The sequence below is a fragment of the Escherichia sp. WS568 genome, assembly GCF_046486085.1.
In the GTDB taxonomy this organism is placed as follows: domain Bacteria; phylum Pseudomonadota; class Gammaproteobacteria; order Enterobacterales; family Enterobacteriaceae; genus Escherichia; species Escherichia coli.
The window spans coordinates 1-115,343 of sequence record NZ_JBJQMC010000002.1 but is presented as its reverse complement, the minus strand read 5'-3'; the positions used below and the strand labels follow the sequence as shown (position 1 = coordinate 115,343).

Genomic DNA, 115,343 nt, shown 5'->3' with positions numbered 1-115,343 from the left:
TAGCGTCGTGAAACCTAAGGACACCATTTGGAAAGCCTGTTAACCCTTCCTCTGGCTGGTGAGGCCAGAGTCAGGATTTTACAAATTACCGACACTCACCTGTTTGCACAAAAGCACGAAGCCCTGTTAGGGGTAAACACCTGGGAAAGCTACCAGGCGGTGCTGGAGGCGATTCGGCCACACCAGCACGAATTCGACCTGATTGTCGCGACAGGTGATTTAGCGCAGGATCAATCCTCTGCGGCCTATCAGCATTTCGCTGAAGGCATCGCAAGTTTTCGTGCGCCCTGCGTCTGGCTGCCGGGCAACCACGATTTCCAGCCCGCGATGTACAGCGCGTTACAGGATGCGGGTATCTCCCCGGCGAAGCGGGTGTTTATTGGTGAGCAATGGCAAATCCTGTTGCTGGATAGCCAGGTGTTTGGCGTGCCGCACGGTGAGCTGAGCGAGTTTCAGCTTGAGTGGCTGGAACGTAAACTGGCCGATGCGCCAGAACGCCATACGTTGCTGCTGCTGCATCATCATCCGCTACCTGCGGGTTGTAGTTGGCTTGATCAACACAGCCTGCGTAACGCGGGCGAACTGGATACCGTGCTGGCGAAGTTTCCGCACGTCAAATACTTGCTGTGCGGTCATATTCATCAGGAGCTGGATCTCGACTGGAACGGTCGCCGCTTGCTGGCAACGCCGTCGACCTGTGTGCAGTTTAAGCCGCACTGTTCTAACTTTACGCTGGACACCATCGCGCCCGGCTGGCGTACTCTCGAGTTACATGCTGATGGCACGCTGACCACCGAGGTGCATCGCCTGGCGGACGCACGCTTCCAACCTGATACCGCTTCAGAAGGCTACTGATGTCTACGCTTCTTTATTTACACGGTTTCAACAGCTCGCCGCGCTCTGCAAAAGCGAGCTTGTTAAAAAACTGGTTGGCGGAACATCACCCTGACGTAGAGATGATCATTCCGCAGTTGCCGCCGTATCCTTCCGATGCGGCAGAACTGCTGGAATCCATTGTCCTGGAACATGGCGGCGATTCGCTGGGTATTGTCGGTTCGTCACTGGGGGGATATTACGCCACCTGGTTGTCGCAATGTTTTATGCTGCCCGCAGTGGTGGTAAACCCGGCGGTGCGCCCGTTTGAACTGCTGACGGACTATCTCGGTCAGAACGAGAACCCCTACACCGGGCAGCAATATGTGCTAGAGTCACGCCATATTTACGATCTCAAAGTCATGCAGATTGACCCGCTGGAAGCGCCGGATTTGATCTGGCTGCTGCAACAGACGGGAGATGAAGTGCTGGATTACCGCCAGGCGGTGGCGTACTACGCTTCCTGCCGCCAGACTGTCATAGAAGGCGGCAACCACGCATTCACGGGCTTCGAAGATTATTTCAACCCGATCGTCGATTTTCTTGGTCTGCACCATCTCTGACGATCAACTCGAATTGCTAACTTAAACCATGACGCAAACTTATAACGCTGATGCCATTGAGGTACTCACCGGGCTTGAGCCGGTTCGCCGCCGTCCGGGGATGTATACCGATACCACTCGCCCTAACCATTTGGGGCAAGAAGTTATTGATAACAGTGTCGATGAAGCACTGGCGGGCCACGCAAAACGCGTGGATGTAATCTTACATGCCGACCAGTCGTTAGAAGTGATTGACGATGGGCGCGGGATGCCGGTAGATATTCACCCGGAAGAGGGGGTACCGGCGGTTGAACTGATTCTTTGCCGTCTGCACGCGGGCGGTAAATTCTCTAACAAAAATTACCAGTTCTCTGGCGGCCTGCATGGCGTGGGGATTTCGGTGGTTAACGCCCTGTCGAAGCGCGTAGAAGTTAACGTACGCCGCGATGGTCAGATCTATAACATCGCCTTTGAAAATGGCGAAAAGGTGCAAGATTTACAGGTTATCGGCACTTGCGGTAAACGCAATACCGGTACCAGCGTGCACTTCTGGCCGGATGAAACCTTCTTTGACAGCCCGCGTTTTTCTGTTTCACGCCTGACGCATGTGCTGAAAGCCAAAGCGGTACTGTGCCCTGGTGTTGAGATCACCTTTAAAGATGAGATCAACAACACCGAACAGCGCTGGTGCTATCAGGACGGTCTGAATGATTACCTGGCGGAAGCGGTAAACGGTTTACCGACGCTGCCAGAAAAACCGTTTATCGGTAATTTCGCTGGCGATACTGAAGCGGTGGACTGGGCGCTACTGTGGCTGCCGGAAGGCGGTGAACTGCTGACCGAAAGCTACGTCAACCTGATCCCAACGATGCAGGGTGGTACGCACGTTAATGGCTTGCGTCAGGGCCTGCTGGATGCGATGCGCGAGTTCTGTGAATATCGCAACATTCTGCCGCGCGGCGTGAAGCTGTCGGCGGAAGATATCTGGGATCGCTGCGCCTATGTGCTGTCAGTAAAAATGCAGGATCCACAGTTTGCCGGGCAGACCAAAGAGCGTCTCTCTTCGCGTCAGTGCGCGGCATTTGTTTCTGGCGTGGTGAAAGATGCCTTCACCTTGTGGCTGAACCAGAACGTTCAGGCGGCTGAACTGCTGGCGGAGATGGCGATTTCCAGCGCCCAGCGCCGTATGCGTGCGGCCAAAAAAGTGGTGCGTAAAAAGCTGACCAGCGGCCCGGCGTTGCCTGGCAAACTGGCTGACTGTACCGCGCAGGACCTTAACCGTACCGAGCTGTTCCTTGTGGAAGGTGACTCCGCAGGCGGATCTGCCAAGCAGGCGCGCGATCGCGAATATCAGGCGATCATGCCACTGAAAGGTAAGATCCTTAACACCTGGGAAGTCTCTTCCGACGAAGTGCTGGCTTCGCAGGAAGTGCACGATATTTCGGTAGCTATCGGTATCGATCCTGACAGCGACGATTTGAGCCAGCTTCGTTACGGCAAGATCTGTATCCTGGCGGATGCTGACTCCGATGGTCTGCACATTGCCACGCTGCTCTGCGCTTTGTTTGTAAAACACTTCCGCGCATTGGTGAAACACGGTCACGTTTACGTTGCACTGCCACCGCTCTACCGTATTGACCTCGGGAAAGAGGTTTATTACGCGCTGACGGAAGAAGAGAAAGAGGGCGTACTTGAGCAATTAAAACGCAAGAAAGGCAAGCCAAACGTCCAGCGTTTTAAAGGTCTCGGGGAAATGAACCCGATGCAATTGCGCGAAACCACGCTTGATCCGAACACTCGCCGTCTGGTGCAGTTGACTATCGATGATGAAGACGATCAGCGTACTGACGCGATGATGGATATGCTGCTGGCGAAGAAACGCTCGGAAGATCGCCGCAACTGGTTGCAAGAGAAAGGCGACATGGCAGAGATTGAGGTCTGATAATCCTCCCGCCAGAAGAATAAAACATAGCCCGGTATACAAGTGTATACCGGGCTTTTTTGATCAAAATTCCATTTTCACCGTGAATTGCACTTCACGAGGATCGCCAATCTGGTTGCCCAGATTATTTGTGGCGATGGAAGAGGTGTAATACGTTTTATCAAACAGGTTTTTGACGTTTAATTGCAGTGTGACCGGATACTGCAATTTCATTTTGTATGCGGCGAAGGCATCGGCAACGAAATAGCCTGGCAGATAATAGTCAGCCCCATTGGTTGCCGAACGACGGCTTACGCCATGTCCACCACCGCCAAACGTCAGTGTGTTATTGCCAGGCATGTTATGAATGTCATAAGTCAGGAATAGCGAACCGGTATGACGAGGAACATTCGGCAATGGTTTCCCTGCATAATCAGGATCCTCCAGAACCTTAGCATCGGTATAGCCGTAGCTGGCAATGATATTAATGTTTTCAGTTAATGCTCCCGCAAGGTCGACTTCTACCCCTCTTGAACGAACACGGCCTGCCGTTTTGGCAATGGTTTCATCACCAACACTTTCGGTATACAACACATTACGTTTATGGATATCAAACAGCGCAATATCTGCGGTGATACCATCGAATAGCTCGAATTTTGCCCCGACTTCGTAAGCATTAGATGATTCCGGTGGAAGATCGCCAATGTAGCTGGCAATTGACGACTGCGGCATAAATGTTTGCGAATAATTGGCAAATAAGGATACCGATGGCGTCAGTTTGTAGACTAACCCCAGTTTGGGAGTCCATTGTTCATCGCGGCTGTCAGTATTGACATTAAAAGGACGGCCTTTACCCGCATACTGCGTGTAATACTGATAGCGGATCCCGGCGACGGCAATCCAGTTATCGGTCAGATAGAGTGCGTCCTGTGCATACGCTGAGTAGCTCTCCTGTTTGATCGTCTGATCACTGTCCGACGCCGAAACCGTTGTACATTTGCTGGTATTACCATAAACAGGGTTGTAGATATTGAAATCTTTAGCTTTTTTACAGCGAATCATATCTGTACGCAGAAGATCATAATATTCATATGACACCCCACCCAGAATCTCATTATAGAATCCGGCAATATCAACATTCCCTTGCAGATCCGCACGAGTAGCATGCATACGCTGGGTAGATCCCTGAGTTGCATCAACACGCCGTGTCAGTGTTCCTGTCGTTGCATCATACGCGGTAACACGCGCCTGATTATCGCTGTATTTATCCTGGCTGTAGCTGTAATCAAAGCGCGCTGTCCACTGGCTATTGAGATGATATTCTGCGTTGAGTTGCGCCAGATCGGACTTTCCATCTGTAATATTAAACGGTTCGTCAAAACGTATTTTTCGATCAACGTTTACGGGCTGTTTCGTCGTAAGGTCGAAAATCGTTCCACGATCGAACGGAGTTTTATAGTCCCGATGGGAATAGAGCATAGTTACTGTTGCATTATCACCAAACCAGGTGAGTGACGGGGCAATAAATGTACTGCGCTCTTTACCGAAGTTTCGCCAGTAATCTTCATCCTGCACTTCCCCGGTAAGGCGATACGCCAGCTGAGTGCCTTCAATGGGACCTGTGATATCAAGTTGCCCAGTGCCGCCACCAAAACTGGAGGAGGTGGCTGAAACCGAACCATGGAATGTTTTTTCCGGGCGCTTGGTCACGACGTTAATCAGTCCACCAGGATCGAGAATGCCATACAGCGTGGAGGCCGGACCTTTTAGCACTTCCACACGTTCTGTGGCGGCGTTGAAACTGCGAGGAAGTACAGTTCGCAGGCCGTTGGTCATGATGGAGCCATCCCGGTTAGCACCAAACCCACGACGTACAAAGGCGTCCTGAGTTCCGCCTAATGTATTGGTCTGTACCACGTTACTGACGTTATAAAGCGCTTCATCCAGCGTCGTCGCATTCTGATTTTCCAGAACCTGATCGCTAACCGTATTGACCACCTGCGGGATATCCAGCATCGGCATATCGGTTAATGTCGCCGTGGAAGTGCTCAGAGGTTGATAACCATCGGTTGCCTCAGTTGCGGTATTTGCATCTGCTGTAACAGTGATTGTTTCGCCATCTTTGGTCGTTACAGAGTCTGTTGCATGAATCATCGGTGCCGCAAAAAGCAGTGAAAAGAGCGCCCGACCTTTGAGTCCTGAGAATGAAGGTGTGAACATAGCCATTTAGTCTGTTATCCCAAAAACTCGCGGATTGTCGCGAGTGAAAATTGTTTCTTATTGCTCACTAAGCACTATCCGTTTGTTATTTCGCCATCGGATATGTAATTGAGAATCATTCAATCACGCAGTAATGTAGTAGTAAATGAGAAATAACAAAAAATTGCTACATGTGTTTTTATGAAAAGTTTATACAATTTGATTGCTTTTAATTTATTGATATTTAATGGTTTTGTTTTTATGTGCAAAAATATTTTACCTGTTATTTACCTTGTTTTTGTGTGGCTTTTAACTGCTTGACTACTACATTTTGTGGCGTCAAACTCTCAAAGGAGAATGAGTTTTATTTTTGTTTGTCTTTGATTAAGTTGGCGTACACGTGGCACATAACGCAAAAGGGCAGGGGCTGATCCTCGACAATGTTTCTGCCGGGTATCACAAGAAAATCATTGTTGATGGTGTTTCTTTCTCCGTTCCCACAGAAAAAATGACCGTTCTGGTTGGGGCAAACGGCTGTGGAAAGTCGACGCTGCTCAGCACCATTGCTCGTATCTTGCAACCCATGGGCGGTTCGATATTGCTGGATGGTAAAGCGATTCACGAGCAACCAACGAAAGCGTTATCCCGTAGACTTGGGATCTTGCCGCAGTCGCCATTATTGCCGGAGGGCTTAACCGTTTATGAACTGGTGTCGCGTGGGCGTTTTCCCTGGCAGAATTTCATTCGTCAATGGAGCGACGCCGATGAGCTGGCGGTAGAAGAGGCCCTGAAATTAACGGGTACGCAGGAGTTTGCACATTTACCTGTTGAAAAACTCTCTGGTGGGCAGCGCCAGCGTTGCTGGATTGCGATGGTGTTGGCGCAAAAGACGCCTTATATCCTGCTGGATGAACCCACAACCTGGCTTGATTTACGTTATCAGGTTGAAATTCTTGAGTTATTACATGATTTAACGCGTCATCACGGGCGTACAGTCGTCGTGGTGTTGCATGATCTGAATTTTGCCGTCAATTATGGCGATACGTTGATATTTTTACGCCAGGGGAAAGTGGTGCGTGTGTTGAATGAGGGGGAGCATTGCACGCCTGAGCTGGTAAAAGCGGTCTTTGACGTTGATGTTCACGCATCAATAAATCCTCTGACGGGAAAGCCGTTCTTCATGCCGTTTCGTGGTGTAGAAAAAGTATGATGCGCACAGGGCTGGTTACTGTAATTTTCCTCGCCTTACTGCTGGTGGGATGCGTGGTATATCCAGGGATTGGTGCCCGATTTATTGCACCACAAACGGTGTTGCAGGCATTTCTTCATTTTGATCCGCAAAACTTCGATCACAACGTAATTGTAAGACTCCGTTTGCCGCGTTTAGCGGCAGCATTGCTTACCGGTGCTTCTCTTGGAGTTGCTGGTGCTTTGTTGCAGGCTGTCATTCGTAACCCATTGGGGGAGCCACATATTTTAGGCTTAAATGCCGGAGCCGCTCTTGCTGTCGTTGCTGCCAGTGCGCTTGGGCTGGCCTTTCCGGTTGGACGCCCACTGCTGGCATCTACGGGCGGCGCGTTATTGTTCCTGTTGATATTGCTGCTTTCCTCCGCAGGGCGTTCAGGGTTAACGCCAATGAAAGTTACTTTATGCGGCGTGGCGCTATCGGCGTTCGTGTCCTCAATAACGGCTGCAATCCTGATTCTTGACGAACAAACACTGCTGGCGATGCGGACATGGCTAGCAGGTGATTTAGCGGGGCAGGATTGGGCGACGCTGGGTACGTCCGCCTGGTTTTCTCTGGGGGGATTTGTGTTAGCCCTTTACCTTGCACCCTCCCTTAACATGTTGGCACTGGGCGATCGCATGGCGCAGGGGCTGGGCGTCTCTGTATTCCGCACGCGAACATTCACCCTGCTTGCGATCGCGTTGCTCTGTGGCGCAGCCGTATCGATTGCTGGCCCCATTGGTTTTGTCGGCCTGCTAGTACCGCAGATTGTCCGGCGTCTGGTATCAGCGGATCTGCGCGTTCTGCTCCCTCTTTCAGCTTGTGTCGGCGCACTTTTGTTATTACTGGCAGATATTATTGCCCGTACGCTTTTCACACCCCATGAGTTAGCGACCGGTGTCATGACGGCGTTAGTTGGTGCGCCTGTTTTTGTCATTATGGCGACGAGGATGTTCAAATGAGTCGGATAATGAACGTCGGGCTACGCCCACTACGTGTTGGTAAGTTTTCGACACTGGTACGCCCTAAAAATCTGCTGTTGCTTGGTGGGCTGTTCCTGCTTGCGGTTGGAATACTGATATTCGGTCTGATGCAGGGTTCTTTCTCTGTTCCGGCATCGGAAGTAGGACGAGCGTTGTTTGCTCCAGAAAACGTAAGCACAGACGCACGTTATATTGTGCAGGATATTCGCTTGCCGAGAGTCATCATGGCATTGCTATGCGGGGCCATGTTAGGTATGGCAGGGGCCGCAATGCAATCCATTGCACGTAACGGCCTTGCCGATCCTGGTTTAATCGGCGTCAAAGAAGGATGTAGCGTGGCTGTGCTGTGGCTGATTTTCCAGTTTCCAATGCTGGGAATGTTCTGGCGTCCAGTGGCTGGTCTTGCTGGTGGCCTGTTGGTGGCTTTAATCGTGATTTTTTGTGCGCGCGATATTTCCCGCCCGCGATTTGTTCTGATTGGTATTGGTGTTTCCTGGTTTTTCGCCGCCGGTATCGGTGTATTTATGACCACTGCAGATGTTCGAGATGTACAAACTGCATTGATGTGGTTATCGGGAAGCCTGCATGCAGCTAACTGGATGTTAGTCGCTATTTCAGCCTGTTGGATGTTGCCAGCCGCTCTTTTATTGCTGTTCACCGCCAGGACGGCGGATATCGCTCTGCTTGGTCATCAGGTTGCAACCGGGTTAGGGGTGAATAGTTCTCGTCTGGCGTTGTTACGTGTCGCTGCACCCATAATCCTGACAGCCGTCTGCGTTTCGTGTGTTGGTAACATCGGTTTTGTCGGATTGATAGCACCCCATATATCACGTTTTATTCTACGTGGCGGGCAGACGACATTACTGCTGGGGAGCGCGGTATCGGGGGCGTTGTTAGTTATTCTGGCGGATAGCATTGGTCGTTTGGCTTTTTTGCCTTTGCAACTGCCTGCCGGAATCATTATCTCACTGATTGGTGGACCATTTTTTTTGCTACTGCTCTGGCAGCGCAGGAACAGTTTTTAACGGGAGTTATATGCGTTTATTTTTTTCTCTGCTGATACTGTTGTCATTTTTTTCCCGTGCAACAGAACCTGTTCAGGTATTTACTGATGATTTAGGGCGCAAAGTCACTGTTCCTGCTCATCCAAAGAGAATTGTCTCTTTACACGATCTTGATATCACTATTCCTCTGATTGAGCTCGGTGTACCTCCTGTCGCCAGCCACGGGCGAACTCGGCCTGACGGTAGCCATTTCATTCGATCTGGCGCGTTATTGACAGGTGTCGACTTTGATAATTCATCGATCGCCTTTATTGGTACCGCTGATATTGATATTGAAGCGATTGTGGCGGCAAAGCCTGACCTGATCATCACAGAACCGACCCGTAATACGCCCATTGAACAACTTGAAAAAATTGCGCCCACGGTGAGCATTGATCATCTCAAAGGGGGCGCGCCAGAAATCTATCGCAAGCTGGCAGAACTTACAGGAACGCAGTCGCAGCTGGCGATACTTGAACGCCGCTATCAGGCACAAATCAATGCGCTGAAGGCGACGCTGGACAGCCAAAAAATAACGGTATCGGTGATTCAGGCAAACCAGGGAAAAATTAATGTGATGCATAGCTATCATTCGCTGGGGCGGGTATTACGCGATGCTGGTTTTCGTTTTCCGCCGCTGATTGAGAGCATTCCTGAAGGTGGGCGAATGGATGTGAGCGCGGAGCGTTTACCTGAACTGGATGCCGATTTTGTTTTTGCAACCTGGCGCGGTGACACCGGTGGTAAACCTCAGGATGAGCTGGCAGCAATGGAAAAAGTCATGCCGGGATGGTGTCAGTTTCTGACTGCCTGTCGTTCCGGGCGTTATGTGCTGATTTCTCGTGAAGAGGCGATTTCTAACTCCTTTGCATCTCTGGGGCTGATGGCTGCGCAGATACAATCACAAATTGCAGGGCGACCTCTACCGGAGGATAAATGATCCAGAAAGATAAAGCGCGGGTTGATATTTTTGGTGAGCGTTTTCGCACTCGCGCGAGTCAGTTAACGCCTGGGTTAAGAGTTGTCGCCAGCTACATTAATGAGCATCGTGAAGTGGTACTCGAGCAAACGGCGATGGAAATTGCGGCCACGTTGAACACTTCCGATGCCACAGTTATCAGGGCTATACAGGCCCTGGGGTTTGCCGGGCTGCGTGATCTGAAACGCACTCTGGAACAGTGGCTTGGTCCAGCCCTTAGTTCCAGCGAAAAGATGTCTACGACGGTGAGTAACTTGACGAGCGATGTTAACACCGCAATCGACTTTGTTCTTGAAGGGCATTTGTATACCTGTAATGTCCTGTCAGAGCCTGAAAACCGCCACGCGCTTGCGCAAGCTGTAGCGTTGTTGGTGCAGGCACGGCAAGTCGCTATTTTTGGCATTGGCGCTTCGGGTATCCTGGCGGACTATACCGCACGACTATTCAACCGCATAGGTTTGCCTGCCACGGCACTAAACCGTACGGGTATTGGCCTTGCCGAGCAACTGATCGCGCTTCAACGTGGCGATGTTCTGATCATGATGGCGCAAAAATCTGCGCACCGGGAAGGGCTGACAACGCTTCGTGAGGCGAGGCGGCTGGGGATCCCTGTTATTTTGCTGACAAACGCGCTGGATTCACGTTTTAGCAAAGACGCCAGTATCGTGATTCATGTTCCGCGCGGGGATGAAAAAGGGAAAACGCCGCTACATGGTACGGTATTGTTGTGTCTGGAAATGATTGTCTGGTCGGTAGCTTCCGCAGTGCCGCAGCGTGCGGTTAAAACCATTAAGCGAATTAACGATTTCCATCGAGGACTGAAAACGGGAAGAAAGAATGGCTAATCTGGGCTGAGACCGGTAGCAACACCGGCCTCTTTTCAGGAATGTTAAATCCCCGGTTGCAGGATGCGGATATTCATCTCCAGCACATCGCCTTTTACGGCCTCGCTGTACGCTTTCATGTGCGGGGTCTGCAAGTGCGCTTCAAGATGCGCGATGCTTTCCCACTGCTCAATCATCACGATAGAATCCGGTGCCATAGACTGGAAACTCACGCCAGCAGCGCAATCCACCATTGGCGCATAGCCGTGGCAACCTTCTTCTTTCAGTACGGTTGGAACGATTTTAGCAAACTGATCCAACACTGCCTGACGGTGATGTTGACCAGGACGAGTACGGATTTCTGCGATTACTGTAATCATGGTTAACTCCTTCTAAAGCCAGAGCTCTAGTTAACCAAAAATTTCCACAAGATGCTTGCGATATTCTTCAGTATAGCGGGGAACATCAGGCATTTTTATCACGTCATTAGCGATAAATGTCGGCAGCGGTTCCATGCCAAGGAATTGGTTTGCTTTATGGAACGGCAGGTACACACCGTCAACACCAACGCCGTGGAAGAACTGATCTTTTTCGGTGAAGGCTTCCATTGGTGCGTTCCAGGTCAGAGAAAGCATATATTTTTTGCCCTGTACCAGGCCGCCGGAGCCGTATTTTTTCGACGGATCTTTGCGGGTACGACCATCGCTGGCATACAGCGTCCCGTGACCTTCGGTGAATACATCATCAATGTATTTTTTCACTGTCCACGGCGCGCCCATCCACCAGCCTGGCATCTGCCAGATCACCACATCAGCCCAGAGAAAGTTTTGTACTTCCGCTTTGACATCGTAGTCGCTGTCGGCGCGAACGATGCGGACATCATGCCCGAGGTCGCGCAGTGTGCCATCCGCGACTTCGGTCAGGGTGTCGTTCAGTTGACCATTGGAGTGGGCGAATTTTTTCGCGCCGTTGATAATCAGGATGTTGCTCATTTTTTAACCTTAAGGTGAGACGTTTGCCGACTATAGTACGTCACAGAGCGGTACGGTGAAATTAGCAAAATGTGCAAAGTCTTTTGCGAATTTAGCAAAAGTCTTACCCTTACCAGCTTACTTTCGCCTCAAATCCACCTTGTTCCGCATTCCCAAACTCAACATTCATGTCATGCAGCTTGGCGATTCGCTGGACAATTGAAAGCCCAAGTCCACTGCCGGTAGCGGTTTGTCCGGGTGGGCGATAGAAGCGTTCGCCAATTCTCGCCAGTGCCTCTGGCGTCACACCGGGGCCGTTATCCTTCACGATGAAATTATCGGCATTCAGCGTGACGTCCACCACGCAGCCCTGTGGACTGTAGCGCACGGCGTTATCCAGAAGGTTTCGTACCAACAAACTTAGCAACAGCGGTTGTCCGGTGCGTTTGATGCCGTGGGCATTGAGTGTCAGTCGCACGTCAATTTTCGCCTGCTGCGCCGTGTGGTAAATATCCATCACCGACGATTGCAGGAGATCTTCAAGCGGGATCTCCGCGACGTCCTGAAGGTTATCCAGTGAGTCCAGCCGCGATAGCGTGAGCAGTTGATCAACCAGACGAGTAGCGCGATCGATCCCGGAATGTAATTGGAGCAGCGCTTTTTTCCGCGCCTGCGGATCATCGTCAGAGAGCTGAGCAACTTCGGTTTGCACTTTCAGCGCCGTTAACGGGCTACGAAGTTCGTGAGCTGCGTCGGAGGTAAAGCGTCGTTCACGAACCATCATCGCATGTGTGCGGGCGAACAGTTGATTCAACGACTCAACCAGTGGGCGCACTTCGCTGGGTACGCCCGTCGCGTTTAGTGGTTTTTCCGAGTCTGGGTCACGCATACGTAGTGCCAGCGCCAGTTTGTTCAGCGGCGCGAGTTCACGACCCAGTAGTACCATCATGATGATTAACATAATCGGCAGTGCGACCAGCCACGGGATCAATTGTCCGGCAACAATCGCCAGCGCCATGTCTTCACGGTATTCCCATTCCTGACCAACAACAATGCGATATTTGCCATCAGGTGAGGTCATCCAGACAAAACGCCATTGATCTTTATCGCCCACCAGTTGCCCGTCAGCAAAACCTTCTCGTTGATAGCTATAAGGAATATCTTCTCCATTATCGCCATCGTTAAGGACCATTCTGCCGTCGTGGGTAAAGATGGCAAAGGTCAGCGCATCGTCATCAACATGACCGTGTTTTAATTTATTTGGCGTCTGTGCCATGCGATCCGCCGCGTTGATTTCGTTGAGATCGAGCGTACTTAACCGTTTGGCAAACAGCATCAGTTGGGTGTCGAACAACTCATCGACGTTATCCGTTGTTTGTTTCCAGGCGACAAAGCTGGAAAGCAGCCAGGTCACCGAGGCCAGAATTAAAAAGATTAGCGTTAGCCTGACTCGCAGACTAAGACGTTGGGTAAATTTCATTTCTCACCTAATGTGTAGCCAATACCATGAACGGTACGAATAAAATCACTGCCGAGTTTGCGTCGCAGATGATGCACATGCACTTCAACGGCATTACTGGTGACCTCTTCGTCCCAGGTATACAGTTTCTCTTCAATCAGTTTGCGCGGCAGTACCCGACCAGCGTTACGCATCAGTAATTCCAGCAGGGCAAATTCTTTTGGCTTCAGCGTTAAGGGTTCGCCAGCCAGCGTGGCGATACGTTTGCCGGGGTCGAGCATGACGTTGCCGTGGCGCAGCTCGTTGCTGGCCTGGCCGTTGGTTCGGCGCATCAGAGCTTCCAGCCTGGCGGCGACTTCTATCAACGCAAAAGGTTTACACAGATAATCGTCAGCTCCCAGACGCAGCCCTTCTACACGTTCCGCCAGCGCATCGCGCGCGGTCAGGATCAAAACCGGCTCACGCTGACCTTTTTCTCGCCATTCGCGCAAAATATCGCGACCATCCATGCCCGGTAAGGTTAAATCCAGGATCACCGCATCATAAGGTGCGCTATATAGCGCCTCTTTTCCCTGACGACCTTGTGTAAACCAGTCGACGCTAAAACCCATTTTACTAAGGCCCGTTTTGATGCCGTCGCCAATCAGCATGTCATCTTCTATCAGTAAAATTCGCATTTTTTCATCCCTGCGATAACCGTATTTGCTGCCAGTAAACCGTGTTGTAACGCGCTCTGTACAGCATTAAATTTTATTTTTTTCCCTTAAGAAGTTGTTAAGGACTATCTTGTTAAATGCTCGGAAACAGACATTAAAGGGAGTAATAAACATGAAAAAATACGCAGCAGTAATCGCAGTAATGGCCCTGTGCAGTGCACCGGTTATGGCAGCAGAGCAGGGAGGTTTTTCTGGCCCATCGGCAACGCAAAGTCAGGCCGGAGGATTCCAGGGGCCGAATGGCAGCGTAACGACTATAGAAAGCGCAAAATCCCTGCGTGACGACACCTGGGTAACCCTGCGCGGCAATATCGTTGAACGCATCTCTGACGATCTCTACGTGTTCAAAGATGCCAGCGGTACTATCAATGTTGATATCGACCACAAACGCTGGAACGGCATGACGGTGACGCCGAAAGATACGGTTGAGATTCAGGGTGAAGTCGATAAAGACTGGAATTCTGTTGAAATTGACGTCAAACAGATCCGCAAAGTAAATCCGTAATTGTTACCGCTCCCGGGACACGTTCCCGGGAATAATTTCGCAGGGAGGCAAAATGACAAACCTGACACTGGATGTAAATATTATCGATTTCCCATCAATCCCTGTGGCGATGTTGCCGCACCGCTGTAGCCCTGAGTTGCTCAACTACAGTGTGGCGAAATTTATCATGTGGCGTAAAGAGACGGGGCTTTCTCCTGTTAACCAAAGCCAGACTTTTGGCGTCGCCTGGGACGACCCTGCCACCACCGCACCAGAAGCGTTTCGCTTTGATATCTGCGGCAGCGTTAGCGAACCGATCCCCGATAATCGTTATGGCGTAAGTAATGGTGAACTTACCGGTGGACGTTATGCTGTGGCCCGCCATGTTGGCGAGCTGGACGATATTTCACACACGATATGGGGCATCATTCGCCACTGGCTTCCGGCAAGCGGCGAAAAAATGCGCAAGGCCCCGATCCTGTTTCACTACACCAATCTTGCCGAAGGGATGACAGAGCAGCGACTGGAAACAGATGTTTATGTGCCGTTGGCGTGATGAAGAATCTTTACCGGAGTGTGAGCCAAATCACTCGCGATAAGTTTGAGCGAACAATGCCACAGGCGTATTGTTGTTGGGCTTATAATTTCTCCGGTAAGGAATACCATGTATACGCGAAATTTATTATGGCTGGTCAGCCTGGTAAGTGCGGCTCCTCTCTACGCTGCTGACGTTCCCGCCAACACACCGCTCGCCCCGCAACAAGTCTTTCGTTACAACAATCATAGCGACCCAGGCACGCTCGACCCGCAAAAGGTGGAGGAGAATACTGCCGCGCAGATTGTGCTGGATCTGTTTGAAGGTCTGGTATGGATGGACGGTGAAGGCCAGGTGCAGCCCGCTCAGGCTGAACGCTGGGAGATACTGGACGGCGGCAAGCGCTATATTTTCCATCTGCGTAGCGGTTTGCAGTGGTCAGACGGTCAGCCTCTGACGGCAGAGGATTTTGTCCTCGGCTGGCAGCGCGCGGTTGACCCGAAAACGGCAAGCCCTTTTGCTGGCTATCTGGCACAGGCGCACATTAACAATGCCGCGGCTATTGTTGCGGGTAAAGCAGATGTTACATCGCTGGGTGTCAAAGCGACGGATGATCGTACTCTTGAAGTTACGCTTGAGCAGCCAGTTCCTTGGTTCACGACGATGCTCGCCTGGCCGACGCTGTTCCCGGTTCCTCATCATGTCATCGCTAAACATGGCGATAGCTGGAGTAAGCCAGAGAACATGGTTTACAACGGTGCCTTTGTGCTTGATCAGTGGGTAGTTAACGAAAAGATTACTGCACGCAAAAATCCAAAGTACCGCGATGCGCAACATACAGTATTGCAACAGGTTGAGTATCTGGCGCTGGATAATTCGGTCACCGGCTATAACCGCTATCGCGCGGGAGAGGTCGATCTCACCTGGGTTCCGGCGCAGCAAATTCCCGCCATTGAAAAATCACTGCCTGGCGAGCTACGAATTATTCCGCGTCTGAACAGCGAATATTACAACTTCAACCTTGAGAAACCGCCATTTAACGATGTGCGGGTGCGTCGGGCGCTATATCTTACGGTTGATCGACAGCTTATTGCGCAAAAGGTACTGGGGTTGAGAACGCCCGCAACTACGCTGACGCCGCCAGAGGTAAAAGGCTTTAGCGCGACGACGTTCGATGAACTGCAAAAGCCGCTGAGTGAGCGCGTCGCGATGGCAAAAGCCTTGTTGAAACAGGCGGGATACGACGCCTCTCATCCGCTTCGCTTTGAGCTGTTCTACAACAAGTACGATCTGCATGAAAAGACCGCGATAGCGTTGTCTTCCGAATGGAAAAAATGGCTGGGTGCACAGGTGACGCTGCGCACAATGGAGTGGAAAACTTATCTTGATGCCCGACGAGCCGGTGATTTCATGTTGTCTCGGCAGTCGTGGGATGCGACGTACAATGATGCCTCCACCTTTCTGAACACGCTTAAGAGCGATAGCGAGGAAAATGTCGGCCACTGGAAAAACGCGCAGTATGACGCCTTACTAAACCAGGCGGCACAAACGGCTGATGCAACAAAGCGTAATGCGTTGTATCAGCAGGCAGAAGTGATCATCAACCAGCAGGCACCGCTCATTCCTGTCTATTATCAGCCGTTAATCAAACTGCTTAAACCCTACGTTGGCGGTTTTCCGCTGCATAATCCCCAGGATTATGTCTACAGCAAAGAGTTGTATATCAAGGCACATTGATGTCTTTATCGCCGTCGGAGCACGTCCGGCGGCGCTATTCACGCTGATCTCCTGTGACTCGACGCGGCAGATAATGTAGTATCTCCGGCAATATTGCCCCTTTGAAGGCTGGCGAATAAGTTGAGGAATCAGAATTAATGAGCGATATGGCAGAGCGCCTTGCGCTACATGAATTTACGGAAAACGCCTACTTAAACTACTCCATGTACGTGATCATGGACCGTGCGTTGCCGTTTATTGGTGATGGTCTGAAACCCGTTCAGCGGCGCATTGTGTATGCGATGTCTGAACTGGGTCTGAATGCCAGTGCCAAATTTAAAAAATCGGCCCGTACCGTCGGTGACGTACTGGGTAAATACCATCCGCACGGCGATATTGCCTGTTATGGAGCGATGGTCCTGATGGCGCAGCCGTTCTCTTACCGTTATCCGCTGGTTGATGGTCAGGGGAACTGGGGCGCGCCGGACGATCCGAAATCGTTCGCGGCAATGCGTTACACCGAATCCCGGTTATCGAAATATTCTGAGTTGCTATTAAGCGAGCTTGGACAGGGGACGGCTGACTGGGTGCCAAACTTCGACGGCACCTTACAGGAGCCGAAAATGCTGCCAGCCCGCCTGCCGAACATTTTGCTTAACGGCACCACCGGTATTGCCGTCGGCATGGCGACCGATATTCCACCGCATAACCTGCGTGAAGTGGCTCAGGCGGCAATCGCATTAATCGACCAGCCGAAAACCACGCTCGATCAGCTGCTGGATATCGTGCAGGGGCCGGATTATCCGACTGAAGCGGAAATTATCACTTCGCGCGCCGAGATTCGTAAAATCTACGAGAACGGACGTGGTTCAGTGCGTATGCGCGCGGTTTGGAAGAAAGAAGATGGCGCGGTGGTTATTAGCGCATTGCCGCATCAGGTTTCAGGTGCGCGCGTACTGGAGCAAATTGCTGCGCAAATGCGCAACAAAAAGCTGCCGATGGTTGACGATCTGCGCGATGAATCTGACCACGAGAACCCGACCCGTCTGGTGATTGTGCCGCGTTCCAACCGCGTGGATATGGATCAGGTGATGAACCACCTCTTCGCTACCACCGATCTGGAAAAGAGCTATCGCATTAACCTCAATATGATCGGTCTGGATGGTCGTCCGGCGGTGAAAAACCTGCTGGAAATCCTCTCCGAATGGCTGGTGTTCCGCCGCGATACCGTGCGCCGCCGACTGAACTATCGTCTGGAGAAAGTCCTCAAGCGCCTGCATATCCTCGAAGGTTTGCTGGTGGCGTTTCTCAATATCGACGAAGTGATTGAGATCATTCGTAATGAAGATGAACCGAAACCGGCGCTGATGTCGCGGTTTGGCCTTACGGAAACCCAGGCGGAAGCGATCCTCGAACTGAAACTGCGTCATCTTGCCAAACTGGAAGAGATGAAGATTCGCGGTGAGCAGAGTGAGCTGGAAAAAGAGCGCGACCAGTTGCAGGGCATTTTGGCTTCCGAGCGTAAAATGAATAACCTGCTGAAGAAAGAACTGCAGGCAGACGCGCAAGCCTACGGTGACGAACGTCGTTCGCCGTTGCAGGAACGCGAAGAAGCGAAAGCGATGAGCGAGCACGACATGCTGCCGTCTGAACCTGTCACCATTGTGCTGTCGCAGATGGGCTGGGTACGCAGCGCTAAAGGCCATGATATCGACGCGCCGGGCCTGAATTATAAAGCGGGCGATAGCTTCAAAGCGGCGGTGAAAGGTAAGAGCAACCAACCGGTAGTGTTTGTTGATTCCACCGGTCGTAGCTATGCCATCGACCCGATTACGCTGCCGTCGGCGCGTGGTCAGGGCGAACCGCTCACCGGCAAATTAACGTTGCCGCCTGGAGCGACCGTTGACCATATGCTGATGGAAAGCGACGATCAGAAACTGCTGATGGCTTCCGATGCGGGTTACGGTTTCGTCTGCACCTTTAACGATCTGGTGGCGCGTAACCGTGCAGGTAAGGCTTTGATCACCTTACCGGAAAATGCCCATGTTATGCCGCCGGTGGTGATTGAGGATGCTTCCGATATGCTGCTGGCAATCACTCAGGCAGGCCGTATGTTGATGTTCCCGGTAAGCGATCTGCCGCAGTTGTCGAAGGGCAAAGGCAATAAGATTATCAACATTCCGTCGGCAGAAGCCGCGCGTGGCGAGGATGGTCTGGCGCAACTGTACGTTCTACCACCGCAAAGCACGCTGACCATTCATGTTGGGAAACGCAAAATTAAACTGCGTCCGGAAGAGCTACAGAAAGTCACTGGCGAACGTGGACGCCGCGGTACGTTGATGCGCGGTTTGCAGCGTATCGATCGTGTTGAGATCGACTCTCCTCGCCGTGCCAGCAGCGGTGATAGCGAAGAGTAATATGCCGGGGAGGGCGCTGTTTCCTCCCGCTTGCAAGGAACGCCGGATGAAACGTTAAGTCGTCATCCGGCAGCGTATTCAACCCCCGGAAACGATAAAAATTCCCTTGAAACCGTTGTTTATTCATGCGTTGCGATTAACAATACGCTTTTCCAGAGAGCTGCTTTTAACAATGCCCTAACCTGATTTCAGGTGACGTACAATGCCAGTCTCTCAGACCTTCAGAGGGTGTTATGCTATATATCTTTCGTCTTATTATTACCGTGATTTACAGCATTTTAGTCTGTGTATTCGGCTCCATTTACTGCCTTTTCAGCCCGCGTAATCCGAAACATGTGGCCACCTTTGGGCATATGTTTGGCCGTCTTGCGCCGCTGTTCGGCCTGAAAGTGGAGTGCCGCAAACCTGCAGACGCTGAAAGTTACGGCAATGCTATCTATATCGCTAACCACCAGAACAACTATGACATGGTGACAGCATCGAACATTGTGCAACCGCCGACGGTAACGGTAGGTAAAAAGAGCTTGCTGTGGATCCCCTTCTTCGGGCAGTTGTACTGGTTAACCGGTAACTTATTGATCGACAGAAACAATCGCACTAAAGCTCACGGCACTATTGCGGAAGTCGTGAATCACTTCAAAAAACGCCGTATTTCCATCTGGATGTTCCCGGAAGGAACCCGCAGCCGTGGTCGCGGCCTGCTACCGTTCAAGACCGGGGCATTTCACGCGGCAATTGCGGCGGGCGTCCCGATTATTCCCGTGTGCGTCTCTACAACTTCGAATAAGATTAATCTTAATCGGCTACACAACGGTCTGGTGATTGTCGAAATGCTGCCGCCAATTGACGTCAGTCAGTATGGCAAAGATCAGGTTCGCGAGTTGGCTGCCCATTGTCGTTCGATAATGGAACAAAAAATCGCTGAGCTCGATAAAGAAGTCGCAGAGCGCGAAGCCGCCGGAAAAGTTTAAGTCGGCAATCTGTATTTTTGCGGGGAACACTTTCCTGCACGGTATTACTTTAGCCAGTTTTACATGGAGCAAATATGTCACTCAGTCGGCGTCAGTTCATTCAGGCATCGGGGATTGCACTTTGTGCAGGCGCTGTTCCCCTGAAGGCCAGCGCAGCCGGGCAACAGCAACCGCTACCCGTTCCGCCGCTGCTTGAATCTCGCCGTGGGCAACCGCTGTTTATGACTGTACAACGTGCGCACTGGTCATTTACGCCAGGGACACGCGCGTCGGTTTGGGGAATCAATGGTCGTTACCTGGGGCCGACTATCCGCGTCTGGAAGGGCGACGATGTTAAGCTTATTTACAGCAACCGCCTGACAGAAAATGTCTCAATGACGGTGGCCGGGCTACAGGTACCTGGCCCGCTGATGGGCGGTCCGGCACGGATGATGTCGCCAAACGCTGACTGGGCACCCGTACTGCCTATTCGCCAGAACGCAGCTACTCTGTGGTATCACGCCAATACTCCCAACCGCACGGCTCAGCAGGTCTATAACGGCCTTGCCGGAATGTGGCTGGTGGAAGATGAAGTCAGCAAGTCGCTGCCTATCCCCAACCATTATGGTGTGGATGATTTTCCGGTCATTATTCAGGATAAACGGCTGGATAACTTTGGTACGCCAGAATACAACGAACCGGGAAGCGGCGGCTTTGTTGGCGATACGCTGCTGGTTAACGGTGTACAAAGCCCGTACGTTGAAGTCTCGCGTGGCTGGGTGCGCTTGCGTCTGTTGAACGCGTCGAACTCTCGTCGCTATCAACTACAGATGAGCGATGGTCGCCCGTTACATGTGATTTCTGGCGATCAGGGATTCCTGCCCGCTCCTGTATCGGTGAAGCAACTTTCGCTGGCACCGGGCGAGCGTCGTGAGATTCTGGTGGATATGAGCAACGGTGATGAAGTGTCGATCACCTGTGGTGAAGCGGCGAGCATTGTTGATCGTATTCGCGGCTTCTTTGAGCCATCCAGTATTCTGGTTTCTACCCTGGTGCTAACGCTGCGCCCAACCGGCCTTCTGCCGCTGGTCACAGACAGTCTTCCGATGCGCTTGCTGCCAACTGAAATTATGGCCGGTTCGCCGATTCGAAGTCGTGATATCAGTCTGGGTGATGACCCGGGGATTAATGGGCAGTTGTGGGACGTCAACCGTATTGATGTTACTGCGCAGCAAGGAACGTGGGAACGCTGGACGGTACGCGCGGACGAGCCGCAAGCGTTCCATATTGAAGGCGTGATGTTCCAGATCCGTAACGTGAATGGTGCGATGCCGTTCCCGGAAGACAGAGGCTGGAAAGATACCGTTTGGGTTGACGGACAAGTGGAGCTGCTGGTTTATTTCGGTCAGCCTTCCTGGGCGCACTTCCCGTTCTACTTCAACAGTCAGACGCTGGAAATGGCGGACCGTGGTTCGATTGGGCAACTGTTGGTCAATCCGGTACCGTAATGGACCAATTCAATGCCCCACAGAGTGGTGGGGCATTGAAAATTACTCAGTATGCAGTCTTCATTGTGTATCAGGTCGAAAATAATCCTGGCAGCATCAGACTAAGCTGCGGGAAATAACAAATAATTGCCATTACTACAAACAATGCCAGAAACATCGGCAGTAATGGTTTTATTGCCCTGTCGATACTGACCTTACCAATGCTGCAACCAACAAACAGAATGGTGCCAACGGGTGGTGTACAAAGGCCAATGGTCAAGTTGAACACCATAATAATACCGAAGTGGATGGGATCTATTCCCAGATGCTGAGCGATCGGCAGGAAAATAGGCGTAAATATCAGGATCGCCGGTGTGATATCCATAAAGGTACCGACGATCAACAGAATGATATTGATGATAAACAGAATAACCCATTTGTTATCCGAAACACTGGTAATCAGTTCGTTGATCAACTCAGGAACATCAGCATTCGTCATGGCCCATGACATCCCCATCGAGCAGCCTACCAGTAACAGAACAATTGAACTGGTTACTACCGAATCTAACAGAATATCATTGAGCTTCTTAAAAGTGATTTCCCGGTAAATCATCGCCAGGGCTAAACTATAAATTACCGCAATTGCCGATGCTTCCGTGGGCGTGAATACCCCTGCGATAATACCGCCAATAATGATAAAAATAAGCATCAGGCTGGGAATTGATTCGCGGAATACCTGCAAAAATTGATGAAAATTGATACGTTCGGCCACCGGATAATGGTTACGTCGCGCATAAAGTGCCGCCACAAACATTAAAGCAGCAGCGGTGAGAATGCCTGGCAAGTATCCGGCTAAGAACAACGCAGCAACAGAAGTCCCGCCACTGGCGAGGGAATAAACAATCAACACATTGCTCGGTGGGATCATCAGGCCAATGGGGGCAGAGGCAATATTAACCGCTGCTGAAAACGCCGGATCATAGCCCTCTTTTTCTTGCAGTGGTGACATAATTCCACCTACCGCGGCGGCTGACGCAACGGCTGAACCTGAAATCGCACCAAACAGCGTATTCGCGAGGATATTACAATGAGCCAGTGAGCCAGGAAGACGCCCAACTAATGCTTGCGCCAGGTTAACCAGTCGTCTGGCTATACCACCGGTATTCATAATGTTTCCGGCTAACACGAAGAAGGGAATGGCTAATAGCGTAAAGCCATCCAGCCCCACAGTCATCTTTTGCGAAATCACAGAAATGGCGGCATCGGGTGGTAAGGCAGTAATAATAGATAACAGCGAAGAAAGACCAATCGCAAAAGTAATTGGCACACCGATTGCCAGCATGACGGCAAAACTGCCAAATAAAATTAAGACGGGGTAGATATATTCAAAGTCCATATTTCCCTCGTTAATGAAAATTCCGTTTACGATAGTTGTCAATAATATTCATTACTGAATACCAGACCAGAATAAGTCCACTGACAGGCATAACCCAATATACTTTATCCATTGGCCATTTTAATACTGGAGAGATTTGTCCAACATGTTGTGCTTTTTCAACAACAATATTCCCGCCATAGATCATGAAAATAACCGCAAAGACCGTAATAATAATTTGGATAAAACTGTCAAGCGTCAGAACAGATGCAGCCGGAAGTTTTTGAGCCAACAAATCAATGGCCAGATGTTTTTTTAACCCCGCAGTATATACACCGCCAAGTAAAATCATCCACATAAATAAAATCTGGGTGAACTCATCAAGCACAGTGCTGGGAGCGTTAAAAATAAAACGTGCAATAACTTGCTAGGTTACGCAGAACACCATAATGGCGAGAATAATGCAGCAACATCCGGCAAGGATCTTATTAAGAATATGAGTGAGTGTTCGCATAAGTCTTCCATGAAAAGGCAGGAATTACCTGCCCATTAGGGTTACATACTTTCTACTAGCTCAAGGTTTTTGGCTGATTGTGCATCTTTCGCCTTGAATTCATCGTATAACGGTTTGACGCGTTCTTTGAAAGCGGATTTATCAACATCAACAACTGTTGCGTTCATCCCTTTCATTTTGTCGTAGGCTTCTTTTTCAGCCGCAGGCCAGATGACGTCCTTCATCTGCATCATGGACTCATCGGCTGCTTTTAATAATGCCGTGCGCTCTTTATCACCAAGTTTATTCAACACGTTGGTGCTGATAATTAACACATCAGGTACCATGGTGTGTTCATCACGTGAATAGACTTTTGCGACTTCGGCGTGACGCATATCGGAATAGACAACGGTATTGTTCTCTCCGCCATCAACCACTCCTTGCTGAAGTGCGGTGTAGAGTTCGCCTTGCGCCATCGGGGTAGCGACACCACCGAGTGCTTTCATCATTGCAATGGCGCTGGGGCTTTGTTGAACCCTGATTTTCATTCCCGCTAAATCTTCAGGTTTTGTAATCGGTTTATTGGAATAAAAACTTCTCGCACCGCCGTCATAGTACGTAATACCAACAAAACCTTTGCTTTCTGATGAATTAAGTATTTTTTTACCTAAATCACTTTGCAGAACACGATAATAGTGATCACGGTCGCGGAATAAGAACGGCAGACTGAAAAGGCTGTAATCTGGAGCAAATGATTCTAGTGATGCGGCATTAACCTTAACCATCTGTAATGCACCGGAGTTCATTAATTCCAGTGATTCACGCTCATTACCTAATGTTGCATTTGGGTAAATGCGAATAACTAATTCACCATTAGAATACTCTTTGGTTTTATCCGCTAAATAGCTTAATGCTTTATGGACAGCATGGCTTTTATCCTGATTATGACTCAGTTTTAATGTTGTTTTTGCCAGTGTGGTATTAGATATTAATAAACAACTGGTTAACAGCATAAGCGATGCCGTCAGAGGACGAAGTGCTTTCATATCCTGCTCCTGGTTAATATAACAGAAACGATAAATACAGCGCTTTTCTATCGTTATAATAAAAAGTAGTGATTAATTCTCTGCCAGATAATGGAATATTCCTGCCGGAACCGGAATACCTTCCTGTTGGCATTTTTCTTTGTAGTGTATTTGCGGATCGTTCGGCGCTAACACTTTTTCGACACCGGGAGCCGGTTTAACGGCATGCAGCTCCGTGACCATTTTCGCCATGGTTTTTGCAAAAACAGGATTGCCGAGCTTTTTCGGATCGATGGCAATAACCAAACTTGCCAGCTTACGCATCTTGTCATAATCACCATACATGCGAACAATATGGTTGCCAAAATTCGCATTCATCAGCACGCCAGTCAGTGCATCAATAGCCAGTGCAATGCCTGAACCTTTGTGTTGGCCGAAAGGTAGCAGGTTTTCAATCTTATACGGATCAGTGGTGCCATAACCGTTTTTATCTATCGCCAGCCCTTCACCAATATGTTTTCCGGTTTCCTTTGCATGAAGTATTTTGCCGAAAGCCGTGGCACTGGTCGCCATATCAACAATCATCGGATGGCTGTTTTCCACCGGGAAACCAAAGGCGATGGGGTTAGTTCCCAAAAAGCGCTCGGCGCCGCCATGGGGAGCCACACAGGTATCGGTTTGCGTCATTACGATAGCAACCAACCCTTTGTTGGTGATCATCTCTGCAAAATAAGATAACGCACCACAGTGAGACGTGTTTTTAACGCTAACAAAACCGAGGCCCTCTTGCTGGGCCAGTTTAATAGCGTGCTCAGTGGCGCTAATTAATGCGGAATGCCCCATTCCGTCGTCAGAGTCGAGAATGGCCACTGACGGTGAAATTTGCTCAATGCTAAACTGCGGGGCTTTATTTAACCCTCCGGCAGCAAGGCGGGTGCAATAATGTTCGACACGCATAACACCATGTGAATGCACACCTGTAATATCGGCATGTACTAAAACATCTGTCACCTGTTGTGTGGTGTCGGTATCCAGCCCGGCGGTATGTAATTTGTGGTGCACCAGTGATTTTAAATTTTCTTCACTGACATAAACAGTTGTCATATTTGTTCCCTTAAAAAGTGATCACACCCTTGACCATATTTTTATTTTCTACAACGTTACGCTGGTAATCTTCGCCAACACTAAAGAAATTGAACGCCTGGTTTTTCATTAAATTTTCGTGAATTTTATTGCTGCGCATCAGTTCAATCACCAACGCAAAATCTTCCCGTGTGGCATTGCGGCTGCTGAGTAACGTTGTCTCTTTTTTATGGAAGGTCGGATCGTCAATAACAAGTTCACCAATGTACAAACCGATGAAAACAATTTTGCCGCCATGACGAATAAGATTTACATCATGACTCATTGAAGCTTTATTTCCCGTCGCATCCAGTACTACGCAAGCCAGTTCGCCTCCAAATACTTCACTAAGCGCGGCAATAAAACCTTCCTGTGTTGGGTCGAAGACATTAATTGCCAGATGATCCACAACGTGCTGGCGACGTTGACAGTCAATATCAGCAACAACAACATGCGCCCCTTTAGCCCTGGCGATGGCTGCGGTAGCCAAACCGATTGGCCCAGCACCAATCACCAGTACGTTTTGTTCAGCCTTGATCTCTGCCCGACGAACGGCATGTGCACCAATGGCGAAACATTCAACCAATGCTCCGGCACTGTCGCTGACCTCGTCAGGGAGAGGCACAAGGTTGTCTTCACGTACCGCAAGGTACTCACTAAAACCCCCATCCTGATGCACGCCATACAGCGAAACACGTTCGCAGCAGTTCGTTTTCTCTTCCCGACAGGCTGCGCACTCGCCACACGGAATGCATGGGATGACGGAATAGCGCTGGCCTGATTGTGCTGTTTGGCACTGGCTGCCTCGCGAAACCGCTTCGGCGCATATTTCATGACCTAATACACGTGGGTAGCTAAAAAAAGGCTGTCTGCCGGCAAAAGCGTGAATATCAGTACCACAAATACCCACAGCTTTGATTTTTAACAGCACTTCATTATCTGCTGGTGTGGGAATATCCTTTTCCACATATTCCATAACGCCAGGCTGCTGACAAATTAATGTTTTCATTTCTGCTCATCCGATAATAATTGGCTGATGGTGGCCTTGATGCCTTTGTTTTTTATATTCGCAAAGGCGATTTTTATTTCATTTATAAATGGCTGATGGTTGCTTAAATCACCAAATATGGCGCTAAGGTGCAGTAATGCGAGCGCCTGTTGCCATGCGTCTTGTTGTTCCTTTATTAGCGCCTGAAATTGGTCATTCATTGGATCAGCGGCAGACTGGCTTTTCTCAACAGCATCAATGACATAATGCAACCAACCAGCAATGAGCAGTGACAGAACAGCATTGTTTTGCTTTTGCTGATGCAATTTCAGCCAGGGCGTCAGCGCTCGCTGGGGAAGCTTTTGTGAACCGTCCATGGCTATTTGCCCGGTACGGTGTGCAACGTTACGGTTGCTAAAGCGTTCAATTAACAGGTCGGCGTATTCCTGGATGTTGATATTTAAGTCTGGATTAAGTGTTCGGGCTTGTTCATTAATCATCAGTTGGTGGGTAATGGAACGAAAATTAGCGTCTTCCATGCATTGCCAGATAAACTCATAGCCTGCCAGCGAGCCGTTATAAGCCAGAAATGAATGGCTACCATTTAACATGCGTAACTTCATCTCTTCATAAGGCTGAACATTGCTGACAAACATCGCGCCGGCTTTATCCCATTGTGGTCGTCCGCGCACAAAATTATCTTCGATCACCCACTGACGAAATGATTCGCAGACGATCCCGCAGGGATCGGCATAACCGGTTTTCGTTTCCAGTAAGGCGAATTGCGATTCAGTCATTGCCGGAACAATGCGATCTACCATCGTGCCTGGAAATGAGACATTTTCTTCGATCCACTGAGCCAGGGGCTGGTCCAGTTGTCGGGCAAAACCGAGAACGGCATTGCGCGTCAGATGCCCATTGTCTGGCAAGTTGTCACAGGAGAGCACACTAAAAGCGGCGAGTCCTGTCGCTTTACGTTGTTGCAAAGCACAGACGATCACGCCAATAGCTGACAGAGGCGCATCCGGGTTTTGTAGATCGTGTTGGATTAATCCATTGGTGAGATCAAGTGAACGTGTTTGCGGATCGAGGCAATAACCTTTCTCGGTGATGGTTAATGAAACGATTTTTACCTGAGGTTCAGCCAGTTTATGGATTGCTGCGGCAATGCCATCTCTGGGGGTATGAATACCGCCAGCCACCGAACGCACAAGGCGTGAGGTAGATTGCGATGCAGATGTTTCCACAACCGAAAACAGCCCATTTTGCGCATTTAAGTTTTCGATCAGTTGAGCATCACCAAACAGGTTGATCTCAAAGATCCCCCAGCGGGTGTCCGAAAGTTGATTAGTGAGATCCGTGTAGACAGCCTGGTGTCCGCGATGAAAAGCGCCAAAACCAATATGGACAATATCTGCCTGTAACCCGTCCCGAGGCCAGGTGGTTACCTGATCATAGTGGGCGGCAGCGATACTTTCGTTCCCTGACATTATGCTCTTACTCCTGGTGGCTTGTGTGTATACCAATTTACATAATTCACTAGACCAAAAACAGAGAGATGCATCACGCTTGCAGAGAAAGGTAAAAGTACGAAACAGAACAACAAGGCGTTATTTATATCTGTATCAATGAGTTATATGAATAAAATGAAAGGAAAGTTTTTTAGAGGTCAGTTTTTGGGATAATTGCCGCTAATCTAAGATATCTGATGATAGTCGATTTATTAGACCAATTGAAAAGAGAGCGTGTACCAGTGGAGGGCGGAAGGCAGAGCCGGCGTTATTTTTCCCGCCAGCTCTGGACTAATGAAGGTTAACGAGCGAAGAAAAAGTCATCAAAATCGCTGATGGAAGCGTCTTGTTTGAAGATTTTGATCAGTTCATTTTTGCTGTTTTCCAGATGTCTCCAGGATGCTTCCCTGGCGAGCTCTGAATCTTTCTGTTGTAGCGCAAGGAAAATAGCCCGGTGATCTTCCAGCCATTGCAGACGCAAATGCTTTTCATGCAGGTACTTGTAGTTAAGTTTCTTCCAGCGGGGGTTTTCTGTACGAACTGCCCGCCATAATTCAGCAGCTTGTTTGATGAGTACCCGATTTTGCGTCGCTTCGGCAATAATGCTATGAAATCGGTGATCCAGGTCTTCAAATTTATCACTTTCCGCAGCGATAGCGTTTTCCTGCAATCTAATGATTTTCTTTAACTCTTGTAACTCGTTAAAGCTAATCTGGCTGGCTGCAAAACCAGTAATATTGCTCTCAATCACCTGACGCGCCTGCAACAGTTCAAACGGGCCAATTTCTGAATAGGGCATTAATGATTTCTGGTTGAGCTTATCGGTGGAGTCGACAAAGAAAATCCCTGACCCTTGCTTCACATTCAATACGCCTTTCAGTTCCAGCATAATGATGGCTTCACGAATGGTAGTTCGGCTGGTATTAAACCGCTCGCTCAGTTCACGTTCTGAAGGTAAGCGTTCTCCGGCCTTAAATACGCCTGAATACAGCAGCTCTTCAATCTGTAGACCAATATCGTAATAGCGGCGCTTTGTAATAACCTGTTCCATACCTTGCCTTACTGTGGGTGTCCTCGGATAGCCGATCGTCGTGCAATATGATTTGAACGTTGCTGATCGGCATAAATAGTAGCGGCAGTTGCCACGATACCGCCAGCCTTAAATGTGCTTGCCCAAGTCGGGCAGTGAAAAACCTCACCAGGGTATTTCGCCACCGTTCATCAACATCACTTCATTTCCGCGCGTGATACAGCGTATAATCCCCGGCCTTTGATTATTTTTTTATCATTTCTGGAAGCAAAATGAGCTCTATCTCCCTGATCCAACCGGATCGCGACCTGTTCTCCTGGCCGCAGTACTGGGCCGCCTGTTTTGGACCGGCACCGTTTTTGCCGATGTCACGTGAAGAGATGGATCAACTTGGCTGGGATAGCTGCGACATCATTTTGGTTACTGGCGACGCGTATGTCGATCACCCAAGCTTCGGGATGGCGATTTGCGGTCGTATGCTGGAAGCGCAGGGCTTTCGCGTCGGGATCATCGCCCAGCCAGACTGGAGCAGCAAAGACGACTTTATGCGTCTGGGTAAACCGAATCTGTTTTTCGGCGTTACTGCTGGCAACATGGACTCGATGATCAACCGCTATACCGCCGATCGCCGTTTACGTCATGACGATGCCTACACGCCAGATAATGTCGCGGGTAAGCGTCCGGATCGCGCCACACTGGTTTATACCCAACGTTGTAAAGAGGCGTGGAAAGATGTGCCGGTGATCCTCGGCGGTATTGAGGCCAGCCTGCGCCGTACCGCGCATTATGATTACTGGTCCGATACCGTGCGCCGTTCCGTGTTGGTGGATTCGAAAGCCGACATGCTGATGTTTGGTAACGGTGAGCGTCCGCTGGTGGAAGTGGCGCACCGTCTGGCGATGGGCGAGCCGATTAGTGAAATCCGCGATGTGCGTAATACCGCGATTATCGTAAAAGAGGCGTTGCCAGGCTGGAGCGGCGTGGATTCCACCCGTCTTGATACCCCAGGGAAAATCGACCCAATCCCGCATCCGTATGGCGAAGATTTGCCGTGCGCGGATAACAAACCGGTAGCTCCGAAAAAGCAGGAAGCCAAAGCTGTAACCGTGCAGCCACCACGCCCGAAACCGTGGGAAAAAACCTACGTGTTGCTGCCTTCTTTCGAGAAAGTGAAGGGCGATAAAGTGCTGTACGCCCATGCTTCGCGCATTCTGCACCACGAAACTAACCCAGGCTGCGCCCGCGCATTGATGCAAAAACATGGCGACCGCTATGTATGGATCAACCCGCCTGCTATTCCGCTTTCTACCGAAGAGATGGATAGCGTCTTTGCGCTGCCGTACAAGCGCGTGCCGCATCCGGCTTACGGTAATGCCCGAATTCCGGCTTACGAAATGATTCGTTTCTCGGTCAACATTATGCGTGGCTGCTTTGGCGGCTGCTCTTTCTGTTCTATTACCGAGCACGAAGGGCGCATTATTCAGAGCCGTTCCGAAGATTCGATTATTAATGAGATCGAAGCGATCCGCGACACTGTTCCAGGTTTTACGGGCGTGATTTCCGATCTCGGTGGGCCTACTGCCAACATGTATATGTTGCGCTGCAAATCGCCACGCGCTGAGCAAACCTGCCGTCGTTTGTCGTGCGTTTATCCGGATATTTGTCCGCACATGGACACTAACCATGAACCGACCATCAACCTCTATCGCCGCGCTCGTGATCTGAAAGGCATTAAAAAGATCCTCATCGCCTCTGGTGTGCGTTATGACATCGCCGTAGAAGATCCGCGCTATATCAAAGAGCTGGCGACCCATCACGTCGGCGGTTATCTGAAGATTGCCCCGGAACATACCGAAGAAGGGCCGTTATCGAAGATGATGAAGCCGGGCATGGGCAGCTATGACCGCTTTAAAGAGCTGTTCGATACTTACTCGAAACAGGCAGGTAAAGAACAGTATCTGATCCCGTATTTCATCTCCGCGCACCCGGGTACGCGTGATGAAGATATGGTGAATCTGGCGCTGTGGCTGAAAAAGCATCGTTTCCGTCTCGACCAGGTACAGAACTTCTACCCATCGCCGCTGGCTAACTCGACCACCATGTATTACACCGGGAAAAACCCGCTGGCGAAGATTGGTTATAAGAGTGAAGACGTCTTCGTACCGAAGGGCGACAAACAGCGTCGTTTGCATAAAGCGTTGTTGCGTTACCACGATCCGGCAAACTGGCCGTTAATCCGTCAGGCGCTGGAAGCGATGGGCAAAAAGCATCTGATTGGCAGCCGTCGCGATTGCTTAGTGCCTGCGCCAACCATTGAAGAGATGCGTGAAGCTCGCCGCCAGAACCGCAATACCCGTCCGGCGTTGACTAAACATACGCCGATGGCGACCCAGCGTCAGACGCCTGCTACGGCAAAAAAAGCGTCGTCTACGCAATCTCGCCTGCAGAATGCTGGTGCGAAGAAACGCCCTAAAGCGGCGGTTGGACGTTAAAAAATATCCCCGGTAACAGAATGCTGCCGGGGATTTTTTTATCATTCTGCGTACATACGCAAGCAGCGCAGGCAGTCGAAATAGTCCTGTGCATCAAGACGCGTATTGGCTCTGTTAGCTTCGGATTTGGCAGCATAGATTTGTGGGCGTAATGCTTTCATATCCTGCTCAAGCCGGGCGATTTTGGCATTTAATGTTTGCACATTGCTCGCCAGCTGATTGACCTTTTGCTCATTGACGCAGCCACTGAGCAAGCAGGTTGCCAGAACAACAGCTCCCACGGTGAAAATCGTTTTCATATAGTGTTCCCTTTTATTTATTGTTCCGGCTAATTGTTATTTAATTCAGCTCATTGCTTTAATCTGGCGGCGGTTTTTGCCTCAATCTGCTTAAGTAGGCTGCCGCTATTCGGGCGGATAAAATCAGCGATTTCCCACTTACCTTCGCGCCGCTGTAAAACCAGTTCTTGCTCTTCGTTGTTGCCATTGCTCAGCGTAAAACGAACATGAATGCGGGCGGAATCGGCGGTTTTCTCCAGGACACGGATTTCATCAACGCGTGAAAATAGCGACTCTTCGCCAAAACAGATCGGATTGTCGTAAATAAATTGCCGTTCTATTTGCATATCTTCATCGGGATTGTTGGTAGTCTTGAAGGTGGTTTTATAGAAGGCATTGACCGCCTGGCGGTAAGAGTCGGAAACCACCCACGTCCACGGCCAGCTATAATCAGCAATATGTTCAAAGAGTTCGGCAACAAAGGCTTCCGGCTGTTCTTTTTGCAACGAAGCTATAGCGGCCAGCGTTTTTTCATTCTCGCTATTTACCGCTTGTAAGACGCTGCCATGATTGCTGACAATATCGTCAATGACCCAACGACCATTTTCCGCCACCATTTTCAGTGTCTGCGTGGTCTTTTCTTTATCGTCTTTAAAGATACGAAAGCGCACAACGGCATCGGCATGATCGGCGTCAGGTTGGGTTATCGCTACGCTTTCTAACACCAGATCGCCAAAATCCTGACAATCACAAACCGGATCATAATCCAGCCAGCCAATATTGCCCGGTAGTGTAAGATTGTCGTTCAGGGTAAGCGCCTGTTGAATACGCGCAGAAGTTATCGCTCGCTCTCCGGTTTCACCAAAATAAGGCGTACTGGCATCTGATTTATAGTTCTGATAAATCTGCCGGACTGTTTGTTCTACGGTCTGTGAAGAAGGCTGCGCCTGTACGGTAAAACTTGCCAGGGCTGCTAAAAACAGAAGTATTATTTTCATCTGTTTTTCACCTCTCCGTTGCGTTTATCCCGGGTGTAGATGAGTTGTTCCTTTAAGAGCTTCCGGCTCTGCATGATGATGTCCTTATATTTGGCATTCCTGAACAAGGAAGAGTAACAATGGGCAAGACGCGAGGGGAATAAATGATTTCTGAAAAGTCCGGTAGCGGAACATTACCGCCACCGGGAGAATTTGCCCGTTAGCCGCCAAACTGGTCAGGATCGGGACCGAGACGCTTGCCCTGATCGAGTTTTGCAATTTCGCCGAGTTCGTCTTTGTCGAGACGGAAATCCCAGACATCAAAGTTTTCGGCAATACGTGAAGGTGTGACCGATTTCGGGATCACCACCAGGCCGCTATCCAGATGCCAGCGGATAACAATCTGCGCCGGGGTTTTGCCGTATTTATCTGCCAGATCGCGAATGACTTTCTGATCGAAAACGCCTTTCCCTCCTTGCGCTAATGGGCTCCAGGATTCGGTCTGGATTTTGTGTGTCGCGTTCCAGGCATGTAGCTGGCGTTGTTGCATCAGCGGGTGAAGTTCGATCTGATTAATAACAGGCGTCACGCCAGTTTCATCAATCAGGCGTTGCAGGTGATGGATCTGGAAGTTGCACACGCCAATGCTTTTGATTAATCCCTCTTTTTGCAATTCGATCATGCCCTTCCATGCTTCGACATAATGGTCGATAGCGGGAACGGGCCAGTGCATTAAATAGAGGTCGATATAATCAAGCTGGAGTTTTTTCAGGCTGTCGAGCAGGGCTTCGCGGGGGCGCTTGTGGTCGTCGTTCCACAGCTTAGTGGTGATGAACAGTTCTTCTCTGTTGACTGAGGCATTTTTCAGGGCTTTGCCGACACCTTCTTCGTTCTTGTAGGCCGCGGCGGTATCAATCGAGCGATAACCCACGTCTAACGCTTTTTGAATGGCGGTGATTACTTCCTCATTACTTGCTTGCCAGACGCCCAGTCCCAACTGGGGCATGACATTGCCATCCTGTAGCTTAATAACGGTTGGATTAGCCATACGTTCCTCCTTTATATGAACTCACCGGAGCAGGCTCCGGTGAGGTGTTGTGAACTTAAGTCTGGACGAAATGCCCGAAAACGAAAGTTTGAGGCGTAAAAAGCTTAGCGGGCGGCTTCGTATATGCGGCGGCTGACATCCAGCGTAATGTCATGATTTTCGCCCAGTTGGGTCATACCGTGCTCTTCCAGTTTTTTCAACAAAGCCGGGATGGAGCTGCCGTCCAGACCGTAGTCGGAGAGGTGGGTCGGCACGCCTAATTGCTCAAAGAAATTGCGGGTTGCGGCAATCGCGGCGTCAATACGCTCATCGTCGGAACCTTCAGTGATGTTCCAGACGCGTTCAGCATATTGCAGCAGCTTAGCGCGCTTGGTATCGCGTTTTTCATTCCACAGTGCAGGCAGGACGATAGCCAGTGTTTGTGCGTGATCCAGACCGTGCATCGCAGTCAGTTCGTGGCCTAGCATATGCGTTGCCCAGTCCTGCGGTACGCCAGCGCCGATCAAACCGTTCAGCGCCTGAGTCGCCGCCCACATAACGTTGGCGCGCACATCGTAGTTTTCTGGCTCTTTCAGGGCTTTCGGACCATCTTCGATCAGCGTCAACAAAATGCCTTCTGCGAAACGGTCCTGAATTTTGGCATCAACCGGTTTGGTAACATACTGTTCCACGGTGTGCACAAAGGCATCCACTACACCGTTAGCCACCTGACGCGGCGGCAGGGTGTAGGTATAAACCGGATCGAGCACGGCAAATACCGGCTGAACATGGGCGGAATGGAATGCCTGCTTGTCGCCTGTGGTTTTACGGGAGATCACCGCGCCTGCGTTGGATTCTGAACCGGTTGCTGGCAGCGTCAGCACACAGCCCATCGGGATGGCGCTTTTAATCTCTTTGCCGCCCGTTTGCAGAATGTGCCACGGATCGATATTTTCCGGATAATTAGCCGCTGCGGCGATAAATTTGGTGCCGTCCAGTACAGAACCGCCGCCAACCGCCAGCAGGAAAGTCACTTTTTGTTCGCGAACCAGTTTCACGGCGTTCATCAGCGTTTCATAAGCCGGGTTTGGCTCAATACCGCCAAATTCCAGCACGTCCATGCCTTTCAGGGCATCCAGAACTTGATCGAGAACGCCGGTTTTTTTCACGCTGCCGCCGCCGTAGGTAATCAATACGCGTGCATCGTGAGGAATTTGCTCGCGTAAACCAGCGATTGCGCCTTTACCAAACAGAATGCGGGTTGGGGTGTGCAGATTAAAGTTGTTCATTACTTGCTCCCTTTGCTGGGTCAATATGAGGGCAGAGATCGGTCTGCCTGATGTTTTTCATTGTGGTCGCCAGCGCCGTACCTCTCAATGCTCATTTCTGCCAATGTCTTGCCTATTTCTCCAGAGTGCTGGAGAAATGCTACAAAATTGCGCACAATCAAATTGCCGCATTATTCCTAAGAAATTACGCGATATGAAACGTGAAGAGATTTGCCGCTTGCTGGCGGATAAAGTTAATAAACTGAAAAATAAAGAAAATAGTTTGTCAGAGCTGTTGCCCGATGTGCGTTTGTTGTATGGCGAGACGCCTTTCGCACGCACACCGGTGATGTACGAGCCTGGCATCATAATTCTCTTTTCCGGACATAAAATCGGTTATATCAATGAACGCGTGTTTCGTTATGATGCCAATGAATACCTGCTGCTGACGGTGCCGTTGCCGTTTGAGTGCGAAACCTATGCCACGTCAGAGGTGCCGCTGGCAGGGTTGCGTCTCAATGTCGATATTTTGCAGTTACAGGAACTGTTGATGGACATTGGCGAAGATGAGCATTTCCAGCCGTCGATGGCAGCCAGCGGGATTAACTCCGCCACGTTATCAGAAGAGATTTTATGCGCGGCGGAGCGGTTACTCGACGTGATGGAGCGACCGCTGGATGCGCGTATTCTCGGCAAACAGATCATCCGCGAAATTCTGTACTACGTGCTGACCGGACCTTGCGGCGGCGCGTTACTGGCGCTGGTCAGTCGCCAGACTCACTTCAGCCTTATTAGCCGCGTGCTGAAACGGATTGAGAATAAATACACCGAAAACCTGAGCGTCGAGCAACTGGCGGCAGAAGCCAACATGAGCGTATCGGCGTTCCACCATAATTTTAAGTCTGTCACCAGCACCTCGCCGTTGCAGTATTTGAAGAATTACCGTCTGCATAAGGCGCGGATGATGATCATCCACGACGGCATGAAAGCCAGTGCGGCAGCGATGCGCGTCGGTTACGAAAGCGCATCGCAATTTAGCCGTGAGTTTAAACGTTACTTCGGTGTGACGCCGGGGGAAGATGCGGCAAGAATGCGGGCGATGCAGGGGAATTAAATACGTTCCCGGTACAGCAACCGGGAACGGGGAAAATCGTCAGGCGTTACAGTATTTTTTTTTAATCACCACAAACAGCGTGCCCAACAAGCCAGCGGTTAACAAGGCAATTGGCAGGATCATCAGGAACGTCATTACCTGATCTTCATGGCGTTTAACAAACGGAATCATACTTAATGCATAGCCGAAACTGGTTACCACGCTGACCCACAGCAATCCGCTTAACCAGTTGAAAAACTGGAAACGGCGGTTTGGCAAACCGGAAATACCTGCCATGGTTGGCAGCAGCGTACGGACAAATGCAAGAAAACGTCCAGCCAGCAGCGCCAGCAGACCGTGGCGGTCAAACATGCAGGTGGCGCGCTGGTGATATTTAGCAGGAAGCTGTGCCAGCCAGCCTTTCACCGTTTTGGTATTTCCTAACCAGCGCCCCTGAATATAACTTAGCCAGCAGCCCAGACTTGCTGCGGCGGTCAGAATCGCAATCGTAGGCAGAAAATCCATAACCCCCTGGGCAATCAATGCGCCAGCCAATATCAACAAGCTGTCGCCTGGCAAAAATGAGGCGGGCAGCAGGCCGTTTTCTAAAAACAGCGTGGCAAACATGACAAAGTAAACAACGCTAACAATATGAGGATCCGCCAGCGCGGCAAAGTCGTGTTGCCAGAGCGCAGCGATGATATCTTGAATAACAGCCATGGACTTTCCTGTGGAACAGCGTTTAAGCCTTTATCTGCCTATTGTACTCCTGAATCGTCCGGGACGCCTTGATCCCGGACGCAACAATTTAAGACTTTTCACAATAAAATGTCTGCAAAATTGTCCAAAAGTGGCAATGTTATACAATTCGCGCAAAACCGGCATCCAGATCGGCAATCAGATCGTCGACATCTTCCAGACCAATATGCAGGCGAATCAAGGTCCCGCTAAAATCGATCTCGCCTTGTGGGCGAATGGCGGCGATATGTTCTGGTTGATTTGCCAGGATCAACGATTCATACCCGCCCCACGAGTAGGCCATGCTGAATAAACTGAAGTTATCCAGATAGTTCGCCAGTTCTTCATCATTGAGCTTTTTCTTAAGCACAAAGGAAAATAGCCCGCTGCTACCTGTAAAGTCTCGTTTCCAGAATTCGTGGCCTTTACTGCCAGGCAGAGCAGGGTGGTTAACTCGCGCTACTTGGGGATGTTCTGCCAGCCATTCAGCCACTTTCAGACTGCTTTCATGATGTTGACGCAGGCGAACACCCAAAGTGCGCAGGCCACGGCTGGTTATATAGGCGGTATCGGCATCGACCATCTGGCCCATCAGATAGGCATTCTCTCGCAGCTGCTCCCAGCAACGGGCATTGCACACCGCAGTGCCAATCATCGCATCTGAATGCCCAACCAGATATTTGGTAGCGGCCTGAATGGAAACATCAATGCCAAAATCCAGCGCCTTAAACAGCACACCGGCTGCCCAGGTGTTGTCGATCATAATGATGGCATCCGGCACCACACTGCGTACGGCGGCAACAATCGCCGGAACGTCGTGGACTTCCATGGTGATGGAGCCTGGCGATTCCAGAAACACGATTTTAGTGTTTGGCTGCAGATGCTTAACGATATCGGCACCAATCAGTGGATCAAACCACGATGTCGTTACGCCCAGTTTGCTGAGGATTTTGCTACAGAAATCCTGACTCGGTTCATAGGCGGTGTTGGTCATCAACACATGATCGCCCTGTTCGACAAAAGCAAGAATCGAATTAGCAACCGCCGCCGCCCCGCAGGGAAATAGCGCGCAGCCTGCGCCACCTTCCAGTTCACACATCGCTTGTTGTAAGGAAAAATGGGTTAACGTTCCGCGCCGCCCATAGAACAACTCGCCATTGGCGCGATTGCGTGTCGCGTGCTTTTTGGCTTCCACACTGTCAAAGACCAGCGAAGAAGCGCGCTGAATCACGCTATTTACCGCGCCGAGAGTGTATTTTTTGCTGCGTCCTGCATTCACCAGTTGAGTATCAAGCTTTTTGTCCGCCATGTCGGGATTCCTGTTTTTATACGTCTGGATGTCTAAACTAGCATGAATATTCGCGGGCGCATCCTGAAGAATTGGCATAAAGCAGAAAATTTTCGCAAATGGCGTGCTGGTGACTTTTTTACTGCGTAAACGCAAGGAAAAGAACGCAAAGGTACGGCAGTATGCAAATAGTAATGAGAACGACTATCAATTCGACGTCGTTTTGATATTATTATGCGCAGATTTTGTGACTTGCGTCCTGGAGATACACAGTGGGTAATAATTTAATGCAGACGGACCTTTCCGTCTGGGGTATGTATCAGCACGCCGATATTGTCGTTAAGTGCGTGATGATTGGGCTTATTTTGGCCTCCGTAGTCACCTGGGCAATCTTCTTCAGTAAGAGCGTAGAGTTCTTCAATCAGAAGCGTCGCCTTAAGCGCGAGCAGCAACTGCTGGCTGAAGCGCGTTCCTTAAACCAGACCAACGATATCGCCGCTGATTTTGGTAGCAAAAGCTTAAGCCTGCATTTGCTCAATGAAGCGCAGAATGAGCTGGAACTGTCAGAAGGCAGCGACGATAACGAAGGTATTAAAGAACGTACCAGCTTCCGTCTGGAGCGTCGGGTCGCCGCAGTAGGTCGTCAAATGGGCCGCGGTAACGGCTATCTGGCAACCATCGGCGCGATTTCGCCGTTCGTTGGTCTGTTTGGTACGGTCTGGGGCATCATGAACAGCTTTATTGGTATCGCGCAAACGCAGACCACTAACCTGGCAGTCGTTGCGCCGGGTATCGCAGAAGCTCTGTTAGCAACGGCAATCGGCCTCGTGGCAGCGATTCCGGCGGTCGTTATCTATAACGTATTTGCACGCCAGATTGGCGGCTTTAAAGCGATGCTGGGTGATGTTGCAGCGCAGGTATTGTTGCTGCAAAGCCGTGACCTGGATCTGGAAGCCAGCGCCGCTGCGCATCCGGTTCGTGTCGCACAAAAATTACGCGCAGGATAATGTCCGATGGCAATGCATCTTAACGAAAACCTCGACGATAACGGCGAAATGCATGATATCAACGTGACGCCGTTTATCGACGTGATGTTGGTTCTGCTGATTATCTTTATGGTGGCGGCACCGTTAGCGACGGTAGATGTGAAGGTGAACTTGCCTGCTTCTACCAGCACGCCGCAGCCGCGCCCGGAAAAACCGGTTTATCTGTCGGTGAAGGCAGACAACTCGATGTTTATCGGTAACGATCCGGTCACCGATGAAACAATGATTACGGCGTTGAATGCGTTAACCGAAGGCAAGAAAGACACCACCATCTTCTTCCGAGCGGACAAAACCGTCGATTACGAGACGTTGATGAAGGTAATGGATACGCTGCATCAGGCGGGTTACCTGAAGATAGGTCTGGTTGGCGAAGAAACTGCCAAAGCGAAATAAAAATGATGCCCGGTTGCTTTTCACAACCGGGCATTTTTTAACCTAAATGCTCGCCGCCGCACACGCCGTGCACTTCTGCGGTGACGTAGCTCGATTCCTGACTTGCCAGATAAACATATACAGGGGCCAGTTCCGCCGGTTGCCCCGCACGTTTCATCGGCGTTTGCTGACCAAACTGCGGGATCTTATCCTGCGTTTGCCCGCCGGAAATTTGCAGTGCTGTCCAGATCGGGCCTGGCGCGACAATATTCACCCGAATACCTTTCTCCGCGAGCTGTTTTGCCAGGCCTCGGCTGTAGTTCAGAATCGCCGCCTTCGTAGCCGCATAGTCCAGTAAATGCGGGCTTGGCTGGTATGCCTGGATTGACGAAGTGGTGATAATACTTGCACCTTTCGGTAGCAGGGGGATCGCTTCCTGGGTTAGCCAGAATAGCGCGAAAACGTTAATGGCAAAGGTCTTTTGAAACTGTTCGCTGGTGAGGTCTGCAATATCAGGAATGGCAACCTGTTTCCCGGCGACCAGCGCCATAATATCCAGCCCGCCTAAGGCCTTATGCGCTTCGTGAACCAGCGAACGGGCAAATTTCTCATCGCTTAAATCGCCTGGCAGCAGAACGGCTTTGCGTCCGCATTCTTCAATGATCTTTTTCACATCCTGAGCGTCTTCTTCTTCCACGGGAAGATAACTGATCGCCACGTCAGCCCCTTCACGCGCGTAAGCGATGGCGGCAGCGCGACCGATTCCGGAATCGCCCCCTGTCACCAGTGCCTTACGATCTTTCAGGCGACCGCTACCAACATAGATTTTCTCGCCGCAATCCGGTACCGGTGTCATCTTCGCCTGGATGCCTGGCGTCGGTTGTTTCTGTTTGGGATATTCACCAGTGTAATACTGCGTGGTCGGGTCTTTTAAATGAGACATTGTTTTTCTCCCTTCAGGTTCAACGTCCTTTAAGGGTAGACGCTCTCGATGCGTTGATAAGGGAACCAGGAAGATCCCTAAACCTCGGATTTATGCGACAAAGGTTTAACGGATATGTTGATTTGCTGTTGCGCGCTGTTTACTCAATTGCGATATACTGTTGCCCGTTTTAACTACACGACAGGAATGTATGGAACGTTTTCTTGAAAATGCAATGTATGCTTCTCGCTGGCTGCTTGCCCCCGTGTACTTTGGCCTTTCGCTGGCGTTAGTTGCCCTGGCGCTGAAGTTCTTCCAGGAGATTATTCACGTACTGCCGAATATCTTCTCGATGGCGGAATCAGATTTGATCCTCGTGTTGCTGTCGCTGGTGGATATGACGCTGGTTGGCGGTTTGCTGGTGATGGTGATGTTTTCCGGTTATGAGAATTTCGTCTCACAACTGGATATCTCCGAGAACAAAGAGAAGCTGAACTGGCTGGGGAAAATGGACGCAACGTCGCTGAAAAACAAAGTAGCAGCGTCGATTGTGGCAATTTCTTCCATTCACTTACTGCGCGTCTTTATGGATGCGAAAAATGTCCCTGATAACAAACTGATGTGGTACGTCATTATCCATCTGACGTTTGTGCTCTCTGCATTTGTGATGGGCTATCTTGACCGACTGACTCGTCATAATCACTGATCTGATTCGGGCGCGGTTCTCGCGCCCGTTATTAACAGGTCATTTATCGGAAGACGCCTGCCACAGATTCAGCTCGCCATCGGCGATATGCTGATCAATCTGCGCCAGCTCCTCGGTGCTAAATGTCAGATTATTCAGCGCCTGCACGTTCTCCTCAAGTTGCTCCGCGCGGCTGGCACCAATCAATACCGACGTCACGCGATCATCTTTCAGCAACCAGCTTAACGCCATTTGCGCCATTGATTGTCCACGCTGCTGTGCCATTTCATTCAATAACCGCAGGCTGTTGAGGTTGGCTTCGGTGAGCATTTTCGGCGTCAGACCACGAACTTTATTCCCTTCACGATGCATCCGTGAATCTTGCGGAATGCCGTTGAGATATTTTCCGGTCAGCAATCCCTGAGCCAGAGGAGTAAAGGCAATGCAGCCCACGCCGTTATTTTGCAGGGTATCCAGCAGGCCGCTTTTATCCACCCAGCGGTTCAGTAAATTGTACGAAGGTTGATGAATTAACAGCGGAATTTTCCACTCGCGCAGTAACTCGACCATTTTTTGCGTCCGCTCTGGCGAGTAAGAGGAGATCCCGACATACAGCGCCTTACCGCTTTGTACCGCATGAGCCAGCGCAGAGGCGGTTTCTTCCATCGGCGTATTTTCATCGACGCGATGAGAGTAAAAGATATCGACATACTCAAGCCCCATCCGCTTCAGGCTTTGGTCGAGGCTGGCGAGCAGGTATTTACGTGAACCGCCAGAGCCGTAAGGGCCGGGCCACATATCGTAGCCAGCCTTGGTAGAGATAATCAGTTCATCGCGATAAGCGGCAAAATCCTCCCGCAGCAGGCGACCAAAGTTCTCTTCTGCGCTTCCTGGAGGTGGCCCGTAATTGTTGGCTAAATCAAAGTGCGTAATGCCCAAATCAAACGCTTTACGCAGGATCGCACGCTGTGATTCCAGCGCGTTAACGTGACCGAAATTGTGCCATAAACCGAGCGATAACGCGGGCAGGCGTAAACCGCTTTTTCCGCAATAGCGGTACTGCATCTGCCCGTAACGTTCGGGATTCGCTAACCAGACCATGACCTCTCCTTTCCACCGTTCAATTTCGAAACAATGTTTCTAGTTTAGCGATTCGCCAGCGCGTATCCCGTAGTCTGGCTCACAGAGTGACGAAAAACTGGGCGAAAACACGTGCTTATGCTTTGCTTAAAAAAACACCAGTTGAGGAGTGCAACGATGCCGCGTTTAACCGCCAAAGATTTCCCACAAGAGTTGTTGGATTACTACGACTATTACGCTCACGGGAAAATCTCGAAACGTGAGTTCCTCAACCTTGCGGCGAAGTATGCGGTAGGCGGGATGACGGCATTAGCGTTGTTTGATTTGCTCAAGCCAAATTATGCGCTGGCGACTCAGGTAGAGTTTACCGACCCGGAGATTGTTGCTGAGTACATCACGTATCCTTCGCCAAATGGTCACGGCGAGGTACGGGGTTATCTGGTGAAACCCGCAAAAATGAGCGGCAAAACGCCAGCCGTGGTGGTGGTGCATGAGAATCGTGGACTGAATCCGTATATCGAAGATGTGGCACGGCGAGTGGCGAAGGCGGGGTATATCGCCCTGGCACCTGACGGCTTAAGTTCCGTTGGAGGTTATCCGGGAAATGATGATAAAGGTCGTGAGCTGCAACAGCAGGTTGATCCAACCAAACTGATGAATGATTTCTTTGCCGCAATTGAGTTTATGCAACGCTATCCGCAAGCGACAGGCAAAGTGGGTATTACCGGATTTTGCTATGGCGGTGGCGTATCGAACGCGGCGGCTGTCGCGTATCCGGAACTGGCCTGCGCGGTGCCGTTTTATGGTCGCCAGGCACCCACTGCCGATGTGGCGAAGATTGAAGCGCCTTTACTACTCCACTTCGCGGAACTGGACACCCGAATCAACGAGGGCTGGCCTGCTTACGAGGCGGCGTTGAAAGCCAATAATAAGGTTTATGAGGCGTATATCTATCCGGGGGTTAATCACGGATTCCATAATGATTCCACGCCCCGTTATGACAAATCTGCCGCCGATCTTGCCTGGCAAAGGACACTGAAATGGTTCGATAAATATCTCTCCTGATAGGTTTATCTCTTACGGGATTACGTCTTAAACAAGCATGAAAAAATAGCGTGCGCAAAAGTCGTTCTTTGCCTAAAATATCGCTATATATGACAATATATAGCGAATGAGGTGAACGATGAATAACCATTTTGGTAAAGGCTTAATGGCGGGATTAAAAGCAACGCATGCCGACAGTGCGGTTAATGTGACAAAATACTGTGCCGATTATAAACGCGGTTTTGTATTAGGCTACTCGCACCGGATGTACGAAAAGACCGGAGATCGCCAGCTCAGCGCCTGGGAAGCGGGTATTCTGACGCGCCGCTATGGACTGGATAAAGAGATGGTAATGGATTTCTTTCGTGAGAATAATTCCTGTTCTACGTTGCGCTTTTTTATGGCCGGTTATCGCCTCGAAAATTGATCAAACATACGTATTATCTTGCTTTAATTAATTACACTAATGCTTCTTCCCTTCGTTTTAGCGCCCCGCCGCAGTATCATGATATCGATAACCATAATAAATGTGTGGTAAATGGCGCATCGATCGCATTATTGATTTTGCGATTGAGGCAAAATATATGCCAGGTCTTCGCAACGGAATAACTATAAATGACTGGAGATAACACCCTCATCCATTCTCACGGCATTAACCGTCGTGATTTCATGAAGCTTTGTGCAGCATTAGCCGCCACCATGGGGTTAAGTAGCAAAGCCGCTGCAGAGATGGCCGAATCGGTTACTAACCCGCAGCGTCCGCCAGTTATCTGGATTGGCGCGCAGGAGTGCACCGGTTGTACGGAATCTCTGCTTCGTGCAACGCATCCAACGGTAGAAAACCTCGTGCTGGAGACTATCTCTCTGGAGTATCACGAAGTGCTTTCCGCCGCCTTCGGTCATCAGGTCGAAGAGAACAAACATAACGCACTTGAGAAGTACAAAGGGCAGTATGTGTTGGTTGTGGATGGTTCCATCCCATTAAAAGATAACGGTATTTATTGCATGGTTGCTGGTGAGCCGATTGTGGATCACATCCGCAAAGCGGCAGAAGGCGCAGCAGCGATTATCGCTATCGGTTCCTGCTCTGCGTGGGGCGGTGTTGCCGCAGCTGGAGTTAACCCAACTGGCGCAGTCAGCCTGCAAGAAGTTCTGCCAGGCAAAACCGTTATCAATATTCCGGGCTGCCCGCCGAACCCGCACAACTTCCTCGCGACCGTTGCGCACATCATCACTTACGGCAAACCGCCGAAACTGGATGACAAAAATCGTCCGACCTTCGCCTATGGCCGTCTGATTCACGAACACTGCGAACGTCGCCCGCACTTCGATGCTGGTCGTTTTGCCAAAGAGTTCGGTGATGAAGGCCACCGCGAAGGCTGGTGCCTGTACCACCTCGGCTGTAAAGGGCCAGAAACTTACGGCAACTGCTCAACGCTGCAATTCTGCGATGTTGGCGGTGTGTGGCCGGTGGCGATTGGTCACCCGTGCTATGGCTGTAACGAAGAAGGTATCGGCTTCCATAAAGGCATCCATCAGCTTGCCAACGTCGAAAACCAGACTCCGCGTTCACAGAAACCGGATGTTAACGCTAAAGAAGGCGGCAACGTCTCGGCAGGCGCTATTGGTTTGCTCGGCGGTGTGGTTGGGCTGGTTGCCGGTGTCAGCGTGATGGCGGTTCGTGAACTGGGTCGTCAGCAAAAGAAAGATAACGCTGACTCACGGGGAGAATAACCGTGAACAGACGTAATTTTATTAAAGCAGCCTCCTGCGGGGCATTGCTGACGGGCGCGCTGCCGTCTGTCAGTCATGCGGCTGCTGAAAACCGCCCGCCAATTCCGGGATCGCTGGGGATGTTGTACGACTCGACCTTGTGCGTTGGCTGCCAGGCGTGCGTCACCAAGTGTCAGGATATCAACTTCCCTGAACGTAACCCGCAAGGGGAACAGACCTGGTCGAACAACGACAAACTGTCGCCGTACACCAATAACATCATTCAGGTGTGGACCAGCGGCACAGGGGTCAACAAAGACCAGGAGGAGAATGGCTACGCGTACATTAAGAAACAGTGTATGCATTGCGTCGATCCGAACTGTGTCTCTGTGTGCCCGGTCTCTGCACTAAAAAAAGATCCGAAAACCGGCATTGTCCATTACGACAAAGATGTGTGCACCGGCTGCCGTTACTGCATGGTCGCCTGCCCATACAATGTGCCGAAGTACGACTACAACAACCCGTTTGGTGCGCTGCATAAGTGCGAGCTGTGCAACCAGAAAGGTGTGGAACGTCTCGATAAAGGCGGTCTGCCTGGCTGCGTAGAAGTGTGCCCGGCGGGCGCGGTGATTTTCGGTACGCGTGAAGAGCTGATGGCGGAGGCGAAAAAACGTCTGGCGCTGAAGCCTGGCAGCGAATACCACTATCCGCGTCAGACGCTGAAATCTGGCGACACTTACCTGCATACGGTGCCGAAATATTATCCGCATCTGTACGGCGAGAAAGAGGGCGGCGGTACTCAGGTTCTGGTACTGACGGGTGTGCCTTATGAAAATCTCGACCTGCCGAAACTGGACGATCTTTCTACCGGTGCGCGTTCCGAAAATATTCAACACACCCTGTATAAAGGCATGATGCTACCACTGGCTGTGCTGGCGGGCTTAACCGTGCTGGTTCGTCGCAACACCAAAAACGACCATCACGACGGAGGAGACGATCATGAGTCATGATCCACAACCGCTGGGCGGCAAAATCATCAGTAAACCGGTCATGATTTTTGGACCGTTAATCGTCATCTGTATGCTCCTGATTGTGAAGCGTCTGGTGTTCGGTCTGGGCTCAGTCTCTGACCTGAACGGCGGCTTCCCGTGGGGCGTGTGGATCGCGTTTGACCTGCTGATCGGCACCGGCTTTGCCTGTGGCGGCTGGGCGCTGGCGTGGGCGGTATACGTCTTTAACCGTGGGCAATACCATCCGCTGGTGCGTCCGGCGCTGTTGGCGAGTCTGTTTGGTTACTCACTGGGTGGCTTGTCGATCACTATTGACGTGGGTCGCTACTGGAACCTGCCGTACTTCTACATTCCGGGTCACTTCAACGTGAACTCGGTACTGTTCGAGACGGCGGTCTGTATGACCATCTACATCGGCGTGATGGCACTGGAGTTTGCTCCAGCACTGTTTGAACGTCTGGGCTGGAAGGTGTCGCTACAGCGTCTGAACAAGGTTATGTTCTTCATCATTGCACTTGGCGCGCTGCTGCCGACCATGCACCAGTCTTCAATGGGGTCGCTGATGATCTCGGCGGGCTACAAGGTGCATCCGTTGTGGCAGAGCTATGAAATGTTGCCGTTGTTCTCGCTGCTGACGGCGTTCATCATGGGCTTCTCGATTGTCATCTTTGAAGGTTCGCTGGTGCAGGCGGGTCTGCGTGGCAACGGTCCGGATGAAAAGAGTCTGTTCGTTAAGCTGACCAACACCATCAGTGTGTTGCTGGCGATTTTCATCGTGCTGCGCTTTGGCGAGCTTATCTATCGCGACAAGCTGTCGTTAGCGTTTGCCGGTGACTTCTATTCCGTGATGTTCTGGATTGAAGTCCTGCTGATGCTCTTCCCGCTGGTCGTTCTGCGTGTGGCGAAGCTGCGTAATGATTCCCGCATGCTGTTCCTGTCAGCACTGAGCGCGCTGTTAGGTTGTGCAACCTGGCGTCTGACCTATTCGCTGGTGGCATTCAACCCGGGTGGCGGTTACGCCTACTTCCCGACCTGGGAAGAACTGTTGATTTCTATTGGTTTTGTGGCTATTGAGATTTGCGCTTACATCGTACTCATTCGTCTACTGCCGATACTTCCTCCTTTAAAACAAAACGATCATAATCGTCATGAGGCGAGCAAAGCATGAGCCAGAGAATTACTATTGATCCGGTAACCCGTATTGAAGGGCATTTACGCATCGATTGCGAAATCGAAAATGGCGTCGTTTCGAAAGCATGGGCTTCCGGTACCATGTGGCGCGGCATGGAAGAGATCGTGAAAAACCGCGATCCGCGCGATGCATGGATGATTGTGCAACGTATCTGTGGCGTATGTACTACCACTCACGCGCTGTCTTCCGTTCGTGCGGCAGAAAGTGCACTGAATATCGACGTTCCGGTTAACGCGCAATACATCCGTAACATCATTCTGGCTGCGCACACCACGCATGACCATATCGTTCATTTCTATCAGCTCTCGGCGCTGGACTGGGTGGACATCACTTCTGCACTGCAAGCTGACCCAACCAAAGCCTCCGAAATGCTGAAAGGTGTTTCGACCTGGCACCTGAACAGCCCGGAAGAGTTCACCAAAGTTCAGAACAAGATTAAAGATCTGGTTGCCAGCGGTCAGTTGGGGATTTTCGCCAATGGCTACTGGGGTCACCCGGCGATGAAACTGCCGCCAGAAGTGAACCTGATTGCGGTAGCGCACTACCTGCAGGCGCTGGAGTGCCAGCGTGACGCTAACCGCGTCGTGGCGCTGCTGGGCGGTAAAACGCCACACATTCAGAACCTGGCGGTAGGTGGGGTCGCTAACCCAATCAACCTCGACGGTCTGGGCGTGCTGAACCTTGAGCGCCTGATGTACATCAAGTCTTTCATCGATAAACTGAGCGACTTTGTTGAGCAGGTTTATAAGGTTGATACCGCGGTTATCGCCGCGTTCTACCCGGAATGGCTGACGCGCGGTAAAGGTGCGGTGAACTACCTGAGCGTGCCGGAATTCCCGACCGACAGCAAAAACGGCAGCTTCCTGTTCCCGGGCGGCTACATTGAGAATGCGGATCTGTCCTCGTATCGCCCGATCACTTCCCACTCCGATGAATACCTGATTAAAGGCATTCAGGAGAGCGCGAAGCACTCCTGGTATAAAGACGAAGCGCCGCAGGCACCGTGGGAAGGTACCACCATTCCGGCTTATGATGGTTGGTCTGACGACGGTAAATATTCCTGGGTGAAATCACCGACTTTCTACGGCAAAACGGTAGAAGTGGGTCCGCTGGCTAACATGCTGGTGAAACTGGCGGCAGGACGCGAGTCTACCCAGAACAAACTGAATGAAATCGTTGCGATTTATCAGAAACTGACTGGCAACACGCTGGAAGTGGCGCAGCTGCACTCCACGCTGGGCCGTATTATTGGTCGTACCGTTCACTGCTGTGAATTGCAGGATATCCTGCAAAATCAATACAGTGCACTGATCACCAATATCGGCAAAGGCGATCACACCACCTTTGTGAAGCCGAACATTCCGGCAACGGGTGAGTTCAAAGGCGTAGGTTTCCTCGAAGCACCGCGCGGTATGCTCTCTCACTGGATGGTTATTAAAGACGGTATCATCAGCAACTACCAGGCGGTTGTTCCATCAACCTGGAACTCTGGTCCGCGTAACTTCAATGATGACGTCGGTCCTTACGAGCAGTCGCTGGTGGGTACGCCGGTTGCCGATCCGAATAAACCGCTGGAAGTGGTGCGTACCATTCACTCCTTCGACCCGTGCATGGCCTGTGCGGTACACGTAGTGGATGCTGACGGCAACGAAGTGGTTTCAGTGAAGGTTCTGTAATGCGTATTTTAGTCTTAGGGGTCGGCAATATTTTGCTGACCGATGAAGCCATCGGCGTGCGGATTGTCGAAGCGTTAGAGCAACGATACATTCTGCCGGATTATGTTGAGATCCTCGATGGCGGCACGGCGGGAATGGAGCTGCTTGGCGACATGGCAAATCGCGATCATCTGATTATTGCGGATGCCATTGTGTCGAAAAAGAACGCGCCGGGAACGATGATGATCCTGCGGGATGAAGAAGTTCCGGCGTTGTTTACCAACAAAATCTCTCCGCATCAGCTTGGCCTGGCCGACGTATTGTCGGCCCTGCGCTTCACCGGCGAGTTTCCGAAAAAGCTGACCCTGGTCGGCGTGATCCCGGAATCACTGGAGCCACACATCGGCTTAACGCCGACGGTCGAAGCGATGATTGAACCTGCGCTTGAGCAGGTTCTGGCTGCGCTGCGCGAATCAGGCGTGGAAGCTATCCCACGGGAGGCGATTCATGACTGAAGAGATAGCAGGTTTCCAGACCTCCCCGAAGGCGCAAGTACAGGCAGCGTTTGAAGAAATTGCCCGGCGTTCGATGCACGATCTCTCTTTTCTGCATCCTTCAATGCCGGTGTATGTTTCTGACTTTACGCTGTTCGAAGGTCAGTGGACGGGGTGTGTGATCACCCCGTGGATGCTGAGTGCAGTTATCTTCCCCGGCCCGGATCAACTCTGGCCGCTGCGCAAAGTGAGTGAAAAAATTGGTCTGCAACTGCCGTATGGCACTATGACCTTTACCGTTGGCGAACTGGACAGTGTTTCGCAATACCTCTCCTGCTCGCTGATGTCGCCGCTTTCGCACAGCATGTCGATTGAAGAGGGCCAACGGCTGACGGATGACTGCGCCCGAATGATCCTTTCGCTGCCAGTCACCAATCCGGATGTACCACACGCAGGGCGTCGTGCCCTGCTATTTGGCCGCAGGAGTGGCGAAAATGCATGAGTTGTCGCTTTGCCAGAGCGCCGTTGAAATTATCCAACGGCAGGCGGAGCAGCACGATGTTAAGCGCGTCACCGCCGTGTGGCTGGAAATTGGTGCGCTCTCCTGCGTTGAGGAGAGTGCCGTCCGTTTTAGTTTTGAAATTGTCTGCCACGGAACGGTGGCGCAAGGGTGCGATTTACATATCGTCTATAAACCCGCCCAGGCCTGGTGCTGGGATTGCAGCCAGGTGGTGGAGATTCATCAGCACGATGCGCAGTGTCCGATCTGTCATGGCGAGCGGTTGCGTGTCGATACCGGCGATTCGCTGATCGTCAAAAGTATTGAAGTTGAATAACCGGAGTTAACAATGTGTATTGGCGTTCCAGGCCAGGTGCTGGCTGTCGGTGAAGATATTCACCAGCTTGCGCAGGTTGAAGTATGTGGTATCAAGCGCGACGTGAATATCGCCCTGATTTGTGAAGGTAACCCTGCCGATCTGCTGGGCCAGTGGGTACTGGTACACGTCGGATTTGCCATGAGCATTATCGATGAAGACGAAGCCAAAGCCACATTAGACGCACTGCGCCAAATGGATTACGACATTACCAGCGCGTGATGATTAAAGCCGGATGCGGCGTAAATGCTTTATCCGGCTACATAGCGATAAGCCTGCCAATGTTGCGACTTACCCCTGACGCTTATCTTCCGTATTCGTCTCGAAATCACTGGCGTCATGGCGCTCATGCAACTGCTCGTTCAGCGGCCCGTTGGTGCGGTTAACAATACGCCCACGCTTCACCGCCGGACGTTCGCCCACTTCTTTCGCCCAGCGTTGTACGTGTTTATAACTTCCCGCATCAAGAAACTCTGCGGCATCATACACGCCGCCTAACACCACGTTGCCAAACCACGGCCAGATCGCCATATCCGCAATGGTGTACTCATCGCCCGCAACAAACTTGTGCTGCGCCAGTTGCTTATCCAGCACGTCGAGCAGGCGCTTGGCTTCCATGGTAAAGCGGTTGATGGCGTACTCAATTTTCACCGGCGCGTAATGGTAAAAGTGACCAAAACCACCGCCGAGGAACGGTGCCGCGCCCTGTAACCAGAACAGCCAGTTCAGCGTTTCAGTCCGTTTTGCCAGATCCTGCGGCAGGAAGTAGCCAAATTTCTCCGCCAGATAAAGCAGAATCGATCCAGACTCAAACACGCGGATCGGTGGATTATGGGTATGGTCGCGCAATGCCGGGATCTTCGAGTTTGGGTTCACTTCGACAAAGCCGCTGGAGAATTGATCGCCATCGCCAATACGAATCAGCCAGGCGTCGTACTCTGCACCAGTAACGCCCAGCGCCAGCAGCTCCTCAAGCATAATCGTTACTTTCTGTCCGTTTGGCGTTCCCAGCGAATAGAGTTGCAGCGGATGTTTGCCCACCGGCAGCGTTTTTTCATGCGTCGGACCAGAAACCGGGCGATTGATATTGGCGAACGCGCCGCCAGCGGATTTATCCCACGTCCAGACTTTCGCGGGCTGATAAGTATTGTCTGTCATAGTGAGTTGCCTTCTGAGTGGTAGTGTTGAAGCAGTGTAGCAGGTCACTTGCTGTACAGAATGTGAATTTTTTAACCCTTTGCGCCAGCCGCTGCGTTGAGGTGTATGATAAGTCAGACCTCTGTCCGGTTAATGTCGCTGAGCAGGTAATCAGAGCACAACAATTACGCCAACTGCTTAGGTTGTATTGTTAAAGGTAAAGTGATGAGCAAAGGAACGACCAGCCAGGATGCCCCGTTCGGGACATTATTGGGCTACGCCCCAGGTGGGGTAGCAATCTACTCTTCAGATTACAGTTCTCTCGATCCGCAGGAATACGAAGATGACGCCGTATTCCGTAGCTATATCGACGACGAATATATGGGCCACAAATGGCAATGCGTTGAATTTGCTCGCCGTTTTCTCTTTCTGAATTACGGTGTGGTCTTCACTGACGTGGGTATGGCGTGGGAGATTTTCTCGCTGCGCTTCCTGCGTGAAGTGGTTAATGACAACATCCTGCCATTGCAGGCATTTCCTAATGGCTCGCCGCGTGCACCGGTCGCGGGCGCGCTTCTTATCTGGGATAAAGGCGGTGAATTTAAAGACACTGGCCATGTCGCCATCATTACTCAATTGCATGGCAACAAAGTCCGTATTGCGGAACAGAACGTGATTCATTCCCCGTTGCCGCAAGGGCAACAGTGGACACGCGAGCTGGAGATGGTGGTCGAAAACGGCTGCTATACCCTTAAAGACACGTTTGATGACACCACCATTCTGGGCTGGATGATCCAGACGGAAGATACCGACTACAGCTTACCGCAGCCGGAAATTGCAGGCGAGCTGCTGAAAATCAGCGGAGCGCGTCTGGAAAACAAAGGTCAGTTTGACGGTAAATGGCTGGATGAAAAAGATCCGCTGCAAAACGCCTATGTACAGGCCAACGGCCAGGTGATCAATCAGGATCCGTATCATTACTACACCATTACCGAGAGTGCCGAGCAGGAGCTGATTAAAGCCACCAACGAGCTGCACCTGATGTATCTTCACGCAACCGACAAGGTGCTAAAAGATGACAACCTGCTGGCGCTGTTCGACATTCCGAAAATCCTCTGGCCACGTTTGCGTCTCTCCTGGCAGCGTCGCCGTCACCATATGATCACCGGTCGTATGGATTTCTGCATGGACGAACGTGGCCTGAAGGTCTACGAATACAACGCCGATTCCGCCTCCTGTCATACCGAAGCGGGCTTGATCCTCGAACGTTGGGCGGAGCAGGGCTATAAAGGCAACGGCTTCAATCCTGCGGAAGGGCTGATTAACGAACTGGCTGGTGCCTGGAAACACAGTCGTGCACGTCCGTTTGTCCATATCATGCAGGACAAAGATATCGAGGAAAACTATCACGCGCAGTTTATGGAGCAGGCGCTGCACCAGGCGGGCTTTGAAACGCGTATCTTGCGTGGGTTGGATGAACTGGGCTGGGATGCTGCCGGGCAACTGATTGATGGGGAAGGGCGACTGGTTAACTGCGTGTGGAAAACCTGGGCGTGGGAAACCGCGTTTGATCAGATTCGTGAAGTCAGCGACCGTGAGTTTGCTGCGGTGCCGATCCGTACCGGTCATCCGCAAAATGAAGTGCGTCTTATCGATGTATTGCTGCGCCCGGAAGTGCTGGTCTTTGAACCTCTGTGGACTGTGATCCCCGGCAACAAAGCGATTCTGCCGATCCTCTGGTCGCTGTTCCCGCACCACCGCTATCTGTTGGATACTGATTTCACCGTTAATGATGAACTGGTGAAAACCGGTTATGCAGTGAAACCGATCGCCGGTCGCTGTGGTAGCAATATCGACCTGGTCAGCCATCATGAAGAGGTGCTGGACAAAACCAGCGGTAAATTTGCCGAGCAGAAAAACATCTATCAGCAACTGTGGTGTTTGCCGAAAGTGGACGGTAAATACATTCAGGTATGTACCTTCACCGTTGGCGGCAACTACGGTGGGACGTGTTTGCGCGGTGATGAATCACTGGTCATCAAAAAAGAGAGTGATATTGAACCGTTAATTGTGGTGAAAAAGTAATACATGTTGTGGCAACCCCGTACTGATTATGAAGAATAATCAGTACGGGGATTAATCAAAACATTCAATATTTATATATTCCAATATTTATTCATTTTATATGTGAATATATTAACCAACAGAATACCTGTGTTTTGATTATTTCTAAAGGTTTTGAATGAATGCTTATTGTCTGATACACAAGAAATAACACGCTTTTTATCGTTAAAAAATGATATTTCACTTTGCCCATGCCGTTAAAGTCACTGATAATGCGTCCGTTCGTAAATTCAAAATGGCGTAATCTAATATATGCTAAATTTATTTGTTGGCCTTGATATATACACAGGGCTTTTGTTATTACTTGCTCTGGCATTTGTGTTGTTCTACGAAGCAATCAATGGTTTTCATGACACGGCGAATGCGGTGGCAACCGTTATTTATACTCGTGCCATGCAACCACAACTTGCTGTGGTGATGGCGGCATTTTTTAATTTTTTTGGCGTGTTATTGGGCGGACTTAGCGTTGCCTATGCCATTGTCCATATGTTGCCAACCGATTTGTTGCTGAATATGGGGTCAACCCACGGTCTGGCGATGGTCTTTTCCATGCTGCTGGCGGCGATTATCTGGAACCTGGGAACGTGGTTCTTTGGTTTACCGGCCTCCAGTTCGCACACCTTGATTGGTGCGATTATCGGCATCGGTTTAACCAACGCGCTGTTAACCGGCTCATCGGTGATGGATGCGTTAAACCTGCGTGAAGTGACCAAAATTTTCTCCTCGCTGATTGTTTCCCCTATCGTCGGCCTGGTCATTGCGGGTGGTCTGATTTTCCTGCTGCGCCGTTTCTGGAGCGGGACGAAAAAGCGTGACCGTATTCACCGCATTCCGGAAGATCGCAAAAAGAAAAAAGGCAAACGTAAGCCGCCATTCTGGACGCGTATTGCGCTGATTGTTTCCGCTGCGGGCGTGGCGTTTTCGCACGGCGCGAACGACGGGCAGAAAGGGATCGGCCTGGTGATGCTGGTACTGGTGGGGATTGCCCCTGCTGGCTTCGTCGTCAATATGAACGCGTCCGGCTATGAAATTACCCGTACCCGCGATGCCGTCACCAACTTCGAACACTACCTGCAACAGCATCCTGAACTGCCGCAGAAGTTGATTACGATGGAACCTCCATTGCCTGCGACATCGACTGATGGCACGCAAGTAACAGAGTTTCACTGTCATCCGGCAAATACCTTTGATGCGATTGCGCGCGTTAAAACGATGCTGCCAGGCAATATGGAAAGTTACGAGCCGTTAAGCGTGAGTCAGCGCAGCCAGCTGCGCCGCATTATGCTGTGCATCTCTGATACCTCCGCGAAGCTGGCGAAACTGCCAGGCGTCAGTAAAGAAGACCAGAACCTGCTGAAAAAACTGCGCAGCGATATGTTAAGCACCATTGAGTACGCTCCGGTGTGGATCATCATGGCGGTAGCACTGGCGCTCGGCATTGGCACCATGATTGGCTGGCGTCGTGTAGCGATGACCATCGGTGAGAAGATTGGTAAGCGCGGCATGACGTATGCGCAAGGCATGGCGGCACAAATGACGGCGGCAGTGTCTATCGGCCTTGCCAGTTATATTGGGATGCCCGTCTCCACAACACACGTACTCTCATCTGCCGTAGCAGGAACGATGGTGGTGGACGGCGGTGGGTTACAGCGTAAAACGGTAACCAGCATCCTGATGGCGTGGGTGTTTACTTTACCGGCGGCGATTTTTCTTTCTGGTGGGTTGTACTGGATAGCATTGCAGTTGATTTAACCTTCCTGAAAATGCCCGGTCCTGGCGATCGGGCATTTCCATTTTTCACTAGTGATAACCACGCGCGGTCATAAAATCCATTATCGCTTTTTCCGCATCAACTAGCACTTGTTCCAGCGGTTGATTGGCATTGATATCAACCAGTTGCGCGCCTCCAAAGGTTAACTGTGGCGTTATGGCAATCTTCCTCGCCAGCGATTCCCGTTTATGGTCGGGTTTACGCGCGCAGGCAACTTCAAGGTCAACATTGAGTTTGATGACCAGATCAGGTTTATGGCTCGCCATCCAGTGAAACGCTTTACGCTCCTGGCTTGCCAGCCATGAGACAAAACGACCACCTTCAACGTTAGGCGGAAACACCGTACCATCGTAAGCGCCAGGAATTTGGTCCTGAGGATAACGGTCGGTTAGAACAATTAACCCGCGACGACGACAGGCAAGCATATGACGAAAGCGCAGTAAGCGACGGGCGACAAACGCTGTAATTACCAGCGCCGGAACAGGGCCAGGCAATTTTTTTGCTGTTTTCACCTGATTTCGTTCAATTGTTTTATGTAAGGATTTTCCCATCAACGGTAATTTTGTCACTGCACGACCGACATTTCCGGCCTGTTTTCCTAAATGAACTCTTTCGGCTGCACCATATTTTTCGACAACGGTAATGAGATGTTCACACACCGTTGACTTGCCTGAACCATCGCTACCAATAACGGCAATTAATGGAGGTGTTATTGACTGCATGAATATATCCTTTAATTTAAATATCCATTAAAAATATTTATTTGGTTAATATGTTTTTATGAAAGCGTAATTCAGGTCAATGTCACAATTAACCATTGTCACAATAAGGTTGAACGGATATTCTGAGCACGGACCACGTAATATTCAATACATTATTTGCTGCCGGGTTTTTCGTGAATCAACGTAATATGTCAATAATTAATTCCACGCCAGTGCGTGTTATTGCCATTGTAGGATGTGATGGTTCAGGTAAATCGACCCTCACGGCAAGCCTGGTAAATGAACTGGCAGCAACAATGCCAACAGAACACATTTATCTCGGGCAATCGTCCGGGCGAATTGGCGAATGGATTTCACAGCTCCCTGTTATTGGCGCACCTTTTGGGCGTTATCTGCGAAGTAAAGCGGCACATGTGCACGAAAAGCCCTTAACACCGCCTGGCAATATTACTGCGCTGGTTATCTATCTGCTTTCCTGCTGGCGGGCGTACAAGTTTCGCAAAATGTTGTGTAAAAGCCAGCAAGGCTATCTGCTCATCACCGACCGCTACCCGCAGGTTGAAGTGCCGGGTTTTCGCTTTGATGGCCCGCAATTGGCAAAAACCACGGGCGGTAACGGTTGGATAAAAATGTTAAGGCAGCGCGAGCTGAAGCTGTACCAATGGATGGCGTCTTATTTGCCCGTATTGTTGATTCGTCTTGGCATTGATGAACAAACCGCGTTTGCGCGTAAACCTGACCACCAACTGGCAGCGTTACAGGAAAAAATCGCCGTTACGCCGCAACTGACATTCAATGGCGCAAAGATCCTTGAACTGGATGGTCGGCAACCAGCCGATGAAATTCTGCAAGCGTCACTACGCGCAATTCACGCTGCGCTTTCCTGATCACCAAAATGGATAGGGGATGATTTAACGAATGGACGCACTACAAACACAAACTGTTAATAGTACAACCGCGCCGCAGCCCAACTACATTCCGGGGCTGATTGCGGTGGTCGGGTGTGATGGCACCGGTAAATCCACACTGACCACCGACCTGGTGAAATCGCTGCAACAACACTGGCAAACCGAGCGGCGCTATCTGGGGCTGCTCTCGGGCGAAGACGGCGACAAAATCAAACGATTGCCGTTGGTTGGCGTCTGGCTCGAAAGGCGACTGGCGGCCAAATCATCGAAAACCCAAAGCATGAAAACCAAATCTCCAGCGCTATGGGCGGCGGTGATTATGTACTGCTTCTCGCTGCGAAGAATGGCGAATCTACGCAAGGTTCAGCGACTGGCGCAAAGTGGCGTTCTGGTGGTCAGCGATCGCTTCCCGCAGGCTGAAATTTCGGGCTTTTATTATGACGGACCGGGGATCGGCGTCGAACGTGCGACCGGGAAAATCAGCATGTTTCTGGCGCAGCGCGAACGGCGTTTATACCAACAAATGGCGCAATACCGTCCTGAATTAATCATTCGTTTGGGGATTGATATTGATACTGCCATTTCCCGCAAGCCTGACCATGACTATGCCGAATTGCAGGACAAAATCGGCGTCATGTCGACGATTGGCTATAACGGCACAAAAATTCTTGAGATTGATTCCAGAGCGCCTTACAGCGAAGTGCTGGAACAGGCACAGAAGGCGGTTTCTCTGGTTGCCATCGTTTCTGACCGCCGAAGTTTAACTTAAGGCTGGCGGGATACTTTTTACTATCAACGATAAGGTCAGGCTGAATTGGCGGGTTTTAACATCAAACATTGGTTTGCAGATGGCGCGTTTCGCACCATTATTCGCAATAGCGCCTGGTTAGGCTCCAGTAATGTCGTGAGCGCTTTACTGGGTCTGTTGGCGCTCTCGTGTGCCGGTAAAGGGATGACGCCCGCCATGTTTGGCGTACTGGTGATTGTGCAATCGTACGCCAAGTCGATCAGCGATTTTATTAAGTTTCAGACATGGCAGTTGGTGGTGCAGTACGGAACGCCAGCCTTGACCAACAATAATCCGCAGCAATTTCGCAATGTCGTCTCATTTTCCTTCTCGCTGGATATCGTCAGCGGCGCGGTGGCGATTGTCGGCGGCATTGCCTTACTCCCTTTTCTTTCCCATTCATTAGGTCTGGATGACCAAAGCTTTTGGCTGGCAGCGCTGTATTGCACGCTCATTCCTTCAATGGCTTCCTCCACGCCGACCGGCATTCTGCGTGCGGTAGATCGCTTCGATCTAATTGCTGTACAGCAAGCGACGAAACCTTTTCTGCGTGCAGCGGGGAGCGTCGTAGCCTGGTATTTTGACTTTGGTTTTGCGGGTTTTGTTATTGCCTGGTACGTGTCGAATCTGGTTGGCGGCACCATGTACTGGTGGTTTGCCGCGCGCGAATTACGCCGCAGAAATATCCATAACGCCTTCAAATTGAATCTGTTTGAGTCTGCCCGACACATTAAAGGCGCGTGGAGTTTTGTCTGGTCAACCAACATTGCCCACTCCATCTGGTCGGCGCGTAACTCGTGCAGCACAGTGCTGGTGGGGATCGTGTTAGGACCCGCTGCCGCCGGGTTATTTAAAATCGCCATGACATTCTTCGACGCCGCCGGAACGCCAGCGGGTTTACTGGGCAAAAGTTTTTACCCAGAGGTGATGCGTTTAGATCCGCGCACCACCAGACCGTGGTTGTTAGGCGTGAAGTCAGGTTTACTGGCGGGCGGAATCGGTATTCTGGTGGCGCTCGCGGTGTTGATTGTCGGCAAGCCGCTCATTTCGCTGGTGTTTGGCGTTAAGTATCTCGAAGCGTATGACCTGATTCAGGTGATGCTGGGCGCAATTGTGATCTCGATGCTGGGCTTCCCTCAGGAGTCATTGCTATTGATGGCGGGAAAACAGCGCGCTTTTCTCGTGGCGCAAACCATCGCCTCAATCGGCTACATCGTATTGCTGTTCATGTTCTGTCATCTGTTTGGCGTGCTGGGAGCAGCGTTTGCTTATTTCGGCGGTCAATGTCTGGATGTGGTGCTCTCGCTAATTCCAACCTTAAGGGCATTTTTTCAGCGCCATTCCTTGCTTTATAACGCAGCCGGAGAGAAATCCTGATGATGAGAAAATATTTCCCGCTTGAGGCTAGCGAGCGTCTATTTGTTGCGATTGAAGAAGATGATGTCGTTGATGCACAGGTCAGTTTGCCGCCGACTATCGCACTAAGTTGTACCACCGAAATCATCCATGATAATTACGCGTTATGCCTGCAATTCTGGCTCAATGGCGTCAATCGCCAGGAGTTACTGCGTTTAATATGCAAACAGGCCAAAGGCGATGAGCTGACTGCTGATGAGCGCAAACAATTTAAATACATGCGAGCGCGCTACAAGCACCTGCGTTTTGCGCAACGGCTGTATTTAAAGAAGCATCAGGCCGGATTTTTATTCGGTAAAACGACCGTTTTTTTGGGGCGTTTTCAGGACGGCTTTCGTAACGGTAAGAAAAATATTGTGTCGTATTACGGCAACCTGTTACGGGTTTATTTAAGCTCTCCGGTCTGGTCGTTGGTGAACTATTCATTACGCCATAGCCAGTTAGAAAGCGTAAGCGGTTTTATTGCCTATCGGCAAAAGCAAATGCATACCCTGAAAGAGATAATTGCCAAACCGCGACTCACCGGCAGGGAATTTCATGATGTGCGAAAAATCATCAGCCAGCAGGTTTCTTATTACGACACCTTAAGATCGCTTGATCCTGAAAATAAAGAAGCGTTACAGATTTCCCGCTTCCTCGCCGCCATTAATGGCCTGATGGGGGATAAACATGACGACATGGTGGCGGATGATATGGAAAACCGCCATTCGTATGATGCACCGATGGCGCTGGATAGCGATATTCGTCAGCGCTTAGAACTGCTGATTTCGCGTTTTCCTCTATAACCGGAGCAATGATGTCATCTCGTTTGATTATTGCGCTGGTTATCATGCTCTTAGCCTCGGGTGTGCAGGCACACAATTTCGTCACTGGCAAAACGGTTACCCCTGTTTATATCCAGGAAGGCGGCGAGCTGCTTCTGAATAGCGAAGACGAAATTCACTACCAAAAGTGGAACAGCACCCAATTGGCGGGAAAAGTCCGCATTATTCAGTATATCGCCGGGCGTAAGTCGGCGAAGAAAAAGAACTCACTGTTAATTAAAGCGGTTGAAGCGGCAAACTTTCCGCAGGATCGTTTTCAGCCCACCACCATTGTGAACACCGATGATGCCATCTTTGGTACTGGCTATTTTGTCGTTGGCAAAATCGAAAAAAATAAACGCCGCTATCCGTGGGCGCAATTCGTTATTGACGGCAATGGACTGGGACGCGTTGCCTGGCGGTTGCCGGAGCAGAGTTCAACCATTCTGGTGCTGAATAAAGACGGGCAAATTCAGTGGGCAAAGGACGGCAGCCTGACGCCGGAAGAGGTAGATCATGTCATTGCGCTGGCGCAGAAACTGATCAATGAATAAAAAATTCAAAGGATTGAGGGTGTTAGTGAGATGAAGCTGGTTGAACACTACATCATGCGTGGTACGCGCCGTCTGGTGCTGATTATCGTCGGTTTTCTGATCTTTATTTTCGCCAGCTACTCCGCACAGCGTTATCTGACCGAAGCGGCAAATGGGACCTTAGCTCTTGATGTTGTGCTGGATATCGTTTTCTACAAAGTGCTGATTGCACTGGAGATGTTGTTACCTGTTGGTCTGTATGTGTCAGTTGGCGTGACGCTAGGGCAGATGTATACCGACTCGGAAATTACCGCTATCTCTGCGGCGGGGGGCAGTCCGGGACGCTTGTACAAAGCCGTTCTTTATCTGGCGATACCGCTAAGTATTTTTGTCACCCTTCTGTCGATGTATGGTCGGCCGTGGGCTTATGCGCAGATTTATCAACTGGAGCAACAGTCACAGTCGGAGCTGGATGTTCGCCAGTTGCGGGCAAAGAAATTTAACACTAACGATAACGGACGAATGATCCTTTCGCAGACGGTTGATCAGGATAATAATCGCCTGACTGACGCGCTGATTTATACTTCTACTGCCAATCGAACCCGCATTTTCCGCGCCCGTTCGGTTGATGTGGTTGACCCATCACCTGAGAAACCGACCGTTATGTTGCATAACGGGACCGCCTATCTTCTCGATCATCAGGGGCGTGACGACAACGAACAGATCTACCGTAATCTGCAATTACATCTGAATCCGCTGGATCAAAGCCCTAACGTCAAACGCAAAGCAAAATCGGTCACGGAGCTGGCGCGCTCCGCCTTTCCTGCCGATCATGCCGAACTGCAATGGCGACAAAGCCGTGGCCTGACAGCATTGTTGATGGCGCTGCTGGCCATTTCATTAAGTCGGGTAAAACCGCGGCAAGGGCGATTTTCAACGTTATTGCCACTGACGTTGCTGTTTGTTGCCATTTTTTATGGCGGCGACGTCTGCCGTACGCTGGTGGCTAACGGTGCGATTCCCCTCATTCCTGGTTTGTGGTTAGTACCCGGACTCATGCTAATGGGCCTGCTGATGCTGGTCGCACGCGACTTCTCTTTGCTGCAGAAATTTTCCCGATGAATGTTTTCAGTCGCTATTTAATCCGTCATCTCTTTCTCGGTTTTGCCGCCGCCGCAGGGCTATTGCTGCCGCTTTTTACCACCTTCAACCTGATTAACGAACTGGATGATGTCAGCCCGGGCGGTTATCGCTGGACTCTGGCGGTGCTGGTGGTGCTGATGACCTTACCGCGTACACTGGTCGAACTTTCGCCATTTATCGCATTATTGGGAGGGATTGTTGGCCTGGGGCAGTTATCGAAAAACAGTGAGCTTACCGCCATTCGCAGCACTGGGTTTTCTATCTTCCGTATTGCACTGGTGGCGCTGGTTGCCGGGATATTGTGGACTGTTTCGTTAGGCGCGATAGATGAGTGGGTGGCGTCGCCATTGCAGCAGCAGGCGCTGCAAATCAAATCGACTGCCACCGCGTTGGGGGAGGACGATGACATTACCGGCAATATGCTTTGGGCCAGGCGCGGTAATGAATTTGTGACGGTGAAATCGCTGAACGAGCAGGGCCAGCCTGTGGGCGTGGAGATATTTCATTATCGCGACGATCTCTCGCTCGAATCCTACATTTTTGCACGCAGTGCCTCCATTGAAGACGACAAAACGTGGATCCTGCATGGTGTGAATCATAAAAAATGGTTGAATGGCAAAGAAACGCTGGAAACATCAGATAATCTTGCCTGGCAATCGGCCTTCACCAGTATGGATCTTGAAGAGTTATCGATGCCGGGGAATACTTTTTCTGTCCGTCAGCTTAATCATTACATCCATTATTTGCAGGAAACCGGACAACCCAGCAGCGAATACCGCCTTGCACTGTGGGAAAAACTGGGGCAACCGATCCTGACCCTGGCGATGATTTTGCTGGCTGTGCCGTTCACCTTTAGCGCCCCGCGCTCGCCAGGGGTGGGTAGCCGTCTCGCTGTAGGCGTCATCGTTGGCTTACTCACCTGGATCAGCTATCAAATCATGGTCAATCTGGGATTGTTATTTGCGTTGAGCGCACCTGTTACCGCGCTCGGTTTACCGGTAGCGTTTGTGTTGGTGGCGTTGAGCCTGGTGTATTGGTATGACAGACAACATTAAACCCGCCGTGGCGCAACACCACAGCGGGCTCACATTACTGCTTCAGAGTAGCAAATGCCTGAATGATGGCATCGATTTGCTCACGACTGTGGGCAGCGTTTACGCTACAGCGCAGCAGAGTGATGCCTGCAGGCGCGGCAGGTGGCAGGATAAGATTCACATAAACGCCCAGCGAAATAAGCTCGCGCCAGATGCGTAAACCTTCCTCTTTCGAACCGATTATTACTGGCACTACCGGGCTAATATGTGAACTTAACTCATAACCCAGTTTTTGCAGACCATCATACAGATGGTTGGCGTTATCCATCAGTTTTTGCCGCAGCTCTGGTTGTGTGGCAATGGTTCTTAACGACGAGCGCACGGTCGCAATGCAGGACGGAGAAGGAGAGGCGGTAAAAATATACGGGCGGCTGCCGTAGCGCAGCACTTCCATCGCTTCCGAACCGACAGCAAAACCGCCAATCGAGGCCAGACTTTTACTGAAGGTGCCAACGATAATATCCACATCATCTTCAACGCCAACGGCTTCAGCCAGTCCGCGCCCCGTTGCGCCTAACACGCCAAACGAATGCGCTTCATCGACAATCAAATAACCACCGAGACGACGTTTGATATCAACAATTTCCGCTAACGGCGCAACGTCACCGAGCATGCTGTAGATACCCTCAACGATGATAATCGCCTCTTTCGCCCGTTCACCGAGGCGAACCATGCGCCGTTCCAGATCTTTAGCATCGTTATGGCGGAAACGAATAATTTCCGCGCCACCGAGAGAACAGGCGTCATAAATACTGGCGTGGCTGTCGGCATCCAGTAACACCACGGCGTTATGGTCGGCAAGTGCGCTGATGACGCCTAAATTAGCGGTATAACCGGTTGAAAAAACGATAGCGGTAGGGCGATTGAAAAACTCGGCAATCTCTTTCTCTAACGCCAGATGCGGCGCATAACTGCCGTTTGCCATACGAGAACCGGTGGTGCCGGTGCCTTGGGCCGCTAACGCTGCCTGACCTTCGGCGATGGCATCATGATTAAAGGTTAAACCGAGATAATTATTGGTCCCGGCCAGAATCACTTTTTTATTGCCGATCCGACCTTCGGTGGCGGAATACACTTCATCAATACAGGTGCCAAACGGTGTTAACCCGTTGTCACTAAATTGCAGTCTCTCGCCAGCAAGGCGCGCATATTTATCGTATAGCCCCATTATTTATTCTCCAGCCATGGAAGTAGAGTTTCCATTAATTGCGCAGGGGTTTTGACATCCAGCAGAATATTAATAGGAATGGAAATATCGAATCTGTCTTCCAGCATCATTAAGAGATCCATCACTTTGATCGACTCCAGGCCAAGATCGTTGACGAGATCGCTGTCGGGCTTAATTTCCACACCGTTTTCGACCAAATCCTGTAAACAGGAAAGGATGTAATCCATTACTATTTCACGATTTACCATAGAAACGTTAACACACCTTTAAACAAGACAATCAAAATAGCCCGTTGCGTAATGCGTGTTCCAGGCTAATCCCGGGAAACCAATTAATATCTTCAGAAATACGGTTATTACTTGCCGACCAGTCGGCATGGGTTAATTCACGGATTTTCGAACGAGTCAGCATCGGTTCTTTACCCGCCAGACGGCTCAACGCGGTACTGATATCCGCAAGGCAGGTGAGTAGCGGCAGAGGAATACCGACCATCCGCACGGAACCACAGCGGACATCGGCAACAAGCTGTTGGACACGTTGCCAGTCATAGCCTCCGGCGACGCCATCGCATAATTCATAGGTTTGCGTCTGTACAGTTTCGGCGCTTAACCACTGACCCACTGCTTGCGCAAAATCGGTGACGTGCAGGAAAGAGAGCTGTGTCTCTGGCGTGCCAAGTCGTGGCAGCAGACCGCGCAGCATCCAGTCAAACAGCGGTTTTAACTCTTTATCGCCGGGACCATACACGGCTGTCGGGCGAAAAACGCCCAACGTAATTTCGTCAGCCATTGCAGTCAGCTGTTGTTCGGCGACGTGTTTGGAATTTGCGTACCAGGAGAGTTCGGGATGGCGCGCCGCCAGCGAAGAGATAAACAGAAAACGTTGGCAAAAGCCGCTCTCTTTTGCCGCTTGCATCAGGCGCAGGCTGCCGTCAACGTTGCAGCGGGTAAAAATCTCTTCTTTGTGCCCGCGCACTTGCCCGGCGCAATGGACCACCGCGCTGGCTCCGGTAACCAGTTCGCTAAGCGAATGTGTATCTTCCAGCGAACCGCGCACCCAAGTGAGATTATCATTGACGTGAGCGCGGGCAGTACGCGTCAATGCGCGAACGTGAAAGCCGCAGGCGAGCAGGTTATCAATAATATATTTACCGATAAACCCGGTAGCGCCCGTCACCGCGACAGTTTGATTCATGCCAGAGACTCCTGCACATGAAGACTGGCAGCATAAGCCTTCTGATAACGTTTTTTCGCTTCCGCACGGGCAGGCTTGCCGGAGGATGTTCGGGGAATACTGTGGGGCGGCAACAGATCGATATCCGCGGTAACGCCAAATTCGCTTTGGATCCGTGCTGCCAGCGCGTGGATAAGCTGCCCGCGACGTTCTTCATCGCTGATCCGACACTGGATCTGCAAAATGATTTTTTCCTGGGCGGTAACAAAAGCAATCGCATCGCCAGAATGAATTTCCGGTTCCTGTTCCGCAATATATTCAATATCCTGCGGCCAGATATTACGGCCACGAATAATAATCAGATCTTTAATGCGTCCGGTGACATACAGATAACCGTCCAGCAGATAACCGAGGTCGCCGGTGTCTAACCAGCCCGTCGCGGCAATCTCGTCTTGTGAAATCTGGTCGCCAAAGTAACCGCTCATCAGGCTAGGGCCGGAGATGCAAATATGGCCTACCACACGTTCCGCGACAGGTATACCTGCTTCATTGCGGATTTCAATGCCATGTTCCGGCAACGCTTTACCGCAGTTGACGAAAGTCGATACGGCGCGTGTTTCAGCATCCGGCGCGACGGCTTTGCCCTGATATTCGAGGATGTCGCGATCCACTTCGTTAACCACAACCCCGGAAGCTTCATCAGAGAAGCTGACAGCCAGCGCATTTTCTGCCAGTCCGTAGCACGGCATGAAAGTTTTATCGTCAAAGTTGACCTGACGGAAACATTCAGCGAATTGATGGAGTTGTTCTGCGGAGATGGGTTCTGCACCAATACCAGCGACGCGCCAGCAGGAAAGATCCAGTTCAGCGAGATCTTTTTCATTCACGCGGCGCTGGCACAATTCATAGCCAAACGGCGGCGCAACGGAAACGGTGCCGCGATTTTTACTGATCAATTTAAGCCATTGCAGAGGACGCATGGCAAAATCCTGAGTGCGCAAATAATCTACTGAAAGCTGCGTGGCGACGGGGGTCAGGAGAAAGCCGACCAGTCCCATATCATGGTAGAAAGGCAGCCAGGAGACGCAGCGGTCGCCAGGGCGTAATTTTATGCCATCGTGGCTTATAGCACGTAGATTAGCCATCACTTCGCGATGGGTGATAATGACGCCACGGGGAAAACGGGTGCTGCCGGAGGTGTACTGGAGGTAGGCGATATCGTTCGGAACTGGACGCTGGAGCGCAACATCGGCTTCCGGTAATGCCTTAAACCAGGCGTGGCTTAAAACATGTAATTCGGGGTTGTTGTTATGCGTCGCGGCATTGACCAGTGGCAACCACTCATCACCAGTGATAATGGCTGCGGGCTGGCAACTTGCCAGTAAACCCTGCAGCTTGGCGCTCCAGGAATCCCGCTGACCGACGCCCATGGGAATCGCCAACGGGACGGCGACTAAGCCGGCATACTGGCAGGCAAAAAAAGCCTCTACGAACCCGCTACTGGTTTCGGCAATCAGCGCCACGCGATCGCCTTTTTTCAGGTTTAGCGATAACAACCGCTTCGCACCAGCTTCGGCACGCGCTTTTAACGTCTGATATTCCAGTTGATCTTCAAGTTGGCAACGTCTGTCATAAAAATTCATTCCAGCGCTACTCAGAGCGGCATAGTCCAAAGCATCAACCAGCGTTGGAAAATCGGCATAGCGCATAGGTAGGGAATGCGTAAAGATTTTATTAGACATATACACCACGAAAAAATTGGATATCAAAAATAAAATGACAATAATGCGGTGGATTATATAGGCATAAAAGATAAATGAGATAGTATTTTCATCAGTGTGAAAATGAACATTGATTTAAATAATGAATTTGAGTTTTTTGTTTTTATTGTGAATGATATTTAATTTATGAATATATTAAGAAGGAGCCTTGTCCGGTCGCCTTAAATCGACAAAAGGCATTGTGGCGCTTCTGTGTAGTCTCTGACCTTATCGTAATCATTAATAAATACTATTTATTCGTTGTTTGTATTCATTGGGTTGATTATTAAGGTGCCGTTCGTTGCTGTTGCAACCTGTTTGTCACCGTTAATTATTTGTTACCCACAGAACTATGGAATGCGATCTGCTGATGATTAAAATTGAAAAAGTAATTAATAAAAATGACCTTAAGGCATTTATCGCTTTTCCGTCATCACTTTATCCCGACGATCCAAACTGGATACCCCCTTTATTCATTGAACGCAACGAGCATTTGTCTGCGAAAAATCCGGGGACGGACCATATCATCTGGCAGGCGTGGGTGGCAAAAAAAGCGGGGCAGATAGTTGGGCGTATTACCGCGCAAATAGATACATTGCACCGCGAGCGTTACGGCAAAGATACCGGTCATTTCGGCATGATTGACGCCATTGATGATCCGCAGGTTTTTGCCGCGTTGTTTGGCGCAGCGGAAGCGTGGTTGAAGTCACAAGGTGCAAGTAAGATCAGCGGTCCTTTCAGCCTGAATATCAATCAGGAAAGCGGATTACTGATTGAAGGTTTCGATACACCACCCTGTGCGATGATGCCACACGGCAAACCGTGGTATGCCGCGCATATTGAACAATTGGGTTATCACAAAGGCATTGATTTACTGGCGTGGTGGATGCAGCGAACCGATCTCACTTTCTCTCCGGCGCTAAAAAAACTGATGGATCAGGTACGCAAAAAGGTGACCATTCGTTGCATCAATCGTCAGCGGTTTGCTGAAGAGATGCAGATCCTGCGTGAGATTTTCAACTCTGGCTGGCAGCACAACTGGGGATTTGTGCCGTTTACCGAACATGAATTCGCGACCATGGGCGACCAACTTAAATATCTGGTGCCGGACGATATGATCTACATCGCTGAGATTGATTCTGCACCCTGCGCGTTTATTGTCGGCTTGCCAAACATCAACGAGGCGATTGCCGATCTGAACGGATCGCTCTTTCCCTTCGGCTGGGCAAAATTGCTGTGGCGTTTAAAAGTCAGCGGTGTGCGAACTGCGCGAGTACCGCTGATGGGCGTGCGGGACGAGTATCAGTTCAGCCGCATCGGCCCGGTGATTGCGCTGTTATTGATTGAAGCCTTACGCGATCCGTTTGCCCGCCGGAAGATCGATGCGCTGGAGATGTCATGGATCCTCGAAACCAATACAGGCATGAATAACATGCTGGAACGCATTGGGGCAGAGCCGTACAAGCGTTACCGATTGTATGAAAAGCAGATTTAATACCAGATCCTGTTAAGCGCAGGGGCGATCCCTCGCCCCTCGGGGAAAGGGTTAGGGTGAGGGTGAAAACTCGGCTCACATTCCCACCTTGTTCATCTCCAGCGGCACCGCCGAGCGAATCAAATGGTGGCCTTCCAGCTCGATATCGTGGAGATTCTTTTTCACGGTCCGCACATGATCGCGTGCTGCGCGCTGGGCGACGTGCGGCAGCCGCTGCAACACCGCGTTGTAGATCCGCGCATGCTGGCGATCGATCTGCTTTTTTTGCTGTGGTCGATGGTAGAGATTATTTACGCTGGCAAACACTGAATTAAACATCAGATCGGTCAATGATTGCAGCGTAAACACCAACACCTGATTGTGAGAAGCCTGACAAATGGCGAGATGGAAAGCGTGATCCAACTGCGCATGTTCGATCAGCGAAATCTCTTTGTTGTTCTCACTGGCGGCGAGCATTTTTTCATAACAGCGGGTTATCACAACAAAATCAGCCTGGGTTCCCAGCGTTGCCGCCAGCCTTGCCGATTCACCCTCCAGCAATGCGCGAACGTCGAGCAGATCGTACAGCGTTCGCGGCTGCGTACTGAACAGATGGATCAGCGGGCTGGTGTCCTGCACCCGATTAAGCCGTGCGACACGAGAATCGCGACCCTGCGCCGTTTCAATAATCCCGCGCCCGCGCAGCACGGTCAGCCCTTCACGCAGTGCGGAGCGTGAGAAGCCGAGCTTTTCACACAGTCGACGTTCCGAGGGAAGCGGCTGACCGACCTTCAGTACGCCGTCGATAATTAACCGTTCGATACTCTCTGCAACCACTTCGCAAATAGGGCGACGTTCATCTTTCATTCCCGGACCTCGTGCACAGGTAGGACCAATTTTTCTGTTCTTAACTCGCAAAACACGCACATCACGCAAGTGATTATGTTACATCAATTTAACATTAAGTTAACCAGGACAAGGTCACAGAGCTGGAAAAAAAATGGTCTGACCGGTAGCTAAAGAGATAGACGAAAACGAAAAGCCCGCTTAATAACTGTTCACAGAAGCAGCGCGAAAAAATCAGCTGCCACACAACACAACAAAGCGAACCCTACTCATGAGCATCTTGTACGAAGAGCGTCTTGATGGCGCTTTACCCGATGTCGACCGCACATCGGTACTGATGGCACTGCGTGAGCATGTCCCTGGACTGGAGATCCTGCATACCGATGAGGAGATCATTCCTTACGAGTGTGACGGGTTGAGCGCGTATCGCACGCGTCCATTACTGGTTGTTCTGCCTAAGCAGATGGAACAGGTGACGGCGATTCTGGCTGTCTGCCACCGCCTGCGTGTACCGGTGGTGACCCGTGGTGCAGGCACCGGGCTTTCTGGTGGCGCGCTGCCGCTGGAAAAAGGTGTGTTGTTGGTGATGGCGCGCTTTAAAGAGATCCTCGACATTAACCCCGTTGGTCGCCGTGCGCGCGTGCAGCCGGGCGTGCGTAACCTGGCGATCTCCCAGGCCGTTGCGCCGCATAATCTCTATTACGCGCCGGATCCGTCCTCACAAATCGCCTGTTCGATTGGCGGCAATGTGGCGGAAAATGCCGGTGGCGTTCACTGCCTGAAATATGGTCTAACCGTACATAACCTGCTGAAAATTGAAGTGCAAACGCTGGACGGCGAGGCGCTGACGCTGGGATCGGACGCGCTGGATTCGCCTGGTTTTGACCTGCTGGCGCTGTTTACCGGATCGGAAGGTATGCTCGGCGTGACCACCGAAGTGACGGTAAAACTGCTGCCGAAGCCGCCCGTGGCGCGGGTGCTGTTAGCCAGCTTTGACTCGGTAGAAAAAGCCGGACTTGCGGTTGGTGACATCATCGCCAATGGCATTATCCCCGGCGGGCTGGAGATGATGGATAACCTGTCGATTCGCGCGGCGGAAGATTTTATTCATGCCGGTTATCCCGTCGATGCCGAAGCGATTTTGTTATGCGAACTGGACGGCGTGGAGTCTGACGTACAGGAAGACTGCGAGCAGGTTAACGACATCTTGTTGAACGCGGGTGCGACTGACGTCCGTCTGGCACAGGACGAAGCAGAGCGAGTACGTTTCTGGGCCGGTCGCAAAAATGCGTTCCCGGCGGTAGGACGTATCTCCCCGGATTACTACTGCATGGATGGCACCATCCCGCGCCGCGCCCTGCCTGGCGTACTGGAAGGCATTGCCCGTTTATCGCAGCAATATGATTTACGCGTTGCCAACGTCTTTCATGCCGGAGACGGCAACATGCACCCGTTAATCCTTTTCGATGCCAACGAACCCGGTGAATTTGCCCGCGCGGAAGAGCTGGGCGGGAAGATCCTCGAACTCTGCGTTGAAGTTGGCGGCAGCATCAGTGGGGAACATGGCATTGGGCGCGAAAAAATCAATCAAATGTGCGCCCAGTTCAACAGCGATGAAATCACGACCTTCCATGCGGTCAAGGCGGCGTTTGACCCCGATGGTTTGCTGAACCCAGGAAAAAACATTCCCACGCTACACCGCTGTGCTGAATTTGGTGCCATGCATGTGCATCACGGTCATTTACCTTTTCCTGAACTGGAGCGTTTCTGATGCTACGCGAGTGTGATTACAGCCAGGCGCTGCTGGAGCAGGTGAATCAGGCGATTAGCGATAAAACGCCGCTGGTGATTCAGGGCAGCAATAGCAAAGCCTTTTTAGGTCGTCCTGTCACCGGGCAAACGCTGGATGTGCGTTGTCATCGCGGCATTGTTAATTACGACCCGACCGAGCTGGTGATAACCGCGCGTGCCGGAACGCCGCTGGTGGCGATTGAAGCGGCGCTGGAGAGCGCCGGGCAAATGCTCCCCTGCGAGCCGCCGCATTATGGTGAAGAAGCCACCTGGGGCGGGATGATCGCCTGCGGGCTGGCGGGGCCGCGTCGCCCGTGGAGTGGTTCGGTCCGCGATTTTGTCCTCGGCACGCGCATCATTACCGGCACTGGAAAACATCTGCGTTTTGGTGGCGAAGTGATGAAAAACGTTGCCGGATACGATCTCTCACGGTTAATGGCCGGAAGCTACGGTTGTCTGGGTGTGCTCACTGAAATCTCGATGAAAGTGTTACCGCGACCACGCGCCACCCTGAGTCTGCGTCGGGAAATCAGCCTGCAAGAAGCCATGAATGAAATCGCCCAGTGGCAACTCCAGCCATTACCCATTAGTGGCTTATGTTACTTCGACAATGCGTTGTGGATCCGCCTTGAGGGCGGCGAAGGATCGGTAAAAGCAGCGCGTGAACTGCTGGGTGGCGAAGAGGTTGCGGATCAGTTCTGGCAGCAATTGCGTGAACAACAACTGCCGTTCTTCTCGTTACCAGGTACCTTATGGCGCATTTCATTACCCAGCGATGCGCCGATGATGGATTTACCCGGCGAGCAACTGATCGACTGGGGCGGGGCGTTACGCTGGCTGAAATCGACAGCCGATGACAATCAAATCCATCGCATTGCCCGCAACGCTGGCGGTCATGCGACCCGCTTTAGTGCCGGAGATGGTGGTTTTGCCCCGCTACCGGCTCCTTTATTCCGCTATCACCAGCAGCTTAAACAGCAGCTCGACCCTTGCGGCGTGTTTAATCCCGGTCGCATGTACGCGGAGCTTTAAGGAGCAGGCTATGCAAACCCAATTAACCGAAGAGATGCGGCAGAACGCGCGGGCGCTGGAAGCCGACAGCATCCTGCGCGCCTGTGTTCACTGCGGATTTTGTACCGCAACCTGCCCAACCTATCAGCTCCTGGGCGATGAACTGGACGGGCCGCGCGGGCGCATCTATCTGATTAAACAGGTGCTGGAAGGCAACGAAGTCACGCTTAAAACACAGGAGCATCTCGATCGCTGTCTCACTTGCCGCAATTGTGAAACCACCTGTCCTTCTGGTGTGCGCTATCACAATTTGCTGGATATCGGGCGTGATATTGTCGAGCAGAAAGTGAAACGCCCATTGCCGGAGCGAATGCTGCGCGAAGGATTGCGCCAGGTAGTGCCGCGTCCGGCGGTCTTCCGTGCGCTGACGCAGGTAGGACTGGTGCTGCGACCGTTTCTGCCGGAACAGGTCAGAGCAAAACTGCCCGCCGAAACGGTGAAAGCTAAACCGCGACCACCGCTGCGCCATAAGCGTCGGGTTTTAATGCTGGAAGGCTGCGCCCAGCCTACGCTTTCGCCCAACACCAACGCGGCAACTGCGCGAGTGCTGGATCGTCTGGGGATCAGCGTCATGCCAGCTAACGAAGCAGGCTGTTGTGGCGCGGTGGACTATCATCTTAATGCGCAAGAGAAAGGGCTGGCGCGGGCGCGAAATAATATTGATGCCTGGTGGCCCGCGATTGAAGCAGGTGCCGAGGCAATTTTGCAAACCGCCAGCGGTTGTGGCGCGTTCGTTAAAGAGTATGGGCAGATGCTGAAAAACGATGCGTTATATGCCGATAAAGCGCGTCAGGTCAGTGAGCTGGCGGTCGATTTAGTCGAACTTCTGCGCGAGGAACCGCTGGAAAAACTGGCAATTCGCGGCGATAAAAAACTGGCCTTCCACTGCCCGTGTACCCTACAACATGCGCAAAAGCTGAACGGCGAAGTGGAAAAAGTGTTGCTTCGTCTTGGATTTACCTTAACGGACGTTCCCGACAGCCATCTGTGCTGCGGGTCGGCGGGAACATATGCGTTAACGCATCCCGATCTGGCGCGCCAGCTGCGGGATAACAAAATGAATGCGCTGGAAAGCGGCAAACCGGAAATGATCGTCACCGCCAACATTGGTTGCCAGACGCATCTGGCGAGCGCCGGTCGTACCTCTGTGCGTCACTGGATTGAAATTGTAGAACAAGCCCTTGAAAAGGAATAACAAAATGAAAACTAAAGTCATTCTTAGCCAGCAAATGGCGAGTGCAATTATTGCCGCAGGTCAGGAAGAGGCGCAGAAAAATAACTGGTCTGTTTCCATTGCTGTTGCCGATGACGGCGGTCATCTGCTGGCGTTAAGTCGCATGGACGATTGCGCGCCGATTGCGGCTTACATCTCCCAGGAGAAAGCGCGTACCGCCGCGCTGGGGCGTCGTGAAACTAAGGGCTATGAAGAGATGGTGAACAACGGACGTACCGCGTTCGTGACTGCGCCGTTACTGACGTCGCTGGAAGGTGGCGTACCGGTTGTTGTGGATGGGCAAATTATTGGTGCCGTGGGCGTTTCTGGTTTAACCGGAGCACAGGATGCGCAGGTCGCGAAAGCGGCAGCAGCGGTGTTGGCGAAATAAGCGAAAACGAGGAGATAAACAATGAGTCAAACCATAACCCAGGGCCGTTTACGCATTAACGCCAATTTTAAACGTTTTGTGGATGAAGAAGTTTTACCGGGAACAGGGTTGGACACTGCGGCGTTCTGGCGCAATTTTGATGAGATCGTTCACGATCTGGCACCAGAAAATCGTCAGTTGCTGGCAGAACGCGATCGCATTCAGGCGGCGCTTGATGAGTGGCATCGCAGCAATCCGGGGCCGGTTAAAGATAAAGAGGCCTATAAATCTTTCCTGCGTGAACTGGGCTACCTGGTGCCACAACCGGAGCGCGTGACGGTGGAAACCACGGGCATTGACAGCGAAATCACCAGCCAGGCGGGGCCACAGCTGGTGGTTCCGGCAATGAACGCCCGCTACGCGCTGAACGCGGCGAACGCTCGCTGGGGCTCACTGTACGATGCGTTATACGGCAGCGACATCATCCCGCAGGAAGGGGCGATGGTCAGCGGCTACGATCCGCAGCGCGGTGAGCAGGTTATCGCCTGGGTTCGGCGTTTCCTCGATGAATCTCTACCGCTGGAAAACGGCAGCTATCAGGATGTGCTGGCGTTTAAGGTGGTCGATAAACAATTACGCATCCAGTTGAAAAATGGTAAAGAAACCACGTTACGTACCCCTGCGCAGTTTGTCGGTTACCGTGGCGATGCCGCTGCGCCGACCTGCATTTTGCTGAAAAATAACGGCCTGCATATTGAACTGCAAATTGATGCCAACGGGCGGATTGGCAAAGACGATCCGGCGCACATCAACGATGTTATCGTCGAAGCGGCCATCAGTACCATTCTCGACTGCGAAGATTCGGTCGCGGCGGTTGATGCGGAAGATAAAATCCTGCTGTACCGCAACCTGCTGGGCCTGATGCAGGGGACTCTGCAAGAGAAAATGGAGAAAAACGGTCGACAAATCGTGCGTAAACTGAATGACGATCGTCATTACACCGCCGCCGATGGCTCTGAAATTTCTCTGCACGGACGCTCGCTGCTGTTTATCCGCAACGTGGGTCATTTGATGACCATTCCTGTGATTTGGGACAGCGAAGGCAATGAAATCCCGGAAGGCATTCTTGATGGCGTCATGACTGGCGCGATTGCCCTCTATGATTTAAAAGTGCAGAAAAACTCGCGCACTGGCAGCGTCTATATTGTGAAACCGAAAATGCACGGTCCGCAGGAAGTGGCGTTCGCCAACAAACTGTTTACCCGCATTGAGACAATGCTCGGTATGGCACCGAATACCCTGAAAATGGGCATTATGGATGAAGAACGTCGGACCTCGCTGAACTTGCGTAGCTGTATCGCTCAGGCGCGCAACCGCGTGGCGTTCATCAATACCGGTTTCCTCGACCGTACCGGCGATGAAATGCATTCGGTGATGGAAGCTGGCCCGATGCTGCGTAAAAATCAGATGAAATCGACGCCTTGGATCAAAGCCTACGAGCGTAATAACGTGCTTTCCGGTCTGTTCTGTGGGCTGCGCGGTAAAGCGCAAATCGGTAAAGGCATGTGGGCAATGCCGGACCTGATGGCAGACATGTACAGCCAGAAGGGCGACCAACTGCGTGCCGGGGCAAACACAGCCTGGGTTCCGTCACCAACCGCTGCTACGCTCCATGCGCTGCACTACCACCAAACCAACGTACAGAGCGTGCAGGCCAACATTGCCCAGAGCGAGTTCAATGCTGAATTTGAACCGCTGCTGGACGATCTGCTGACTATTCCGGTGGCTGAAAACGCTAACTGGTCGGTGGAAGAGATCCAACAAGAGCTGGATAACAACGTGCAGGGGATTCTGGGGTACGTGGTGCGTTGGGTGGAGCAGGGGATTGGTTGTTCAAAAGTGCCGGATATTCACAACGTGGCGCTGATGGAAGACCGCGCAACGCTGCGTATCTCCAGCCAGCATATCGCCAACTGGTTACGTCACGGTATTCTGACCAAAGAACAGGTGCAGGCGTCGCTGGAGAATATGGCGAAAGTGGTTGATCAGCAAAACGCTGGCGATCCGGCTTATCGTCCGATGGCGGGGAATTTCGCTAACTCGTGTGCTTTTAAAGCTGCCAGCGATTTAATCTTCCTCGGCGTGAAACAGCCAAACGGCTATACCGAACCGTTATTACACGCCTGGCGTTTACGCGAAAAAGAAAGTCATTAATAGCGTCAAAAAAGCCCCGGCAAGTTTTATTGTCGGGGCTATGATAGTAACTGCGGTAGTACATTTATCCCGGAAATAACCGGAGCGATTATCAGGGTTTAACAATATTAAATACCCGTAGCGCATTACTAGCGGGCCTAAAACAACAATATGGACATCTTAACGATATTCTGCGCCTGCGTGTGCGGAACAGAAACCCTTACCCGATATACTTGTTATGCCAGAGGTAGCAATTGCGTTAGCAGCGTACTGTTGCTGTAAAGTATAACGCCTATATTTTACAGTTCAGTCCTCTTTTGCTTATTACAACCTTAAGTATATCAAGCATATAAAGATAATAAGAGACTGAACAATATGGTTAGCTGGACCCAAATGTATATGCCGATGGGAGGACTGGGGCTATCCGCTCTGGTCGCCCTGATCCCGATAATATTCTTCTTCGTTGCACTCGCGGTATTACGTCTGAAAGGACATGTCGCTGGAGCAATAACCCTTATATTATCTATCCTGATTGCAATATTCGCCTTTAAAATGCCGATTGATATGGCATTTGCTGCTGCGGGCTATGGCTTTATTTATGGATTATGGCCTATTGCGTGGATTATTGTTGCGGCGGTGTTCCTCTATAAATTAACCGTTGCCAGCGGTCAGTTCGATATTATCCGCAGCTCGGTTATCTCCATCACTGACGATCAGCGTTTACAGGTGTTACTGATTGGTTTCTCCTTTGGCGCGCTGCTGGAAGGGGCGGCTGGCTTTGGTGCGCCGGTGGCGATTACCGGTGCGCTGCTGGTGGGCCTGGGCTTCAAACCGTTATACGCGGCGGGGCTGTGTCTGATTGCCAATACTGCGCCGGTGGCGTTTGGTGCGTTGGGCGTGCCGATTCTGGTCGCCGGTCAGGTAACGGGAATCGATCCGTTCCACATTGGCGCAATGGCGGGACGTCAGTTACCGTTCCTGTCGGTTCTTGTGCCGTTCTGGCTGGTAGCAATGATGGACGGCTGGAAAGGGGTGAAAGAGACGTGGCCAGCGGCGCTGGTTGCTGGGGGAAGCTTCGCTGTCACGCAGTTCTTTACCTCTAACTATATTGGTCCGGAACTGCCGGATATTACTTCGGCGCTGGTGAGTATCGTCTCACTCGCTTTATTCCTTAAAGTCTGGCGGCCGAAAAATACCGAAACGGCAATCAGCATGGGACAATCCGCAGGTGCGATGGTGGTGAATAAACCGTCTTCTGGCGGTCCCGTGCCTTCAGAATATAGTCTGGGGCAAATCATTCGTGCGTGGTCACCGTTTTTAATCTTAACGGTGCTGGTCACCATCTGGACCATGAAGCCGTTTAAAGCGTTATTTGCTCCGGGCGGCGCGTTTTATTCACTGGTGATTAATTTCCAGATCCCTCATTTGCATCAACAAGTGTTGAAAGCGGCACCCATTGTCGCCCAACCAACGCCAATGGATGCGGTGTTTAAATTCGACCCTCTCTCAGCTGGCGGCACCGCTATTTTTATTGCGGCGATTATCTCTATCTTCATCCTCGGCGTGGGCATCAAGAAAGGGATTGGCGTCTTTGCCGAAACGCTAATTAGTCTGAAGTGGCCGATATTGTCGATTGGCATGGTGCTGGCGTTCGCCTTCGTCACCAACTATTCCGGTATGTCCACCACGCTGGCGCTGGTACTGGCAGGTACAGGCGTGATGTTCCCGTTTTTCTCACCGTTTCTCGGCTGGCTGGGCGTATTCCTTACCGGCTCGGACACCTCCTCTAACGCCCTGTTTGGTTCACTGCAATCGACCACGGCGCAGCAAATCAACGTCTCTGACACTCTGCTGGTGGCAGCAAATACCAGCGGCGGCGTAACTGGCAAGATGATCTCCCCGCAATCTATCGCCGTGGCCTGCGCCGCGACGGGCATGGTGGGCCGAGAATCTGAACTGTTCCGCTACACCGTGAAGCACAGTCTGATTTTTGCCAGCGTTATCGGCATTATCACGCTGTTGCAGGCGTATGTGTTTACTGGGATGTTAGTCTCGTAAATCAATAATGCCGGATGATCGTTAATATCATCCGGCTTCATTTACATTACTCTGTCTTATTAATGGAAAATTATTTCCCGCTTTATTATCCATGTGGCAATAATGTTTCGCGTTCAGATAACCTGCTAAATAATTAAGAGCGTGAGAACATCTATTATTTATCACGCAAAACAAGTCAGTATTAATTATGTTCGCTTGATGAGCAAACACCGTTCTATCTGTTGCTTTTGCAATCTTAATCGTTAAAACTACCAACAAATTTATATAGTTACGTTGTGAAAAGTTGTTGATTTTTTGTTTAATGAAATTTCGTAAAAATCACCAGCCAGACATCGAATAGGGGGGGTCTTATAAACTTTACCTGTTTTTCTATCAATGATGCCGTTTTCTTAAGAATGGAGGAAGTTATTAAAGAAGATAAAGCATAAAACTATTTCCCCGGTTACGAATCTTTTAACTTTGTTTTGTCACTTGCGTTATTAATGAATAAGAAATTTAAATATAAGAAATCGCTTTTAGCGGCTATTTTGAGTGCAACCCTGTTAGCCGGTTGTGATGGCGGTGGCTCCGGATCTTCCTCCGATACGCCGCCTGTAGATTCTGGAACAGGGTCTTTGCCGGAAGTGAAACCTGATCCAACACCAAACCCGGAGCCGACGCCTGAGCCAACGCCGGACCCAGAACCTACGCCGGAACCGACACCTGATCCTGAGCCAACACCAGAACCGGAGCCAGAACCTGTTCCTACGAAAACGGGTTATCTGACCCTGGGCGGAAGCCAGCGGATAACTGGTGCTACTTGTAATGGTGAATCCAGCGATGGCTTTACCTTTACGCCAGGCGACAAAGTCACCTGTGTGGCAGGGAACAACACGACAATTGCTACCTTCGACACCCAGTCAGAAGCTGCGCGTAGCCTGCGTGCGGTTGAAAAAGTGTCGTTTAGTCTTGAGGACGCGCAAGAACTGGCGGCTTCCGATGACAAGAAAAGCAATGCGGTTTCGCTGGTAACGTCCAGTAACAGCTGTCCGGCGAATACAGAACAGGTTTGCCTGACGTTCTCCTCAGTGATCGAGAGTAAACGTTTCGACTCGCTGTATAAGCAAATCGATCTGGCACCGGAAGAGTTCAAAAAGCTGGTCAATGAAGAGGTGGAAAACAATGCCGCGACCGATAAAGCGCCATCCACTCATACTTCACCGGTTGTGCCCGTCACCACGCCGGGAACAAAACCGGATCTGAACGCGTCCTTCGTGTCGGCTAACGCGGAACAGTTTTATCAGTATCAACCCACTGAAATCATTCTCTCCGAAGGCCGACTGGTAGATAGCATGGGCAATGGTGTGGTTGGCGTAAATTACTACACCAGCTCAGGCCGTGGCGTAACTGGCGAAAACGGCAAATTCAACTTCAGCTGGGGCGAAACCATCTCCTTTGGTATCGACACCTTTGAACTGGGCTCAGTGCGCGGCAATAAGTCGACCATTGCGTTGACTGAACTGGGTGACGAAGTTCGCGGCGCGAATATTGATCAGCTTATTCATCGTTACTCCCAGGCCGGAAAAAATGATGAGCGTGAAGTGCCGGACGTAGTGCGCAAGGTCTTTGCCGAGTATCCCAACGTAATCAACGAGATTATCAATCTCTCGTTATCCAATGGCGAGGCGTTGAGCGAAGGCGATCAAACCTTTGAGCGGACAAACGAATTTCTTGAGCAGTTTGAATCCGGGCAGGCTAAAGAGATTGATACGGCGATTTGTGACTCCCTTGGGGGCTGCAACTCTCAGCGTTGGTTCTCGTTGACAGCACGCAATGTTAACGAAGGTCAGATTCAGGGCGTTATCAACAAGCTGTGGGGTGTGGATAAAGATTACAAATCAGTGACGAAATTCCACGTCTTCCATGACTCTACCAACTTCTATGGCAGTACCGGTAATGCGCGCGGTCAGGCAGTGGTGAATATCTCCAACGCGGCCTTCCCGATTCTGATGGCGCGTAATGATAAAAACTACTGGCTGGCGTTTGGCGAAAAACGCGCCTGGGATAAAAATGAGCTGGCGTACATTACGGAAGCGCCTTCCATTGTGCGCCCGGAGAACGTGACACGCGAAACTGCCACTTTTAACCTGCCGTTTATCTCGCTGGGGCAAGTCGGTGAGGGCAAACTGATGGTTATCGGTAACCCGCACTACAACAGCATCTTGCGTTGTCCGAACGGTTACAGCTGGGCCGGTGGTGTCAATGATAAAGGTGAGTGTACGCTCAGCGGTGATTCAGATGACATGAAGCACTTCATGCAGAACGTGTTGCGCTATTTGTCCGACGATAAATGGACGCCGGACGCGAAAGCCAGCATGACCGTAGGCACCAACCTGGATACCGTCTATTTCAAACGTCATGGTCAGGTTACAGGAAACAGTGCTGCGTTCGGCTTCCATCCGGATTTTGCGGGCATCTCTGTTGAGCATTTAAGTAGCTATGGCGATCTCGATCCGCAGGAAATGCCGCTGCTGATCCTTAACGGCTTTGAATATGTGACTCAGGTGGGTAGTGATCCTTACGCAATCCCACTGCGTGCAGATACCAGCAAACCGAAGCTGACCCAGCAGGATGTGACCGATCTGATCGCCTATCTGAACAAAGGTGGATCGGTGCTGATCATGGAAAACGTGATGAGCAATCTTAAGGAAGAGAGCGCATCTGGCTTTGTACGTCTGCTTGATGCCGCAGGTCTGTCGATGGCACTGAACAAGTCGGTGGTGAATAACGATCCTCAAGGGTATCCGAACCGCGTTCGTCAGCAGCGCGCAACGGGCATTTGGGTCTATGAACGTTATCCTGCTGCAGATGGTGCGCTGCCGTACACCATCGATAGTAAGACAGGGGAAGTTAAGTGGAAATATCAGGTAGAAAACAAACCTGATGACAAACCGAAGCTGGAAGTTGCCAGCTGGCTGGAAGATGTAGATGGCAAACAGGAAACGCGTTATGCCTTTATTGATGAGGCCGACCACAAAACGACTGAATCTCTGGATGCTGCGAAGAAGAAAATTCTGGAAAAATTCAAGGGATTAGAGGAGTGTAAGGACTCGACATATCACTACGAAATCAACTGCCTGGAATACCGTCCTGGCACGAACGTTCCGGTTACTGGTGGCATGTATGTTCCGCGCTATACGCAACTGAATCTCAGCGCCGACACGGCAAAAGCGATGGTGCAGGCTGCGGATTTAGGCACCAACATTCAGCGTCTGTATCAGCATGAGCTCTACTTCCGGACCAATGGTCGCAAAGGTGAGCGTCTGAGCAGCGTCGATCTGGAACGTCTGTACCAGAACATGTCGGTCTGGCTGTGGAATAAAATTGAATATCGCTATGAAAACGACAAGGATGACGAGCTGGGCTTTAAAACGTTCACCGAGTTCCTGAACTGCTACGCCAACGATGCCTATACTGGCGGCACGCAGTGTTCTGATGAGCTGAAAAAATCGCTGGTCGATAACAACATGATCTACGGCGAGAAGAGCGTTAATAAAGCGGGCATGATTAACCCGAGCTATCCGCTCAACTATATGGAAAAACCGCTGACGCGCCTGATGCTGGGTCGTTCCTGGTGGGATCTGAACATCAAAGTTGATGTCGAGAAGTATCCGGGAGCGGTATCGGCAGAAGGTGAGAAGGTTACTGAAACCATCAGCCTGTACTCGAATCCGACCAAATGGTTTGCAGGTAACATGCAGTCTACTGGCCTGTGGGCTCCGGCTCAGAAAGAGGTCACCATTGAGTCTACTGCATCAGTTCCTGTGACTGTCACCGTGGCGCTGGCCGACGATCTGACCGGACGCGAGAAGCATGAAGTCGCGCTGAACCGTCCGCCAAAAGTGACGAAAACCTATGATCTGAAAGCCAATGATAAGGTGACCTTCAAGGTGCCTTACGGTGGTCTGATTTATATCAAGGGCAACAGCCCAAAGAATGAGTCAGCCGAATTCACCTTTACTGGTGTGGTAAAAGCGCCGTTCTATAAAGACGGCGAATGGAAAAACGCTCTGAACTCCCCTGCGCCGTTGGGCGAGCTGGAGTCAGACGCTTTCGTCTACACCACGCCGAAGAAGAACCTTGAGGCCAGCAATTTCACTGGTGGCGTAGCAGAATTCGCTAAAGATCTGGATACCTTTGCCAGCTCGATGAATGACTTCTACGGTCGTAATGATGAAGACGGTAAGCACCGGATGTTTACCTATAAAAACTTGACGGGCCACAAGCATCGTTTCACCAACGATGTGCAGATCTCCATCGGTGATGCGCACTCTGGTTATCCGGTAATGAACAGCAGCTTCTCGACGAACAGCACCACGCTGCCGACGACGCCGCTGAACGACTGGCTGATCTGGCACGAAGTTGGTCACAACGCCGCCGAAACGCCGCTGACTGTTCCTGGCGCAACTGAAGTAGCGAACAACGTGCTGGCGCTGTACATGCAGGATCGCTATCTCGGCAAGATGAACCGTGTCGCTGACGATATTACCGTCGCGCCGGAATATCTGGAGGAGAGCAACGGTCAGGCATGGGCGCGCGGCGGTGCGGGCGACCGTCTGCTGATGTACGCGCAGCTGAAAGAGTGGGCAGAGAAAAACTTTGATATCAAGACGTGGTATCCAGATGGCAATCTGCCAGCGTTCTACAGCGAGCGTGAAGGGATGAAAGGCTGGAACCTGTTCCAGTTGATGCATCGTAAAGCACGCGGCGATGAGGTTGGCAAAACCAAGTTTGGCGAAAGAAATTACTGTGCCGAATCCAACGGTAACGCTGCCGACAAGCTGATGCTGTGTGCATCCTGGGTCGCCCAGACGGATCTTTCGGAGTTCTTTAAGAAATGGAATCCGGGCGCGAATGCTTACCAGTTGCCGGGAGCGAGCGAGATGAACTTCGAGGGCGGTGTGAGCCAGTCGGCTTACGAGACACTGGCGGCGCTTAATCTGCCGAAACCGCAGCAAGGGCCGGAAACCATTAATCAGGTTACCGAGCATAAGATGTCAGCTGAGTAAGCCTGTATGCCGGATAAGGCGCTCGCGCCGCATCCGGCATGAAATAAGGCGCATCGGGCCTGGAGGAAAGCCGTATGGCATACACCTGCAGGCCCGCATCCGGCAAGTTACAACAAATAACCTTTAACCATGTTTTTTGATGTTTTTCAGCAATACCCCGCGGCGATGCCCGTCCTGGCTACCGTCGGAGGATTGATCATCGGCAGTTTTTTGAATGTGGTGATTTGGCGTTACCCCATCATGCTGCGCCAACAAATGGCGGAGTTTCACGGTGAAATGTCGAGTGCGCAGTCAAAAATAAGCCTTGCGCTGCCGCGTTCGCACTGTCCGCATTGCCAGCAGACTATCCGCGTTCGTGACAATATTCCGCTGCTCTCCTGGTTGATGCTCAAAGGGCGCTGCCGTGATTGTCAGGCGAAAATCAGCAAGCGTTATCCGCTGGTGGAGTTATTGACGGCACTCGCTTTTTTGCTGGCGAGCCTGGTGTGGCCGGAAAGTGGATGGGCGCTGGCGGTGATGATATTATCCGCCTGGCTGATTGCCGCGAGCGTCATTGACCTCGATAACCAATGGCTGCCCGATGTTTTTACTCAGGGCGTATTGTGGACGGGACTAATTGCGGCATGGGCGCAGCAGAGCCCGCTCACGCTACAAGACGCAGTTACCGGCGTACTGGTGGGGTTTATCACTTTTTACTCTCTGCGCTGGATAGCCGGAATAGTTCTGCGTAAAGAAGCATTAGGCATGGGCGATGTATTACTTTTCGCTGCGTTAGGTGGCTGGGTGGGGCCGTTGTCGCTACCCAATGTTGCTTTAATCGCCTCATGCTGCGGCCTGATATATGCCGTTATTACAAAAAGAGGATCAACCACACTGCCTTTTGGACCGTGTTTAAGTCTGGGCGGTATAGCAACACTTTATCTACAGGCATTGTTTTAATGATAACCACGTCATTATCAAAGTGACATTTTAACTCTTATTAATAACCTTAGAGATTATTTACCATGTCGATAAAACAAATGCCAGGGAGGGTATTAATATCGCTATTGTTGAGCGTTACAGGATTATTAAGTGGCTGTGCCAGCCATAATGAAAATGCCAGTTTACTGGCGAAAAAACAGGCGCAAAATATCAGCCAAAACCTGCCGATTAAATCTGCGGGATATACCTTAGTGCTGGCACAAAGTAGCGGCACGACGGTAAAAATGACCATTATCAGCGAAGCGGGTACTCAGACCACGCAGACACCTGACGCCTTTTTAACCAGCTATCAACGACAAATGTGCGCTGACCCGACGGTGAAATTAATGATCACTGAGGGAATTAATTACAGCATAACGATTAATGATACACGTACAGGTAACCAGTATCAGCGGAAACTGGATCGTACCACCTGTGGTATAGTCAAAGCATAACGTCGGGTAGATATAAATTGGCGCGGGTTGTTTTTCGTGACGCACGAATTTATCTCATTCAATGGCTGACAAAAATTCGTCACACTCTTAACCAGAGACAATCTCTTAATACAGACAAAGAGCATCTGCGCAAAATTGCACGCGGGATGTTCTGGCTGATGCTGCTTATTATTTCTGCAAAAGTGGCGCATTCACTCTGGCGCTATTTCTCCTTTTCTGCGGAATATACGGCGGTTTCCCCATCGGCGAATAAACCGCTCCGTGCGGATGCAAAAGCGTTCGATAAAAATGACGTGCAATTAATCAGCCAGCAAAACTGGTTTGGCAAATATCAGCCCGTCGCCACGCCGGTAAAACAACCCGAACCTGCACCTGTGGCCGAAACGCGTCTTAATGTGGTGTTGCGTGGGATCGCCTTTGGTGCCAGACCCGGCGCGGTTATTGAAGAAGGTGGTAAACAGCAGGTCTATTTGCAGGGTGAAACGCTTGGCTCGCACAACGCAGTGATTGAGGAAATCAACCGCGACCATGTGATGCTGCGCTATCAGGGAAAAATGGAACGTCTGAGTCTGGCAGAAGAGAAGCGTCCCACCATAGCCGTGACCAGCAAAAAAGCCGTCAGCGACGAAGCAAAGCAAGCTGTTGCTGAGCCTGCTGCCAGTGCGCCAGTTGAGATCCCGGCTGCCGTGCGTCAGGCACTGGCGAAAGATCCGCAGAAAATTTTTAACTATATCCAGCTTACGCCTGTGCGTAAGGAAGGGATTGTCGGTTATGCAGTGAAACCGGGGGCAGATCGTTCTCTGTTCGATGCCAGCGGTTTTAAGGAAGGCGATATCGCCATTGCGCTAAATCAGCAGGATTTCACTGATCCACGAGCAATGATTGCTCTGATGCGGCAGTTACCTTCAATGGATTCCATTCAACTTACGGTTTTACGCAAGGGTGCGCGCTACGACATTTCCATCGCGCTGCGCTAACCGCATTTAATCCAGGAGAATCATTCATCGTGTTTTGGCGTGATATGACGTTGTCGGTCTGGCGTAAGAAGACAACTGGCCTCAAAACAAAAAAGCGTTTACTGCCGCTGGTGCTGGCAGCGGCATTATGCAGTTCACCGGTCTGGGCGGAAGAAGCCACTTTCACCGCTAATTTTAAAGATACCGACCTGAAATCGTTCATTGAAACCGTCGGCGCTAACCTGAATAAAACCATCATTATGGGGCCGGGCGTTCAGGGGAAAGTGAGTATTCGCACTATGACTCCGCTCAATGAACGCCAGTATTACCAGTTATTCCTTAACCTGCTGGAAGCACAGGGGTATGCGGTCGTACCGATGGAAAACGACGTGCTGAAGGTGGTGAAATCCAGCGCTGCGAAAGTCGAGCCGCTGCCGCTGGTCGGTGAAGGCAGCGACAACTACGCGGGCGATGAAATGGTCACCAAAGTCGTGCCGGTACGTAATGTGTCGGTACGCGAGCTGGCACCGATTCTGCGCCAGATGATTGACAGCGCGGGGTCTGGCAACGTTGTTAATTACGATCCCTCCAACGTGATTATGCTCACCGGGCGCGCCTCCGTCGTGGAACGGCTGACAGAAGTGATCCAGCGCGTGGATCATGCGGGAAATCGCACTGAAGAGGTGATCCCGCTGGATAACGCCTCAGCTTCGGAAATTGCCCGCGTGCTGGAAAGCCTGACGAAAAACAGCGGCGAGAACCAGCCAGCAACGCTGAAATCTCAAATTGTCGCTGATGAACGCACCAACAGCGTGATTGTCAGTGGTGATCCCGCCACGCGAGACAAAATGCGCCGCCTGATCCGTCGGCTGGACTCAGAAATGGAGCGCAGCGGCAACAGCCAGGTTTTCTATCTCAAATACAGCAAAGCCGAAGATCTGGTCGATGTACTGAAGCAGGTCAGCGGCACGCTCACGGCGGCTAAAGAAGAGGCGGAAGGCACCGTCGGTAGCGGGCGTGAGGTTGTCTCCATCGCCGCCAGCAAACACAGTAATGCCCTGATTGTTACCGCGCCGCAGGACATCATGCAGTCGCTGCAAAGCGTGATTGAACAACTGGATATTCGCCGTGCTCAGGTGCACGTCGAGGCGTTGATCGTGGAAGTTGCCGAAGGTAGCAATATCAATTTCGGCGTGCAGTGGGCGTCGAAAGATGCCGGATTAATGCAGTTTGCTAACGGTACGCAGATCCCTATTGGCACGCTGGGTGCAGCCATTTCTCAGGCAAAACCGCAGAAAGGCTCCACGGTGATCAGTGAAAACGGCGCTACCACCATTAACCCGGATACTAACGGCGATCTCTCCACGCTCGCTCAGCTTCTTTCTGGCTTTAGCGGTACGGCGGTTGGCGTGGTGAAAGGCGACTGGATGGCGCTGGTACAGGCGGTCAAAAACGACTCCAGCTCGAACGTGCTCTCCACGCCGAGTATCACCACGCTGGACAACCAGGAAGCCTTCTTCATGGTGGGCCAGGACGTTCCGGTATTAACCGGCTCTACTGTTGGCTCTAATAACAGCAATCCTTTCAATACGGTAGAGAGGAAAAAAGTCGGCATCATGCTGAAAGTCACGCCGCAGATTAACGAAGGAAACGCGGTACAGATGGTGATTGAGCAGGAAGTGTCGAAGGTGGAAGGACAGACCAGTCTCGACGTCGTGTTTGGCGAGCGCAAACTGAAAACCACCGTGCTGGCAAACGATGGTGAGCTGATCGTGCTTGGCGGTCTGATGGACGACCAGGCGGGAGAAAGCGTGGCGAAAGTGCCGCTGCTGGGCGATATCCCGTTGATTGGTAACCTGTTTAAATCGACGGCGGATAAAAAAGAAAAACGTAACCTGATGGTGTTTATCCGCCCGACCATTCTGCGTGACGGTATGGCGGCAGACGGCGTGTCGCAGCGCAAATATAACTATATGCGCGCTGAGCAAATCTACCGCGATGAGCAAGGCTTGAGCCTGATGCCGCACACCGCGCAGCCGGTACTGCCAGCGCAAAATCAGGCTCTACCGCCAGAAGTTCGCGCGTTCCTTAATGCCGGGAGAACGCGTTAATGGTGCCTGTAGCACAGGAAACCACCGCTAACACCGTGCGTCTGCCCTACAGTTTCAGCCGTCGGTTTAGCCTGGTGGCATGGTGCGAAGCGTCGCTGGAGATCCTCCATGTTCATCCGTTGTCGCTCTCTGTTTTGCAGGAGCTGCAGCGGGGGCTGAACGCGTCTTTTACGCTGAGGCAAATCGACGAGGCCGAATTTGAACAGCGGCTGAATGCGGTCTGGCAGCGGGACTCTTCCGAGGCTCGCCAACTGATGGAAGATCTCGGTTCTGCCGAGGACTTTTTTACCCTCGCAGAAGAACTGCCGGAAACGGAAGATCTGCTGGAAAGTGACGACGATGCGCCGATCATCAAACTGATCAACGCCATGCTGGCAGAGGCGATTAAAGAAGGCGCTTCGGATATCCACATCGAGACGTTTGAAAAGAGTCTGGTGATCCGTTTTCGTGTTGACGGCACATTACATGAAATGTTGCGCCCCGGTCGCAAGCTGGCCTCGCTGCTGGTCTCGCGTATCAAGGTGATGGCGCGGCTGGATATCGCCGAAAAGCGCGTACCACAGGATGGCCGTATTGCGCTGCTGCTGGGCGGTCGGGCGATCGACGTGCGCGTCTCCACCATGCCTTCCGCCTGGGGCGAGCGCGTGGTGCTGCGACTGCTGGACAAAAACCAGGCCCGCCTGACACTGGAGCGTCTGGGTTTAAGTCACGAACTGACTGCGCAGTTGCGCCAGCTGTTACACAAACCGCACGGCATCTTTCTGGTGACGGGGCCGACAGGTTCCGGCAAAAGCACCACGCTGTACGCCGGATTGCAGGAGCTGAACAACCATTCGCGCAACATTCTCACGGTTGAAGATCCCATCGAATACATGATTGAAGGGATCGGTCAGACACAGGTTAACACCCGCGTCGGCATGACCTTCGCCCGTGGCCTGCGCGCGATTTTGCGTCAGGACCCGGATGTGGTGATGGTCGGTGAAATCCGCGATACCGAAACCGCAGAAATCGCTGTTCAGGCGTCGCTCACGGGGCACCTGGTACTTTCCACGCTGCATACCAACACGGCGGTGGGGGCGATCACACGTCTGCAGGATATGGGCGTTGAGCCTTTCCTGCTCTCTTCCAGTCTGACGGGCGTGATGGCGCAGCGGCTGGTTCGCACGCTGTGTCCCGACTGCCGCCAGGCCGCGCCTGCCACCGACGAAGAAAAACGCCTTATGGGGATCTCCGATACGCATGCCGTCACGCTGTACCATCCGCAGGGTTGCCCCGCCTGTAATCACAAAGGTTTTCGCGGACGTACTGCCATCCATGAGCTGATCGTGGTGGACGCCACATTACGTGATTTGATCCACCGTCAGGCCGGGGAACTGGAGCTGGAGCGTTATGTCCGGCAACACTCTGCGGGTATCCGCAGCAACGGCATTGAGAAAGTGCTCGCCGGAGAAACCTCTCTCGATGAAGTTCTGCGGGTAACCATGGAGGCGTAATGGCACTGTTTTACTATCAGGCGCTGGAGCGTAATGGTCGCAAAACCAAAGGAATGATTGAGGCGGATTCCGCGCGTCATGCCCGTCAATTGTTGCGTGGTAAAGAGCTTATCCCCGTGCACATTGAAGCCCGGCTGAATGCTTCGACAGGGGGAATGTTGCAGCGTCGGCGGCATGCACATCGTCGCGTGGCGGCGGCAGATTTGGCGCTGTTCACACGCCAACTGGCAACGCTGGTGCAGGCAGCAATGCCGCTGGAAACCTGCTTACAGGCGGTCAGTGAGCAAAGTGAAAAACTGCATGTAAAAAGCCTCGGAATGGCGCTGCGCAGCCGGATTCAGGAAGGTTATACCCTGTCGGACAGCCTGCGCGAACATCCCCGCGTCTTTGACTCCCTGTTTTGTTCGATGGTCGCTGCCGGAGAAAAATCCGGACATCTCGACGTGGTGCTCAATCGCCTGGCGGATTACACCGAACAGCGGCAGCGTCTGAAATCACGCCTGCTGCAGGCCATGCTCTACCCGCTGGTACTGCTGGTGGTGGCAACGGGCGTGGTCACTATTTTGCTGACGGCAGTAGTGCCGAAAATTATCGAACAGTTTGATCATCTCGGACACGCGCTGCCTGCCTCCACCCGAATGCTCATCGCCATGAGCGACACGTTACAGACCAGCGGCGTGTACTGGCTGGCGGGTTTGCTGGGGCTTCTGGTGCTGGGGCAACGGCTACTCAAAAATCCTGCGATGCGCCTGCGCTGGGATAAAACCTTGCTGCGTTTGCCCGTGACGGGGCGTGTTGCGCGCGGACTGAATACGGCGCGTTTTTCCCGCACATTAAGCATCCTCACCGCCAGCAGTGTTCCGCTGCTGGAAGGCATTCAGACCGCCGCCGCCGTGTCGGCAAATCGTTATGTCGAGCAACAACTGCTGCTGGCGGCAGATCGCGTCCGCGAAGGAAGCAGCCTGCGCGCCGCGCTGGCGGATCTGCGCCTGTTCCCGCCGATGATGTTGTACATGATCGCCTCCGGCGAACAGAGCGGCGAGCTGGAAACCATGCTTGAACAGGCCGCGGTCAACCAGGAACGGGAATTTGATACCCAGGTGGGGCTGGCGTTAGGGCTGTTTGAGCCGGCGCTGGTGGTGATGATGGCGGGCGTGGTGCTGTTTATCGTCATCGCCATCCTCGAACCGATGCTGCAACTGAACAATATGGTTGGAATGTAATTTACGGAGTTATCACATGAATTCGTTATCCCGCACACAAAAACCACGGGCAGGTTTTACCCTGCTGGAAGTGATGGTGGTGATTGTTATTCTTGGCGTCCTGGCAAGTCTGGTGGTGCCTAACCTGTTGGGCAACAAAGAGAAAGCCGATCGGCAAAAAGCCATCAGCGATATCGTGGCGCTGGAGAATGCGCTGGATATGTACCGACTGGATAACGGGCGTTATCCGACCACCGAACAGGGGCTGGAAGCGCTGATCCAGCAACCGGCCAATATGGCGGACTCCCGCAACTACCGTACCGGTGGATACATTAAACGACTGCCAAAGGATCCGTGGGGCAATGATTATCAGTATCTCAGCCCGGGTGAAAAAGGAGTGTTTGATGTTTATACCCTGGGGGCGGATGGTCAGGAAAATGGGGAAGGCGCTGGCGCAGATATCGGTAACTGGAATTTGCAGGAGTTTCAGTAAGCAGTGCCTGAACGCGGATTCACACTTCTGGAAATCATGCTGGTGATTTTCCTTATCGGCCTTGCCAGTGCGGGCGTGGTACAGACGTTTGCGACCGATTCTGAATCGCCCGCGAAAAAAGCGGCGCAGGATTTTCTGACTCGCTTTGCGCAGTTTAAGGACAGGGCAGTGATTGAAGGGCAGACACTCGGTGTGTTAATCGACCCGCCGGGATACCAGTTTATGCAGCGTCGTCAGGGGCAGTGGTTACCCGTTTCTGCGACCCGGTTATCGGCACAGGTTACGGTGCCGAAACAGGTGCAGATGCTGTTACAACCCGGAAGTGATATCTGGCAGAAGGAATATGCGCTGGAGCTGCAGCGTCGTCGCCTGACGCTGCACGATATTGAACTGGAGCTGCAAAAAGAGGCGAAAAAGAAGACACCGCAGATCCGTTTTTCGCCTTTTGAACCCGCCACGCCGTTTACACTGCGTTTTTACGCGTCGGCACAAAACGCGTGTTGGGCGGTAAAGCTGGCGCACAATGGCGTGTTATCCCTCAATCAATGTGATGAGAGGATGCCATGAAGCGCGGATTTACCTTGCTGGAAGTGATGCTCGCGCTGGCGATTTTTGCGTTGGCCGCCATGGCGGTGTTACAGATTGCCAGCGGTGCGCTGAGTAATCAGCAGATTCTTGAGGAGAAAACGGTAGCGGGCTGGGTAGCTGAAAACCAGACCGCGCTGCTTTACCTGATGACCCGCGAGCAGCGGGCGGTCAGGCACCAGGGCGAGAGTGATATGGCAGGAAGCCGCTGGTACTGGCGAACCACACCGCTGAATACAGGTAACGCGCTGCTCCAGGCGGTGGATATTGAAGTCAGCCGTCACGAAGATTTTTCGTCGGTGATTCAGTCACGACGCGCCTGGTTTAGCGCCGTGGGAGGCCAACAGTGAGAAGGACTCGCGCTGGTTTCACGTTACTGGAAATGCTGGTGGCGATAGCCATTTTTGCCTCGCTGGCACTGATGGCGCAGCAGGTGACTAACGGCGTCACACGCGTGAATAGTGCCGTCGCCGATCACGATCAAAAACTAAACCTCATGCAGCAAACGATGAGTTTTCTGACCCACGATCTGACACAAATGATGCCGCGTCCGGTAAGAGGCGATCAGGGCCAGCGTGAACCAGCGTTACTGGCTGGCGCTGGCGTGCTGGCGTCTGAGAGTGAAGGGATGCGCTTTGTGCGCGGCGGCGTGGTTAATCCGTTGATGCGTCTGCCGCGCAGTAATCTGCTCACCGTCGGTTACCGCATTCATGACGGTTATCTCGAACGGTTAGCCTGGCCGCTGACCGACGCAGCAGGCAGCGTGAAGCCGACAATGCAAAAGTTGATTCCGGCGGATTCGCTTCGTTTGCAGTTCTATGATGGTATGCGCTGGCAGGAGAGCTGGTCGTCAGTACAGGCGATCCCCGTGGCGGTACGCATAACCCTGCATTCGCCGCAGTGGGGCGAAATTGAACGCATCTGGTTGTTACGCGGGCCGCAATTATCATGATCACCTCACCACCAAAACGCGGAATGGCACTGGTCGTGGTGCTGGTATTGCTGGCGGTTATGATGCTGGTGACCATCACGCTTTCCGGGCGAATGCAGCAACAACTTGGGCGAACGCGCAGCCAGCAGGAGTACCAGCAGGCGCTGTGGTACAGCGCCAGTGCGGAAAGCCTGGCGCTGAGCGCGCTCAGTCTGAGCCTGAAAAATGAAAAGCGCGTGCATCTGGCGCAGCCGTGGGCTTCCGGCCCTCGTTTTTTCCCACTGCCGCAGGGGCAAATCGCCGTCACTCTGCGTGACGCCCAGGCCTGCTTTAACCTGAATGCCCTCGCTCAGCCGACGACGGCGTCGCGTCCTATTGCGGTACAACAACTGATTGCCCTGATATCACGCCTCAATGTGCCTGCTTATCGGGCCGAACTGATAGCCGAAAGCCTGTGGGAGTTTATTGACGAAGACCGCAGCGTGCAGACGCGTCTGGGCCGTGAAGACAGCGAGTATCTCGCCCGTTCGGTGCCGTTTTACGCTGCCAATCAACCGCTGGCTGATATCAGCGAGATGCGCGTGGTGCAGGGAATGGACGCCGGACTTTATCAAAAACTGAAACCGCTGGTTTGTGCGCTGCCGATGACCCGCCAGCAAATCAACATCAATACCTTAGACGTCACGCAAAGTGTGATTCTTGAGGCGCTGTTTGACCCGTGGTTAAGCCCTGTTCAGGCGCGGGCGTTATTACAACAACGTCCGGCGAAGGGCTGGGAAGATGTCGATCAGTTTCTTGCTCAGCCGCTACTTGCAGACGTCGATGAGCGTACTAAAAAACAGCTAAAAACCGTCCTGAGCGTGGACAGCAATTACTTCTGGCTGCGTTCAGATATCACCGTGAATGAGATTGAACTGACGATGAACTCGTTAATTGTCCGCATGGGCCCACAACACTTTTCTGTTCTCTGGCATCAGACAGGAGAAAGTGAGTGAGTTCCATGCTTGAGATTTTTTTCCCGCTTTGCGCTTCCGCTCCCATCCGTTGGCAGCGTCGTACCGCCGACGTGGAGTGCGGCATCTGGCCTGACGTTGCTGATGAATGTCTCCAGCAATGGCTGCAAACTGATGCGATTCGACTCTACATTCCCGGCGAATGGATCAGCTTCTGGCAGGTTGAACTGCCTGATGTGCCCCGCAAGCAGATACCGACGATTCTGCCCGCCTTGCTGGAAGAAGAGCTGAACCAGGATATCGATGAACTGCATTTCGCCCCGTTGAAAATCGACCAACAACTGGCAACCGTAGCTGTGATTCACCAGCAGCATATGCGCAACATTGCGCAGTGGTTGCAGGCAAACGGCATCACCCGCGCTACCGTCGCGCCGGACTGGATGTCTATTCCTTGTGGGTTTATGGCTGGCGATGCGCAACGGGTTATCTGCCGCATCGATGAATGCCGGGGATGGAGTGCCGGGCGGGCGCTGGCTCCGGTCATGTTCCGCGCACAGCTCAATGAGCAGGATTTACCGCTTTCACTAACCGTGGTCGGCATTGCACCGGAAGAACTGTCTGCATGGGCTGGTGCAGACGCCGAACGCCTGACCGTTACGGCTCTGCCCGCCATTACCACTTATGGCGAACCGGAAGGGAACCTGCTAACAGGGCCGTGGCAGCCTCGTGTCAGCTACCGAAAACAGTGGGCGCGCTGGCGGGTGATGATTCTGCCGATATTGCTGATTCTGGTTGCGCTGGTAGTGGAACGGGGCGTGACGTTATGGAGCATCAGCGAACAGGTGGCGCAAAGCCGCACCCAGGCGGAAAAAAAGTTCTTAACACTGTTCCCGGAGCAGAAGCGGATTGTGAATTTGCGTTCCCAGGTGACGATGGCGCTGAAAAAATATCGCCCGCAGGCCGACGATACCCGGCTGCTCGCAGAATTGTCAGCGATCGCCAGTACCCTGAAAACGGCGTCACTTTCCGACATCGAAATGCGTGGTTTCACCTTTGATCAAAAACGCCAGACTCTTCACCTCCAGCTGCGGGCCGCGAACTTTGCCAGCTTCGACAAACTGCGTAGCGCACTGGCAACCGATTATGTTGTTCAACAGGACGCATTACAGAAAGAGGGTGATGCGGTTTCCGGCGGCGTAACGTTGCGGAGGAAATAACATGTTACGCGATAAATTTATTCACTATTTTCAGCAATGGCGTGAACGCCAGTTAAGCCGTGGCGAACACTGGCTGGCACAACACCTGGCGGGGCGTTCGCCGCGTGAAAAGGGCATGTTACTGGCAGCGGTGGTGTTCCTGTTTAGCGCCGGATATTACGTCCTCATCTGGCAGCCTTTGAGCGAACGGATTGAGCAACAGGAGACAATATTGCAGCAGCTGGCGGCGATGAACACCCGACTGAAGAGCGCCGCACCGGATATTATCGCAGCGCGAAAATCTGCCACAACAACGCCTGCGCAGGTATCACGGGTCATCAGTGACAGTGCTTCCGTGCACTCTGTGGTCATCAAGCGAATAGCCGAGCGCGGGGAGAATATTCAGGTCTGGATAGAACCTGTGGTGTTTAATGACCTGCTGAACTGGTTAAAAGCACTGGATGAAAAATATGCGCTGCGGGTGACACAAATTGATGTCAGTGCTGCTGAGAAGCCTGGGATGGTGAATGTGCAGCGACTGGAGTTTGGACGGGGGTAGGTATTGCCATTTCCTTAACCCCACCTGATAACCCTTAGCCCAATGGTGAGTGCGGAACTGTCAAACCCGCTCACCGGGCTGACTTTCGATGTAGCAAGAATTATCTCCCTCCAGACCACCACGGAATATTCGGTAACACTGAAGGAACCTGTTTTTCACCATGTAGCCTTCGTTAATCGACACCTTTCTCAGACTGTAAAGTTGCTTAAGTGTTTTGACACATTATGATTATTAATAGTTGCAATAAATCATTGAGTAACAATTGATAGGCCAAAACATATAGGATAATTCTTGTGTGATCTGTATTTTGTGTAGCTTGGAAATTAGTAAAATTCCTGGAGATAATCAGAAAGGGAATTTCAAATAAGCATAATAATTTCCAGTGAAACTATTCGTCGATTTTAAGAAATGTCTGCTCAGGTATATCTACTGAGGGATGGTGTTGGTTGTAACACTGGTTAAAATAAATACACAAAATAATCAAGATGTATATTTTAATCGACGAAAATAATTACCTTCGGGATTATTGATGCGACTTAAATAACACCATTTAAATGTGATATAAATCACAAATATGGCTGTAAAGAGGGGGCTGTAGATATAAATAAGAAGTACACGAGTGAATTTTAAATAGGGAAATAGTTTCTCAGTGAATAATTTATTGGTGATCAATCGCGTGCGTTCTGGTTTGAAACAGATTGCAAGTATTGTTACGCATAAAATTCATGGGGGTATTATAATCAAGTAGTTAACAGTAATAACAAAAAATAATTTCCTGGGAAATTAACTCTACATTCTAAAACGGCCAGTTTTCTGAAATTACCAGAAGACCGAATACATTCATGCCTGAAGAATGGATTAGAAGAAACGAGACGGAAATAGATCTATTTATCCCTGCGGAAATAATTTCTGCTGAAATTGTTTTTGGCTATTAAAAAGGTCAAGCCGTCTGAATGAATTTTATCCAGTTGCAAACAAGTCAAGTATTACCTCCAGTGTATTGGTAGCTGTTAAGCCAAGGGCGGTAGCATACCTGAAGATATTAGGATCACATCATCAAATGGCAAGAAGTGGATTTGAAGTCCAGAAAGTCACCGTAGAGGCATTATTTCTACGAGAAATACGAACACGTTTTGGTAAGTTTCGTCTGGGGTATTTGTGGGCGATTCTCGAACCCTCTGCGCATTTGCTGATACTGTTGGGCATTTTTGGTTACATTATGCACCGCACGATGCCAGACATCTCATTCCCGGTGTTTTTACTTAATGGCCTGATTCCCTTTTTTATCTTTAGCAGCATCAGCAATCGTTCTGTAGGCGCTATTGAAGCGAACCAGGGGTTGTTTAATTATCGACCAGTAAAACCCATCGATACGATCATTGCACGCGCACTGCTTGAGACGCTGATTTACGTTGCTGTTTATATATTGCTCATGCTTATCGTCTGGATGGCAGGTGAATATTTCGAGATAACAAACTTTTTACAACTAGTGCTCACCTGGAGTTTGTTAATCATTCTTTCATGTGGCGTTGGCTTAATATTCATGGTCGTTGGTAAAACCTTCCCTGAAATGCAAAAGGTCCTGCCGATACTGCTTAAGCCGCTGTATTTCATCTCCTGCATCATGTTCCCTCTACATTCGATTCCGAAGCAATACTGGTCATATCTACTCTGGAATCCATTAGTGCATGTCGTAGAGTTAAGCCGCGAGGCAGTTATGCCTGGCTATATCAGCGAAGGCGTGAGTCTGAACTACCTGGCAATGTTCACTCTGGTCACCCTGTTCATCGGTCTGGCGCTATACCGAACGCGTGAAGAGGCAATGCTGACGTCATGATTAAGATTGAGAATTTGACAAAGTCATATCGTACCCCAACGGGGCGACACTATGTGTTTAAGGATTTAAACCTCGAAATCCCTTCAGGAAAAAGCGTTGCCTTTATTGGTCGCAACGGTGCGGGTAAATCAACGTTGCTAAGAATGATTGGTGGTATTGACCGCCCCGACAGTGGAAAGATCATCACCAATAAAACAATATCATGGCCAGTCGGCCTCGCCGGTGGATTTCAGGGAAGTTTAACTGGACGCGAGAACGTAAAATTTGTTGCGCGGTTATATGCGAAAAGTAATGAACTACATGAAAAGATTGCATTTGTTGAAAGTTTTTCTGAGCTTGGAAAATATTTTGATATGCCGCTGAAAACGTATTCTTCAGGCATGCGTTCACGGCTTGGTTTTGGCTTAAGTATGGCTTTTAAATTTGATTACTATCTTGTTGACGAAGTAACAGCAGTTGGAGATATGAGGTTTAAATCAAAATGTCTTAATGTGTTTAACTCAAAGAAAGAAGAGTCCTGTTTTATAATGGTATCGCATAGTTTAAATTCATTAAAAGACTATTGTGATATAGCATTCGTTTTTCACGACGCAACAAAAATAGTTCGTTTTAATAATATTGATGAAGCAATATCTGAGTATAAATCTATTAGCAATTAGTTAAGTAATATAAAGTACTGAAATTTTTAAAGAGAGTGTTATATGAAATTACTTATTTGGGTAGCTCCTTGGGCCGCACATGGTGATCTCCAGTTTTATAAGAATGCAGTGCAAAAACATTTGATACCGCAAGGGAATATTTTATCAAACGAAGGGTGGGAGGTTGATCTTTTTTTACCAGAAAGTTTAAGCTTTCTACAGTCTAATATAGATAAAAAGATAAATGTCATCGATTTCACGATTGAAGATCAACTGTTTTGCTTCGGTTGTTTAAATGATTTATCCGGTAAACTTTATGAAAATAAAGATTTAAGGCTTATCGAGAGCATTTCAGATAAAATAAAGAAATATTTAGAAAGCTATTATGATGTTATATTGCTATGGGAAACACCTGTTCCTTTCTTAGAAAAAATATATCCTGATTCACTAATTGTTCATCAGATGCCTGGAGTATTTAGCCGGCTACCTTACCCGCATACTATTACCTTTGACCCGTGGGGGTTATATAACAATAGTAGTTTAACTCAGTATTCTAAAGTAATAATGTCTGGGGTCACTACATCTGATGAGAATAAAGTGGCTGAAAAATTCAAGTTTCTGGTAGAGTCTGCAATTGAAGATCTTCAGCCTTTCTCTCGACATGATTTAGACTTTGATAATAAATATAAAAAATTACTTTTAGTACCATTGCAAGTGAGTGCTCATTATGCGTTTCAAACGGATACTAGCTATAGCAATCAGATGGATTTTTTATTAGATGTAATGAAAGATGTAGATTCTGATACTGGTGTTGTTGTAACACAATATGTAACCCCTAGGGTGAGCGACACAATTATAGATAATGATACCCTTCATGCCCTACGGAAGAAATGGCCGAATATTATATATAATCCTATATTTGATAAAATCAATGGCATTTCACAATACATATTGCCACATGTTGATAATGTGGCGACATGTTCTTCTTCGATGGGAATGCAGGCCGTCGTTCTAAATCGGGATATGAAAACATACGGCAATACGTTCCTATCTCCTTATTCATATGAAAACTTAAATAAAAATTTAATGAATGATTATGAATATAGGGAAAACATTCTTTCCTACATTCTAAACAGGAATCAACCATTAGCATCTTCTATTACTAAGGATGGACAATTTCTTTCAAAGTTGCTGAAAAGATTATATGATTTAAAGCGTTCAGGAAATTTAAAACCAGGAAATTTGCCGTCATTCAATAGTATCGATAGTGAATATCACGATAAACTTTTCAATCAATTTAATACTGGTAAAGCTGCAGAACAGTTAATAGCACAAAAAATCTGTATAAGTACTAAAACTGAAGTATTCAAGAAATTCAGTAGGTTTGTAAATGATAAAGAAGTCGAAATAATTAGTTTTGATGTGTTTGATACTTTGGTTTATAGACCTACTGAGGTTCCTGTTGATTTATTTAAATTAATGAATAGCAAGGTTTTTAAATTAACCAACGGCATAATTGAAGACTTTTCAAAAATAAGGCAATCATCTGAAGTAGAAGCTCGTAAAGATAAAAATGGATTAGAAATCACATTAACCGATATTTATAAAAAAATACAAGATATTTATGATCTTGAAACAAATGTTATCAATTCAATAAAAGCCTTAGAGATTGAAACGGAACTATCTCTCATAAGACCAAGGGAGTTTGGGAAAAAACTATGGGAAATAGCAAAAAAAACAAAAAAACCTATAATTATAATATCAGATATGTATTTGTCATCTAATGATATAAGCCTTTTATTAGAGAGAACAGGATATAATGGATATTCAAAAATATATGTATCTAGTGAATATGGACAAAGCAAAAAAAACGGTGCCTTATTTGACTTGATATTGAATGAATTGAAGGTTTCGGCAGGTGCTGTATTACATATTGGAGATAATAAAATCGCTGATAATGAGCAACCTAAATCTAGGGGGATTCGCTCATATCGTCTACTACGTGCAATTGAAAGATTAAGGATGAATGAGTATTACTCACATATCTACCCGGCGAAACGCGGGGCAAATGAATTGTCTCGTACTGTTTTAGCTGGGTTGACAGCGGCTAAGTTATTTGATACTGAAAACCCAAATCTAGAGAAAAAAACTCATTTTCAAGGGCAACCTTTTAATCTTGGTTATGCCGGGTTAGGGCCATTAATTCTTGGATATATGCTATGGTTGGGACGGAACGCAAAAAAAGATAATATATCAAAACTTTACTTCTTGGCTCGTGAAGGCTGGTTATTAAAGCAAGTATACGACATATTACATTCAACGGATGAAAATGCAGTTCCCTCATATTATTTATATGCCTCAAGGCGCGCAACCCGAGTTGCAGGTCTAAAAAATATTAGCGATATCATAGTATTAGCGGGACATCCTTATCAAAGCGGAGTTACTGTTGGAAATCTTTTATCCGCTCGATTCGGAGTTGAGGCAAACAAAATCTCTCCAGACTACTTTAAACAAGCTGGATTTACTGATGAGAATGAAACATTAAATGCTGATCCTCAAGGACGAGCCAAATTTATACGTTTATGTAGAATTATTAGTGAAGTGATTTTAACTCACGCAAAAATGGAACGGCGTGATTATATGAATTACCTAGAAAGTACGGGATTTATTGATGAACCTAACCCTGCGGTTGTTGATATAGGTTGGAGAGCAAATATGCAGGGGGCTTTAGCATCTTTAACTAACAAAAATATATTAGGATATTATTATGCTACTTTACAAGGAACTGAACGATGGCTTGAACAAGGCTTAATATGTAGAGCTTATATGGGAGAGTCGCTATCAGCAAATCACCCAAGCGTGGTTGTTAAAAATAGAGCATTATGTGAGTATTTAATTTGTCACACAGAGCCTAGTTTAGTTAGCATTTCGCGTAAAAAAGATAAATTTATTCCCCTGTTTAGGGAAGATTTAAATATTGGTAATCGTCGAGTGTTATTAGAATCAATCCATCGAGGTACAATGCTTTTTGCGAAAGATTTTATAGAATCTTTCGGTAGTTATATTGACTCTATACGAATTGATCCTTTTTTAGCTGAGTCCGCACTAAGTTCTTTTATTGTTAACCCGACTCGCGAAGATGCCTTATTATTAAGAGGTCATCAATTTGAGGATGCCCTTGGCGGAGTAGCAAATAAATTTGTAATTACTTCAGGTAAAAAAAATCATGAGACAAACTCTGTTTGGTTAGAGGGAGCAAAAATTGTTTATTTTGAACGGAAATCTGATAATAATAAAAAAACATTGAATGCAATTATCGACAAAAAAAATATAACAGCACAAAAAACGAATGAAAAAAAAGATGAAAATAACCTGCGAAATAATCAAGAAGGAATAAAGCTGAGATATAAGATTGAGAGAGTTTTGGTAAAAAATTTTCTTTCTCAAAAGAAATATAAAAAATATGTTCAAGATCGAAATCTTTTTATTGAAGATATAAAATCACCATTGGTAAGAAAAATATATGGTAAGAAATAATTATAGATAGGCATTATTTATGAAAGTTAATGTTGTAATTTGTGGTGCAATAAGAGATAGGTTTGATCTATTGATGATTTTACGAAAAATCATCAATAAGCGTGATGCTGGTATTATAGAAGAGATTATTTTATCAACTTGGATGGGGGAGGTTGATGCTTACGACGATCTTCGTGAAATTTTAACTAAAACTGGAGTTTGTGTAGTTGAAAATAAAACTATACTGCAACCTAGCATTGGTAATGTCTTGCAGCAACAGCGTTGTCTTGAGTCTGGTCTGGTTGCTATAAAAAATAAATCTATTCCTGTTCTTAAAGTACGAACTGATAAGTGTTTTCATTTGTTAGAGGCTTTTTTTAAACATATTGAGAACACAGCGTCTCTACAAAAAACAAAAAATGGAGTGTTTAAATATAAAGTAACGATACAGATGGCATCAGTATCGATACCATTTTTAATTGCGGATAAAGTTTTCTTGGGGTATTACGATGATTTGCGGATGCTTACACTACACTCTGATTTTTATGAAAGATTTTGTCTTTTTAATAAAAATATTGGTGCAGAAAACAGATGGTTTTCATTACCATTTATATTAAAATATCCTGTATTTAGAGAGTATATTGAAAATATTAACTTTCGACGAGTATCTACCATTCTGGTAAATAAAATTATAAATAACAAATCAAGTTGCATTCCGAAAGATGTAAAGTGTTTTTTTGAGATTTATTACAGTGTATTGTTTGAGAACTTTAATTTAATTGGTGATGGCGATAGTCAATATAACTCGTGGTTATATCTTGAAAAGAACGTTAACGCTGAAGAACATTTCTTAATCGAAGATCGTGGGTCAAGAAAGGATTTGCATGCTCGTGACCAAGCCATGTTAAAGGCATTCGCAGGTATATATTTTAATGATGAGTATTATCAATCATTAAACCTTGATTCTTTCGAACTTTTTAGTGGTGAAAGTTTGAACGAGAAAAGGATGATCAGCAAAATTACAACATATAACCCTATTGATGTTAATTTTGCATTAGAATCAACCGTTATGGCTTATTTACCAATTTCAGAGACTGCAATAAAATTTCTCAGAGAACATACAGTTCAACTTGTGAATAAAGGTGTGAGTGCGCAGGAGATATATTTTAGATGTGCGATGAAATTAATTGATAAAAATAAAGAAAAATATTTTGATGATATTATAATTCTTCTAAAAAATGCAGCCAAATCCAAGCATAAAAGTAGTCTTTATTTACTGTATTGTCTATTGAAAGATAGCGATGATATAAATTTAATGAATTATGCGAATGATTGTCTTCGTGAAGCAGCTTTACGAGGTAGCAAAGAAGCTTCAGATGTTCTTATTACTTTGACTAAGGAGTTGCAATGATTCTTATAACAATGGCAGGGAAAAGTTCCCGGTTCTACCAAGCCGGATACCGTATTCCTAAATATGCTCTGGAATATAGAGGGCAATCAATTTTTGAATGGTCAACTAAAACCTTTGAGTCAAAGTTTAGTTCAGAAAAATTTGTTTTTGTGATTCGCAACGATGATTTCTCTTTTTCATTTGTTAAAGATAAAATAAATAAATTAGAAATTAAAAATTATGATATTGTTGTAATTGATAAGGATACAAGAGGGCAAGCTGAATCTGCATATATTGCATTAAAACAATATCATGATGATTTTCCTGTAACTATATTTAATATAGACACGATTCGTTATAATTATTCAGAACCTAATTTCTATAATGAATGTGATGGTTATTTGGAGGTTTTTGAAGGTGATGGGGAACAGTGGTCGTTCATCGAGCCATTATCTAATTTTAATGTTGGTAGGACGGCAGAAAAAGATAGGATATCGAAATACTGCAGCAATGGCTTATATTATTTTAAAAGCCAGTTAATGTTTCAATCAACATTTGAATCAATGCAAGAGAAAAATGAAATGAGTAAAGGGGAATTTTATATCGCTCCAATGTATAATTACTTAATACAAAATGGGTTAACAATTAAATATTTTTATGTATCTATTGCCGACATGGCATTTTGTGGTACTCCAGCGGAGTATGAAGAGTTAATTTCAAAAGAGAATCGATAATTATGAAGCGTATTATATTTGATCTTGATAATACAATTTCCTTTACTGATGGAGGGAATTATAGAAATGCAAAACCAAACGTAGAGCTAATTTTAAAAATGAAAGAATATAAAAAAAATGGTTTTGAAATTATCATATCCACAAGCAGGAATATGCGAACATATAATGGTAATGTAGGATTAATTACGGCTAATACTTTACCAATTATCATTGAGTGGCTAAATGAAAATGATGTTCCTTTCGATGAAATTTATGTTGGGAAACCTTGGTGTGGGTATGAAGGGTTTTATGTTGATGACAGAGCAATCAGACCCGATGAATTTATTAAATTAAGTATAAATGAGATTAAATCAACTCTAGGACTAAAATGATGATTCTTATAACATCTGGCGATTATGTTGATAATGAGTTAAAAATTGAGTTTGGATGTATTCCTCCATGTCTGTTACCTATTGGGAATAGAACTCTGATAGAATATCAAGCAGAAATCTTAAGAAAATATGAAGATAAATGCAAAATTTTCGTATCATTGCCAGAAGACTATCAATTAACAGACATTGAAAAGTCGATGTTTAATGATATTGAAGTTATAATCATTCCAGTACCTGCAAATATGACATTATCAGAATCTGTATTGTACTCTTTGAATATAATATATGAATCATATAACGATAATGAAAAATTATTTATTTTACACGGTGATACTTTAATAAGCCACCTTCATTTAGAAGGTGACATTATTGCAGTAGCTCAATCAGATGCTGATTATAATTGGGAAAAAGAAAAAGTTGATAATTTCGTTTGGTGTGGTTATTTTTCATTTTCTCGACCAAAAACATTTATTAAATATTTAACATTGTCCAAAGATAGTTTCGTACATGCTGTTAGGAAATATGATGAGAAATATCCTCTCAAACGTATTCATGTTGATGATTGGCTCGATCTTGGTCATTTAAATACGTATTTCCTATCTCGTTCGCGTATAACAACTCAGCGAGCATTTAATTCGATGAGAATTAATTCTGGTATTGTATGGAAATCGGGTGAAAATTCAAAAAAAATTGAGGCTGAGGCATACTGGTTTAAAAACATACCATCCATGATGAAAATATTTACGCCACAGTTAATTGAAGATGGAATTGATTCAAAAACAAAGAAATATTATTATTCTTTGGAATATTTACCATTTAATCCGTTAAATGAGATTTTTGTACATGGACGAAACTCAGTTATTTTCTGGAGTAAAATATTTAATATACTTAAAGATTTTATGAATATTTCCGCTATTCAGTTTGAACAATTCTCAACAAAATCTTTAATTGGAAAAATTCATAAGGATTCTGAATTGCTTTATTATGATAAAACAATCTCTAGATTAGAAAATTACTGTAAAAAAGCAGATATATCAATACACAATCCTGTCATATATGACTCAGTAACATTACCCTCAATTAGCGAGATCGCTATTGATTGTATAAATCGAAATTCGTTACTGCCAGTCATTCCTAGTATACTGCATGGAGATCTTTGCTTTAGCAATATTTTGCTTAACTCCAGATTAGATAGAATAAAAGTTATTGATCCTCGAGGTATGAATCAACTCGGTGAGTTAACTATATTTGGCGATCAAAAATACGATCTTGCAAAACTAAGCCATTCTGTTATCGGACTTTATGATCATATTATATCCGGGCGTTATAAGTTGTCAGGTGATATTTTTAGTAGTGTGAAAATAGATTTTAGTACGAATGAAATAGTTGACGATATTCAGAGAGAATTTATGTCAAGACGTTTCATATCCTTTATTAATACTCAAGATATCATGCCATTAACCGTTTTGCTTTTTCTTTCAATGCTTCCATTACATGCCGACAGGCCAGATAGACAAAAAGCCATGCTCGCTAATGCCTTAAGACTTTATTCTACATTTATTTATCGCAATTAAGTTAATATCTAAGTGGATCCTCTAAATTAGATTTGTCTGTGGTGTTTTCCTTTTACTTGAGTTATTTTGTGAAGGAAGGTAAAGAATAAAAGATAAAATGCGATAGCAATTATTAATGGTTATTCTTAAGCCGCTTACCTAGGAAGAGATAATTGTTCCTGTAAAGTTATAATCAGAATAATGTCCATATCGGAATATTTCTGTTTATTTACTACAAGTAAAAGGAGACGAACCGACATATTTGATCGCTAGGCTACTTTGTCGATACGGCATGTATGAACAAAGAAACTATCAGTCGATATATAAGGTATCAGGAAAAGATGGAACAAACATACGAACAGCAAATACAATTTCCAGAATAGGAAGCAGTATATTACAGCCGTCCCCCTTATAGGGGACGCTCTGAAAAGCCACCTCCTCAGGATGTGGTCTTTTATTATATAGGTGAATATATTGAGATAGTTAGCAGTTAAATTATATTTGTGTTTTTTTCATTGTGGTGGCAATGTTAGTTGGGCAAAGATATTTTTTTTGCATAAATAACATTGCAAATGGAATAATGAATTTTAAAACCAATTAGATGATTTTATATGATTTTGATAGTAAGTGTAAATTGAACGATATACTATAGTTGATTGGCTTCGGTTGTGATACTATGGACAGGGTTATCATTTTTTTTAAAGCCCCCATAATAAACCGCATTAACCTGCGTCTTCACCAATAAATACCCACGAAACTTCTTAAACAGTTTCATATCTGGTTTAAAATCGGCCTGCCAGAACTGGTGCAAATGCCCTTGATACGTCAAGCCCTTGATGTCGTACAGGGCATTGCCCATCACTTTGAGTGGTTTGTTATGAATCAGTGCAGAGATCCCCGCCGTACTGTTAATCGTCACCACCGCTTTAGCATGGCGTAATAGTTCCGGCATCGGGAGATCGTGCACATAAATGACGCGCTCACCTAAGCCATATTCCTTACTCAACCGCTTAATTAATGGTCGATAGAGTCTGTGACCACGATCCATTGGATGGTGCTTGATCACCAAATAACTTTCTTTCGGTGCTTTACGTGAAAATGAGTACATGACTTCATTAATATAGTCACGCACATCGTTATAATTGCTGTGGTTACGAATCTGGCTATCGTTATATACCTGCAAAACGGCAAGATAATAACGCTGGTCCAACTCGTTCATTAACCTCGGTAATAGCTTACGCTGTGTTACCTTGTAAAGTTGCTTGCGCCAGTATGCACGAACCCAGCAACGAGCCTCATACCAGGGGGAAAACGATTTGTGGTGGCGGTAGCGAGGAAACTCATGACGGTAATGCCAGCCCATCAGGTAATACCACATCGCATGACCAATACGTTTCATTGTTGAAGGTGTTAAGTTCTCAACATGCGGCGCAGGCATATCTGGTAACTTACGATAAAAATCCGGATCGCGCGGTAGCGATGAATATGCGTTCACTCCGCCTTCTTCAACAGTAATAAATTGCGGGCGTAAATATCCTTCTTCAAATGCCAGGAAGCGGATACCTTTCGACTTTGCCCACCGTTTTGCTTCTTTATGCAATGGGCGGCAGTCGCCAAAGCAGAGGATAGTGTCAAAGTCATATTGTCGGTGGAGATCCCGTAACCATCCGGGAAACTCTTTCGGTGTCTGGTAGTAAGCCAGGTATTGTCGATGACGGCAGTAAAAACGATCCCCGCCGTTGAATACAACATTCACAGCGTTACGTCCTAATGACTCTAACCATTCGGCGACATCATTGAAAAAAGGTCCCATCGGCCCCTGCAATAGCAGATATTTTTTACCGGATAATAAAACGGTTAGTGCATTACCTTGCATAAATAATTTGCGTAATAGTCAACTATGAAATTGTTTAGCCAAATCTGACCTTGCAGAACATAATTAATTTGCGGTAATAGCGTATTACCTGCCCCGCTTTTTTTCGGGTAATAAACATCGGCTTGCGCGGCGTCTTGATTAAATATTCCGCAGCTTCTTCTACCGTAATAGGTTGTAGCCGTGTTGGGTGGATATAGGTTGGATAAACAATCAACGCCTGATAGCTCAAATCTGCTAACGTTAATTTTTGCTCGCGGCGCGGGCAGTGATGTTCATCAACGGTTAAACCCCAACCGGCATAGAATGGCAGGCCGTAACAATGAACTTGCTTGCCATGTAATAACGCTTCAAACCCGGACAATGATGTCATGGTGTGCACTTCATCTGCGCGCTGAATGCATTGAATAATATCTGCGTCCAGTGCCTGATAATCAGCGAGTTCAGCAATTAGTTCTGCCGGAATATCGCCCTTGCGATTCCCCACCAGTACATCCGGGTGCGGTTTATAAACAATGTAGGCGTGCGGATTACGCTCGCGTACTGTGCGTAATAAATCAAGGTTGCTCTTAATCGAGACAGTGCCTGTTTTAATAGAGGCATCGTCCTCTACCTGACCCGGCACCAGGATAACTTTTTTATCTTTGGCTTCGGCTGGTAGAGAGAAATCGGCTCCCAGGTTGTACTTGCTCAGTTTACTTTCAACCAGTCGCTGGCGTAATTTTTCAGCTCGCATCTGCTGCGCCAGCGTTAGCTGGCTATGATTAAGCAGCACTTCCAGGTCGCTGGGGCGCGTGGCGTCATAGTAGATTCCGCGTTTATCCAGCACCAGCGATAGCGGTGGCAGCAGGTCAGAGCCAAGTCCGGATGAACGCAGAAAACCATCTTCCATTCGCCATAATGGCAGTGAGTTTCGCTGCGCTTCGGCTCGCCATTGCTGTTCTCCCTTTACACCCCATACCACGCAGGCGCTTGCCGCAGTACAGCGACGTGAAAAACTCAGCCGGTTTGTCGCCGTTCGTAAGAAAGGTTTCAGGATCGCTGACTTCCACAGCGTTAAGCCTGGCGCCCATAAATAACCATTACGCTGTTGCAGATGTCGACGTTGTAATTGCAGCCATTGCAGCACGGTAAATAGATCGCTTACTTCTCCCGTTTGCGGATCGATATAGCGACAGTAACGCAGGTATGCAGCGGCAAAAAGTTCCTCCAGTGTGGCAGAACCGCGTCGGGCAGATAACAAAGCGGACTGCAGATGGCGATCGTCGGTTAAGCCCCAGCCTGCATACCAGGGCTGGCCGAAACATGTTACTGGTTTTCCTGCCAGCAAGGCTTCAAAGCCGTATTGGGATGTCACGACGTAAACCCGGGAAACGTGTCGCAACAGCGACTGCGGGCTGACATTCTCGGCAATCAAACGTACTCGTTGCGTGGCGCGCAGATCAGCGAAATAACCTGTTTTCTTTCCTTCCAGGACATCCGGATGCACCTTCACCCAAATTTCGGCTTGAGGATTTTCCGCAATCGCGGCTTCCAGCATGGCAGCAAACTCATGCGGGCCAGCATTGCCATACGTCACTGACATATCATTAAATGTCTGATCGACAACCAGAACGATGTCTGAACGTTCTGACTCATCAGCCACAAACGCAGGTGCCAGGTTATATTTCGACAAATCCCCGGTCACGATGGTGTGCATCGCTTCTCTGGCCAGGCTTATCAGAGCTGTATTTCCGGCTTTATCCTGTACCAGTTTCTCCAGTGCTGAAGGCTTGCTGGCATCGTAGTAAATGCCACAATCATCCACCACCAGAGAAAGCGGCGGCTCGCCATTGACGCCAAGATCCAGCGAACGCACAAATCCATCTTCCAGACGAATGACGGGTTTTCCCGCTGCTTTGGCGATGGCGACTGGTTTCGCCGCGCTGGGACGATGTCCCCACACGGCGATAGCATCAACTTCTTGCGGAACAGGGCGCAGCAGAGAAAGTTTCTGGCACGGTTGCGCCAGAAATTTCTCCAGATGCGGAATACGCCAGATACCGGACGAGAAAATGCCAATCATGCGTTTTCAGCTAGTTCCTGTGCCATCAGGGCGCGCACTTTTTCCAGGCATGCTGGGGTGTCGACGCCCGGACCGGTTGCGGCAACCTCAAATGTGCGGATGTTGATCCCCGCGCTCATTAACCGTAGCTGCTCCAGTAATTCTGCCTGCTCTGGCATGGACTCCGGTAATTGGCTGTAGTTTTGCAACACATCGCGACGATAAGCGTAAATACCAACGTGTTTCAGGTAGCGCGCTTTTTCAGCATTACGCGGATAGGGAATCGGCGAACGGCTGAAATAAAGCGCATCCTGGCGGGTATTTACCACCACTTTTACCGTGCTTGGCTCGGTCGCTTCTTCGGCAGAAATCGCGTGGCATAGCGTTGCCACTGGCAACGCGGGATCATCACGCATTCCTTGTAGCAGCGTTTCTACATCCCGCGGGCGAATCATTGGTTCGTCGCCCTGCAGGTTAATGTAGATATCTGCCTCGACTTTATACATCACCTCGACCAGCCGATCGGTGCCGGATTCATGATCGTTGCGAGTCATGATGGCTTTCCCGCCAAATGCCTGCACGGCCTTTTCAACACGCTGATCGTCTGTTGCCACCCAAACTTCTGCGACGCCCGCCACCTGTAACGCACGCTCGTAAACATGCTGGATCATCGGTTTACCAACAATATCGAGCAGTGGCTTACCCGGCAGGCGCGAGGAGCCATAGCGAGCCGGAATGACAATAACTGCTTTGCTCATCTCAACTCCTTACAAAGACAGAATCACTTTTGCACCCACCGCCAGCTGATAGAGGATGGTGGAAATACCACGGGTAACTTCAATGTTTTTCGATTCATATTTCGGCAGAACCATAATCTCATCGCCCGGCTTGAGTGAATCCACATCTTCCGCGTTGACCGCAGCACCGTTCTGACGAATGACGATAATTCTGGCGTTACCCGATTTTTGCGTCAGGCCACCACATTTCTCGATGTAATCCTTGGTGGTCATTCCCTTCTGCCAGCTCACCGCGTTCGGGAACAGCACCTCGCCGTGAACCATAACCAGCGACGTTTTCTCCGGAATATTGATGACGTCGCCATCTTCCAGCAGAACAGAATCAATATTGGACTCGTTGAGGATCACTTCACCTTTCGGAACCACGGTGCGCGCTTTCGCCACAAAGCGGCTGATCAGTTGCGCTTCCTGCATTCGCAGGCTGGCTTCTTCTTTGGTGGAGGACTGGGCGGAAAGAGATGCTTCCTCCAGCTTTTGCAGCGAGAGATTCAGCATCTCTTTCTGACGCTGGGCCACTGATGGGCGATAAAGCTGAACCGCGTTCATCTGCGACATGCTGTTCGGACGGACTTTTTCCAGAACCGCACGCATAGTGGAACCATAAGGCAGTACCATGGCATGTTCACCGGAGTGTGCGCCTTCAACCCGCACCTGAATGGTGCCGGCATAGCGGTCAGTGCTCACGATTAAGGTATCGCCATTTTGCAACATACGGCCTGGCGCAGAACTGATCGGATAGTATTCGCTGCGTTTTTGCAGCCCCTGTTTACGCATAATCGTAATGTGAGTCGCGCCAGGCTTAGGGCGCGCCCAGCTCAACGCTTCCGTTACGGGAATGCTGCTTTCGCGGAACTCAAAGTCGTAGCTGTTAAAGACATCGCCCTGAACGCTGAAAGTATGCTGACGCGGCCCGACGATGATGGTGTCACCATCGGCGAACTGCGAAAGCCCCAGTTTGCCGTTCAGCAGGAAGTCGTACAGGTTGACGTTGGAGCGCACGCGGTTACCGCGCTTGACCACAATATCAACGTAACTTCCGCGCTCTGGATCAACGCCGCCAGCCTTGATCAGATAATTGAGTAACGAATCAGACGTCACACCGCCATACAGACCAGGATTACGCACAAATCCGGTCACGTACACTTTTACTGGCTGCGCCTGTAATAAGGAGGCGTAGACGTTGACGTTGGACTGGTATACTTCCTTCACTTTGGATGTGACCAGGGCATTTAGCTGACTATTACTGACGCCAGCAACTTTCACCGGACCAACGTTCGGCAGGAAAATATTACCTTTGGGATCAACCTGTAACGCACCATCAAAGGTGAACGCACCCCACAAGCGAACCTGAATGCTATCACCCGGATTCAGAATATAGTCAGGGTTGAATCCTACCGTCGCACCGCTATCCGCGCTGGTGCCGTTGAAAAGTTGAGCACCAAACATACGGCTCATTATCACCGGCGGTGCGGGCGGCGGGGTATTGTCGAAGCCGCTCATGTTTTGCGTATCCGACTTCTGTCCGTTCAGAATACCGGTAAGCGGCGCGGCTCCTGTCAGGTTTGGGTCAGCGTTAATATCAATGGCCGCGCTGGCCTGCGCCGCGTGACAGGCGGCAATCAGTAAAATTGATTTAAATAATTTCATCACAAACTCATTCAGCGACAGCGTTAGTCTCGGTGATCTTCAATAACAGCCAGCAACAGTTTCAGGGTGCCGAACAGCAGGCAGCACACCAGTAACCAGCAGGCGATCAAATAAGGGATATTTGGAAAAGACGATTCCTGCGGCAACTGTGGCGAACTGATCACTGACAGCACCTTGAGCTTACGAGCCGCTTCTACACGGGTCTTTTCAATGGAGGTCAGGGTCAGTTTGTACAGCTCGGTGTTGAACTCTACTTTTGATTTGATTTCTTCAAAATCCACTGCCATACGGTTTAGCTTGTCACCCTGCGGCGCTGTGATTTTGCTTTTTTCTTCGTCAATCTGTGCCTGCAATGACTGAATCGCATTACGCGCACTCACAACTTGCGGGGCGTCCTCACGCAGATACGTCAGCAAGTTCCGCAGGTCCGCTTCCATCTGGATCTTCTGGCCCATCAGCGTATTCACTAACGTGCTCGCCGCCTGTGCCTGTGCCTGTGGATCCAGAACGTTGTTGTTGTCCTGATAAGAGAGCAATTCTGCTTTGCTGGCGTCCAGACGCTGGCGTGCCTTTTCCATCTCCGTTTCTGCAAAGGCAAGCTGGTCACGCGCGATGCGATGTGACATCTCATTGATAAAGCGCTCTGACTCTTTCAGCACGGTCTGGTTAAACTTAAGCGCAAATTCCGGGCTAAAGCCCTGCGTCTGAATATTCAGTAATCCGGTTTTATCGTCATACGAGACGTTGATACGGTCCTTGTAGTACTTCAGGAAGCCTTCTGCAGTTTCATCCTTGCTAAGATGATTAAGAAAATCGAGCCCGCTGTGGCTAAACGCTTCACGAAAATTTAGTTGCTTATCCAGCGCCACCAGCATATCCGGCGAGTTGATGTACTCTTTCAGATACAACGCATCTTCTGCGGAACTGGGGTTAGAGGCACCCAAAAGCAGACCAAAATTCAGGCTGCCGCTGTTTAAATCATCCGAGCGTTTAATGGCGACTTTCGACTCGCTCATATAGCGAGGCTGGCTGAAGATAGCCAGATAGATCAGCAGCACCGCCATCGGTGCCAGAATGATGATTTTCGCCAGGTGTTTTTGGATATCTGCCAGTGAGATGGCAGACAGACGAGCACGCATCCAGGATACGGCAGACTTCACTTTTATCAACATGTAACGATTATCAAAGTTTCAGTGGGGCGCAAACTCAATGAGAGACTAACCTCTCGCACCCCGTTGCTTAATTAGTCGAAAATGCGCACAAGGCCAGTGACTTTATTTGCCTTGTTGGTCACCAATAACGTTGAGACGCGGTGCTTTTGCATTTTTTCTTCCGCTTCAATGATCATGGTGTCTTCCGGTAGCGTCAGCGGTTCACGTGTCATCATCTGCGCAGCCGTGGCGGATGTCAGAGAATCCTCTTTTTCCATAAAGCGACGCAGGTCACCGTCGGTGATAATGCCCGCTAGCCCACCTTCTGCGTCTTCTACCATCACCATTCCCTGGCATCCGCTGGTGATACGTTGAATCACGGTTTTAAATGACGCATCCAGCTGTACCGCAGGAACATCATGCTGCATGACATCAGCAACGCGGGTCAGCAGGCGACGACCTAATGAACCGCCCGGGTGATAGCGCGCAAAATCATTCGGCATAAATTTGCGTTGGTGGATCATGGCAATCGCCAGCGCGTCGCCGATCGCCATCGTCAGCGTGGTAGACGTTGTTGGTGCAAGATTATTCGGGCAGGTTTCATTCGCCATGTGGAGTTCCAGCACGGCATCAGCATTTTTCGCCAGCGTGGAATTTCCATTATTGGTAATGGCGATAATTCGGTTGCCGAAATTTTTCAGTGAAGGAACTAGCTTGAGGATTTCATCCGTTTCACCGCTGGCAGAAATAAGGATCAGAAGATCGTAAGGCGTAATCATGCCCAGATCGCCATGGAAAGCTTCTGCAGGATGAATAAAGAAACTAGGCGTACCCGTAGAGGCCAGCGTCGCTGACATTTTACGACCGACATGCCCTGATTTACCCATTCCCGAAAGAATAACGTGACCTTTACAGTTCATTATCAAATTAAGGACACGCTGGTACTGCCCGGAATCCAGTTGTTTAGACAAGTTTTGTAATGCTGTGCCTTGTTCTGCCAGAGTCTGGCGAACAGAGGTAATTAGATATGGATCGATAGTACTGCTCTGGTCATCAGGTAAATGTCTTTCAGACATATCAGCTCCTTTGCACGGAAATAATGCCACAGTCACAACAAACCCGAACCCACTATAATTTATTTGTGCTAAATCAATGGGTTGTAACAAAATTTTTAATGAATATAAAACCATGGTCAGTCCATGCTTATATGCAGGACTTATCACCTTCTTATTAAGTCGCAATGTCTCATGGAGGTGCGAAGATGCTGCAATATTACAGCGAGAAGGGGAACCAAATTTTGCCCACCTATTTAACACACCCCTACATTATGAACAAGGAATTTAGGATTTTTATCATTTATTAAAATGTTTCCTACTTGACTATTAAGACCAAAAACAATTTATCAATTGATTATTTCCTTATAAAAAAAGAACGTATGACTATGTTATTAATAAATAAAACACGCAAATAATGGTGATGTTGTTTTGTGATTAACTATTTAAGTGCGGCATAATAAACAGGTTGACAATTTCTATGTGAATAAGAGGGAAATAATAAAATTTTAGCGGTTACTATTGAATGATATGATAGTTGTGGTGTTGATTGTTTCTGGTAATGAATGCGGAATTAAATCTGGCCGGATTGTATTTTTGCTATATCTATTTTTCAGGAGATTATTATTAAATAGAAAAATAACAATGGTGATTATCTCCGGTTGAGCTGGAGTCACGTATGCCAGCGAGTGCTTTCTTCCGGGCCTTCCTTCACTTCAGAGAAAGAGCCTATGGAAAAGAGGCAATCATCAGGCTCTTTTTGAGTCATATGCGCCGATAATCAACTGTCTTGAACGTAAAAATTATGTAAGCGTCGTCTCAGCACCGTCTGGCAGATCCTGAAATTCCTGAGAGAATAGTGGACACCAAATATGGTGGACGCTATCCATAAAATCATTAACCGCAGTGCGTAAAAAAAGCCCTAATTATCCCGTTGAGTTCAAAATCAAAATGGTTGAACTCTCGCATCGACCAGAGATCTCCGTAGCGCAACTCGCTCGTGAGCATGGGATCAACGATAATTTGCTGTTCAAGTGGCGCCAGTACTGGCGCGAAGGAAAACTACGTCCTCCTTCAACAACAGAAAACAACGTGCCTGAGCTGCTCCCGATAACACTTGATGCCGAAGATGTTGTCCCTACAACCTCCCCCCGGTCACAACCTGTAGCTGCTGCGACACCTGAATCACTCAATATCAGCTGTGAAGTGACGTTCCGGCACGGATCACTCCGTCTGAATGGTGCCATCAGCGAAAATATCCTGAACCTGCTGATACGGGAGCTCAAACGTTGATCCCATTACCATCAGGGACAAAGATCTGGCTGGTCGCTGGCATCTCCGATATGAGAAACGGCTTCAACGGCCTGGCGGCAAAGGTGCAGACGACGCTGAAAGACGATCCGATGTCAGGTCACGTTTTTATCTTCCGTGGGCGTAATGGCAGTCAGGTAAAGCTCCTCTGGTCTACCGGCGATGGACTGTGTCTGCTGACCAAACGGCTGGAGCGCGGCCGCTTCGCCTGGCCGTCAGCCCGGGATGGCAAAGTGTTCCTTACGCAGGCGCAGCTGGCGATGCTGCTGGAAGGTATCGACTGGCGGCAGCCTAAAAGACTGCTTACGTCCCTGACTATGTTGTAAGCCTCTTTATCCTGGTCGACGCTGAATGAGCCTGGTAATATACCCGGTATGAGCAGCTCACTTCCTGACGATATCAATGCACTGAAACGTCTCCTTGCCGAACAGGAGGCGCTGAACCGTGCCCTGCTGGAAAAGCTGAACGAGCGTGAACGCGAAATAGACCATCTGCAGGCACAGCTGGATAAGCTGCGCCGGATGAACTTCGGCAGCTGCTCCGAAAAAGTCTCCCGTCGTATCGCACAGATGGAAGCTGACCTGAAGGCACTTCAGAAAGAAAGTGATACCCTTACCGGTCGGGTTGACGACCCGGCCGTGCAGCGCCCGCTGCGTCAAACCCGCACCCGCAAACCGTTCCCCGAATCACTCCTCCGCGATTAGACTGGCCCCCTGAATCTCCAGACAACCAATATCACTTAAATAAGTGATAGTCTTAATACTAGTTTTTAGACTAGTCATTGGAGAGCAGATGATTGATGTCTTAGGACC

101 protein-coding genes and 2 pseudogenes (1 of these 103 running past the window's edge) are annotated in these 115,343 nt (G+C 49.6%); 70 read left to right on the top strand and 33 right to left on the bottom strand.

Features of this window, described 5'->3' with window-relative positions; genetic code table 11:
* The 4 genes in view from ACJHWR_RS02945 to parE are tightly spaced (at most 28 nt apart) and all read left to right on the top strand, a layout consistent with a single transcriptional unit that may run on beyond the window.
* Positions 1-3 carry the 3' end of a DUF1249 family protein gene (locus tag ACJHWR_RS02945; RefSeq protein ID WP_000833393.1) on the top strand. 420 nt of this gene lie to the left of the window's left edge, so 3 of the gene's 423 nt are visible here — the last part of the coding sequence; its start codon lies off the left edge, out of view; it ends in the stop codon at positions 1-3.
* Positions 4-27: 24 nt separating this feature from the next.
* The gene (cpdA, locus tag ACJHWR_RS02940) at positions 28-855 is read left to right on the top strand and encodes a 3',5'-cyclic-AMP phosphodiesterase (protein ID WP_000444744.1); all 828 of its coding nucleotides are present in this window, start codon (positions 28-30) and stop codon (positions 853-855) included.
* Entirely contained in the window at positions 855-1,436 is a 582-nt protein-coding gene (yqiA, locus tag ACJHWR_RS02935; protein WP_000105733.1) for an esterase YqiA, read from the top strand. The genes cpdA and yqiA overlap by 1 nt, the downstream gene beginning before the upstream one ends.
* A 28-nt stretch (positions 1,437-1,464) precedes the next feature.
* Entirely contained in the window at positions 1,465-3,357 is a 1,893-nt protein-coding gene (parE, locus tag ACJHWR_RS02930; protein ID WP_000195268.1) for a DNA topoisomerase IV subunit B, read from the top strand.
* A gap of 63 nt (positions 3,358-3,420) precedes the next feature.
* Here the strand turns inward: parE and ACJHWR_RS02925 are convergent, their stop codons facing one another.
* Positions 3,421-5,562: a TonB-dependent siderophore receptor gene (locus ACJHWR_RS02925; RefSeq protein ID WP_001240661.1), complete on the bottom strand. Its 2,142-nt coding sequence runs from the start codon at positions 5,560-5,562 to the stop codon at positions 3,421-3,423.
* Between the two features lie 373 nt (positions 5,563-5,935).
* Between ACJHWR_RS02925 and ACJHWR_RS02920 the strand changes: the two genes are divergently transcribed.
* The 5 genes from ACJHWR_RS02920 to ACJHWR_RS02900 are packed head-to-tail and all read left to right on the top strand — an operon-like array spanning position 5,936 to position 10,613.
* A complete protein-coding gene (locus tag ACJHWR_RS02920) occupies positions 5,936-6,745 on the top strand; it encodes an ABC transporter ATP-binding protein (RefSeq protein WP_000940868.1) in 810 nt (269 codons plus the stop codon).
* The gene (locus ACJHWR_RS02915) at positions 6,742-7,725 is read left to right on the top strand and encodes a FecCD family ABC transporter permease (protein ID WP_000986427.1); all 984 of its coding nucleotides are present in this window, start codon (positions 6,742-6,744) and stop codon (positions 7,723-7,725) included. Before ACJHWR_RS02920 ends, ACJHWR_RS02915 begins: the two co-directional genes overlap by 4 nt.
* Before the next feature lie 8 nt (positions 7,726-7,733).
* Positions 7,734-8,771, top strand: coding sequence for a FecCD family ABC transporter permease (locus ACJHWR_RS02910; protein ID WP_122991684.1), 1,038 nt, complete (start codon positions 7,734-7,736; stop codon positions 8,769-8,771).
* Between the two features lie 10 nt (positions 8,772-8,781).
* Positions 8,782-9,729, top strand: a complete 948-nt coding sequence (locus ACJHWR_RS02905) for an iron-siderophore ABC transporter substrate-binding protein (RefSeq protein WP_001305106.1) — start codon at positions 8,782-8,784, stop codon at positions 9,727-9,729.
* Complete coding sequence (locus ACJHWR_RS02900; protein WP_000614945.1) at positions 9,726-10,613, top strand: MurR/RpiR family transcriptional regulator; 888 nt, start codon at positions 9,726-9,728, stop codon at positions 10,611-10,613. Before ACJHWR_RS02905 ends, ACJHWR_RS02900 begins: the two co-directional genes overlap by 4 nt.
* 44 nt (positions 10,614-10,657) lie before the next feature.
* Here ACJHWR_RS02900 and ACJHWR_RS02895 read toward each other — a convergent pair whose 3' ends face one another.
* From ACJHWR_RS02895 to qseB, 4 genes are all read right to left on the bottom strand, one after another.
* The gene (locus ACJHWR_RS02895) at positions 10,658-10,972 is read right to left on the bottom strand and encodes a putative quinol monooxygenase (protein WP_000633737.1); all 315 of its coding nucleotides are present in this window, start codon (positions 10,970-10,972) and stop codon (positions 10,658-10,660) included.
* Positions 10,973-11,002: 30 nt separating this feature from the next.
* A complete protein-coding gene (mdaB, locus tag ACJHWR_RS02890; protein ID WP_000065430.1) occupies positions 11,003-11,584 on the bottom strand; it encodes an NADPH:quinone oxidoreductase MdaB in 582 nt (193 codons plus the stop codon).
* Positions 11,585-11,693: 109 nt separating this feature from the next.
* On the bottom strand, positions 11,694-13,043 hold the full coding sequence (gene qseC / locus ACJHWR_RS02885; protein WP_000673347.1) for a quorum sensing histidine kinase QseC: 1,350 nt from the start codon (positions 13,041-13,043) through the stop codon (positions 11,694-11,696).
* Positions 13,040-13,699, bottom strand: a complete 660-nt coding sequence (qseB, locus tag ACJHWR_RS02880; protein WP_001221493.1) for a quorum sensing response regulator transcription factor QseB — start codon at positions 13,697-13,699, stop codon at positions 13,040-13,042. Before qseB ends, qseC begins: the two co-directional genes overlap by 4 nt.
* Positions 13,700-13,850: 151 nt before the next feature.
* On the opposite strand from qseB, the gene ygiW reads away from it, so the two are divergent.
* From ygiW to ftsP, 6 genes are all read left to right on the top strand, one after another.
* The gene (gene ygiW, locus ACJHWR_RS02875; protein WP_012311800.1) at positions 13,851-14,243 is read left to right on the top strand and encodes an OB fold stress tolerance protein YgiW; all 393 of its coding nucleotides are present in this window, start codon (positions 13,851-13,853) and stop codon (positions 14,241-14,243) included.
* 52 nt (positions 14,244-14,295) lie between these two features.
* Positions 14,296-14,778, top strand: coding sequence for a GyrI-like domain-containing protein (locus tag ACJHWR_RS02870; protein ID WP_000183492.1), 483 nt, complete (start codon positions 14,296-14,298; stop codon positions 14,776-14,778).
* A 108-nt stretch (positions 14,779-14,886) separates the two neighbouring features.
* Entirely contained in the window at positions 14,887-16,494 is a 1,608-nt protein-coding gene (locus ACJHWR_RS02865) for an ABC transporter substrate-binding protein (protein WP_012311669.1), read from the top strand.
* 137 nt (positions 16,495-16,631) lie between these two features.
* Positions 16,632-18,890 (top strand): DNA topoisomerase IV subunit A, encoded by a 2,259-nt coding sequence (gene parC, locus ACJHWR_RS02860; protein WP_001281847.1) that lies wholly within the window; start codon positions 16,632-16,634, stop codon positions 18,888-18,890.
* 233 nt (positions 18,891-19,123) lie between these two features.
* A complete protein-coding gene (gene plsC, locus ACJHWR_RS02855; protein ID WP_000965712.1) occupies positions 19,124-19,861 on the top strand; it encodes a 1-acylglycerol-3-phosphate O-acyltransferase in 738 nt (245 codons plus the stop codon).
* 74 nt (positions 19,862-19,935) lie between these two features.
* A complete protein-coding gene (gene ftsP / locus ACJHWR_RS02850; RefSeq protein ID WP_000059395.1) occupies positions 19,936-21,348 on the top strand; it encodes a cell division protein FtsP in 1,413 nt (470 codons plus the stop codon).
* A gap of 70 nt (positions 21,349-21,418) precedes the next feature.
* On the opposite strand, the gene ACJHWR_RS02845 is transcribed toward ftsP, so the two are convergent.
* The 7 genes and pseudogenes from ACJHWR_RS02845 to ACJHWR_RS02815 all read right to left on the bottom strand — a co-directional run bounded on the left by ACJHWR_RS02845 (position 21,419) and on the right by ACJHWR_RS02815 (position 28,892).
* Positions 21,419-22,723: a TRAP transporter large permease gene (locus ACJHWR_RS02845; RefSeq protein ID WP_012311865.1), complete on the bottom strand. Its 1,305-nt coding sequence runs from the start codon at positions 22,721-22,723 to the stop codon at positions 21,419-21,421.
* A gap of 10 nt (positions 22,724-22,733) precedes the next feature.
* Positions 22,734-23,216: pseudogene (locus tag ACJHWR_RS02840) on the bottom strand (TRAP transporter small permease).
* 41 nt (positions 23,217-23,257) lie between these two features.
* Complete coding sequence (locus tag ACJHWR_RS02835) at positions 23,258-24,241, bottom strand: TRAP transporter substrate-binding protein (protein WP_000645963.1); 984 nt, start codon at positions 24,239-24,241, stop codon at positions 23,258-23,260.
* A gap of 72 nt (positions 24,242-24,313) precedes the next feature.
* A complete protein-coding gene (locus ACJHWR_RS02830) occupies positions 24,314-25,324 on the bottom strand; it encodes an Ldh family oxidoreductase (RefSeq protein ID WP_000214541.1) in 1,011 nt (336 codons plus the stop codon).
* A 10-nt stretch (positions 25,325-25,334) separates the two neighbouring features.
* Entirely contained in the window at positions 25,335-26,351 is a 1,017-nt protein-coding gene (locus ACJHWR_RS02825; protein ID WP_000853926.1) for a zinc-binding alcohol dehydrogenase family protein, read from the bottom strand.
* A complete protein-coding gene (locus ACJHWR_RS02820) occupies positions 26,348-27,820 on the bottom strand; it encodes a mannitol dehydrogenase family protein (RefSeq protein WP_001361225.1) in 1,473 nt (490 codons plus the stop codon). Before ACJHWR_RS02820 ends, ACJHWR_RS02825 begins: the two co-directional genes overlap by 4 nt.
* 322 nt (positions 27,821-28,142) lie before the next feature.
* On the bottom strand, positions 28,143-28,892 hold the full coding sequence (locus ACJHWR_RS02815) for a FadR/GntR family transcriptional regulator (RefSeq protein WP_000438653.1): 750 nt from the start codon (positions 28,890-28,892) through the stop codon (positions 28,143-28,145).
* A gap of 251 nt (positions 28,893-29,143) precedes the next feature.
* On the opposite strand from ACJHWR_RS02815, the gene ACJHWR_RS02810 reads away from it, so the two are divergent.
* Entirely contained in the window at positions 29,144-31,363 is a 2,220-nt protein-coding gene (locus tag ACJHWR_RS02810) for a YgiQ family radical SAM protein (protein WP_000095186.1), read from the top strand.
* Between the two features lie 41 nt (positions 31,364-31,404).
* Here the strand turns inward: ACJHWR_RS02810 and yqhH are convergent, their stop codons facing one another.
* From yqhH to yqhD, 4 genes are all read right to left on the bottom strand, one after another.
* The gene (gene yqhH / locus ACJHWR_RS02805) at positions 31,405-31,662 is read right to left on the bottom strand and encodes a lipoprotein YqhH (RefSeq protein ID WP_000848528.1); all 258 of its coding nucleotides are present in this window, start codon (positions 31,660-31,662) and stop codon (positions 31,405-31,407) included.
* A 50-nt stretch (positions 31,663-31,712) separates the two neighbouring features.
* Complete coding sequence (locus ACJHWR_RS02800) at positions 31,713-32,639, bottom strand: YbjP/YqhG family protein (RefSeq protein WP_000691649.1); 927 nt, start codon at positions 32,637-32,639, stop codon at positions 31,713-31,715.
* A gap of 199 nt (positions 32,640-32,838) precedes the next feature.
* Positions 32,839-33,666, bottom strand: coding sequence for a 2,5-didehydrogluconate reductase DkgA (gene dkgA / locus ACJHWR_RS02795; RefSeq protein ID WP_000013129.1), 828 nt, complete (start codon positions 33,664-33,666; stop codon positions 32,839-32,841).
* Between the two features lie 104 nt (positions 33,667-33,770).
* Complete coding sequence (yqhD, locus tag ACJHWR_RS02790) at positions 33,771-34,934, bottom strand: alcohol dehydrogenase (protein WP_001058802.1); 1,164 nt, start codon at positions 34,932-34,934, stop codon at positions 33,771-33,773.
* A gap of 193 nt (positions 34,935-35,127) precedes the next feature.
* On the opposite strand from yqhD, the gene yqhC reads away from it, so the two are divergent.
* Positions 35,128-36,027 carry a DNA-binding transcriptional regulator YqhC gene (gene yqhC, locus ACJHWR_RS02785; protein WP_001298382.1) on the top strand — a complete coding sequence of 300 codons (900 nt, stop codon included), beginning with the start codon at positions 35,128-35,130 and terminating at the stop codon, positions 36,025-36,027.
* Between the two features lie 39 nt (positions 36,028-36,066).
* On the opposite strand, the gene yghB is transcribed toward yqhC, so the two are convergent.
* A complete protein-coding gene (yghB, locus tag ACJHWR_RS02780; protein WP_000268419.1) occupies positions 36,067-36,726 on the bottom strand; it encodes a DedA family general envelope maintenance protein YghB in 660 nt (219 codons plus the stop codon).
* A gap of 139 nt (positions 36,727-36,865) precedes the next feature.
* Complete coding sequence (metC, locus tag ACJHWR_RS02775; RefSeq protein WP_001361227.1) at positions 36,866-38,053, bottom strand: cystathionine beta-lyase; 1,188 nt, start codon at positions 38,051-38,053, stop codon at positions 36,866-36,868.
* Between the two features lie 251 nt (positions 38,054-38,304).
* Between metC and exbB the strand changes: the two genes are divergently transcribed.
* Together exbB and exbD are read left to right on the top strand one after the other, a co-directional pair.
* Entirely contained in the window at positions 38,305-39,039 is a 735-nt protein-coding gene (gene exbB / locus ACJHWR_RS02770) for a tol-pal system-associated acyl-CoA thioesterase (protein ID WP_410226667.1), read from the top strand.
* Positions 39,040-39,045: 6 nt separating this feature from the next.
* Positions 39,046-39,471 carry a TonB system transport protein ExbD gene (gene exbD / locus ACJHWR_RS02765; RefSeq protein WP_001240712.1) on the top strand — a complete coding sequence of 142 codons (426 nt, stop codon included), beginning with the start codon at positions 39,046-39,048 and terminating at the stop codon, positions 39,469-39,471.
* Between the two features lie 37 nt (positions 39,472-39,508).
* Here the strand turns inward: exbD and yghA are convergent, their stop codons facing one another.
* On the bottom strand, positions 39,509-40,393 hold the full coding sequence (gene yghA / locus ACJHWR_RS02760) for an NADP(+)-dependent aldehyde reductase (protein ID WP_000018748.1): 885 nt from the start codon (positions 40,391-40,393) through the stop codon (positions 39,509-39,511).
* Positions 40,394-40,583: 190 nt separating this feature from the next.
* Between yghA and ACJHWR_RS02755 the strand changes: the two genes are divergently transcribed.
* Entirely contained in the window at positions 40,584-41,078 is a 495-nt protein-coding gene (locus tag ACJHWR_RS02755) for a TIGR00645 family protein (protein WP_000439331.1), read from the top strand.
* 39 nt (positions 41,079-41,117) lie between these two features.
* On the opposite strand, the gene gpr is transcribed toward ACJHWR_RS02755, so the two are convergent.
* Positions 41,118-42,158 (bottom strand): L-glyceraldehyde 3-phosphate reductase, encoded by a 1,041-nt coding sequence (gpr, locus tag ACJHWR_RS02750; RefSeq protein WP_000262171.1) that lies wholly within the window; start codon positions 42,156-42,158, stop codon positions 41,118-41,120.
* Positions 42,159-42,314: 156 nt separating this feature from the next.
* Between gpr and yghX the strand changes: the two genes are divergently transcribed.
* From yghX to hybG, 10 genes are all read left to right on the top strand, one after another.
* Entirely contained in the window at positions 42,315-43,202 is an 888-nt protein-coding gene (yghX, locus tag ACJHWR_RS02745) for a YghX family hydrolase (protein WP_001137768.1), read from the top strand.
* 118 nt (positions 43,203-43,320) lie between these two features.
* On the top strand, positions 43,321-43,608 hold the full coding sequence (yghW, locus tag ACJHWR_RS02740; protein ID WP_001059139.1) for a DUF2623 family protein YghW: 288 nt from the start codon (positions 43,321-43,323) through the stop codon (positions 43,606-43,608).
* A 188-nt stretch (positions 43,609-43,796) separates the two neighbouring features.
* Positions 43,797-44,915 (top strand): hydrogenase 2 small subunit, encoded by a 1,119-nt coding sequence (gene hybO / locus ACJHWR_RS02735; RefSeq protein WP_000145410.1) that lies wholly within the window; start codon positions 43,797-43,799, stop codon positions 44,913-44,915.
* A 2-nt stretch (positions 44,916-44,917) separates the two neighbouring features.
* Positions 44,918-45,904 (top strand): hydrogenase 2 operon protein HybA, encoded by a 987-nt coding sequence (gene hybA, locus ACJHWR_RS02730; protein ID WP_001081870.1) that lies wholly within the window; start codon positions 44,918-44,920, stop codon positions 45,902-45,904.
* The gene (hybB, locus tag ACJHWR_RS02725) at positions 45,894-47,072 is read left to right on the top strand and encodes a Ni/Fe-hydrogenase cytochrome b subunit (RefSeq protein WP_000017703.1); all 1,179 of its coding nucleotides are present in this window, start codon (positions 45,894-45,896) and stop codon (positions 47,070-47,072) included. Before hybA ends, hybB begins: the two co-directional genes overlap by 11 nt.
* Positions 47,069-48,772, top strand: coding sequence for a hydrogenase 2 large subunit (gene hybC, locus ACJHWR_RS02720; RefSeq protein ID WP_000083065.1), 1,704 nt, complete (start codon positions 47,069-47,071; stop codon positions 48,770-48,772). The genes hybB and hybC overlap by 4 nt, the downstream gene beginning before the upstream one ends.
* Positions 48,772-49,266, top strand: coding sequence for a HyaD/HybD family hydrogenase maturation endopeptidase (locus ACJHWR_RS02715; RefSeq protein WP_001221939.1), 495 nt, complete (start codon positions 48,772-48,774; stop codon positions 49,264-49,266). Before hybC ends, ACJHWR_RS02715 begins: the two co-directional genes overlap by 1 nt.
* Complete coding sequence (gene hybE / locus ACJHWR_RS02710) at positions 49,259-49,747, top strand: hydrogenase-2 assembly chaperone (RefSeq protein ID WP_000134020.1); 489 nt, start codon at positions 49,259-49,261, stop codon at positions 49,745-49,747. The genes ACJHWR_RS02715 and hybE overlap by 8 nt, the downstream gene beginning before the upstream one ends.
* The gene (gene hypA, locus ACJHWR_RS02705) at positions 49,740-50,081 is read left to right on the top strand and encodes a hydrogenase maturation nickel metallochaperone HypA (RefSeq protein WP_000544952.1); all 342 of its coding nucleotides are present in this window, start codon (positions 49,740-49,742) and stop codon (positions 50,079-50,081) included. Before hybE ends, hypA begins: the two co-directional genes overlap by 8 nt.
* Positions 50,082-50,093: 12 nt before the next feature.
* The gene (hybG, locus tag ACJHWR_RS02700) at positions 50,094-50,342 is read left to right on the top strand and encodes a hydrogenase maturation factor HybG (protein ID WP_000334896.1); all 249 of its coding nucleotides are present in this window, start codon (positions 50,094-50,096) and stop codon (positions 50,340-50,342) included.
* Positions 50,343-50,411: 69 nt separating this feature from the next.
* On the opposite strand, the gene yghU is transcribed toward hybG, so the two are convergent.
* Entirely contained in the window at positions 50,412-51,278 is an 867-nt protein-coding gene (gene yghU / locus ACJHWR_RS02695) for a glutathione-dependent disulfide-bond oxidoreductase (protein WP_000131798.1), read from the bottom strand.
* Between the two features lie 204 nt (positions 51,279-51,482).
* Here yghU and gss point away from each other — a divergent pair, with 204 nt between their 5' ends.
* Both gss and pitB read left to right on the top strand, forming a co-directional pair.
* A complete protein-coding gene (gene gss / locus ACJHWR_RS02690; RefSeq protein ID WP_002431084.1) occupies positions 51,483-53,342 on the top strand; it encodes a bifunctional glutathionylspermidine amidase/synthase in 1,860 nt (619 codons plus the stop codon).
* A 291-nt stretch (positions 53,343-53,633) separates the two neighbouring features.
* Entirely contained in the window at positions 53,634-55,133 is a 1,500-nt protein-coding gene (pitB, locus tag ACJHWR_RS02685; protein ID WP_000933277.1) for an inorganic phosphate transporter PitB, read from the top strand.
* A 48-nt stretch (positions 55,134-55,181) separates the two neighbouring features.
* Here pitB and ACJHWR_RS02680 read toward each other — a convergent pair whose 3' ends face one another.
* Positions 55,182-55,874: a dTMP kinase gene (locus ACJHWR_RS02680; protein WP_001190784.1), complete on the bottom strand. Its 693-nt coding sequence runs from the start codon at positions 55,872-55,874 to the stop codon at positions 55,182-55,184.
* 173 nt (positions 55,875-56,047) lie between these two features.
* Between ACJHWR_RS02680 and ACJHWR_RS02675 the strand changes: the two genes are divergently transcribed.
* The 7 genes from ACJHWR_RS02675 to lptG are packed head-to-tail and all read left to right on the top strand — an operon-like array spanning position 56,048 to position 62,519.
* Positions 56,048-56,761, top strand: a complete 714-nt coding sequence (locus ACJHWR_RS02675; RefSeq protein WP_001076264.1) for a dTMP kinase — start codon at positions 56,048-56,050, stop codon at positions 56,759-56,761.
* A 31-nt stretch (positions 56,762-56,792) separates the two neighbouring features.
* Positions 56,793-57,551: a hypothetical protein gene (locus ACJHWR_RS02670; protein ID WP_000339529.1), complete on the top strand. Its 759-nt coding sequence runs from the start codon at positions 56,793-56,795 to the stop codon at positions 57,549-57,551.
* Positions 57,552-57,596: 45 nt separating this feature from the next.
* Positions 57,597-58,946, top strand: a complete 1,350-nt coding sequence (locus tag ACJHWR_RS02665; RefSeq protein ID WP_000896891.1) for a lipopolysaccharide biosynthesis protein — start codon at positions 57,597-57,599, stop codon at positions 58,944-58,946.
* A complete protein-coding gene (locus tag ACJHWR_RS02660; RefSeq protein WP_000984988.1) occupies positions 58,946-59,770 on the top strand; it encodes a hypothetical protein in 825 nt (274 codons plus the stop codon). Before ACJHWR_RS02665 ends, ACJHWR_RS02660 begins: the two co-directional genes overlap by 1 nt.
* 11 nt (positions 59,771-59,781) lie before the next feature.
* The gene (locus ACJHWR_RS02655) at positions 59,782-60,342 is read left to right on the top strand and encodes a YtfJ family protein (RefSeq protein WP_000098714.1); all 561 of its coding nucleotides are present in this window, start codon (positions 59,782-59,784) and stop codon (positions 60,340-60,342) included.
* Between the two features lie 30 nt (positions 60,343-60,372).
* Positions 60,373-61,443 carry an LPS export ABC transporter permease LptF gene (gene lptF / locus ACJHWR_RS02650; RefSeq protein ID WP_000779645.1) on the top strand — a complete coding sequence of 357 codons (1,071 nt, stop codon included), beginning with the start codon at positions 60,373-60,375 and terminating at the stop codon, positions 61,441-61,443.
* Positions 61,440-62,519 (top strand): LPS export ABC transporter permease LptG, encoded by a 1,080-nt coding sequence (gene lptG, locus ACJHWR_RS02645; RefSeq protein ID WP_012311732.1) that lies wholly within the window; start codon positions 61,440-61,442, stop codon positions 62,517-62,519. Before lptF ends, lptG begins: the two co-directional genes overlap by 4 nt.
* 34 nt (positions 62,520-62,553) lie before the next feature.
* Here lptG and spt read toward each other — a convergent pair whose 3' ends face one another.
* From spt to ACJHWR_RS02625, 4 genes are read right to left on the bottom strand one after another with little or no spacing between them, the layout of a single operon-like run.
* Positions 62,554-63,726, bottom strand: a complete 1,173-nt coding sequence (gene spt / locus ACJHWR_RS02640; protein WP_000524942.1) for a serine palmitoyltransferase — start codon at positions 63,724-63,726, stop codon at positions 62,554-62,556.
* Positions 63,726-63,974, bottom strand: coding sequence for an acyl carrier protein (locus ACJHWR_RS02635; protein ID WP_000248097.1), 249 nt, complete (start codon positions 63,972-63,974; stop codon positions 63,726-63,728). The genes spt and ACJHWR_RS02635 overlap by 1 nt, the downstream gene beginning before the upstream one ends.
* 31 nt (positions 63,975-64,005) lie before the next feature.
* Complete coding sequence (locus ACJHWR_RS02630; protein ID WP_001077115.1) at positions 64,006-64,920, bottom strand: NAD-dependent epimerase/dehydratase family protein; 915 nt, start codon at positions 64,918-64,920, stop codon at positions 64,006-64,008.
* On the bottom strand, positions 64,917-66,641 hold the full coding sequence (locus tag ACJHWR_RS02625; protein WP_001530864.1) for a fatty acyl-AMP ligase: 1,725 nt from the start codon (positions 66,639-66,641) through the stop codon (positions 64,917-64,919). The genes ACJHWR_RS02630 and ACJHWR_RS02625 overlap by 4 nt, the downstream gene beginning before the upstream one ends.
* A 370-nt stretch (positions 66,642-67,011) precedes the next feature.
* Here ACJHWR_RS02625 and yghO point away from each other — a divergent pair, with 370 nt between their 5' ends.
* On the top strand, positions 67,012-68,154 hold the full coding sequence (gene yghO / locus ACJHWR_RS02620; RefSeq protein ID WP_001300526.1) for a protein YghO: 1,143 nt from the start codon (positions 67,012-67,014) through the stop codon (positions 68,152-68,154).
* 75 nt (positions 68,155-68,229) lie between these two features.
* Here yghO and glcC read toward each other — a convergent pair whose 3' ends face one another.
* A complete protein-coding gene (gene glcC, locus ACJHWR_RS02615) occupies positions 68,230-69,000 on the bottom strand; it encodes a transcriptional regulator GlcC (RefSeq protein WP_001296406.1) in 771 nt (256 codons plus the stop codon).
* A gap of 250 nt (positions 69,001-69,250) precedes the next feature.
* On the opposite strand from glcC, the gene glcD reads away from it, so the two are divergent.
* From glcD to ACJHWR_RS02480, 27 genes are all read left to right on the top strand, one after another.
* Entirely contained in the window at positions 69,251-70,750 is a 1,500-nt protein-coding gene (gene glcD / locus ACJHWR_RS02610; RefSeq protein ID WP_000026112.1) for a glycolate oxidase subunit GlcD, read from the top strand.
* Positions 70,750-71,802, top strand: a complete 1,053-nt coding sequence (gene glcE / locus ACJHWR_RS02605) for a glycolate oxidase subunit GlcE (RefSeq protein WP_000943048.1) — start codon at positions 70,750-70,752, stop codon at positions 71,800-71,802. The genes glcD and glcE overlap by 1 nt, the downstream gene beginning before the upstream one ends.
* Before the next feature lie 10 nt (positions 71,803-71,812).
* A complete protein-coding gene (gene glcF / locus ACJHWR_RS02600) occupies positions 71,813-73,036 on the top strand; it encodes a glycolate oxidase subunit GlcF (RefSeq protein ID WP_001194675.1) in 1,224 nt (407 codons plus the stop codon).
* Positions 73,037-73,040: 4 nt separating this feature from the next.
* Positions 73,041-73,445, top strand: coding sequence for a GlcG family protein (locus ACJHWR_RS02595; protein ID WP_000853256.1), 405 nt, complete (start codon positions 73,041-73,043; stop codon positions 73,443-73,445).
* Between the two features lie 21 nt (positions 73,446-73,466).
* On the top strand, positions 73,467-75,638 hold the full coding sequence (gene glcB, locus ACJHWR_RS02590; protein WP_000084128.1) for a malate synthase G: 2,172 nt from the start codon (positions 73,467-73,469) through the stop codon (positions 75,636-75,638).
* 354 nt (positions 75,639-75,992) lie between these two features.
* Positions 75,993-77,675 (top strand): glycolate permease GlcA, encoded by a 1,683-nt coding sequence (gene glcA / locus ACJHWR_RS02585; protein ID WP_023141650.1) that lies wholly within the window; start codon positions 75,993-75,995, stop codon positions 77,673-77,675.
* A gap of 482 nt (positions 77,676-78,157) precedes the next feature.
* The gene (gene sslE / locus ACJHWR_RS02580) at positions 78,158-82,723 is read left to right on the top strand and encodes a lipoprotein metalloprotease SslE (protein WP_023141652.1); all 4,566 of its coding nucleotides are present in this window, start codon (positions 78,158-78,160) and stop codon (positions 82,721-82,723) included.
* Between the two features lie 129 nt (positions 82,724-82,852).
* A complete protein-coding gene (gene pppA / locus ACJHWR_RS02575) occupies positions 82,853-83,662 on the top strand; it encodes a prepilin peptidase PppA (protein WP_001296399.1) in 810 nt (269 codons plus the stop codon).
* A gap of 65 nt (positions 83,663-83,727) precedes the next feature.
* Positions 83,728-84,138: a type II secretion system pilot lipoprotein GspS-beta gene (gspS2, locus tag ACJHWR_RS02570; protein ID WP_001324279.1), complete on the top strand. Its 411-nt coding sequence runs from the start codon at positions 83,728-83,730 to the stop codon at positions 84,136-84,138.
* A gap of 17 nt (positions 84,139-84,155) precedes the next feature.
* Complete coding sequence (gene gspC / locus ACJHWR_RS02565; protein WP_023141653.1) at positions 84,156-85,115, top strand: type II secretion system protein GspC; 960 nt, start codon at positions 84,156-84,158, stop codon at positions 85,113-85,115.
* Between the two features lie 29 nt (positions 85,116-85,144).
* Complete coding sequence (gene gspD, locus ACJHWR_RS02560) at positions 85,145-87,205, top strand: type II secretion system secretin GspD (protein ID WP_000498848.1); 2,061 nt, start codon at positions 85,145-85,147, stop codon at positions 87,203-87,205.
* Complete coding sequence (gspE, locus tag ACJHWR_RS02555) at positions 87,205-88,698, top strand: type II secretion system ATPase GspE (RefSeq protein ID WP_023141654.1); 1,494 nt, start codon at positions 87,205-87,207, stop codon at positions 88,696-88,698. Before gspD ends, gspE begins: the two co-directional genes overlap by 1 nt.
* Positions 88,698-89,921, top strand: a complete 1,224-nt coding sequence (gene gspF, locus ACJHWR_RS02550) for a type II secretion system inner membrane protein GspF (protein ID WP_001173427.1) — start codon at positions 88,698-88,700, stop codon at positions 89,919-89,921. The genes gspE and gspF overlap by 1 nt, the downstream gene beginning before the upstream one ends.
* Positions 89,922-89,937: 16 nt before the next feature.
* Complete coding sequence (gspG, locus tag ACJHWR_RS02545; RefSeq protein WP_001087298.1) at positions 89,938-90,393, top strand: type II secretion system major pseudopilin GspG; 456 nt, start codon at positions 89,938-89,940, stop codon at positions 90,391-90,393.
* A gap of 3 nt (positions 90,394-90,396) precedes the next feature.
* Positions 90,397-90,960: a type II secretion system minor pseudopilin GspH gene (gene gspH / locus ACJHWR_RS02540; protein ID WP_053287693.1), complete on the top strand. Its 564-nt coding sequence runs from the start codon at positions 90,397-90,399 to the stop codon at positions 90,958-90,960.
* Positions 90,957-91,328 (top strand): type II secretion system minor pseudopilin GspI, encoded by a 372-nt coding sequence (gene gspI / locus ACJHWR_RS02535; RefSeq protein WP_000820090.1) that lies wholly within the window; start codon positions 90,957-90,959, stop codon positions 91,326-91,328. The genes gspH and gspI overlap by 4 nt, the downstream gene beginning before the upstream one ends.
* A complete protein-coding gene (gene gspJ / locus ACJHWR_RS02530) occupies positions 91,325-91,930 on the top strand; it encodes a type II secretion system minor pseudopilin GspJ (RefSeq protein WP_024229999.1) in 606 nt (201 codons plus the stop codon). The genes gspI and gspJ overlap by 4 nt, the downstream gene beginning before the upstream one ends.
* Positions 91,927-92,904, top strand: a complete 978-nt coding sequence (gene gspK / locus ACJHWR_RS02525) for a type II secretion system minor pseudopilin GspK (RefSeq protein WP_000633199.1) — start codon at positions 91,927-91,929, stop codon at positions 92,902-92,904. The genes gspJ and gspK overlap by 4 nt, the downstream gene beginning before the upstream one ends.
* Entirely contained in the window at positions 92,901-94,079 is a 1,179-nt protein-coding gene (gspL, locus tag ACJHWR_RS02520) for a type II secretion system protein GspL (protein ID WP_053287694.1), read from the top strand. The genes gspK and gspL overlap by 4 nt, the downstream gene beginning before the upstream one ends.
* Position 94,080: 1 nt before the next feature.
* Entirely contained in the window at positions 94,081-94,617 is a 537-nt protein-coding gene (yghD, locus tag ACJHWR_RS02515; RefSeq protein WP_000942776.1) for a GspM family type II secretion system protein YghD, read from the top strand.
* 1,060 nt (positions 94,618-95,677) lie between these two features.
* Complete coding sequence (locus ACJHWR_RS02510) at positions 95,678-96,454, top strand: ABC transporter permease (RefSeq protein WP_000124294.1); 777 nt, start codon at positions 95,678-95,680, stop codon at positions 96,452-96,454.
* Positions 96,451-97,113, top strand: a complete 663-nt coding sequence (locus ACJHWR_RS02505) for an ABC transporter ATP-binding protein (protein ID WP_000590254.1) — start codon at positions 96,451-96,453, stop codon at positions 97,111-97,113. The genes ACJHWR_RS02510 and ACJHWR_RS02505 overlap by 4 nt, the downstream gene beginning before the upstream one ends.
* A 42-nt stretch (positions 97,114-97,155) precedes the next feature.
* Positions 97,156-100,629 carry an HAD-IA family hydrolase gene (locus tag ACJHWR_RS02500; protein WP_001376031.1) on the top strand — a complete coding sequence of 1,158 codons (3,474 nt, stop codon included), beginning with the start codon at positions 97,156-97,158 and terminating at the stop codon, positions 100,627-100,629.
* Between the two features lie 19 nt (positions 100,630-100,648).
* The gene (locus tag ACJHWR_RS02495; protein WP_410226665.1) at positions 100,649-102,019 is read left to right on the top strand and encodes a hypothetical protein; all 1,371 of its coding nucleotides are present in this window, start codon (positions 100,649-100,651) and stop codon (positions 102,017-102,019) included.
* Positions 102,016-102,732, top strand: a complete 717-nt coding sequence (locus ACJHWR_RS02490; RefSeq protein ID WP_000600935.1) for a glycosyltransferase family 2 protein — start codon at positions 102,016-102,018, stop codon at positions 102,730-102,732. The genes ACJHWR_RS02495 and ACJHWR_RS02490 overlap by 4 nt, the downstream gene beginning before the upstream one ends.
* Before the next feature lie 2 nt (positions 102,733-102,734).
* Complete coding sequence (locus ACJHWR_RS02485) at positions 102,735-103,103, top strand: hypothetical protein (protein ID WP_000821214.1); 369 nt, start codon at positions 102,735-102,737, stop codon at positions 103,101-103,103.
* Positions 103,100-104,677 (top strand): nucleotidyltransferase family protein, encoded by a 1,578-nt coding sequence (locus ACJHWR_RS02480; protein ID WP_001376030.1) that lies wholly within the window; start codon positions 103,100-103,102, stop codon positions 104,675-104,677. The genes ACJHWR_RS02485 and ACJHWR_RS02480 overlap by 4 nt, the downstream gene beginning before the upstream one ends.
* A gap of 625 nt (positions 104,678-105,302) precedes the next feature.
* On the opposite strand, the gene ACJHWR_RS02475 is transcribed toward ACJHWR_RS02480, so the two are convergent.
* From ACJHWR_RS02475 to ACJHWR_RS02450, 6 genes are all read right to left on the bottom strand, one after another.
* Complete coding sequence (locus tag ACJHWR_RS02475) at positions 105,303-106,532, bottom strand: capsule biosynthesis protein (protein ID WP_021572938.1); 1,230 nt, start codon at positions 106,530-106,532, stop codon at positions 105,303-105,305.
* A gap of 34 nt (positions 106,533-106,566) precedes the next feature.
* A complete protein-coding gene (locus ACJHWR_RS02470; protein ID WP_000579245.1) occupies positions 106,567-108,594 on the bottom strand; it encodes a capsular polysaccharide biosynthesis protein in 2,028 nt (675 codons plus the stop codon).
* The gene (kdsB, locus tag ACJHWR_RS02465; protein ID WP_000030762.1) at positions 108,591-109,331 is read right to left on the bottom strand and encodes a 3-deoxy-manno-octulosonate cytidylyltransferase; all 741 of its coding nucleotides are present in this window, start codon (positions 109,329-109,331) and stop codon (positions 108,591-108,593) included. The genes ACJHWR_RS02470 and kdsB overlap by 4 nt, the downstream gene beginning before the upstream one ends.
* A 9-nt stretch (positions 109,332-109,340) precedes the next feature.
* A complete protein-coding gene (locus tag ACJHWR_RS02460; protein WP_001376029.1) occupies positions 109,341-111,017 on the bottom strand; it encodes a polysaccharide biosynthesis/export family protein in 1,677 nt (558 codons plus the stop codon).
* A 23-nt stretch (positions 111,018-111,040) separates the two neighbouring features.
* Positions 111,041-112,189 (bottom strand): capsule polysaccharide transporter, encoded by a 1,149-nt coding sequence (locus ACJHWR_RS02455; protein ID WP_000905929.1) that lies wholly within the window; start codon positions 112,187-112,189, stop codon positions 111,041-111,043.
* Between the two features lie 71 nt (positions 112,190-112,260).
* Entirely contained in the window at positions 112,261-113,244 is a 984-nt protein-coding gene (locus ACJHWR_RS02450) for an SIS domain-containing protein (protein WP_001376028.1), read from the bottom strand.
* A gap of 882 nt (positions 113,245-114,126) precedes the next feature.
* Here ACJHWR_RS02450 and tnpA point away from each other — a divergent pair.
* The 3 genes and pseudogenes from tnpA to ACJHWR_RS02435 form a co-directional block, all read left to right on the top strand.
* Positions 114,127-114,513: an IS66-like element accessory protein TnpA gene (gene tnpA, locus ACJHWR_RS02445; protein ID WP_001227911.1), complete on the top strand. Its 387-nt coding sequence runs from the start codon at positions 114,127-114,129 to the stop codon at positions 114,511-114,513.
* Positions 114,510-114,857, top strand: coding sequence for an IS66 family insertion sequence element accessory protein TnpB (gene tnpB, locus ACJHWR_RS02440; RefSeq protein WP_024210273.1), 348 nt, complete (start codon positions 114,510-114,512; stop codon positions 114,855-114,857). Before tnpA ends, tnpB begins: the two co-directional genes overlap by 4 nt.
* Positions 114,858-114,905: 48 nt before the next feature.
* Positions 114,906-115,232 (top strand): annotated as a pseudogene (locus tag ACJHWR_RS02435) (transposase domain-containing protein); the annotation flags it as partial.
* Positions 115,233-115,343: the final 111 nt, after the last annotated feature.

What these genes read in the sequence shown, in the direction of transcription:
- yqiA (WP_000105733.1), top strand. Translation starts at nt 855, where the DNA reads ATGTCTACGCTTCTTTATTTACACGGTTTCAACAGCTCGCCGCGCTCT.
- parE (WP_000195268.1), top strand. Translation starts at nt 1,465, where the DNA reads ATGACGCAAACTTATAACGCTGATGCCATTGAGGTACTCACCGGGCTT.
- ACJHWR_RS02925 (WP_001240661.1), bottom strand. Translation starts at nt 5,562, where the DNA reads ATGGCTATGTTCACACCTTCATTCTCAGGACTCAAAGGTCGGGCGCTC.
- ACJHWR_RS02915 (WP_000986427.1), top strand. Translation starts at nt 6,742, where the DNA reads ATGATGCGCACAGGGCTGGTTACTGTAATTTTCCTCGCCTTACTGCTG.
- ACJHWR_RS02910 (WP_122991684.1), top strand. Translation starts at nt 7,734, where the DNA reads ATGAACGTCGGGCTACGCCCACTACGTGTTGGTAAGTTTTCGACACTG.
- ACJHWR_RS02905 (WP_001305106.1), top strand. Translation starts at nt 8,782, where the DNA reads ATGCGTTTATTTTTTTCTCTGCTGATACTGTTGTCATTTTTTTCCCGT.
- ACJHWR_RS02900 (WP_000614945.1), top strand. Translation starts at nt 9,726, where the DNA reads ATGATCCAGAAAGATAAAGCGCGGGTTGATATTTTTGGTGAGCGTTTT.
- ACJHWR_RS02895 (WP_000633737.1), bottom strand. Translation starts at nt 10,972, where the DNA reads ATGATTACAGTAATCGCAGAAATCCGTACTCGTCCTGGTCAACATCAC.
- mdaB (WP_000065430.1), bottom strand. Translation starts at nt 11,584, where the DNA reads ATGAGCAACATCCTGATTATCAACGGCGCGAAAAAATTCGCCCACTCC.
- qseC (WP_000673347.1), bottom strand. Translation starts at nt 13,043, where the DNA reads ATGAAATTTACCCAACGTCTTAGTCTGCGAGTCAGGCTAACGCTAATC.
- qseB (WP_001221493.1), bottom strand. Translation starts at nt 13,699, where the DNA reads ATGCGAATTTTACTGATAGAAGATGACATGCTGATTGGCGACGGCATC.
- ygiW (WP_012311800.1), top strand. Translation starts at nt 13,851, where the DNA reads ATGAAAAAATACGCAGCAGTAATCGCAGTAATGGCCCTGTGCAGTGCA.
- ACJHWR_RS02870 (WP_000183492.1), top strand. Translation starts at nt 14,296, where the DNA reads ATGACAAACCTGACACTGGATGTAAATATTATCGATTTCCCATCAATC.
- ACJHWR_RS02865 (WP_012311669.1), top strand. Translation starts at nt 14,887, where the DNA reads ATGTATACGCGAAATTTATTATGGCTGGTCAGCCTGGTAAGTGCGGCT.
- parC (WP_001281847.1), top strand. Translation starts at nt 16,632, where the DNA reads ATGAGCGATATGGCAGAGCGCCTTGCGCTACATGAATTTACGGAAAAC.
- plsC (WP_000965712.1), top strand. Translation starts at nt 19,124, where the DNA reads ATGCTATATATCTTTCGTCTTATTATTACCGTGATTTACAGCATTTTA.
- ftsP (WP_000059395.1), top strand. Translation starts at nt 19,936, where the DNA reads ATGTCACTCAGTCGGCGTCAGTTCATTCAGGCATCGGGGATTGCACTT.
- ACJHWR_RS02845 (WP_012311865.1), bottom strand. Translation starts at nt 22,723, where the DNA reads ATGGACTTTGAATATATCTACCCCGTCTTAATTTTATTTGGCAGTTTT.
- ACJHWR_RS02835 (WP_000645963.1), bottom strand. Translation starts at nt 24,241, where the DNA reads ATGAAAGCACTTCGTCCTCTGACGGCATCGCTTATGCTGTTAACCAGT.
- ACJHWR_RS02830 (WP_000214541.1), bottom strand. Translation starts at nt 25,324, where the DNA reads ATGACAACTGTTTATGTCAGTGAAGAAAATTTAAAATCACTGGTGCAC.
- ACJHWR_RS02825 (WP_000853926.1), bottom strand. Translation starts at nt 26,351, where the DNA reads ATGAAAACATTAATTTGTCAGCAGCCTGGCGTTATGGAATATGTGGAA.
- ACJHWR_RS02820 (WP_001361225.1), bottom strand. Translation starts at nt 27,820, where the DNA reads ATGTCAGGGAACGAAAGTATCGCTGCCGCCCACTATGATCAGGTAACC.
- ACJHWR_RS02815 (WP_000438653.1), bottom strand. Translation starts at nt 28,892, where the DNA reads ATGGAACAGGTTATTACAAAGCGCCGCTATTACGATATTGGTCTACAG.
- ACJHWR_RS02810 (WP_000095186.1), top strand. Translation starts at nt 29,144, where the DNA reads ATGAGCTCTATCTCCCTGATCCAACCGGATCGCGACCTGTTCTCCTGG.
- yqhH (WP_000848528.1), bottom strand. Translation starts at nt 31,662, where the DNA reads ATGAAAACGATTTTCACCGTGGGAGCTGTTGTTCTGGCAACCTGCTTG.
- ACJHWR_RS02800 (WP_000691649.1), bottom strand. Translation starts at nt 32,639, where the DNA reads ATGAAAATAATACTTCTGTTTTTAGCAGCCCTGGCAAGTTTTACCGTA.
- dkgA (WP_000013129.1), bottom strand. Translation starts at nt 33,666, where the DNA reads ATGGCTAATCCAACCGTTATTAAGCTACAGGATGGCAATGTCATGCCC.
- yqhD (WP_001058802.1), bottom strand. Translation starts at nt 34,934, where the DNA reads ATGAACAACTTTAATCTGCACACCCCAACCCGCATTCTGTTTGGTAAA.
- yqhC (WP_001298382.1), top strand. Translation starts at nt 35,128, where the DNA reads ATGAAACGTGAAGAGATTTGCCGCTTGCTGGCGGATAAAGTTAATAAA.
- yghB (WP_000268419.1), bottom strand. Translation starts at nt 36,726, where the DNA reads ATGGCTGTTATTCAAGATATCATCGCTGCGCTCTGGCAACACGACTTT.
- metC (WP_001361227.1), bottom strand. Translation starts at nt 38,053, where the DNA reads ATGGCGGACAAAAAGCTTGATACTCAACTGGTGAATGCAGGACGCAGC.
- exbD (WP_001240712.1), top strand. Translation starts at nt 39,046, where the DNA reads ATGGCAATGCATCTTAACGAAAACCTCGACGATAACGGCGAAATGCAT.
- yghA (WP_000018748.1), bottom strand. Translation starts at nt 40,393, where the DNA reads ATGTCTCATTTAAAAGACCCGACCACGCAGTATTACACTGGTGAATAT.
- ACJHWR_RS02755 (WP_000439331.1), top strand. Translation starts at nt 40,584, where the DNA reads ATGGAACGTTTTCTTGAAAATGCAATGTATGCTTCTCGCTGGCTGCTT.
- gpr (WP_000262171.1), bottom strand. Translation starts at nt 42,158, where the DNA reads ATGGTCTGGTTAGCGAATCCCGAACGTTACGGGCAGATGCAGTACCGC.
- yghX (WP_001137768.1), top strand. Translation starts at nt 42,315, where the DNA reads ATGCCGCGTTTAACCGCCAAAGATTTCCCACAAGAGTTGTTGGATTAC.
- yghW (WP_001059139.1), top strand. Translation starts at nt 43,321, where the DNA reads ATGAATAACCATTTTGGTAAAGGCTTAATGGCGGGATTAAAAGCAACG.
- hybO (WP_000145410.1), top strand. Translation starts at nt 43,797, where the DNA reads ATGACTGGAGATAACACCCTCATCCATTCTCACGGCATTAACCGTCGT.
- hybB (WP_000017703.1), top strand. Translation starts at nt 45,894, where the DNA reads ATGAGTCATGATCCACAACCGCTGGGCGGCAAAATCATCAGTAAACCG.
- hybC (WP_000083065.1), top strand. Translation starts at nt 47,069, where the DNA reads ATGAGCCAGAGAATTACTATTGATCCGGTAACCCGTATTGAAGGGCAT.
- ACJHWR_RS02715 (WP_001221939.1), top strand. Translation starts at nt 48,772, where the DNA reads ATGCGTATTTTAGTCTTAGGGGTCGGCAATATTTTGCTGACCGATGAA.
- hybE (WP_000134020.1), top strand. Translation starts at nt 49,259, where the DNA reads ATGACTGAAGAGATAGCAGGTTTCCAGACCTCCCCGAAGGCGCAAGTA.
- hypA (WP_000544952.1), top strand. Translation starts at nt 49,740, where the DNA reads ATGCATGAGTTGTCGCTTTGCCAGAGCGCCGTTGAAATTATCCAACGG.
- hybG (WP_000334896.1), top strand. Translation starts at nt 50,094, where the DNA reads ATGTGTATTGGCGTTCCAGGCCAGGTGCTGGCTGTCGGTGAAGATATT.
- yghU (WP_000131798.1), bottom strand. Translation starts at nt 51,278, where the DNA reads ATGACAGACAATACTTATCAGCCCGCGAAAGTCTGGACGTGGGATAAA.
- gss (WP_002431084.1), top strand. Translation starts at nt 51,483, where the DNA reads ATGAGCAAAGGAACGACCAGCCAGGATGCCCCGTTCGGGACATTATTG.
- pitB (WP_000933277.1), top strand. Translation starts at nt 53,634, where the DNA reads ATGCTAAATTTATTTGTTGGCCTTGATATATACACAGGGCTTTTGTTA.
- ACJHWR_RS02680 (WP_001190784.1), bottom strand. Translation starts at nt 55,874, where the DNA reads ATGCAGTCAATAACACCTCCATTAATTGCCGTTATTGGTAGCGATGGT.
- ACJHWR_RS02670 (WP_000339529.1), top strand. Translation starts at nt 56,793, where the DNA reads ATGGACGCACTACAAACACAAACTGTTAATAGTACAACCGCGCCGCAG.
- ACJHWR_RS02660 (WP_000984988.1), top strand. Translation starts at nt 58,946, where the DNA reads ATGATGAGAAAATATTTCCCGCTTGAGGCTAGCGAGCGTCTATTTGTT.
- ACJHWR_RS02655 (WP_000098714.1), top strand. Translation starts at nt 59,782, where the DNA reads ATGTCATCTCGTTTGATTATTGCGCTGGTTATCATGCTCTTAGCCTCG.
- lptF (WP_000779645.1), top strand. Translation starts at nt 60,373, where the DNA reads ATGAAGCTGGTTGAACACTACATCATGCGTGGTACGCGCCGTCTGGTG.
- lptG (WP_012311732.1), top strand. Translation starts at nt 61,440, where the DNA reads ATGAATGTTTTCAGTCGCTATTTAATCCGTCATCTCTTTCTCGGTTTT.
- spt (WP_000524942.1), bottom strand. Translation starts at nt 63,726, where the DNA reads ATGGGGCTATACGATAAATATGCGCGCCTTGCTGGCGAGAGACTGCAA.
- ACJHWR_RS02635 (WP_000248097.1), bottom strand. Translation starts at nt 63,974, where the DNA reads ATGGTAAATCGTGAAATAGTAATGGATTACATCCTTTCCTGTTTACAG.
- ACJHWR_RS02630 (WP_001077115.1), bottom strand. Translation starts at nt 64,920, where the DNA reads ATGAATCAAACTGTCGCGGTGACGGGCGCTACCGGGTTTATCGGTAAA.
- ACJHWR_RS02625 (WP_001530864.1), bottom strand. Translation starts at nt 66,641, where the DNA reads ATGTCTAATAAAATCTTTACGCATTCCCTACCTATGCGCTATGCCGAT.
- yghO (WP_001300526.1), top strand. Translation starts at nt 67,012, where the DNA reads ATGGAATGCGATCTGCTGATGATTAAAATTGAAAAAGTAATTAATAAA.
- glcC (WP_001296406.1), bottom strand. Translation starts at nt 69,000, where the DNA reads ATGAAAGATGAACGTCGCCCTATTTGCGAAGTGGTTGCAGAGAGTATC.
- glcD (WP_000026112.1), top strand. Translation starts at nt 69,251, where the DNA reads ATGAGCATCTTGTACGAAGAGCGTCTTGATGGCGCTTTACCCGATGTC.
- glcE (WP_000943048.1), top strand. Translation starts at nt 70,750, where the DNA reads ATGCTACGCGAGTGTGATTACAGCCAGGCGCTGCTGGAGCAGGTGAAT.
- glcF (WP_001194675.1), top strand. Translation starts at nt 71,813, where the DNA reads ATGCAAACCCAATTAACCGAAGAGATGCGGCAGAACGCGCGGGCGCTG.
- ACJHWR_RS02595 (WP_000853256.1), top strand. Translation starts at nt 73,041, where the DNA reads ATGAAAACTAAAGTCATTCTTAGCCAGCAAATGGCGAGTGCAATTATT.
- glcB (WP_000084128.1), top strand. Translation starts at nt 73,467, where the DNA reads ATGAGTCAAACCATAACCCAGGGCCGTTTACGCATTAACGCCAATTTT.
- glcA (WP_023141650.1), top strand. Translation starts at nt 75,993, where the DNA reads ATGGTTAGCTGGACCCAAATGTATATGCCGATGGGAGGACTGGGGCTA.
- sslE (WP_023141652.1), top strand. Translation starts at nt 78,158, where the DNA reads ATGAATAAGAAATTTAAATATAAGAAATCGCTTTTAGCGGCTATTTTG.
- pppA (WP_001296399.1), top strand. Translation starts at nt 82,853, where the DNA reads ATGTTTTTTGATGTTTTTCAGCAATACCCCGCGGCGATGCCCGTCCTG.
- gspS2 (WP_001324279.1), top strand. Translation starts at nt 83,728, where the DNA reads ATGTCGATAAAACAAATGCCAGGGAGGGTATTAATATCGCTATTGTTG.
- gspE (WP_023141654.1), top strand. Translation starts at nt 87,205, where the DNA reads ATGGTGCCTGTAGCACAGGAAACCACCGCTAACACCGTGCGTCTGCCC.
- gspF (WP_001173427.1), top strand. Translation starts at nt 88,698, where the DNA reads ATGGCACTGTTTTACTATCAGGCGCTGGAGCGTAATGGTCGCAAAACC.
- gspG (WP_001087298.1), top strand. Translation starts at nt 89,938, where the DNA reads ATGAATTCGTTATCCCGCACACAAAAACCACGGGCAGGTTTTACCCTG.
- gspI (WP_000820090.1), top strand. Translation starts at nt 90,957, where the DNA reads ATGAAGCGCGGATTTACCTTGCTGGAAGTGATGCTCGCGCTGGCGATT.
- gspK (WP_000633199.1), top strand. Translation starts at nt 91,927, where the DNA reads ATGATCACCTCACCACCAAAACGCGGAATGGCACTGGTCGTGGTGCTG.
- yghD (WP_000942776.1), top strand. Translation starts at nt 94,081, where the DNA reads ATGTTACGCGATAAATTTATTCACTATTTTCAGCAATGGCGTGAACGC.
- ACJHWR_RS02510 (WP_000124294.1), top strand. Translation starts at nt 95,678, where the DNA reads ATGGCAAGAAGTGGATTTGAAGTCCAGAAAGTCACCGTAGAGGCATTA.
- ACJHWR_RS02505 (WP_000590254.1), top strand. Translation starts at nt 96,451, where the DNA reads ATGATTAAGATTGAGAATTTGACAAAGTCATATCGTACCCCAACGGGG.
- ACJHWR_RS02500 (WP_001376031.1), top strand. Translation starts at nt 97,156, where the DNA reads ATGAAATTACTTATTTGGGTAGCTCCTTGGGCCGCACATGGTGATCTC.
- ACJHWR_RS02495 (WP_410226665.1), top strand. Translation starts at nt 100,649, where the DNA reads ATGAAAGTTAATGTTGTAATTTGTGGTGCAATAAGAGATAGGTTTGAT.
- ACJHWR_RS02490 (WP_000600935.1), top strand. Translation starts at nt 102,016, where the DNA reads ATGATTCTTATAACAATGGCAGGGAAAAGTTCCCGGTTCTACCAAGCC.
- ACJHWR_RS02485 (WP_000821214.1), top strand. Translation starts at nt 102,735, where the DNA reads ATGAAGCGTATTATATTTGATCTTGATAATACAATTTCCTTTACTGAT.
- ACJHWR_RS02480 (WP_001376030.1), top strand. Translation starts at nt 103,100, where the DNA reads ATGATGATTCTTATAACATCTGGCGATTATGTTGATAATGAGTTAAAA.
- ACJHWR_RS02475 (WP_021572938.1), bottom strand. Translation starts at nt 106,532, where the DNA reads ATGCAAGGTAATGCACTAACCGTTTTATTATCCGGTAAAAAATATCTG.
- ACJHWR_RS02470 (WP_000579245.1), bottom strand. Translation starts at nt 108,594, where the DNA reads ATGATTGGCATTTTCTCGTCCGGTATCTGGCGTATTCCGCATCTGGAG.
- kdsB (WP_000030762.1), bottom strand. Translation starts at nt 109,331, where the DNA reads ATGAGCAAAGCAGTTATTGTCATTCCGGCTCGCTATGGCTCCTCGCGC.
- ACJHWR_RS02460 (WP_001376029.1), bottom strand. Translation starts at nt 111,017, where the DNA reads ATGAAATTATTTAAATCAATTTTACTGATTGCCGCCTGTCACGCGGCG.
- ACJHWR_RS02455 (WP_000905929.1), bottom strand. Translation starts at nt 112,189, where the DNA reads ATGTTGATAAAAGTGAAGTCTGCCGTATCCTGGATGCGTGCTCGTCTG.
- ACJHWR_RS02450 (WP_001376028.1), bottom strand. Translation starts at nt 113,244, where the DNA reads ATGTCTGAAAGACATTTACCTGATGACCAGAGCAGTACTATCGATCCA.